Annotated in this window: 74 protein-coding genes, 3 tRNA genes and 1 rRNA gene; 13 read left to right on the plus strand and 65 right to left on the minus strand. The window is 49.0% G+C overall.

Going from position 1 to position 95,756, the window contains the following annotated elements; translation table 11 throughout:
• The 23 genes from T504_RS0104865 to T504_RS0104975 form a co-directional block, all read right to left on the minus strand.
• Positions 1–122, minus strand: a 16S ribosomal RNA gene (locus T504_RS0104865); the annotation flags it as partial.
• 475 nt (positions 123–597) lie between these two features.
• Positions 598–21,078, minus strand: coding sequence for a leukotoxin LktA family filamentous adhesin (locus T504_RS0104870; protein ID WP_033169946.1), 20,481 nt, complete (start codon positions 21,076–21,078; stop codon positions 598–600).
• Between the two features lie 225 nt (positions 21,079–21,303).
• A complete protein-coding gene (locus T504_RS0104875) occupies positions 21,304–23,007 on the minus strand; it encodes a ShlB/FhaC/HecB family hemolysin secretion/activation protein (protein WP_033169947.1) in 1,704 nt (567 codons plus the stop codon).
• A 144-nt stretch (positions 23,008–23,151) separates the two neighbouring features.
• Positions 23,152–23,385 carry a pro-sigmaK processing inhibitor BofA family protein gene (locus T504_RS0104880; RefSeq protein WP_033169948.1) on the minus strand — a complete coding sequence of 78 codons (234 nt, stop codon included), beginning with the start codon at positions 23,383–23,385 and terminating at the stop codon, positions 23,152–23,154.
• Positions 23,385–23,981, minus strand: a complete 597-nt coding sequence (gene recR, locus T504_RS0104885; RefSeq protein WP_033169949.1) for a recombination mediator RecR — start codon at positions 23,979–23,981, stop codon at positions 23,385–23,387. The genes T504_RS0104880 and recR overlap by 1 nt, the downstream gene beginning before the upstream one ends.
• Positions 23,982–23,983: 2 nt before the next feature.
• Positions 23,984–24,319: a YbaB/EbfC family nucleoid-associated protein gene (locus tag T504_RS0104890; protein WP_033169950.1), complete on the minus strand. Its 336-nt coding sequence runs from the start codon at positions 24,317–24,319 to the stop codon at positions 23,984–23,986.
• Between the two features lie 161 nt (positions 24,320–24,480).
• On the minus strand, positions 24,481–26,274 hold the full coding sequence (locus T504_RS0104895) for a glycoside hydrolase family 9 protein (RefSeq protein WP_033169951.1): 1,794 nt from the start codon (positions 26,272–26,274) through the stop codon (positions 24,481–24,483).
• Between the two features lie 17 nt (positions 26,275–26,291).
• Entirely contained in the window at positions 26,292–27,083 is a 792-nt protein-coding gene (locus tag T504_RS0104900) for a beta-glucanase (RefSeq protein ID WP_231473859.1), read from the minus strand.
• Between the two features lie 65 nt (positions 27,084–27,148).
• The gene (locus T504_RS0104905; RefSeq protein WP_033169952.1) at positions 27,149–28,567 is read right to left on the minus strand and encodes a 6-phospho-beta-glucosidase; all 1,419 of its coding nucleotides are present in this window, start codon (positions 28,565–28,567) and stop codon (positions 27,149–27,151) included.
• 14 nt (positions 28,568–28,581) lie between these two features.
• The gene (locus T504_RS0104910; protein ID WP_033169953.1) at positions 28,582–28,899 is read right to left on the minus strand and encodes a PTS lactose/cellobiose transporter subunit IIA; all 318 of its coding nucleotides are present in this window, start codon (positions 28,897–28,899) and stop codon (positions 28,582–28,584) included.
• 15 nt (positions 28,900–28,914) lie between these two features.
• Positions 28,915–29,217 (minus strand): PTS sugar transporter subunit IIB, encoded by a 303-nt coding sequence (locus T504_RS0104915; protein ID WP_033169954.1) that lies wholly within the window; start codon positions 29,215–29,217, stop codon positions 28,915–28,917.
• 51 nt (positions 29,218–29,268) lie between these two features.
• Positions 29,269–30,603, minus strand: coding sequence for a hypothetical protein (locus T504_RS0104920; protein WP_033170016.1), 1,335 nt, complete (start codon positions 30,601–30,603; stop codon positions 29,269–29,271).
• 41 nt (positions 30,604–30,644) lie between these two features.
• Positions 30,645–32,006, minus strand: coding sequence for a PTS sugar transporter subunit IIC (locus T504_RS0104925; RefSeq protein WP_033169955.1), 1,362 nt, complete (start codon positions 32,004–32,006; stop codon positions 30,645–30,647).
• Positions 32,007–32,276: 270 nt separating this feature from the next.
• Positions 32,277–33,119, minus strand: coding sequence for a MurR/RpiR family transcriptional regulator (locus tag T504_RS0104930; RefSeq protein ID WP_033169956.1), 843 nt, complete (start codon positions 33,117–33,119; stop codon positions 32,277–32,279).
• Positions 33,116–34,837: a DNA polymerase III subunit gamma/tau gene (dnaX, locus tag T504_RS0104935; protein WP_033169957.1), complete on the minus strand. Its 1,722-nt coding sequence runs from the start codon at positions 34,835–34,837 to the stop codon at positions 33,116–33,118. Before dnaX ends, T504_RS0104930 begins: the two co-directional genes overlap by 4 nt.
• Positions 34,838–35,086: 249 nt before the next feature.
• Positions 35,087–35,178 (minus strand) — tRNA-Ser (locus T504_RS0104940).
• Between the two features lie 155 nt (positions 35,179–35,333).
• A complete protein-coding gene (locus tag T504_RS0104945; protein ID WP_033169958.1) occupies positions 35,334–35,975 on the minus strand; it encodes a hypothetical protein in 642 nt (213 codons plus the stop codon).
• A complete protein-coding gene (locus T504_RS0104950; RefSeq protein ID WP_033169959.1) occupies positions 35,965–36,351 on the minus strand; it encodes a response regulator in 387 nt (128 codons plus the stop codon). The genes T504_RS0104945 and T504_RS0104950 overlap by 11 nt, the downstream gene beginning before the upstream one ends.
• A gap of 208 nt (positions 36,352–36,559) precedes the next feature.
• Positions 36,560–37,759: a NupC/NupG family nucleoside CNT transporter gene (locus T504_RS0104955; protein ID WP_033169960.1), complete on the minus strand. Its 1,200-nt coding sequence runs from the start codon at positions 37,757–37,759 to the stop codon at positions 36,560–36,562.
• Between the two features lie 89 nt (positions 37,760–37,848).
• Positions 37,849–38,235, minus strand: coding sequence for a cytidine deaminase (locus T504_RS0104960; protein WP_033169961.1), 387 nt, complete (start codon positions 38,233–38,235; stop codon positions 37,849–37,851).
• Between the two features lie 24 nt (positions 38,236–38,259).
• Positions 38,260–39,582, minus strand: a complete 1,323-nt coding sequence (locus T504_RS0104965) for a pyrimidine-nucleoside phosphorylase (RefSeq protein ID WP_033169962.1) — start codon at positions 39,580–39,582, stop codon at positions 38,260–38,262.
• 57 nt (positions 39,583–39,639) lie between these two features.
• Positions 39,640–40,821, minus strand: a complete 1,182-nt coding sequence (locus T504_RS0104970) for a phosphopentomutase (RefSeq protein ID WP_033169963.1) — start codon at positions 40,819–40,821, stop codon at positions 39,640–39,642.
• 202 nt (positions 40,822–41,023) lie between these two features.
• Positions 41,024–41,572 (minus strand): GNAT family N-acetyltransferase, encoded by a 549-nt coding sequence (locus tag T504_RS0104975; protein ID WP_033169964.1) that lies wholly within the window; start codon positions 41,570–41,572, stop codon positions 41,024–41,026.
• A 130-nt stretch (positions 41,573–41,702) separates the two neighbouring features.
• Between T504_RS0104975 and T504_RS0104980 the strand changes: the two genes are divergently transcribed.
• From T504_RS0104980 to nrdG, 3 genes are all read left to right on the plus strand, one after another.
• Complete coding sequence (locus tag T504_RS0104980; RefSeq protein WP_033169965.1) at positions 41,703–42,752, plus strand: mechanosensitive ion channel family protein; 1,050 nt, start codon at positions 41,703–41,705, stop codon at positions 42,750–42,752.
• 320 nt (positions 42,753–43,072) lie between these two features.
• Complete coding sequence (gene nrdD / locus T504_RS0104985; protein ID WP_033169966.1) at positions 43,073–43,360, plus strand: anaerobic ribonucleoside-triphosphate reductase; 288 nt, start codon at positions 43,073–43,075, stop codon at positions 43,358–43,360.
• A 64-nt stretch (positions 43,361–43,424) separates the two neighbouring features.
• The gene (nrdG, locus tag T504_RS0104990; protein ID WP_033169967.1) at positions 43,425–43,928 is read left to right on the plus strand and encodes an anaerobic ribonucleoside-triphosphate reductase activating protein; all 504 of its coding nucleotides are present in this window, start codon (positions 43,425–43,427) and stop codon (positions 43,926–43,928) included.
• A gap of 76 nt (positions 43,929–44,004) precedes the next feature.
• On the opposite strand, the gene T504_RS0104995 is transcribed toward nrdG, so the two are convergent.
• Together T504_RS0104995 and T504_RS0105000 are read right to left on the minus strand one after the other, a co-directional pair.
• Complete coding sequence (locus tag T504_RS0104995) at positions 44,005–44,421, minus strand: universal stress protein (RefSeq protein WP_033169968.1); 417 nt, start codon at positions 44,419–44,421, stop codon at positions 44,005–44,007.
• 31 nt (positions 44,422–44,452) lie between these two features.
• The gene (locus T504_RS0105000; RefSeq protein ID WP_033169969.1) at positions 44,453–44,884 is read right to left on the minus strand and encodes a universal stress protein; all 432 of its coding nucleotides are present in this window, start codon (positions 44,882–44,884) and stop codon (positions 44,453–44,455) included.
• 237 nt (positions 44,885–45,121) lie between these two features.
• Between T504_RS0105000 and ilvA the strand changes: the two genes are divergently transcribed.
• The 7 genes from ilvA (at position 45,122) to T504_RS0105035 (ending at position 52,870) form a co-directional block, all read left to right on the plus strand.
• Entirely contained in the window at positions 45,122–46,372 is a 1,251-nt protein-coding gene (gene ilvA, locus T504_RS0105005; RefSeq protein ID WP_033169970.1) for a threonine ammonia-lyase, read from the plus strand.
• Positions 46,373–46,581: 209 nt separating this feature from the next.
• On the plus strand, positions 46,582–48,117 hold the full coding sequence (locus tag T504_RS0105010) for an L-lactate permease (RefSeq protein ID WP_033169971.1): 1,536 nt from the start codon (positions 46,582–46,584) through the stop codon (positions 48,115–48,117).
• A 144-nt stretch (positions 48,118–48,261) separates the two neighbouring features.
• Positions 48,262–49,173, plus strand: coding sequence for an N-acetylmuramic acid 6-phosphate etherase (gene murQ, locus T504_RS0105015; protein ID WP_033169972.1), 912 nt, complete (start codon positions 48,262–48,264; stop codon positions 49,171–49,173).
• Complete coding sequence (locus T504_RS0105020; RefSeq protein WP_033169973.1) at positions 49,170–50,537, plus strand: PTS transporter subunit EIIC; 1,368 nt, start codon at positions 49,170–49,172, stop codon at positions 50,535–50,537. Before murQ ends, T504_RS0105020 begins: the two co-directional genes overlap by 4 nt.
• A 45-nt stretch (positions 50,538–50,582) precedes the next feature.
• Positions 50,583–51,665, plus strand: a complete 1,083-nt coding sequence (locus T504_RS0105025; RefSeq protein ID WP_033169974.1) for a DUF871 domain-containing protein — start codon at positions 50,583–50,585, stop codon at positions 51,663–51,665.
• 41 nt (positions 51,666–51,706) lie between these two features.
• Positions 51,707–52,078: an ArsR/SmtB family transcription factor gene (locus T504_RS0105030; RefSeq protein WP_081823378.1), complete on the plus strand. Its 372-nt coding sequence runs from the start codon at positions 51,707–51,709 to the stop codon at positions 52,076–52,078.
• 33 nt (positions 52,079–52,111) lie between these two features.
• Positions 52,112–52,870 carry a C40 family peptidase gene (locus T504_RS0105035; RefSeq protein ID WP_033169975.1) on the plus strand — a complete coding sequence of 253 codons (759 nt, stop codon included), beginning with the start codon at positions 52,112–52,114 and terminating at the stop codon, positions 52,868–52,870.
• Positions 52,871–52,920: 50 nt separating this feature from the next.
• Here the strand turns inward: T504_RS0105035 and T504_RS0105040 are convergent, their stop codons facing one another.
• From T504_RS0105040 to T504_RS0105110, 15 genes are all read right to left on the minus strand, one after another.
• Positions 52,921–53,673, minus strand: coding sequence for a sigma-70 family RNA polymerase sigma factor (locus T504_RS0105040; protein WP_051635214.1), 753 nt, complete (start codon positions 53,671–53,673; stop codon positions 52,921–52,923).
• Positions 53,674–54,046: 373 nt separating this feature from the next.
• Positions 54,047–55,366, minus strand: a complete 1,320-nt coding sequence (hemL, locus tag T504_RS0105045) for a glutamate-1-semialdehyde 2,1-aminomutase (protein WP_033169976.1) — start codon at positions 55,364–55,366, stop codon at positions 54,047–54,049.
• Positions 55,367–55,369: 3 nt separating this feature from the next.
• The gene (hemB, locus tag T504_RS0105050) at positions 55,370–56,350 is read right to left on the minus strand and encodes a porphobilinogen synthase (RefSeq protein WP_033169977.1); all 981 of its coding nucleotides are present in this window, start codon (positions 56,348–56,350) and stop codon (positions 55,370–55,372) included.
• A gap of 19 nt (positions 56,351–56,369) precedes the next feature.
• The gene (gene cobA, locus T504_RS0105055) at positions 56,370–57,884 is read right to left on the minus strand and encodes a uroporphyrinogen-III C-methyltransferase (protein WP_033169978.1); all 1,515 of its coding nucleotides are present in this window, start codon (positions 57,882–57,884) and stop codon (positions 56,370–56,372) included.
• A 32-nt stretch (positions 57,885–57,916) separates the two neighbouring features.
• A complete protein-coding gene (hemC, locus tag T504_RS0105060) occupies positions 57,917–58,858 on the minus strand; it encodes a hydroxymethylbilane synthase (RefSeq protein WP_033169979.1) in 942 nt (313 codons plus the stop codon).
• Positions 58,818–60,137 (minus strand): glutamyl-tRNA reductase, encoded by a 1,320-nt coding sequence (gene hemA, locus T504_RS0105065; RefSeq protein ID WP_033169980.1) that lies wholly within the window; start codon positions 60,135–60,137, stop codon positions 58,818–58,820. Before hemA ends, hemC begins: the two co-directional genes overlap by 41 nt.
• Positions 60,106–60,753: a precorrin-2 dehydrogenase/sirohydrochlorin ferrochelatase family protein gene (locus tag T504_RS0105070; RefSeq protein WP_033169981.1), complete on the minus strand. Its 648-nt coding sequence runs from the start codon at positions 60,751–60,753 to the stop codon at positions 60,106–60,108. Before T504_RS0105070 ends, hemA begins: the two co-directional genes overlap by 32 nt.
• 202 nt (positions 60,754–60,955) lie before the next feature.
• A complete protein-coding gene (locus T504_RS0105075) occupies positions 60,956–61,627 on the minus strand; it encodes a response regulator (protein WP_033169982.1) in 672 nt (223 codons plus the stop codon).
• A 15-nt stretch (positions 61,628–61,642) separates the two neighbouring features.
• Positions 61,643–63,010 carry a type II secretion system protein GspD gene (locus T504_RS0105080; protein WP_033169983.1) on the minus strand — a complete coding sequence of 456 codons (1,368 nt, stop codon included), beginning with the start codon at positions 63,008–63,010 and terminating at the stop codon, positions 61,643–61,645.
• 23 nt (positions 63,011–63,033) lie between these two features.
• Positions 63,034–63,594 (minus strand): hypothetical protein, encoded by a 561-nt coding sequence (locus T504_RS0105085; RefSeq protein WP_033169984.1) that lies wholly within the window; start codon positions 63,592–63,594, stop codon positions 63,034–63,036.
• 159 nt (positions 63,595–63,753) lie between these two features.
• Positions 63,754–65,214 carry a glucose-6-phosphate isomerase gene (locus T504_RS0105090; RefSeq protein WP_033169985.1) on the minus strand — a complete coding sequence of 487 codons (1,461 nt, stop codon included), beginning with the start codon at positions 65,212–65,214 and terminating at the stop codon, positions 63,754–63,756.
• A 151-nt stretch (positions 65,215–65,365) separates the two neighbouring features.
• Entirely contained in the window at positions 65,366–65,938 is a 573-nt protein-coding gene (locus T504_RS0105095) for a phosphohexomutase domain-containing protein (protein ID WP_033169986.1), read from the minus strand.
• A 22-nt stretch (positions 65,939–65,960) separates the two neighbouring features.
• The gene (locus tag T504_RS0105100) at positions 65,961–67,643 is read right to left on the minus strand and encodes a phospho-sugar mutase (RefSeq protein ID WP_033169987.1); all 1,683 of its coding nucleotides are present in this window, start codon (positions 67,641–67,643) and stop codon (positions 65,961–65,963) included.
• A gap of 123 nt (positions 67,644–67,766) precedes the next feature.
• On the minus strand, positions 67,767–69,113 hold the full coding sequence (locus tag T504_RS0105105) for an MATE family efflux transporter (RefSeq protein WP_033169988.1): 1,347 nt from the start codon (positions 69,111–69,113) through the stop codon (positions 67,767–67,769).
• Entirely contained in the window at positions 69,110–69,868 is a 759-nt protein-coding gene (locus T504_RS0105110) for a YdcF family protein (protein ID WP_033169989.1), read from the minus strand. The genes T504_RS0105105 and T504_RS0105110 overlap by 4 nt, the downstream gene beginning before the upstream one ends.
• A gap of 143 nt (positions 69,869–70,011) precedes the next feature.
• Here T504_RS0105110 and T504_RS0105115 point away from each other — a divergent pair, with 143 nt between their 5' ends.
• On the plus strand, positions 70,012–70,356 hold the full coding sequence (locus T504_RS0105115) for a cupin domain-containing protein (protein ID WP_033169990.1): 345 nt from the start codon (positions 70,012–70,014) through the stop codon (positions 70,354–70,356).
• A gap of 708 nt (positions 70,357–71,064) precedes the next feature.
• On the opposite strand, the gene ilvN is transcribed toward T504_RS0105115, so the two are convergent.
• The 20 genes from ilvN to murI form a co-directional block, all read right to left on the minus strand.
• Positions 71,065–71,565 carry an acetolactate synthase small subunit gene (gene ilvN, locus T504_RS0105120; RefSeq protein ID WP_033170019.1) on the minus strand — a complete coding sequence of 167 codons (501 nt, stop codon included), beginning with the start codon at positions 71,563–71,565 and terminating at the stop codon, positions 71,065–71,067.
• The gene (ilvB, locus tag T504_RS0105125) at positions 71,565–73,256 is read right to left on the minus strand and encodes a biosynthetic-type acetolactate synthase large subunit (RefSeq protein ID WP_081823379.1); all 1,692 of its coding nucleotides are present in this window, start codon (positions 73,254–73,256) and stop codon (positions 71,565–71,567) included. Before ilvB ends, ilvN begins: the two co-directional genes overlap by 1 nt.
• Positions 73,257–73,379: 123 nt before the next feature.
• Entirely contained in the window at positions 73,380–74,048 is a 669-nt protein-coding gene (locus T504_RS0105130) for a ComF family protein (protein ID WP_231473860.1), read from the minus strand.
• Positions 74,041–74,883 carry a selenium-dependent molybdenum cofactor biosynthesis protein YqeB gene (gene yqeB / locus T504_RS0105135; protein ID WP_033169993.1) on the minus strand — a complete coding sequence of 281 codons (843 nt, stop codon included), beginning with the start codon at positions 74,881–74,883 and terminating at the stop codon, positions 74,041–74,043. The genes T504_RS0105130 and yqeB overlap by 8 nt, the downstream gene beginning before the upstream one ends.
• Positions 74,884–75,646: 763 nt before the next feature.
• Positions 75,647–76,306, minus strand: a complete 660-nt coding sequence (locus T504_RS0105140) for a TatD family nuclease-associated radical SAM protein (RefSeq protein WP_033169994.1) — start codon at positions 76,304–76,306, stop codon at positions 75,647–75,649.
• Between the two features lies 1 nt (position 76,307).
• Positions 76,308–77,132 carry a pyridoxamine kinase gene (locus T504_RS0105145; RefSeq protein WP_156033475.1) on the minus strand — a complete coding sequence of 275 codons (825 nt, stop codon included), beginning with the start codon at positions 77,130–77,132 and terminating at the stop codon, positions 76,308–76,310.
• Between the two features lie 34 nt (positions 77,133–77,166).
• Entirely contained in the window at positions 77,167–77,661 is a 495-nt protein-coding gene (queF, locus tag T504_RS0105150; protein ID WP_033169996.1) for a preQ(1) synthase, read from the minus strand.
• Positions 77,661–79,361, minus strand: coding sequence for a bifunctional diguanylate cyclase/phosphodiesterase (locus T504_RS0105155; protein ID WP_033169997.1), 1,701 nt, complete (start codon positions 79,359–79,361; stop codon positions 77,661–77,663). Before T504_RS0105155 ends, queF begins: the two co-directional genes overlap by 1 nt.
• Positions 79,362–79,546: 185 nt before the next feature.
• A complete protein-coding gene (sdhB, locus tag T504_RS0105160; protein WP_033169998.1) occupies positions 79,547–80,299 on the minus strand; it encodes a succinate dehydrogenase iron-sulfur subunit in 753 nt (250 codons plus the stop codon).
• A gap of 18 nt (positions 80,300–80,317) precedes the next feature.
• Complete coding sequence (sdhA, locus tag T504_RS0105165; RefSeq protein WP_033169999.1) at positions 80,318–82,225, minus strand: succinate dehydrogenase flavoprotein subunit; 1,908 nt, start codon at positions 82,223–82,225, stop codon at positions 80,318–80,320.
• Between the two features lie 31 nt (positions 82,226–82,256).
• Entirely contained in the window at positions 82,257–82,883 is a 627-nt protein-coding gene (locus T504_RS0105170; protein WP_033170000.1) for a succinate dehydrogenase/fumarate reductase transmembrane subunit, read from the minus strand.
• 33 nt (positions 82,884–82,916) lie between these two features.
• Complete coding sequence (locus tag T504_RS0105175; protein ID WP_033170001.1) at positions 82,917–83,483, minus strand: Fe-S-containing hydro-lyase; 567 nt, start codon at positions 83,481–83,483, stop codon at positions 82,917–82,919.
• A gap of 21 nt (positions 83,484–83,504) precedes the next feature.
• Entirely contained in the window at positions 83,505–84,347 is an 843-nt protein-coding gene (locus T504_RS0105180) for a fumarate hydratase (protein ID WP_033170002.1), read from the minus strand.
• A gap of 275 nt (positions 84,348–84,622) precedes the next feature.
• Positions 84,623–85,105, minus strand: a complete 483-nt coding sequence (locus T504_RS0105185; RefSeq protein ID WP_033170003.1) for a metallophosphoesterase family protein — start codon at positions 85,103–85,105, stop codon at positions 84,623–84,625.
• Positions 85,102–85,701: an XTP/dITP diphosphatase gene (locus T504_RS0105190; RefSeq protein WP_033170004.1), complete on the minus strand. Its 600-nt coding sequence runs from the start codon at positions 85,699–85,701 to the stop codon at positions 85,102–85,104. Before T504_RS0105190 ends, T504_RS0105185 begins: the two co-directional genes overlap by 4 nt.
• Before the next feature lie 16 nt (positions 85,702–85,717).
• Positions 85,718–86,464 carry a ribonuclease PH gene (gene rph, locus T504_RS0105195; RefSeq protein ID WP_033170005.1) on the minus strand — a complete coding sequence of 249 codons (747 nt, stop codon included), beginning with the start codon at positions 86,462–86,464 and terminating at the stop codon, positions 85,718–85,720.
• 60 nt (positions 86,465–86,524) lie between these two features.
• Positions 86,525–87,184, minus strand: a complete 660-nt coding sequence (locus T504_RS0105200; RefSeq protein WP_033170006.1) for a coenzyme F420-0:L-glutamate ligase — start codon at positions 87,182–87,184, stop codon at positions 86,525–86,527.
• Between the two features lie 14 nt (positions 87,185–87,198).
• Positions 87,199–87,750: a hypothetical protein gene (locus T504_RS0105205; protein WP_033170007.1), complete on the minus strand. Its 552-nt coding sequence runs from the start codon at positions 87,748–87,750 to the stop codon at positions 87,199–87,201.
• Between the two features lie 27 nt (positions 87,751–87,777).
• Entirely contained in the window at positions 87,778–88,209 is a 432-nt protein-coding gene (locus T504_RS0105210) for an acyl-CoA thioesterase (RefSeq protein ID WP_033170008.1), read from the minus strand.
• An 84-nt stretch (positions 88,210–88,293) separates the two neighbouring features.
• Complete coding sequence (gene murI, locus T504_RS0105215; RefSeq protein ID WP_033170009.1) at positions 88,294–89,073, minus strand: glutamate racemase; 780 nt, start codon at positions 89,071–89,073, stop codon at positions 88,294–88,296.
• A 117-nt stretch (positions 89,074–89,190) separates the two neighbouring features.
• On the opposite strand from murI, the gene T504_RS0105220 reads away from it, so the two are divergent.
• Together T504_RS0105220 and T504_RS0105225 are read left to right on the plus strand one after the other, a co-directional pair.
• Positions 89,191–89,279, plus strand: a tRNA-Ser gene (locus T504_RS0105220).
• Positions 89,280–89,290: 11 nt separating this feature from the next.
• Positions 89,291–89,381 (plus strand) — tRNA-Ser (locus T504_RS0105225).
• 48 nt (positions 89,382–89,429) lie between these two features.
• Here the strand turns inward: T504_RS0105225 and T504_RS0105230 are convergent.
• The 5 genes from T504_RS0105230 to T504_RS0105250 all read right to left on the minus strand — a co-directional run bounded on the left by T504_RS0105230 (position 89,430) and on the right by T504_RS0105250 (position 95,553).
• Positions 89,430–91,559 carry a peptidase domain-containing ABC transporter gene (locus tag T504_RS0105230; protein WP_033170010.1) on the minus strand — a complete coding sequence of 710 codons (2,130 nt, stop codon included), beginning with the start codon at positions 91,557–91,559 and terminating at the stop codon, positions 89,430–89,432.
• Positions 91,559–92,935, minus strand: a complete 1,377-nt coding sequence (locus T504_RS0105235; protein ID WP_033170011.1) for an HlyD family type I secretion periplasmic adaptor subunit — start codon at positions 92,933–92,935, stop codon at positions 91,559–91,561. The genes T504_RS0105230 and T504_RS0105235 overlap by 1 nt, the downstream gene beginning before the upstream one ends.
• Positions 92,936–94,711, minus strand: coding sequence for a peptidase domain-containing ABC transporter (locus T504_RS0105240; protein WP_231473861.1), 1,776 nt, complete (start codon positions 94,709–94,711; stop codon positions 92,936–92,938).
• A complete protein-coding gene (locus T504_RS0105245; RefSeq protein WP_033170012.1) occupies positions 94,711–95,049 on the minus strand; it encodes a hypothetical protein in 339 nt (112 codons plus the stop codon). Before T504_RS0105245 ends, T504_RS0105240 begins: the two co-directional genes overlap by 1 nt.
• A 72-nt stretch (positions 95,050–95,121) precedes the next feature.
• On the minus strand, positions 95,122–95,553 hold the full coding sequence (locus T504_RS0105250; protein ID WP_033170013.1) for a hypothetical protein: 432 nt from the start codon (positions 95,551–95,553) through the stop codon (positions 95,122–95,124).
• Between the last annotated feature and the right edge of the window lie 203 nt (positions 95,554–95,756).

Genomic DNA, 95,756 nt, shown 5'->3' on the forward strand with positions numbered 1-95,756 from the left:
CGCGTTACTCACCCGTTTGCCACTCGGTTCTCAAAAGCAAGCTTTCAATCACCTCGTTCGACTTGCATGTGTTAAGCACGCCGCCAGCGTTCGTCCTGAGCCAGGATCAAACTCTCCAATAAATTATATTGAAGAACTCAATCAAGCTCTCAATTATCTTTAAAAGAAATTGCCGATTGCTATGTTGTTCATACCAATCGATGTTTTATTTATGAAACCGAAGTTTCATCTTAACATCTGGCTTAAATCATGTTGCATGATTTCATTTTACATTGTTTAGTTTTCAGAGAACAATCTCTGTCGCTCATTTCAGCGACTCATTTATTATATCGCATCGATTTGTTTCTGTCAAGAACTTTTTTAAATTCTTTTTTTGAAGCATTTTGGTGAAAACAGCCACAACCACTTGCCAATCAAGGCTTGGTGTCGTTTTTGTTCCCGCCGTATCTCTCAGCGACTTGTACTATGATACACGCTCTTTTATCTTTTGTCAACACTTTTTGCAAAAAAATAGTGAGACGCTTTTCAGCGCCTCACCATTCTATTCTTTGCTATCTCCCTTTCTTGATACAGCATCGTTCCGCTTCGGAATATCTTTTATGTGTTTTCCCCTCCTTCTGCTAAGTCGTTTGTTTCCGTATCAACGGTAATCAACGGCTTTCTCTCCTGGGCATCATAGCCTGAAATCCCATACTGATAAATCAGTTTTCCTATCTGTTTTGCCTGCATGAACCGATTGATATCCGGCATTGGCTCCTGATAGAAGCCTGGAAGTGTCAAACGCTCTTCCATCATATCGACTACACTCAACGTATCGCCATGGAGCCGCGAGCCTTGTGCCTTCCGAATGAGTATTGCACCCTTCGTGCTGATTGTGCCATCAGCGGACAATCCGTAAGTACGCGTTTTGCTGTTTGCCCAGCCAGAGTTGTTCCAATAAACGACCCGTTCTCCATCGTGCGTCGGCGTACGGCCGTAAATTGCCATGCTCGTACGCGGATTATCAATATGGAGCTTATCATATACCAAGGCATCCCGAACGGAGTAATCCCCCTGGCCGACATGGATCTCACCAGTTCCTGCTACCCAAAGATTATCTGTATAGGTACCAGTATCCGAACGCACATCACCCACGCGGACATTGCCCGCAATGAGCTTATCTTCGCTGCCAGCAAAGTTCATATGCAATGCTCCGTTGCCAGCACTTTTTGCCACCGAATCGACATCGATATAATTACCACTCAGCATTACATCCGGCTCTGCACCAGAATTAGCCGCAGCTTCAATCGTACCGATATGCGAGGCTTCCGTATTATCGCCCTGCAGCAACAGGACTCCTTTCCCTTGTGCCATATCCAGATACAAATCACCTTTCTTGAGCTGCACATAAACAATCTCGTCAGCCTTTAAGTCACCAGCATGAATCTCGCCTTCAACAGCACTGGACAATACAATATTGCCACCAGCTGTTCCCTTCTCAATCGTGATATTGCCCGTATCGGTATGCGCAACGATATCTCCCGCAACATCAGCCGCAATATCGAAACTGATGTTGCCCTGGTTTTCTGTTGCTACGATCAGACCAGAACCTGCCTCCAATCGATCCGTAACCCGCAAATCACCGTTTACGGTTTGCAAATCCACATCCTGACCGGCAATGAGCCTGCCATGCTGATCCAGAATGATATTTTGGGCTTTTTCATCATAGCTGGATGAAGCTGCCCGGATAACAGCATTTCCCGTAACCGCATGTGTCTTGCCGTAAATATAGGCATTTCCGATACCTGCCGTAAGTGCAATATCCTTATTCGCCGTTATCGTATCGACATCCGGACCATTATCGCCGATCAAGATGCTGCCTACACCGGTCACACCTGTAATATTACCGGATTTTGCATAAAGTGTCTGCATGGTCTTCTCATTCTTACCAATACGGATATCACCATTAAGCGTTTCCATATTGATATCACCGATAGCAGAGGAAACGGTCTTACCGATAACGATATCACCATTTTCTGCATAGAGATTCAAATTACGGTTAGCAGCCACATCGGTGTCGAAATACACACCACCCTGTCCGAGAGCATTCGCCGTAAGATCCGTACCAGCCTGCACCCGATCCGATACATGCATATCGCCATTTTGCGTCGTAATTGACGTTGCCAAACCAGAAATCAACTTACCATTTTGATCGATGATAAAGTTCTTACCATCCTCCCCCATCGTATAAGATTCCGACGCTGCAGCCAAGGTAATATTGCCATTGGCCGAAGTCTTGCCATGCACTTTTATTGCGCCAATATCGGCAGACATTTCGATATCTTTGGCCGCCGTGATGGTATCGACATCAACGCCGTTATTGCCAATATCGATACTGCCAACACCAGTCGCAGCATAAATACTGCCATTTGCAGCGTAGACGGTATGCTCCGTTTTCTCATTTTTGCCGATACGGATATCGCCGACCTGGGTTTCTACATGGATATTACCATCTTTCGACGAAACGGTCTTGCCAATTTCAATGGAGCCATTTTCCGTATACAACATAAGGTCTTTATCTGCTTCCACATCACTGTCAAAGAAGATATCTCCCTGTGCTTCAGTCTTGGCGGTAAGCGTCTCACCTGCGTGCAGTCTATCCGACACATGCATATCGCCATTTTGCGTTATTACCGTAAGGTTCTTGCCGCTTTCAATCTCGCCATTTTGATCAATGATGAAATTCCTGCCGTCTTCGCCAGCTTGATAAGCTTCCGATACGGCTTTCATATCGACATCGCCTCCGGCCAGCGTCTTGCCATGTACCAAAATATTGCCGTAAGCCTTCATATCGACATCGGTTCCGGCCACAATAGTATTGACACCTGCGCCATTGTTGCCAACATCGATATTGCCATTTTCCGCACGAATCACAGCATTTCCCATCGTTGCCTTGATATTTTCCTTAGCTTGCACACCCGTGCCTACCTGCACATCTCCTTTCTTCACCGTAAGCAAGACATCACCAGCATCTGACGTAATCGTTCTGCCTACTATAATATTCCCATCTTTAACCAGCATGTTCACATCACTGCCAGCTGTGACATCGCGACCGATTTCGATATTCCCGTGATCAGCCGTAATTGTCAATTGACGATTGACCGCAACATCGGTATCAAAGTAGATACTTCCCTGCTCCTTGGCTGCTGCCAACAGGTCCGTCCCGGCCTGAAGCCGATCTGTTACATGTATATCGCCATTGTTCGTGGTAATGGTCATCGCCTGCCCGGAAAGCAGCTGCCCATTTTGATCGAACAACAAATTCCGGCCATCTTCACCTGCTGTATAGGTTTCCGATTTGACATCTACCCGTACGTCATTGCCTGCACTTGTCTTGCCATGGACGGTAATGGTACCAGCCAGTGTTTGCAAGTCAACATCTTTTGCCGACGATATCGTTGCCACCTTCGGGCCACTGTTACCGATATCGATGTTGCCGCTGCCGGCATGAACATAGATTGAACCGGTATCGGTCTTTAAATTTTCCTTCGCATCCGCATGAGAGCCCACACGGATATCACCAGTCGTCGTCGTCAACCAGATATCACCATCTGTCGACCTTACCGCCTCACCGATATCTATCACGCCATCTTCTACCTGCAGTTTGGCCTGCTTGTTGGCAGCAACCACTGCACCAACACGAAGGGTTCCCTCTTGAACGCTCATATTGATATCATTACCAGACGTCAGATTCCTGCCAACATTGAGGATTCCCTTATCAACCGTTAAATCAATATCGCGATTTGCCACAACATCGGTATCAAAATACATATTGCCCTGCTGCTTGACCTCAGCCTTGATATCCTGTCCGGAATGCAAGAGATCCGAAACATGCAGGTCCCCATTGGTCATTGTCAAATCGATATCTTTTCCGGCAATAAGCTGTCCGTTCTGATCGATATGGAAAGACGTACTGCCTTCCGTATATTCAGCAGCTGCTGTCGCCATTTCGACATTGCCCGTATCTGCCATTGTCCGGCCATGTACATCAATCGCCCCCAGTCCCGTAGTGACTTCTACATTTCCTTTCGCATATATCGTATTTACATCCGGGCCATTATCACCGATATCAATATCGCCCACACCTGCACGGATCAAAACATCCCCAGCTGACGATTCAATAGTACTTCCGACTCGAATCGAACCATTACCAGAATGTAGATTTACATCTTCCACAGCCTTGATATTCCGGCCTACATCGATACCACCATTGTCCACGGTCAGGGCAAAACCACCGTTAGACTCTACATCTGTGTCAAAATAAATACTTCCCTGTTTTTTAATGGTTACATTCAAATCCCGTTCTGCATGAATCTTGTCGGTAATATGGATATCGCCATTCGTCGCTTCAATATCCAAATCCCTGCCTGATTCCAGGGCTCCATTCTGCGCAATAATAATATTCATACCAGAAATACCAGCCGTATACATATCAGACGCAGCTGCCATCGAGATATCGCCTTCATCGGTTACCGTGCGTCCATATACCTTCACAGCACCACTATCAGACCGAAGGCCGATGTTCTGTTTGGCAAAAATCGTATCAACCGTAGAACCATTATCGCCGATAATGATATCGCCTTTGCCCGTATGAACCTCCACACTTCCGGTGGTGGCATAGAGATTTTGCCGCAATTTATCGGATATACCGATTATGATATTCCCCGTCCCAGCAACAAGCGATACATCTCCTGTTACCGAACCCAACGTCTTGCCTACTCTTATATAGCCATTTTCCGTTTGCAGGTCAACATTTCCCTTGGCGCTGACATGTTCTACCACATCAATATCGCCCACTTCTGTCGTTGCCAGCAAATTGCCATTAACCACTACATTATCACAGAAATACAAACCGCCAGATTTATCGACATCTATGGTCAAATTCTTTCCTACCTGAATACTGTCCGTGACAAACATATCACCATTTTCCAGATGCAATAGCATATCATCGCCAGAAATGATCTTACCGAAACCAGCGACAAGCAAGCTGGAGCTATCTTCGCCTTCCTGATATTCTCCTGCTGGCAAAGCAGCATGAAGGTTCAGTACCCCTTCTTTAGCCTGGACCGTCCCCAGTATATTGATGTAACCTGCCATAGCATCCAACACAATATTATCATTTGCGATAATCCCCAAACCATCGCGGTCGTTGACCCCCATCGTAAGATTGCCCTGTTGCGACACGATGCTGACATCCCCCTGGATAGCCTGAACCGTATCCAGTACAGAAATATCACCATTATTGGTATAAAGCGTTATATCTCCTTGCCTTGATACAATATTCTTGCAAATCGTGATATCCCCGCTTTCCGTCGTTCCAAGGACATCGCCCGTAACTACGACATCTTTACCGAAGTTAATTGCTCCCTGCCCTTCAATATCAGCAACAAAACCTGTCTTGGCTATTAAATCATCGGTAACAAATATATCACCATTTCTTCCCTTCAACGTTAACGAGCCACCAGCAACAACTTTGCCCTGATTATTGATGACAAAGACACTATCCTCTTCACCACTGGTATACACATCACGTCCGGCCATCAGCGATACATTGCCATTTTGTGCTTCGGTCTTACCATTGATGTACATAACACCATCCGGCGTCTCAATACTGACATCCTTATACGCCACTACCGCATCATCATCATTGGTAGCATCTCCCAAAACTATATTACCTTTTTTCGTACTCGCATAAATATCCCCTGTGACAGAATTCAGCCGATCATAAACCATGACGCTGCCGTTATTTGCCGTTAGTTCAATATCCTTCTGTGCCTTGATATTTCCACTAACAGCAATTTCCCCAACATCAGTTTTAACATCTACCGAGCCTGTCTCAGAAAGCACCCTCGCCTGTAACGTAATATTACCAACAGCCTCACGCTCGTCAGCAGCACGTTCAATCATAAAGCTGACATCTCCACCGGCTTCGATTTTCGTCATATCCGAAAGAGAACCAACTTTCAAATCCACTGGATTGATGTCATCAGCCATAACATAGGCGCTAATATCACGCCCCGCGTGAATATCTCCAAAAATCGCCAACGTTGTATCCAAAGTCGCCAATCGAACGTCTCTACCCGCATCAAGCGTATAACCCTTTTCTGATAAATCAGCAATAACCAGTCCATCCTGGCTAAAAACGAAAATATCATCTGCCGCTTTCAAGGTACCTAATCCCAGTATAGCAGCAGCCGACAGACTGATATTGCCTTCTGCACCATCCCTTCCATTCGCCTGTAAATTGCCGTAAAGCATCAAATTCCCGTCCCGAACATTTACATCGATCGTACCATTTACAGGATTCTCAATACCAACACTCGTAGTATTTTCGCTCGTCTGCAACAAAATATCGCCATTGATGACCGGCTGTCCTGTTCTAGCTATTGCCTCAAAAATGCCGAAACTATTATTGGGACTCTGTAAATCAACACTGCCCCCAACCATAGCCCCTACACTTGTGCTGCTTATGCTGCCGATATTTTGCACAACACTGCCGCCAGCATGGAACTTCAGCACATGGTTAATCGTACTCCAATACCCATCACTGGGCGGCAAATCATCCGAATGATCCTCGGGAAGCGTAATCCACCCATTTAACTCTATATCCTTGGCAGCAGTGAGTGATACTTCTTTGCCAGCCGTAATATGACCATTTTTTTCATCTTGACCCACGAATAGATGGCCTTGACTCTCTGCACCCAAGTGATTGATTACATCAATATTGCCTAACGTAAGCGTACCATCTGTAATCTCAGAATTATTCATCCCCTTGATATAGGCATCCGATGCCGTAAGGTTTACCACTGCACGGTTATTCAGGATCCGCAATGGTTGTACGGCCGTACCAATGATTCCATCATCATTTGCCAACACCAATGTCTTACCTGCATTGATATACGATTCCGCAATTTCACTATTGGCATCGCTCATGAGGTAGCCGGCTGGTGATGACAACGAAATCGTATCCGCAGCATACATAGCCCCCAAAGTCAATTCCTTTTGGCTATCCATATTCTTAATATAGATGTCCTTATCAGCTTTGGCCGACACTAAATCACCAGAAAGCTTTACGGTAAGCGGATTATCTGCTTTGCCGATGCTGACAGTCGGCACTTCATCGCCAGCAATAGCCGAAAGCTCGAGATTTCCCGCGATGATATGAGCGTCCGGCGCATCCAACCTGCCCCAGATACTCTGAGCAGCTGCCAGGCGCAGATTTCCCGTACCAGTATCCACTTTTCCAAGCTGCATAGCCGAGTAATTGCCCTGGTCATTTGTGCGCCCTGACACGAAGGTATTGCCAGCCGCCTTGACATTCAATTCTCCTTTTGCATAAACCCCTAACGGAATAGCGGCTTTGACCGAAAAGGCCGTAATATTCCCATCGTCATCCTTGATTACCGACACATCCGAGGCGTTGGACCGAAGCAGCGTCCGCAGTTTCGCATAATCCTTTGCGATGTCTTCTACCTTGATGATGGTGGCATTTGCTTCATTCTTACCGATGCCGCTATACGCCGTAAGCGTTACCTTATCCCCAACGATATTGGCAGCTTTTTCCGCTACGCTGCCACCCGTACCATTGACCAAATTGTCTGCTACGGCATAGAGCATCATATCTTTCGTCCAACGGAACTTCGGCTGCTCTGCCTGAGTACGCAAGGACTGATAAACCATATCATGAGCCAGGAATTCTTCTGCCGTCGCATACTTCTGGTATCTAGCCAGCGTGCTGTCCTTCATGAAGGCATCAGCCGTCGCATAACCATCATAGCTATGGTACTTGCCAAACTGAACGGCATAATCCGCATACGCCTTATCGCCGGATTTTATAAGTGCTGCCAGCTGTTCCACCGACATCGCGTCGTATTTTGCTTTTAAGGAAAGATAATTTTGATAATCTGCACTCTGGTAGATGGCCTGCGCTGCAGTCAACTGACTGTCATACTCCTGTTGCAATTTTTCTTTATCCGTTGCATAGGACGCATAGGCATTTTCGACCTCTGTCCGATAGCTTACCACATCTTTTTCGAGCTGCTCGATGTAAGCGCCTTTGTATTTATAACTTCCGTCCGGATTTTTCTCACCATCAATAAGGCCGGCATCAATCCAGCGTTTTACGAGTTCATCCGTACTATCATCTTTCTCTGTCGCCTCAGTCGGCAACATATCGACAAAGCCGCCCCCCTCAGCAGTGAGGACCACATCACCGGTTTTCGCCGTGATCTTGCCAACCATGAAGTCGCCACCGGCAACACTTTCCGTCAAATAGACCGAGCCAGCTGCCGAAGCATTGACCGCCGTGCTGTATGGATTCGTCCCATACAGGAAATCCGACGCCGCCAGTGTCAACGGCTGAGCAGCTGTCCCCAGGCTCCCATTCTCACTGACAAGCGAGATACCGCGGCCATAAAATGCCGTCGTCGTTCCCGACTGCGTGATATCTCCCTGCGCCTGCAAGGAAACGAGCCCCAGCGGTGCATCCTGCGCAAACGTATCCCCATCCAGGCTGGCCAATTTTTCAACCTTTACATTACCAGCAAGATTCAAGCCCTCAAGCTGACCACCATGTACGGTTATATCAATATTGCCCTTGCCATTGGATTGCGCAGACAAGTTCAGCATATCTGCTACCGTCGTTGCCTTGCCAGCATCATTTCTCGCCGTGACTTTGCCCAGCGTCGTCACATTGATGCCTGCAATATCGCCATGAGCCGCCAGACTCAGATTTTCCGTATAGATGCTGGTATCCCCTGCCTGCTTAATGGAACCTCCGTTGGCATTAATCGTGATTGGCGCCAGATTCGTCGCACTCTGGATCTTGCCAAGCAGATTCATATCGCCGCCGGTCGTCTGATCGTTCTTCAAGGTAATGCTGCCGTCTTTCGTCCCCAGAAGACCCAAGGAAATCTGCTTGCCGGCATCAATCGAGTACTGGTATGTCTGGATTGACCCCGTAGTCTTATCCCAACGGGTATAGTAATGGCGACGCCAGCCAAAGAGGCCGGATTTTTCCACCCAAGATTGGATATTATCACGGCTCTCGGAAACTTTCTTGCTGGCAGCCCGCAGATTCAACCCCGATTCTGTACCACCAACATTGCTGAGATAAGCCCCCTCTGGCAGATTATAACGCTGTGCATCTGCCGAAGATATCTTATGCGATTCCGTTTCCTGTCCTTTGATGGATTCCTGGTCGGTATAAGATGTATAAGCGCCCCACCAGCATTTGGACGTATCCGTCTGATAAGTAGTCTTCGATACGGTAGCGTTGCCAGTCGTCCAGCCATACTGCTGCCCTACGACATCATACACAAGATTATGATTATCGCTCAGTACCTGATCAGCCGCCGTTATTACCAAGGCATCCCCATACAGATCACTGCTGTCCTTATGCGTCTTTAGATAATTGGCATATCCCGTGATGCTGCGCGTTCTGCCATTGCTGTATTCCGTCCAGGTATCCTTAGCCGTATCGGCAATCGTAATACTGCCACTGCGAATGTTATTTATGACCTGACCAACATCCATGGATATATCCGAATGATTAAGGACCGAAATATCAGCCGCACCATCGGAAACGATAATCTTTCCGTTGCCCGTGCTTGCAATGCGGCCCGTCAGATAAACTTTGCCGCCCTGGGTATTGATATCTTCCACAATCAGGTGATTGGTCAGCGGATCATAATAAACTGGCACTTCATAGTAAAAAGCCTGCGCATCCGCATCATATTTCTGCCCGCCGTCATTTACCTTATACATCGTCCGGTTTTGCACAGTCACAGCCCGATCACGCGGCTGCTGTTTAGCAGCTGCGACATCAGCTGCCGACAATTCAGCCTTGTAATCCTTATAGCCACTCTGGATTGTGCCATTGACATTGATATACTCGGCAGCGATATAAACATCTTTACCGGCGATATACCCACTGGCCGCATTATCCTGCGTCGACTGCGGATTCTCAGCACGCGCACTTGCCACACTGTTCTCTGCCTCTATATCCAGCTGAACCTGTTTTTTCAAGTTTTCCGCTGCTTCGGCCAAATAGTTTTCCGGGTTCCCGTTGATGTGGACAATACCATCCGTATAGCCCTGATTGATGCTTCCCTTAGCAGTCAGGCGCACGGTCGTACCGTGAATGCCCGTCGGTTTCTCCTGCGTACCACCATCGATGATGATATCGCCAGCCGTATTATTGATGATCACTTCCCCAAGCGCATTTTCGAGTTTACCGGCAACTTCCACATCGTTGACCATAAAGATTCCCTTTGCCAGTTCCTGCTGATATTTTTCCGCCTGTTCTGTGACATCGATGGAAGGATCCTTCTGTCTCTCTTCCGCAAGCTTTTGCTGCAATTCCTGCTGTTGTTCCGGCGTCAGCGTCGTAATCGCACCACCGGAATACGTATTCTGGATTGAAAGCGGTGCTCCCGTACCACTGATCGTTCCATAGATTTGAGCAAAGTTAGCCGTCTGGAAAGTACCACTTTCTTTATTGATCGTATTGATAGCCTGATTGGCAGCTGCCAGCGTTGCTACCGGTACCACCGTATCATTAAAGGAAATCTTGCCTCCTTCTTCTCCCATGATGATATCATTGAGCTTCAAATAGGCATTGGAATTATTCGTGATACTTACCTGAGGCGCGCTGTTGGCTCTAAGGCTGCCGGTACCCGCCAGATAATTGGCCTTGACATTGATATTGCCGCCACTGACTTTTATGGCAGGAATTTCAACATAGCTTACCGGCTGTCCCGAAACCAGATAATTTCCTACTGTATATCCGCCCTCTACCGTTTCTTCACTATAAAGGTTGAGTGCCTTCATCTTCTCCTGGATCATATCACGTTCCTGGATATAACCAGCCAGCGCCGTTGTATCGCCACTGCTATACGCAGAGATAAGATTATTCAGTTCCACCAAACGCGCACCCAACGCATTGGCATAGTCAAAATCACCAGTCTTTATCCCCTGACGTACCCGTCTGTTTACATCATTGTCATCCGTATCGATGACAAGCCCATTGCTCAGTCCAGGAACAGCTTGTCCTCTTATCGTGATGTTGATAGGCGCAGCCGTACCGGCCAGCAGCGTGCCATCCACTTTCACTACATTGTGCTTCATGGATTCCGGTTTGCCCTTTTGGTCAATGGAGGACAAGAAGTCCATGCTCGTCGTGCTGCCGCCATTGACCCACGAAAACTTAGACGCATTATTGGCAGCATCTTCATTGCCACCCGTAGCCGTCGCATTGATATCCTGCGTCGAACGCACGAGCCCTGTTGCCGTGACATTTACCGTATTGTTATCGTTCAGCGCCGTCTTAGCAGAAAGCACCGTGATGGGAATAACAGTGTAGTTATAAGCTGCCGCCTTCGAATCCACTTTGAGATTCGAACGCTTGCCGAGAGCATCTGCCCCAGCGTAAAGATTGACGTCTTTGGCACTGGAAACCTGCCCCTTGACCGTCACGGTATTCGTGCGATTCATCGTAACGTTTGATGTCGATCCCATACCGGCAGCGACACCAGCATAAATAGTCGCCTCGGCCTGATTGTTCACTTTTTCGTTATCATAAGCAGACAGCGTAAGGCTGGCCTCCTGAGCCGCTTCCTCATTGCTGAGCACAGCACCTTCCTCGACCGTAATGGTATTATCAGCCGTAACGACAGCTTCGTTATCCACCACTGTCACGGCAATTGCACCGCCGCCCTTCGCATTGGATTGCTGCGTAAGGTCATTATCCGTGCTGGCGACATACTGCTGCCCATCACGCGTCACGATCTTGGCGTTTTTCCCGATCAGGACTTTGCCCGTCTGGTTGATCAGCAGATCACTCTCGAGCACGTTTCCCGCAATCGCGCCGCCGAAATAATCCTGCAGCGTGTAGGTCTCACCATCATAGGCAGCCGTCATCGCTGCATTGGCCGTGCCAATCGATACGCTGCCGGCCTGCAGCTTGCTGCCATCACGGACATCTGCATACACCTTGCTGTTGATATCATTTTTGGCAAACGTTCCGCCCATGCCAACAATGGCACCATGGCCTTCATGAGCCGTTAGCTTGCCGACATCTTTTTGTGCCGCCGTAAGGGAGAGCACATTATCGATCTTCCAGGCGCCACTCAATTCAGCGCGCACGGTGCTGTCTGTCTTATTATTGGCACTAGCACCAATGTAACCGCCAATACCGCCGCCGCCAGCCTGTGCATAGGAACGCCCCTCGTCCGACCCCTGTGCACGGATTGTCAATGCCTTCAGTTTCTTGGCTGTTTCTTTCCCTTCCAACGTCGCCGTGACATGTTCCTCGCCATCACTTTCCGCACGGCTGCTGCCGACGGCAATCGCACCAACTGTCACATCTTTGACATGCGCATCACGCGTCATATTCGTCATGCTGCTAAGCGTCAGCGTTGCAGTTTCCTTGAATTCTGCCTCTTTCGCGACCGTTACCTTCGAGGTTGCCTTCGTCTTGGCAATTGCGCTGTCAGGTGCCACAGCCACAGCCGAAATATTGCGTCCAACCGCATCGGTTTTGATAGTCGTTGTCTCAGCCTTGCCAACCTGCGTGCCAAAGTAAATATTGTCCGCATCAAATAGACCGCCATCAACCGTAACATCAGCCGTAAGATCCATATCGCCTAATCCACGCATGCGGCTGACTCCCAGGATGGACACCGTCGTATTGCCGGCATTTACCACGCCACTGTCACGCTGGTTCGCTGCAAAAGTCAAAGTACTGCCGGAAAAATGATTATTCTTGCCATTTATCGCAATCGCAGCTGCTCCTGCATCCGCAATCGTAGCATGGTTCACCGCTACTGCCGCACCGCCAGCGCCAACTCCTTGCGTATCTGCCAGGAGAGCTGCCTGTTTACTTGCTTCCGCGCGCACTTCACCCGTTGCCTGCAAATTATTTGTGCCCGTGAACGTAATCCCAGTATTGCTGCTTTCATCGACATTTGAAAATGACGTCAACACGTTTATGGCACCGCCACCGCCGCCCAGCAGTTTAGCGCTTGCCTTGCTGCTATCATCCGCCAGTATCGTAATCGTGCCAGCCTTGTTTTCCTCCGTACCAATGGCAGCACCAGACAATACCACATCTGTACTGCCCTTGTTCACAACACCAGAGTAACCAACGCCAACGCCAGCCATACCAGCCGTTACCGCCGTCGTATGCGATACAAGGCCGTCATGTTTCTGGCCCTGATTGGCAGCCAGCGTGATGTTTCTGCCAAGCAATGTTGCTCCACTGACTGTTACATCCGTATCATGTCTTGCCTTGATGATATTGCTGGTAGCTGCTGCCGAAGCCCCAGCGGCCATCGATATCGAAATTCCTTCCGAATCGATATCATTCTTATCCTTAGCCGTAAGCGAAAGCGTATTTCCTGCCGTAAGCACAGAGGACTGCTGTGCTATGGCATGCACACCGCCCTGATTACTGGCAACACTGGTATCGATTGTCTGATTCTGTAGCGTCAGCATCTTTTCTTTCTGTGTGGAATCCATGCCAAATAAGCCATCGCCTTCAAATTTTCCGACAGCATTTGAGGTGTCTACACTCTTCGTGATTGCTTTTTTCGTTTCAGCATCGGTTCCCATGCTGTTGCCATTTTCATCAGCAGCCCGCGAAAGCTGATTATCCGTAATGCCTTCATTGAGTGAGGTTGCAATGACATTTACCGTAACACCAAGGCCAGCACCACCATTGACGCCAGCTACCTGACCACCAGTATCCCGTACCGATTCTGCCGCCACGGAAATATCATTGCCAGCCGTCAGCCGGCTCCCTTCGACATTGGCATTGACGGCCGTATTATACGTATTCAATACCACGCTGACGCCAGTTCCCACGAGACCTGCCGACGATACCAGCCCCAGTGTATTGGCAAAGAGTTCATCCTTCGCTGCCACACCGATATTTCTCGCCGTAATCGTGCTGTTTTGTGCCGCTGCCGTCACCTTGTTCTCTATTTTGTTGATGGCAACATCACCGGCTACCGCTGCACCGATTCCCACTGCAATCGTGCCATTATAAAGCTCAGTATTCAAAACACTCTGGTTTTCGGCGGCAATATCAACATCGCGATTACTGGTAAGCGTGCTGTCTTTTACCATTGCCGATACCGTTGAACCATCTGTTACCAGCGATATGCCCGCACCGACACCAACAGCAGCCACGCCCCCCGAAATTGCTCCGGATATATTGCGCACATACTCTCGCGACTCATGACTAGCATTTACCCTTGTATCTCCATTTGTCGTAACGGTCATATTATCGATTGCTGCCGTCGTCTCACCATTTAAGATATGGCGTACTGTGCCGTTTCCGGCGGATACCGCTACCTTACCACCCGCAATCGCAGTTCCAATCGTAAGATTCGTCGTCGCCTGTTGCGAATCCGCTGCAACCGTAAGCTTCTGTGCCTTGAGTACCTTCTTGTCAGCCGATGACTTGACTTCCGCTTTCGTCTTGCGGTCAATCGTATTCCACGTACTACCCGATCCGACCGACACACCCACTAAACCGCCGCCAATCGAGGCCCCGACTGTGAACGAACCAAGATTCGTATAATCCGCAGCCTTTACGGCAGCATCGCCATACGACGAGCTTCCATCGTTCAATGCGGCATTGATGACCTGCGCATCCGTCCTGCCTCCGATAGTATTGACATTGACCGTACCAGCAAGGCCCACACCAGCACTGCCCGAAATCGCAATGCCAGCTGATGCCAGCGCCGATGCAATCGAATGCGTGGCCGAACTGTCAACGACGATTCCGGCAGCTTTTCCCTGCTGACGTCCATGGAAAAGCGACGAAGCTTTCCACATGGAACTATCACCAAAACCGGAAATCAACGCATCATCTGCCATACCGCCATGTACCGCAATCGCATCATCGGCTGCGTCACTCCCCTTCGCCGTTACCGTGCCTCCTTCGATTTTGGCCGTAGTATTGCCCGAAAGCTCATTAACGGCTACGGCTGCACCCACACCTACGTTACCGCCAGCCGCCAATCCCAACGCACCGGCATAGTTTGCCAGGCGTTCATCGCTTTTCGCGACGACACCAACATTGTTCGTGCTCGTAATAGCCGGATTCACGAGTTTAGCGGTAACATCATCGGACAAATAGTTATAGCTGGCGGAACCGCCAATCGATGCAGCTCCCATGACATTAGGCGCTGCCCCCGCACCGATAGACAGGATATCGCTATCCCCACTGCCGGTTACCGATATCCTGCCGGCATGAATCGTCTTTTGCGGAGAGGAGGAAATCTCAGCCGTCGTATCCTGGTCCAGTTTATTTATCGATAAACCAACGGCTGCATTGATTAGCGTGCTGATACCAACAGCCGCGGCAGAACCGACCGTCGTCACTTGGTGCTTGCTGTCTGCTGCCACTTCAAGGGAAGCACCATCCTCATCCAGTTTGCTGACCTTCGTATCGGCCAGACGTGCTATGGTATCTTTTGATGCTTCCGTCACAGCCGCTGCCCCCTGCAAATGGAAGGGATTGCTGCCAAATTGCACGCCAAAACCACCGGCAACCGTCACGAATTTTGACGTATCACTGGCTTTGACCGTAATCTTGCTATCTGCTATTGTCTCAATATCAGCATTCTGGATCTCAGCGCGCACTTTCTCCTTATCCGAGCTGCTACCCAAATCAGCATAGGCCACCGCACCGCCGACAGCCACTTTAGCACCGCCGACCATGATACCGCCAGCAACCGTCGTCTTTTTGGCCGTATCCGTAGCCGTAACCGACAGATTCTTGACCTTGGTCAACTTCTTGTTTGACGACTTCCCGTCAATGACACTTTCGGTATTATCACGGCCACGATTAAGTCCTACCGCACCATTGGCGGCAAAGGCTGCCGACTTGCCAGCAACGACATTGACACCACCGGCAATCGATAGTGCCTGACTGTCATTTTTGGCATCCAGCGTAACAACCGTACCTTCCGCTCCGCCTGTTACTTCGCTGCCGTACAAATAAGCTCCGGTTGTGTTATTCAGCGCATTATACGAGAGCGTAAGCCCGGCGGCAATGCCTTTCCCGGCTGCGATTTCACCAGCAATGCTCATAACATTGCTGTCATTTTGCGCCTTAGCACTGACTTCGCCAGCCGTCAACACAGCATTTTCGATAACGGCCTTGGTTTCCTGCCGCAAATCGTTCCAACTGCCAGACCCCGCACCATTGAACGTCTTGCCGCCAATCGCCACACCGGCACCTACCGAAAGGATATTCCCCATACTTGCCGCTTCGCCGTTTACCGTATCAGCCGTAATCGTTGCACCACTTACCTTGGACGTGATGAAATTATCAACATGATTATAGGAAATGCCAACACCAGCACCAGCACTTCCCCCCCAGCCGCCGGCAATGGCTGCCGTAACGGTCGTACTGCGATTGCTTCCCAGTTCTGCCTTAGCCTCATTTTCCTCATCGGCAGCTGCACCTGCGCCAGTATTTTCCGCGTCTGCAGCCGACCCCGTCGACGTATCCACATAGCTTGTCCCTGTCGTATCAACGCCAGCATCTTCCAGCTGTTTTTTATTCTCGTCATCTTCACTCTTACTGCCATCGTTTCCTGTGCTTTCCTTCCATTTATCCTTGATAAACTCAGCAGCATCCGCAAAGATTGACGTATTCTTTTTACCGGTTTCGCCAGCCTTTATATTTACCGCATTTGTATTTTTGACCGTCGTATCCGTCATCGTCGCACGTGTGCTATTTTCGATATCCCCATAGGCAAAAGCGCCTTCAAACGAATAGCCGCTATCCCCCGTCGCTGCCGTTCCCGCAGCAGCTCCCGTAAGCTGCGTCGTCCCTTTCTGCGCCGTGACGTCAACCTTTGAAAAATCAGACACTGTGCCTCTGATCATAGCACTTTCCAGCGTGTTATCGATATCACTGATTGCTACCGCGCCGCCCACGCCAACCTGTGTGCCATTGCCACCAGTTGCGCGGTTGAGATCAAGACCGCCCGTAATCTGGAAGTCTGTCGACTGAACGGTATTTTCCAACACGGCTTTATCTTTTCCCGTACCCGTCACCGTATTATCGATGAACAGCGCCCGCGAATCAATATCCAGCACGTTATGGTAGACGACACCGGCAACCGCTACATTCGTGCCATTCCCTACCGAAGAGGCAACTCCCATACCAGCTGCAAGGTTGATTCCCAGCCGCGAAGCCGAATTCTTTATCTCATCAGCGCCCGTTACCACTGTGTCCCGCATAACCGAACGATTTTCACGCACGGTATCCGTCAGCGCATAGGTACCGCCAATCCCCACTTTAGTGGCCGACTGCTGTCCATTCGGTTTGAGCGAATTCTTGACTGACGTACCGGCTGTTGTCATGGCTCCCACAAGATCGCTTGACGAAATTGCCAAGGCATGCGAGACTCCGTCGCCCTCCAGCGTAATATTGACATGGTCCACCAAAGCATTCGTACCACCATCGAGGAAATTGAGCGCAACACTTCCCTCAAGTCCGAAGCTCGTACTGGGCTTGGATGCTTTATCGCCTGCCGCCGGTGCCGCACTGCCATCGGGATCTGCCTTTTTGGCAGCCTTGTTGGCTGACTCCGTTGCTGTGTCCGCTGGCGGAGCTGGTGCATCGTCCGTCTTATCCTGCGCACTCTTTTCTGTCGTTTTATTGTTTTTCGCTGCGACAGTATCTTCTTCGAGCTCCGAAGATTTCTTGGCAGCATCCTTACTATCCGTTTCGCCTTTCTTGGACCAGAGCGTCCACTTTTCACTGTCCTTTTTCTCATCCTTGTTCTTGGCTGTGCTTTCCGAATTCTTCGCCGCTTTGCCATCAGCCTTCATCATGCCACTCGAAATCGCATGGATTGACACGCTGCCAGCTGAAATAGTCCCGCGCGCTCCGCCGTTCGTAGCATTTCCCAAAAGCTGCGCATCGTCGCCTAATCCAGCGCGCACTAAGGAAGCCCCCTGATACAAGGCTTTTGCTGCCTGCTGTTCATTGGTATCGCCTGCGGCAGGCTCCGTCAAACCGTTGCCATTATCCCCCACCATAGCCAAGGTATTTACCGTAAAATTGCTGATACCAACACCCAGACCAAAGGCATACTGACTACTGTTTTCCGTGCGTGCCGACGTATCGCCACTCACACTGTTGCTGCTAAGAGCGGTCAATTTGCCGGACTGGAGGCTTGCCTCATCATCCCATGACAAGAGACTATTGGCATCGCCATAACTGAGTGCCAACATCCCCGAAATGCCGACCTTTTCGCCCTTACCGGCATTCTTGACCTTATTTTCCACATTGATCGCATTATTCGACGTAAGGATAGTCATGACAGGCGCTTCAATAGACGCTTTGCGGCCGACAGCCAGAATTCCCTGGCTGTCCACGTGCTCAATCCCCACCGTGCCGCCAATGGCAACATTGCCATTCTCATCGGTTGCACCATAAGTACCGGCAGCATTCGTCGCAGCGCCAGCCCCCAGCGTCACCGTCAAACCTTTGACAGAAGCCCCTTCGCCAATAAGCGTACTCGCCGTGTTCTTGAGGGTATCGACACTTACCGTGCCGTCAATTGCCACCGATGCTTTTTTCTCAGCTGACGATTTGGTCGAAGCATCTGCCTGATAGCGCATAGCACTTTCCTTCGCGCTGTCACCCTCGCCATACTTTGCCGCTTCGATAGCTGCATTTGCCGTCAATGCTCCCGAAGCATCCAGTGTCGTTTTATGCGTTTCGTCACTTGCCAGCACGGTTTTCGCGGTATTGCTGATGCTGCTTACGAGCACGGCAGCTTCTACCTTGACTTTCGATGACGTCGAACCGCTATTCTTGACTTTTAAAGCGAAGCTATCCGCATCTTCACCGGCCAGCGTCTGCTTGGCAGCAAGATTCAATGCGCCATCCGGCGCATTGTCACCGCCCGCTGTCTGCGTCTTCAGCGTGATGCCCTTTGCAACCTTTACCGAAGCGTCATTGTTGCTGGAAACCACGCCAACGCTGACACCAGCCGCAAACGCCGTGCCATTTTTTACCGATTTCAGGGACTTATCCATGCCAGCCTTGGCATCCTTGCTCTTATCCCCCTCTGCCTTATCAGCCGAATCCTTGGCCAGCTTCTCGGGGTCTGCCGATTTGCTTTCACTCTTTTTCTCTGCATCCGATTTTGTCGCCTGATGCTCCGCAGATTTTTCTTGCTGCGCCGCCTGCTCATCTTTAGCCTTTTCTTCCTCGGTTGCCTTGGCTGTCGCTTTCTTTTTATCAGACTTCGGCACCGCCAGCGTATTATCAATCGTAAGCTTGCTCTTGGAAATCTTATTCGTTGCAGCGATGTCGATAGCACCAGCCGTGATATTGCGGGCAATATCAGTCGTTGCCGCCGTATCGTAATTGACGACACCAACCGTCGTGCTGATATAGCTTGCGTCCTGCCCCTCCGCCTTGACGGAGACTGCCGTCTTGCTGTCGGTATCAGCCGAAATCACCGCTTTGCCATTCACTGCCGTAAAGTTTTTGTCCCCGGATAGTGCTACCTTGGCATCTGTATCCCCAGTCAGCACACCAACCCCTACGGCTGCCACACTCGCACTGCTGCCGCCGGCGGTAACTTCTAAGCTCGCATCCGTAGTAGCTTTGGCAGCGATTTTAATGCCATCGCTGCCCGTCGCATCAATAGCCCCCTTCACGTCAATATCCGCATTATTATAGATCCTTGTCACACCCACAGCAACTACCGGCATGCTCGAACCAGAATTCACCGTACTGCCGCTGCTATCCGTATTCTTCTTTTCCTCCGAGGTCTTGTCTGCCTCTTTTTTCATATCGGCTTTCGGCACAGCAATCGACTGCTTGATCTTGACGTCAGACTTGGCCGCAATGTCAACGCTCTTCGCCGTTATCGAGCCTGTATCACCGATTTTGACACTCGTCTTATTCGATTTCCCGGAATAATTTACATAGAGATACTTATTGGCAGCCGCTTCTTTGTCCGCCAACTTATCCGTCAATTTATTGAGCATTTCGTTTTCGCCCAGCACGATGCCCTTGATCGTATCAGTCAAGGTCATGGGCGTGCTGTCTTCTATACTGCTCGTACTCTCAGCCGAGATTTTAACGCTGCTATCTGACACCAAGCTGCCATCTACCGTGACTGCTGCCGTAAGATCAGTGGATCGCTCTCCCCACCGGATGCGTCTTGCCTTATCGCCATCTTTATCCGAAACCTTTGATTCCGTCTTGGCTGAAAGCACAATATCGCCACTTTCCGTGACAGTTGCCGTAAGGTCACCGCCCAGCCCTGCCGAATGGCTGCCAGTATTTACCAGCGACGAAAAATCGATCTGCTTGACGCTTTGCAGTTTGGCACCACTGCCGATATTGATGATGCCACCACCTAACAGAATGCCTTCCGTTGTATTGATACGACCGTCAACCGTCAACTTGCCCGCATTGTTATAGGGTGCATTTTTTATCGCATCCAACGTGATGCCGCCAGCCTCGCCTTCATAGAGCTTGCGGAAATCTTCACTATTCATGACCAGCCCGGTAAACTGCCCTGCATTGATGACACCACTTGCACCAACAGCGATACCATTCGGGCTCAAAAACAACAGATGACCACCGATCTTGCCGCCACGAATGGCATTGACCGTACCATTGATATCTATTTTTGCATTGACAAAGTTTGCGAGCGTCGATACATCCGCACCGCCATTTTTGCGAAAAAACAGATTGGCAATATCGCCAGCCGTCAGATTGAATTTCTGATAGCGGCTGATAGCCAAATCCCCATTGATATCCTGCGCATAGATATTGTGAACGCCAGAACCACTCGCCACATTCGCTCCGTCTTTCGTGATGATTTCCGAAGCTTCGGCCTGTTGCGGAAGTGTCAGCCCCATTGCCATCGTCAAGGACAGCAGGACGCTCCGCCGTAAATTCTTCTCCTGACGCTGCCGTCTCTCCCGACGTGATAAAAAGAGTCCCCTTTGTTCGCCTCCTGCGGCTTCCTTAGCGTAAAACATAACGGTAACCTCCTATGCTTCCGTACATATTCTATCAATCAGAGCTGTTTCTTTCCGTCATCTCATCGTTTCTACCAGCAAAGCATCTTCACGTTTTCCTATAAAACATTCTCTATAATATATCGTCAATTATTTGCTATTTATTAAATAAAACACCGTGTTTTTCCTGCTTATTTGAAAAAAGAACAGTCACACATTTTGTGTAACTGTTCTTTCCTTCAATCTTTAAAATGTTGTCGTCACCGTTAAATTGAGCCGCACGGCATCAACATGCTGGTTGTTCAGTTCCCGCTTGAAGGGGATGCCCAGCGTCAACGAGCTGTTGGTCCGCCGATAATGATAGCTTGTGCCAAGGCCAATGCTTATGAGGCTTTTGTCATCTGGCGCTGTCTCGCCGCTCACCGTGCCAAAGTCAAGGAACGCAAACGGATCATAGCGATGCGATTTACCGCAGGGAACATGGTATTCCATACTCATAACCAGCCCCTTTTCCCCGCCGATAAAACTCTCTTCATACCCCCGCACCGTGTTCGCACCGCCGATAAAGAATCGGTCTGCCGATGCCAGCTGATTGCTGCTGGTCTGCTGAATATCCAATCGCCCTTGTATATACTGCCCATGCGTATAGCGCTTTTGATAAAAGGATGCCAGCCGATAAAGCGTGCCGCTGTAATCCTCATGGTAGACAGAATCATCGCCGCTGACCCGCAGAAGCGAATGTTTATGATAAACGACTGATGTATGTCCGTAATGCGTAAAAGAAATATAAGGAATGTACCGCATCAACGAATCATCCAGCCAGGAAACCTTATTTCCATGCCCCAGATCTGTTTTGGAGGATTGATGTACCAGCTGCAATCCGGCCTCATAGCGGCGGTCCGGTTCGACCTTCAGCGGCACGCGCACGGTCATACCATAGGAGCTGGCCTTTCCCTCGACTCCCAGCGCCTGAAGTTCTCCCTTTTTGATGTCCGATTGCGAACCAGTATACTCCACATCGAGCCGAACGCCACGCGGCGATACCGGAATGGAGTAGTTAAGCCCCCACATGTCAGACCCCCGGCTCCGCATATAATTGACACGCAGCGTATCACGGATACCAGTCAAGCTGCGATTGGTATAGAAAAGCCCATTGCGCCACCTGCCACTGCTCTTATAGCCGTTGTTATCACTGTAACTGATCAGGTTTTGCCGTGGTGGCTCAAAAACCAAAATATCATAATCAGTCGTCCCCTCAGCTGTCCCCGGTTTCATGACAAGCCGCAGCTGAACATCGTTGGTACCATGAAACCATTGCAACTCGCGATTCAGCGTCTCAATATTATCGACAGCTCCTGGCGTCAAACTGAGCCGCTTGCGGATATAGCCTTCCTTTGTATTTTTGTTGCCCTCCATGCGTATGGTTCCCGTACGCCCCTCAACGAGCTGCACACGCACCACGCCATCATGGATGCGCTGCGGTGGAATAACAGCCCGACAGGTCACATACCCCTTTTCCCGATAGAGCGTCGTGATTTTTTCGGCCATTTCCTGCAAATCCTTGATCTCGATTTCTTTATCGAGATAATCCGCCGTAATCTTCTGGATTTCTTCCTCGGGAAGCACAGCCGATGAATCGTGTAAAACCTTCTTTAAGACAAATTTCACTGCCGCAGAGGTTTCTGCAGTTTCATCCTTTCCCTGCTGCTCAACGGTTTGATGCCGTTTTTTTTCATCCTCGGCAATCTGCTCCTGTACACGTTCCCATTCCATCGCCTCACGCAGACGCTCCGCCGCCTGAGCAGCCGAAGGACCGACTATCTGATCCTGCGTGCCGGCAGGTAACGCCGGCCGTGCAGCAGCCAAGGCCCCATGACTGTTCCCCGCGAGCGATAAACCTATGGCCAATGAAAGCACAGCATAGCGCCGCCAACTTCCATGCGTTCTCATACTATCCCCTCCCGAATGACAACGAATTCGTATACCCTTTTTTCATTTTAGCAAAAAAAACATGAATTTGTAAACATCAGTTTTTTCAGATATTTTTCTGCAAAAAATCAGCCGCCATTGCTTTGACAGCAAAGCGGCTGATTTTCATTTCATCAATAATACGATAATGACGCCCGGCACACCTAATACACCAGCTATGAGTGCTTTTAAAAAGGTGATTTTCACACCAGCGCCAAACAAGTTGACCACCCATAGCAACACAACGCCCACCAGGCTGTTCGTAATCATCTTCCAAAGCAGCTTCATCGGCAGTGCGACGATTTTGCCAATAAGGCACAAAACGATCAAGCCTACTGCAAAGGCTGCAACAATTTCCATTAGATTTCCCTCCGGTTCTCCATTGCCTTGGACAGTGTCACTTCATCTGCATACTCAAGATCGCCACCGATTGGCAGACCATGCGCGATGCGTGTCACTTTTAGGCCCATAGGCTTTACTAATTTGGCAATATACATTGCCGTCGCCTCTCCCTCGACATTGGGATTTGTTGCCATGATGACCTCTTTTACGGTATCATCGGCCAGACGATTCAACAATTCCTTGATGCGAATCTGCTCAGGACCAATCCCCTCCAAAGGCGAAAGGGCTCCATGAAGTACATGGTAGACACCGTGATAATCACGCATGCGCTCCATAGCTGCGACATCCTGCGGCTGCTCAACGACACAAATCACGGAATGGTCCCGCTGGTCACTGCCACAGATTGCACAGGGATTCGCATCACTCAAGTTAAAGCAGGTATTGCAGTAGCCAATCTTTTCCTTCGCATCCACGATTGCTGCCGCGAGCGCCTTTGCCTTATCTACATCCATATCGAGCACATGATAAGCAAGACGCACTGCCGTCTTGTTTCCAATCCCCGGCAGTGCGCGAAAGTGCTCGATCAATTTTGCTAAAGGTGCAATATACTGCACGATTAGAACATCCCCGGCGGCAAGCCAAGACCGCTCGTAAGCTTGCCCATTTCCGAAGCCATCATATCGTCTACTTTCTTGATAGCTTCATTGAAAGCTGCCGAAATAAGGTCCTGCAGCATCTCAACATCTTCCGGATCTACAGCTGCCGGATCAATGGTCAGGGACTGGACCTGCTTTTCGCCATTCATGACGATTTTGACAGCGCCGCCGCCAGCTGTTACATCAACAGTCTTGCGTTTCAGCTCGTCCTGCATTTTTTTCATTTCGTTCTGCATTTTCTGGACTTTTTTCATCATGCCGGCCATTTGCCCCATGTTGCCCATTCCACCAAACATGTTATTGCTCCTCTCGTATATGTGAATTCATATTTATTACCTATCATAGCGTATCAAAATTATGTGCCAACGTCAACGAAAAAATCCCTCTGCTAAAACAGAGGGATTTTTTCAAACAGTCTTCCAGTGATACTTGAAAAGGATCATAGAAAAAGAGAGTTTCACTTCGTCACGCTGGGGAAAGCGCGCGAAAGTTTTATCTGAGATGCTGTGAAATCCACCGGTTTGGCAAACCATGCCAGAGCATAAGCTGCCGTTCCCGTGTAATCAATCGCATACTCATTCGTAGACCAGGACGTCAAAACGTCAAGATAGGATTTAGCTGTCGGCACATGTTTGCTGGCAAGATATGCCGTCTGATCCGGATCGCCTCCCGAAACCGCATTCGGTCCACCGACCAGAAGTCCTGGTACATAGGCTCCCGTACTCTCATGGATGCGATTGTGCGGATGCTCCGGCGGATTGGAACCAGCTCCCGTCAAAAAGCTCTTGTCGAGAGAGTTACGCCCAAACATATAATGAATCTGCGACAATGCACCTTCAATATATGCCTGTTTCGGCTCCAGCTGGTAAGCCATCAGGAGCATATCTCCCTGGGTCATCGCATTTTTGGTTGAAGCCCAAGTGTACTCATCTTTTGACAGCGCGCAGCCAAAACCATCTTTGGAAATCTTATCGGCGATAAAGTCAGCATAAGCAAGATAGGTTTTCTTTACCTCCGCCTGCAATCCGGCATCGGCATTTTTCGACATAGCATAGGCAAACTGAGCCAAGGCCAAGGTATTATCCCAGGTGAAAAAACCTGGAGCCTTAGTGAGCTCTGCTTTATTTGCCTTGAGGTATTTCTCATACTTTTTGTCGCCGGTGGTACGGAACATTTCTGCAGCCATCCACAAGCGTTCCTGGATATCATTCTTATCATCATACGGGCCAGAACCACTCTCCTGACCTTCATCTACCCGATAGATCGATTCCTTCGTCTTGGAAAGGTAACTCCAAACTTTATTGGCATCCTTCTGCAGCTGTTTCGCATAATCGGCATCGAGGTCGCGATAGACACGTGCGCCGATTGCCAGGCTCGCGCCATACATGGCAGTGCTGGCCGTGCAATTGCCATAAAGGAACCGCTCCTGCGTATCCGAATCCGGGCTCTTGTCAAAGCCCGGCCACTGGGCACCAGCAACCTTATGGAAAGTGCTGCCGTCCTTACGCATCATCTTCTTCATAAAATCGAACTCATATTTTACTTCGTTGAGCGCGTCGGGCAAATTTTTATCGTATTGGATGCCCTCGGGGAACAACAGCTGCCCCTTCGTAAAGTGATCGGGATGCGCCTCATAAGCCAACAGAAGTTCAGCCGCAGCAATGCCAGCTGTGGTGGTATATTTGCCATAATCACCAGCATCATACCAGCCGCCCGATACATCCACGATATCGCCCTTCTTGTTCAGCTTATCGGTAAAATACACTTTTGCCTGTTTATCCTGTGCATGACCATTTTTAACCTTAAGGCCTGTGATATCTTTATCGTTGATTGGCGTTCCACTGCGGCTCAGCGTATAGGAACGCAGCGTCTGTACAGCTTGAACTGCATAGACATTATCCCCGATTGCAAACGGATAAGACTCGCGGTTTCCCACTTTCAGTTTATACGTTCCCGGCGTGTTGAAGATCGTGAAGTCAGCCCGCTGCAGCGTTTCTTCCGACAAAGCATCGGCTTTAGCAGCCGAAAGATTGCCTTTATATACGACTTTATCGGTCTTAGCATCCACGAGTTTAAAGGAATTTTCACCGGAATCCGTTACCATAGCGGTCTTTTCATGACCTGTGAGGTAACCTACCTGGTCTACATGCATGCCCGCATCTGCAGCTTCCGTCAAAGATGCCGCTCCACAAGTACCCAGCATGGCAATGCCTGCCAAAACCATCCGGCACAGTCTTTTCTTGCTCTGCATGATATCTCAGCTCCTTATTATTCTGCAAACGGCGTGTATTTGATGGACTTGTACTCCGCGGTAATCGGCAGATTCGAATCGTTAAACGGTTTAAGCCATTCATCTACGCCCTTACCGTTCCAAGCATTCATCATGATTTTCTGTTTTGTGACTGGCAGATCTTCATTTTCGCGGCGGAATACTTCTTTGCCATCGACAAACCAAATGATGGAGTTCTTGTGCCACTCAAATGCGTACGTATGAAAATCCTCCGATGCATCAAAGCCAAGGTCAATCATCTTCTCATGACCGCCTTTGCCATTGCGGAAGTAATTGAGCTGTACTTTCGTGGTGTCTTTTCCCAAGACCTCGAAGTCAATCTCATCCCATGGGTCGCCATCATAGGGGCCGGTATACGTGAAGAAAGAAGAAACAACGCCGTCATTCTTCATAGCCTTCATGACTACTTCATAGCGCCCATAGCCATAGGTTGCTTTACTGCGATACTCACCACCGGCATACGGGACTTTATCCGCAGCCGGATTTGGCGACTCATCCACGGTCAACTGCAACGCGCCATCTTCAAATGTCACGTTTTCTTTATGCCAGAAGCAGTTGAACGGCATACCGTTAGTCCAGCCATTGGAAGCTTCAAACAGAGCATTTTCGCCCTTCGTCAAGTCAACCGAAAAAGCATCGCTGGCTTTCGTCTCCGTAGCCGGTGCAGCGGCCGCCATCGACGGAGCAGCCATATCCATCGTAACCGAAACTGGTACAGCCAGCGCCATCATAACGGCAGCAGCCAATGCTTTCTTGCGAATATCCATCATTTTACTTCCTCCCTATTCTTTGCTATGAATTGACCGGTCAAGTTGACCGGTCACCCCCATCGAAATCAATACGACAAATCCTCACCATTGCTATTGATAACTTTCTGATACCAATAGAAGGATTTTTTCGGACTGCGTTTTAACGTGCCTTCCCCTTTGTTGTTCTTGTCGACATAGATAAAGCCATAACGCTTCTCCATCTCACCGGTGCTAGCCGAAACGAGATCGATGGGTCCCCATGGGCAGTAGCCCATCAGCGTCACACCATCTTCTTCGATCGCTTTTTTCATCTGGGCGATATGCTCCGCGAAATATTTAATGCGCTCGTCGTCCTGTACCATCCCCGATGCATCCGGCGCCTCATGCAAGCCAATACCGTTTTCGACAATCATCATCGGCAGCTCATAGCGCTCGGAAAGCACATTGAGCATATAGCGCAGGCCAACCGGATCGATCTGCCAGCCCCAATCCGAAGCTTTGACATACTGATTGGGGATTTCCTTGGCCAGATGACGGCTATTTTCGTCATACTCACTGACAAAACTCATGTAGTAGGACAGCGCGAAATAATCCACCTTGCCCTCTTCCAGAGCAGCCAGATCGCCGTCTTCCATCTTGATGTCGTAACCATGAAGTTCCCATTCCTTCAGTATGTACTGCGGATAATGGCCACGGCACTGCACATCGCTGTAATAAAAAGTGCGATCCATTTCTTTTAGGGCTGCAATCTGGTCCAGTGGTTTGCAAGTCGCAGGATAGGACGGTGACATGGCCAGCATGCAGCCAATCTGGAAGTCCGGATTGATTTTATGGCCTTCAATAACGGCCTTTGCCGACGCCACCAGCTCATGATGTGCAACCTGATAAAGGACCTTATAACGGTCTTCGCCGTCCTTATAGATAACCCCAGAGTTGGTAAACGGTGCAAAAGTCTCGTTTACATTGCGCTGGTTATTGATCTCATTGAAGGTCATCCAGTATTTTACTTTATCCTTATAGCGCTCAAAGCACGTAACAGCAAAGCGGACAAACATATCCACGAGCTTGCGATTACGCCAGCCGCCGTACTCGGTAACGAGATGATAAGGCATTTCGAAATGCGAAAGCGTAATTACCGGCTCCATGCCATACTTATGCATCTCATCGAAGAGGTCATCATAGAACTTGAGGCCTTCCTCATTGGGTTCCAATTCATCACCATTTGGGAAAATACGCGTCCAGGCAATGCTCGTGCGGAAACATTTGAAGCCGAGCTTTGCCAGCAGGGCAATATCTTCCTTGTAATGGGAATAGAATTCGATAGCCTCGTGATTCGGATAAATCTTGCCCGGCAAAACACCATCGGTAATCTCACGCGGTTTGCCCGGACCACCGACCGTCATGACATCCGCAACGCTGATGCCTTTACCGCCTTCTTTCCAGCCACCTTCGAGCTGATGGGCAGCCACAGCGCCGCCCCAGAGGAAACCTTTTGGAAAACTCATGATTGGTATCCTCCTTACTTCTTTTCATCGAAGCGTTTGTATACCTCGATGAATTCCAATGCAATAGTCTTAAAGCCTTCCGCGCTCATGAGCTGGTCCTCAGCATGAAGAATCAGCAGATTGATGTTGCCACCTTCACCAGAAGCTTCCTTCTGGAGGAGTCCTGCATGCGCATCATGGCCTTCCACAAAGGCCTCGTCGCCTTCGGCGATAAGTTTTTCAGCCGCTTCATAGTTGCTCTTTTTGGCTTCCTGAATGGCTTCAATATAACAGCTGCGCGCCGTACCAACAGCTGAGATAATCTGAAATGCAGTGAGTTCTAAACCTTCCATAAAAAACAATACTCCTTAGTCGTTCATCAATTTGCGGGCGAATTCAAGGGCTCCTTTGCCGTCCATACGGCCATACATGCGCATGTCGATGGCGTCAACCGGAATGCCTGGAATCTGCTCGGCAATCTTATTTTTCTGGAAACGAATCTGTGGTCCGAGGAGGACACAATCCGCATCCGCCGCCTTCGTTGCTGCCTCCGATGCCGAAAAGGCATCGATGGAGCAATCATAAGAAGCCGCAGCGGCAGCTTCCTGCATTTTCTTTACCAGCATGCTGGTGGACATTCCCGAAGCGCAAAGTAAAACAATCTTTTTCATAATAAATTCTCCTTTTCAATTCTTTCCCCAAGAAAACTGTTTATTGTTAAATTAGAAATGGAAATCAACACGGGTACGAAGCATATTATGATGATAAGCCTCACCACGGCCTGCACCCCAAACCATCTTCGTGGCATTCGCTTTCATGTAGAACGTATCCCACTCAATATTCTTAGCCGGTACGTACTTAAAGCCAAATACCCAACCGCGATTGCCAGAATGGAAAGCGCCATCCTGCTTATCGCCGAAAACACCCACAAGGTCATTTTCATTTTTCGGATAGTTGAAATAGCGGGAATAAAGCTGGAACGAACCCGGGCTATTGAGATCCGGCCAACGGTAATTCAGCTGGATTGCATAAGTATCTCTGCCATCAAAGCGCATTCCTTTATAATTTCTGCGCTCACGATTCGTATGGACATAATCACCGAGGAAGAAGATATTCTTCATTGGATTCCACATGGCACCAATGAGGAACGCCTGCGAACCGATTGTATTCGGACGTTCAGCAGCATACAAATCCTTACCTGCTGAATCCTTACCTGCTGGCAATGTATGATCCGCATCTTTTGTGGTGCTTACATCATAATAGTTGTCGCCCAAAACTTCATTACGGTCAACATTTGGTTTGCCATAAGCCACGCGCATCTCTAAGCCATGGCCCACACGGCCTTCGAGACCAACACCGCCGAAGCTGAAATGATATCCACGATCAGTCGGCGTCAGATAGAATGCCTTAGCCGTCAGATTGGATTTTGGAATTGCCGAACTGAGCATTACACCATCGCACTCATTACCGAAGAAAGCGAAGTTATATCCCAAGAAGCGCCATCTGCGGCCAACATCCACATTAAGTTTTCCAATAGAGCCCTCTGCCCAGACACGCTGGATGGTGCCATGCTCATTATCGTATTTGTGGTCGGCATCTTTCGGATGGTAAAGAGCCGAATTTTTATCAGCCGTTACATATTTCGCATAGCGCTGAGCCGTTTCTGCCTGGAAGTTTACGTTCCAGCGGTCATTGACTTTATACTTGCCTTCAAGGTCAAGATACGAGCGGCGGAAATCATTGCGGTTTGCATAATCGTTGATATTGTCGTTATCCCAAGCCACACGTCCGAAACCATTAATCTGGATGCGGTTCTGGGCATCTTTGAGATTCTTGATTGCTGCTTTATTGCTGTTTGCGACTTTTTCCGTCCGTTTGAGCTTGGCATTCTCTTTTTTCAGTGCATTGAGCTGCTTGGAAAGCTTCTGCTGCTGTGCTTCCAGCGCTGCGATACGGGCGTTGATATCCGTATCATCGTTAGGTGCTGCCATCGCCGTACCCGAAATCCCCATCGTAAGACCGAGAATCATTGCTGTTGCTTTTCTCTTGCTAATCATCATCATTTTCCCCTTTTCTCGATACTTCCTAAAAATTTGAATTAATGTTCTGCAGCCGACTGCATCTCAGCTTTTACGGAATCTGCTTCCGGTTTTGCTTCTTCCATGTCGCCCATTTCCTCTTTGAGGAAGGCGTTATCCTGCGCTTTGAGGAACGGGAAGTAGATTGCCGTAGCGATAGCGAGGTTTACAATCTGAACCACTGCACCCTGCCAGCCATCGAGCAGGAAGCCCGCAATAATCGGCGGTGTCGTCCAAGGTACCTGAACAGCCGTGAACGGAGCCATAAAGCCCGTCGTGATAGCAAAGTACGTAACAAACATCGCAATCAGCGGAACAATGACAAACGGTACCAAAAGGTACGGGTTGAACACGATTGGCAGACCGAAAATAATCGGCTCATTGATGTTAAAGAGACCCGGGACAAACGCCATCTTCATCAGCGATTTGAGCTGCTGGGAACGTGCCGTGAAAATACCAGCCAACAAAAGTCCCAGCGTCAGGCCGCAGCCGCCACTCTTTACGAATACATCATTGATCTGGCAAGTGAAGATTTTTGCCTGTGGATTGTTCACCAAACTCATACCAGCATCGATAAGGTGCTGATTATCCAAAGAATTGGCAATGAGCAGCGGGCTTACCACACCGCCGACAACATTCGGGCCATGAATACCAGCCCAGAACAGGATGCTCTGAAGTCCCACGATGATAGAACCGCCAGCCAGTGAATCGGACAGGCCCTGCAGCGGCGTCTGGATTACTTTAAAGATAAGTTCCGGCAGCGTCGTAGCCCCGATGTAATGGCAAAGACCATAGAGAACCGAAGCGGACGTGAAAAAAATCATACCTGGTACCAGTGCGGTAAACGCTTTGGCGACACCGGAAGGAACCGAATCCGGCATCTTGATGCCGATGTGATTTTTTTCGCAATAGCAAAATACATAGGATACAAAGAAGGCAATAAAGATGGCGGTAATGACACCATTACTGCCTGCCCAAGCTTTCGGAATGATGTCACCGATGGTTTCCCCACCTTTGCTGACAATCGTCGGCGGCATCAAAATCAAAAAGGTCGAAAGAGCCAGAATCGATGCCATGATTGCATCGCAGCCTTCATTTTCTACAAATTTATAAGTAATCGACAGGACAACAATCAGCGCCAAGACACTGAAGGTACCACCAGCAACCGCATTGAGTGGAGCCGTCCAGTCTGTCCCAAAAATCGAAGCCATGAACTCCGGATATCCTGGCAGTGGCAGATTCGCCAGCAGCAGGAACACCGAACCACAGATTGTGAACGGCGTCGTCATGATGAAACCATCACGCAAGGCCGCTACGGCACGAATCTGAGCGAACTCCCCCATGAATTCGATAAATTTATCGAACATTTCTTGTTTACTCATTTTCTTTTCCTCTTTCCAAATTTGATTTACCCTAGGGCTGTGCGCGCAGCCCCCGTTCCCCTTAAGGTGATTCTAATATAACACGATGCCAATTACGGAACAATAAAGTTAAACCAATACGAAACACTGATTCATAACATCGTAGAAAAGACTTTTACTCCTGTAGCACTGTTACATATATTACATATATTCTGATATTTTTGTTATTTTTCGCATGTTGAATACAAAAAAAGCCTACTCCCATCAAGGAGAAGGCCGAAGTTATTTTGCTTAATAATAGAAGTGTTTGTTGAGCCATTGTTCTTTCTGACGGGCGCTGTGAAAGTCAACCCGGGTCATTAGGACAGCAAACAAGATATCCATGACATACTTTGCCCCCATAAGGAATACCCGTGGCCCAAGTTCCTCCATGGATTTCACCGTTGCTACTGGAAATACCACATCTGCTACCGAAGCCAGACTCGAACGCGGGGATGCTGTCACAACGATAATGGGATTGCCACGCAGTTTCAACAGGTGCCCGATATCGAGCAGCATGCGATTTTCGCCGGTACGGCTGATAAATACCGCCACATGTTCTTTGGGAGAACCGGTGGCCTGCAAATACTGCATGGTCATAGCTGGATGGACCGTGGAGCATTTATTCGCCATGATAAAACTGGACGCTGCCATATTTGCAATATCCAGATTGTTATCCGTAGCGTAAAAGTCCACATGCTCGGTCTTATTGAGAAGTGCCAATGCCCGTACAAAATCCGAAGGCTCCAGCATACTGCGAGTATCTTTCAAAGCATCAATCTCGATACTGGTCACCTTATCGAGAATCGAATGAACCGAATCGCGATCCGTCATCATGAGTTCTTTGCCATGCGGCCGTTCCACATACTGCATCATTTCTGCCAGGAATTTGACACGGAACTCCGTGTAACCACCAAATCCCAGCTTCTGGCTAAACCGCACAATAGCTGCTGAGCTGGTAAAGGTCTCCTTTGCCAACTGGCGCGTCGACATGCCGGGCAACATGCGAAAATTCGCCAACAGATAATCTGCAATCATAGCTTCCGATTCCGAAAAGCCCTCTTTATCCTGTAATTGTTTTACTAACCCCGTCATTTTTCTCCCTCGATTTCAACTACATGATCCCCAAAATAATTGAATGCTTTTTCCAGCGGTGCCCGTTCCTCCGGTGGCAGCTGATTTAAATTCACTGGAATCGTCTCCGGCTCCTCTATCGCAGGAGCTGCCGGCTGCTTTTTCGGACGTGGTGGCGGCGTCATTGGACGATCCTCACCACTGCAGGAAAGATGAAGCTCTCTTCCCGTAATCTCCTGCAACAGCGACTCCAGCTGCGTGCGATAGTTACGCATGGTCAGCGACGCCATCAGACTCCCCTTGAACTGAATAAAGAACTGCCGCTCGGTCATTCCCGCAAAGGTTCCCTGTGAGACACAAGCAAAGATCGGCATCTTATTCGTATCTTTCAGGGTCTGAAGCAGCGTATTCCAAACCTGCGTATCCTCCGCACGAACAGGTATCGGAGCTGGTGCCGGCATCGGCGCTGCTGTCGATGCCGGCTGTGTCCGCATAGTTTCCCCTTTCCTGCGGACAGGTGCCGGCCCTGCAGCCGGCATCGCCTTAACGCCAGCTGCTAAAGCAGCACTAACCTGTGCCAATTTCGCCTCCAACTGGGCAATCCGCTCAGCATCAGCCGTTACTGCCGAATTTTCGTCCTGCCTCGACACAGCTGGCTCTTCCCGGCAAAGCGAGAGCAGTGCAACCTCCACCGTAATGCGCGGCTGCGGCGACCATTTCATCTCATTCATTGCCTCATGAAGGCGTCGTATCATCCGCATGACCTGCTCGGCAGAAAACAGCCTGGATTGTTCCTTTAAGACATCCTCCTGCTCCGCATAGAGATCCATATTGGCGACCGTCCCTACTGCCTGATAAATCATAAGGCTTCGCAGGTGCAGCGAAAGTTCCGCAACAATCTGTTTTAAATCCTTGCCATCCCGCAAGAGTTCCGCAATAACTTCCAAAACTTCCTGGGCCTTTTGTGCCGCCAAAGCTCTTGTCATCCGATAAATCCAGTCATGTCCCACCAGGCCTAATATCTGGCGCACCCGCTCGGCGGTAATCGTCCCTTCCGAAAGCGCGGAACACTGATCAAGAATCGAAAGCGCATCGCGCAATCCGCCATCCGCTTGGACGGCAATCATCGTCAAGGCTTCCTCTTCCGCATCGAGCTTCATCTCGTCGGCCACATAACGGAGGCGGTCATGAATCTCCTCGACGGTGATGCGCTTGAAATCATAGCGCTGACAACGAGACTGTATCGTAGCAGGAACTTTATGCGCTTCTGTCGTCGCCAGGATAAACACCACATGAGAAGGAGGTTCTTCCAATGTCTTTAATAACGCATTGAATGCCTCAGTGGTCAGCATGTGAACCTCATCGATGATGTAAATCTTATATCGCCCATCGACAGGCGCAAACTTTACCGTTTCTCGCAAATCGCGAATTTCATCAATACCACGGTTCGATGCCGCATCGATTTCGAACACATCCATGGAGGAACCATCGCTTATCTTGCGGCACTGCGCACATTCCCCACAGGGATCCGGCGTCGGTCCATGCTCGCAATTCAGCGCCTTGGCCAAAATTTTTGCCGTACTAGTCTTACCAGTACCACGCGGACCAGAAAACAAATAAGCATGTCCAATCTTCCCCGATGTGATCGCATTAGACAAGGTGCGGCTGATATGCTCCTGACCGACCAGATCTTTGAAACTGCCTGGACGCCATTTTCGATATAATGCAATATAAGCCATGAATTGTCTTCCCCCCGATTATCCGCGATACAAAAAAAGGATAGCTGTTGCAGCTATCCCTGTTCTTTTTCACGTCGGACCACAGTCCCCAGGCACCCTCACGGCACATGGAGCGACCCTCTTATCGCTGCTTCCTTCCGGACCTGACGAGGTTCGTGGGACTCCATTGCGTAAGACCAAAGCACTATGGCCCGACCTGAAAAAGAATTCTGCCTCTTCTGCAATCTATCCGAAAAAAGGATATAAAAATGGCGGAGAGTGAGAGATTCGAACTCTCGATACAGCGTTCACCGTATACACGCTTTCCAGGCGTGCTCCTTCAACCACTCGGACAACTCTCCACAATGCTCTACCAAAAGAAGCTATTTATTTTTCCTGTTGGCGATGTCGCTCAACAACAGAACCTATTATACGAGGTATTGAACCAGATGTCAACACTTTTTTGAAAAAATATTAATCAAAGAAAAATAGGAGCAGCTGCCCTGCTCCCATTATATCAAAAAAACTCATCGACAGCCAGTACGATTTGGAACGAACCAAATGCCGTATACACACGCAAGCGCAATTGACGACTCCCCTGTGGTACGATATCCTTCTTCCAGCGAGGAGGATATAAATCACCTTCCAAGTCCCTTTTGGCCATCTCTATACTAAACAGGCCAAGAACCACATTGAGAAACTCTTCGCAACAGTCAATAGCCAGCTCATCCACCTGGTCCATTTCTTCCCCACTATACCGGCGGGCCATTTCTAAAAAAACCGACTCCGCTGCGATAACGCCACCGACAATATTGATATCACCACTCACGCGAATCGAAACGGCATAGGATGGCGACATCTCCTCTGTTGTCACAGGTTCCTGTGACACGACGCTGAGTGTGTGGGTCAATTCCTCCATCTTTTCGATGAACAGCTCCACATACTTAGTGTAGATGTTCAGCTCATCATCATAGCCATCGGCAGCTGCCAATTTTACTGCTGTGCGGATAGGACGAGCATCCACTTGTTTCACCTCGGGCAACCGATGCATGATTACCCCTTCGTCCGCTTCCTCCTGCTGAAGCAAGGATTGGATTTCTTCCGGTCCATAGCGCTTTTCATTGAACAAGCATTGTGCAATGTTATACTTACTTTTCATCGCCAGCGACCTTCTTTCGGACAGACTCAATGGTCTTCTTAATCTGGTCGCTGGAGTATGGCTTCTGAATAAAATCCATCGCTCCCATCTTCAAGGTCGTCATAAGCTTCTGCGGCGTTCCCGCGGAAGACAGCATAACTACCGGCAAATCTGGATTGACTTCCTTAATCACCTGCAGAGCCTCTATCCCACCTACTTCTGGCATAACGATATCGAGGAATATGCAATCAATCGATTCTTGAAGATTCAACATCACAGCGTCTTTGCCATTTTCTGCCTCCAACACCTCGCAGTCCAGAGCCTCCAGCTCCTGGCGCAGTTTTTTCCGCAACAGTTTTGAATCATCGGTAATGAGAACTTTAAGTTTTCTATCCAATGTTGTCGCCCCCTAGTATATCTCTATTTGCTTATTGTTTTATCCATGATATCCCATTATCCAGAGATTGGATATTCTATCTATTCGGCAAAGCCGTTTTATTTTCCTCCTCCCCCCTATCGCACCATAAAAAAAAGCTCCAGCAACCTCAAATTTGAGTTGCCAGAGCTTTTCCCTACGAAGCGATTCTGTCTAGGTTCTCTGGTTCTTACCAGACGAACAGGCCGGCAATTCCAGCCGACAGCAGCGAAACCAGAATACCCGAAAGCAGCATGTAGCCAACGTTACGGGAAATCAGTTCGTTCTTATCATCATCGACAATGCCTTTGAAGCAGCCGATGATCATACCCAAGGTAGAGAAATTTGCAAAGGACGTGACGAATACCGTCAGGACGCCCTGCATATGACGGCTGAACTGTCCAAGGATATCCTGAACACTCAGCATGACAACGAACTCGTTCGTGACAAGTTTCGTTCCCATGTACTGTGCCAACTGGAAGGCCTCAGCAGAATCAAGTCCCAGGAGCCAAGCAAACGGGAACATGATGCAGCCCAGGATGTTCTCCAGCGTAATTGCCGGATGAATGAGAACCAGCAGCATATCAATGAGTTTTGCCAGTGCAACGAATGCGATGACGTTAGCGCAGATAATCAGAATCAAGCGGCCAGCGCCCAGAATGGAGTTGCCAAGGAAGGAGAAGAACGGCTCGCGCTCTTTGCCACCCTCCGTAACCGTTGCGACCGTATCTTCTTCCTCGGAGATTTTAACCGGATGCAACAAGTTCGTAACGATAAGTGCGTTGATAACATTCAAAGGAATAGCCGTGATGATGAACTCACCCGGCATCATCTGCGTATAGATGCCGACCATAGCAGCGGTAATGCAGCTCATCGACATCATAGCCAGCGTCAGGCAGCGATCTGCCTTCATGCGTTTGAGCTGGAGGCTGGAAACTGCCAATGCTTCCGTATTGCCCAAAAACATCATCTCAATGGCAAAGAAGGATTCAAATTTCGGCTCACGCGTGATGAATGCCAAACCTTTACCGACCCATTTGATGATAAACGGCAGTACCCCGATGTAGGTAAGAATATCAAACATCGGAACAACCAGCAGGATTGGCAGCAGTGCTGCCGTAAAGAAGTTCATCTGCGGAACATGTACCCAATCCGGGAATGCGAACGCAATCCCTTCATAAGCAACACTGATGAGCCAGCTGAAGCCAGCAGCTGCTGCCACGATAATTTCACGACCGATTGAGAACGACGTGAGGAACCAAGCCATAAAGACGTTGAGCAGAAGCAAAGCTCCTACACTGCGCCACTGAATCTCTTTGCGTTTTTTGGACAAGAGAACACCAATTGCCAAAAACACCAAAACGCCTAGAACATTGATAATAAAGTACATGATTTTCTCTCCTTTGTACTCTGTGAGAATTAAGGACACGTGTCCTATTCTCTCACAAAATACATATTATTGTCAACATTTACCGAGTTTTAAAGGTCTTTCTCCGAAAAGGCAAATGGCAGAATCTCCTCCAAGGTAGCAACTTTCACATCGCCTTTGAGGTTTGCCATGATAATTTTGTTGATATGGAATTCCCCCATAACCTGACGGCAGGCACCACAGGGAGAGCAGGGGCCCTCCGTATCCGCAATCAGCGCGATTGCCTCAAATTCCTGCTCGCCCTCCGATACGGCTTTGAAAATGGCCGTACGCTCTGCGCAATTCGTTACCGGATAACTGGAGTTTTCGATATTGCAGCCTCCGTATACATTTCCCTTTTTCGTCAGCACAGCTGCTCCGACTTTGAACTTTGAATACGGGCTGTAAGAAAACTCGCGATATTTCTTAGCAACTTCAATAAGTTCTTTATCCTCCATCATATAACCCTCCCCTGACTTTGATTAATATTTCTCGACTTTATCCTTTTCGACACGAGCATAAACCAGCGGTTCTTTTTCCGGCTGTTTGTCACCAATAGTGATTGCCTCACGATACATGGACTCTGCATTTTTAAGCGATTCTTCCTTGGACGTATAGAGCGTGACCAGGCTGTCGCCTTTCTTGACTGCATCGCCGTATTTCTTGTGCAGAACCAGACCAGCAGAGAAGTCGATGTCACTCTCTTTCGTCTCACGGCCAGCGCCCAGGACAACAGACGTTTCACCAATTTCTTCCGCATTCATCTTCGTAATGAAGCCATCGCGCTCTGCGATAACGTCAAGTTTGAACGGTGCCTGCGCAAATTTCGTGTAATCGCGGAGGACTTCATCATTGCCGCCCTGTGCCTTGACCATCGTGCAGAAGGTCTCGAAAGCAGAACCATCTTCGATGGATTTTTCTGCCATAGCGCGGCACTCTTCCGGCGTTCCCTTGCCAACGAGATAGAGCATGTTCGAAGCCAGCTGCAGGGAAACTTCCGTGAGATCCTCCGGTCCATGACCCTTGAGGACATCCATGGATTCCATTACTTCCAGGCTGTTGCCGATGCCATAGCCCAGCGGCGTGTCCATATCCGTAATCAATGCTACCGTACGACGGCCTGCTCCTTCGCCAATAGCAACCATCGTCTGCGCCAGCTTGATTGAATCATCGAGCGTCTTCATGAAGGCACCGCTGCCCGTTTTTACATCCAGCAGAATGCAATCGCTGCCAGCAGCCAACTTTTTACTCATGATGGACGAAGCAATCAGCGGAATGCTGTCGACCGTAGCCGTAACATCGCGCAGTGCATAAAGTTTTTTATCAGCCGGAGCCAGGTTGCCAGACTGACCGATAACGCTGACACCGCATTTGTTGACCGTATCGAAGAACTCTTTGCGATCAAGAACCGTGCGATATCCCGGAATCGCCTCAAGTTTATCTACCGTACCGCCGGTATGCCCAAGGCCACGGCCAGACATCTTAGCAACTTTGCCGCCACATGCTGCTACAATCGGAGCTACGATAAGCGTCGTTTTGTCACCAACGCCACCCGTAGAATGCTTATCGACTTTCTTGCCTTCGATAGCCGAGAGGTCAATCATATCGCCGGATTTTGCCATGACTTTCGTCAGTTCCGTAATCTCATGGTCATTCATTCCATTGAACCAGATTGCCATCGTCATTGCGGACATCTGATAATCCGGAATATCACCGTTGACATATCCGGTAATCATGAACTGGATTTCCTCATCCGTCAAAACTTCGCCATGTTTTTTCTTGGTGATAAGATCGTACATTCTCATTGCTGAATCTCTCCTTTATATATAGGGGAGCCTCGCTCCCCTACTCTATTGATACCATTAGTCTTTTACAATACGCGGCAGCAAGCTCTCGCCCTTGGTCTTGAGGTCGCAGCCAAACATATCCGAAATCGTTGCCCCGATCATGGCAAATGTCGGATACGTTCCGAGATTGACGCCCTCTTTAATCTGTTTGCCGTAAATCAGCAGAGGCACATACTCACGCGTATGGTCTGTCCCCGGTGCCCCCGGATCACAGCCATGATCTGCCGTAATCATCAGCACATCATCATCCTTCATCTTCGCCATGAACTCGCCGAGCTGACGGTCAAACACCGTCGCAGCTTCCGCATAGCCATCGATGTTGCGGCGATGACCATACTGCATGTCAAAATCAACGAGATTTACGAAGCAAAGACCCGTGAAATCTTCCTCCATGACTTTGAGCGTCTTTTCCATCCCATCGACATTGTCTTTGTTGATGCCCAGGCTGCGGCTGATGCTGCGGCCGGCAAAAATATCCGAAATTTTGCCAACCCCGATGGTATCGAGGCCTTTGCGCTGCAGCGCATCCATCATCGTGTCTCCCGTCGGATCCAGCGAGAAATCATGGCGACGGGAAGTACGCGTATACTCCGGATAGCTGCCCACATACGGACGGGCAATGACACGGCCCACGCCATGCTCGCCCTGCAGCATCTCACGAGCTGTCTTGCAGTAACCGTAGAGCTCTTCGACTGGTACATCTGCTTCATTCGCTGCAATCTGGAATACACTGTCGGCCGACGTATAAACGATCAAGCCGCCAGTTTTCTCCTGCTCACGGCCGTAATCATGGATAACGGCCGTACCGGAATACGGTTTGTTGCACAGGATCTTTTTACCGAAAGCCTTCTCGAGCTTTGCAATCAGATCAGCTGGGAAGCCATCCGGATACGTGGGAAGCGGACGCTCCGATACGATACCGGAAATCTCCCAATGACCAATGGTCGTATCTTTGCCGCGGGAAAGCTCACGCAGACGGGCAAAGCTGCCAATCGGTGCTGCCTCCGGCGAGCCACAGTCAACCCCATCGATATTGAACAGACCGAGTTTTTTCATATTCGGTGTATCATACTTCGGCGAAGCAACAATTGACTTCAACGTGTTGCATACATCATCGCCGAATTCCGGAGCATCCGGCTCACGGCCAATACCATAGCTGTCCAGCACAATAATAAAGGCGCGTTTGAATTTACTCATAAAAAAGACCTCCCATACCAAAAACAGTTCGTTATGTTTATAATTATCTGACGATTACTGTTCTTAATCTTATCTTAGGTTGTTATTATTGTATCGCTTTCCGGCTTGTAATAAAAGGACACATGTCTCGAAACAATTCGGATTCCCTCTTGTTTTCTAAACATGTGTCCTATTTCTGCTATTCTTCCTCTTAGGTTCCTTCTTATTTTTTCGCAGGAAGTTCTAGCCCCTGTTCTTTGCGTGCCTGATATTCACGATCCAAGATTCCTAATATCACCAGATTTTCATATACCCCGTTGGTAAGAATCGTCTCACGAATCAAACCTTCCCGCACCATTCCTTCTGATTCATAGAGATGCAAGGCCCGTACGTTATAGTCCTTACAATCCATCCAGGCGCGGTGAAACTTCAAATCATCAAACGACCAGGCCTTCAATAATTTCATGGCTTCGTGACCATAGCCAACGCCTTTTTTCTCGATGATAACATGGGTCCACTCGATTTCCTTCGCCTCAGTCGTGAGCCCATTAATCATCAAATATCCCACCGGACTTCCCGTCTCTCTTTCCTCAACAATGATGTCCATAGCCGCTTTACTTTCACGAATAAGCTTTGTATGAAAATCCCGGTCAAAAGGGACAATAAACTTGAGATTCTCTGGCTCATATTCCAGTTTCATGATATAACCAAGGTCGGATAAATCTGCCTTTCTCAATTGGAGGCGTTCTCCGACGTGCAGAATTTCTGCCATACTATCGCTCCATTCCTATTTTGGTTTTTCTTTTTCCTATTATATAGTATAATAATTGTATTTTCGAATTCAAGTGATTCAATCACTGTCATAGGTACAAGGGGGTTTTATTTTGTCTACTATCGAATGGATGTCCTGGATTGATTGGGCGCATCTTTTAGAAATGCTTATCCTGCCGGGCTGCATCCTCACCGTTGCCCTTACTGCTGGTATCACCATCAACCGCATCATCCATCGGCGCGTTTCCCGCCATATCTCCACCGATGAGACCACCTGGCAATTCATCTTTGTCAACGCCCTCCGCGGAGTGCCAATCTCCCTCTGCCTCGTCGTCGGTCTCTATTGGATTGTCAACACCAGTCATCTAAGTGAACCACTCGTCAGGATTTTCTCCTATGTTTTGTTCACCGTTATCATTCTGTCAATCACCCGGGTTATTGCCCGTACCGTAAATGGCATCATCGATATGCAAATCGAACGCTCTGAGCAAAAGATGCCAAAGACCACTTTGCTGAATGCCATTGTCAACGGCATCATCTATGCGATGGGCATCCTCGTCATTCTTCAATACTATGGGATTTCCATTGCCCCCATCCTGACCGCCCTGGGCGTCGGTGGTATGGCCGTAGCCCTCTCCCTGCAGGAAACGCTGGCCAACATCTTCTCGGGTCTGCACCTGATTCTTTCCAAACAGTTGCGCATCGGCGATTACATCCGCCTGAGCAGCGGCGAAGAAGGCCGGGTCACCGATATTACCTGGCGCTTCACGACCATCGTTCCAGCTGGCGATGCCAATATGGTAGTGGTCCCGAATCAAAAAATCGCTTCCTCCAATATCACCAATTTCAGCATGCCTCGCCGCGACATCGTCATCCGCATTCCCATCGGGGTCGCTTATGACAGCGACCTCGAAAAAGTCGAGCGCGTGACCGTCGAGGTTGCCGAAACCATTCTGGAGCAAGTCGATAAAGATGTGAAGATAAAGCCAGCCGTTCGCTTCCACACCTTTGGCGACTCGAGCATCGATTTCAATGTCATCATGCATTCGAGCCGCTTCGACCATCAATTTCTACTCAAACACGAATTTATCAAAGCCCTGACAAAACGCTATCGGGAAGAAGGAATCGAAATCCCCTATCCGATTCGCACCGTTATTCAAGCAGACCAATCGCCACAATGACCTCTTGTGGATAACTTTTTTCTTCAAGAAAGATTATTCATCCCTTATCTTTCTCGCGAATCGAACAACACGCAGATTTCATAGATTCCCCTGCGGTTCGTGAAGAAAATAGTCTGCATAAACTACCAAAATCTCGGATAACATACAGTTTTATTCTGTGGATAAGCCTGTGCATTATATGCCACAAACAACTATATGTAGTATTTCTATTGACTATCACACCATATATATTGTATAATTTTCTTGCAAGCGGAAAACGCGCTGTTTGCACCATTATTAATAAATAAGCAGGATTAAGTATAAAAGGACAGGTGGATTACATGTTAGTGAATGGCATTGACGTGACCGTAGAAGGTCTCGAAGATATTTCCGAACAGGAAATCGTGAATTATATCGACTATGTCGAGAATAAAACCAACGAAAAACTCGACACCCTCCATATTTCCGCTGCGGGTAACGACGATGTCAACATCGATTACGTTCTCCAGCCGCAGAAATTTGAACGCATCCGCCGCATCACCGGCTATCTGGTCGGCACAATCGACCGCTGGAACGATGCAAAACGCGCCGAAGAACACGACCGTGTTAAACATGGGATGCGACACTAAAAACACAATTGCCAAAAACCTTCCTCGTTGAGGAAGGTTTTTCTATGAAAGGAAGTCTACATCCATGAAACTCAGAATCGCCGGCATTGTTGACGACTCCGTTGTCGACGGCGAGGGCATGCGGCTCACCGTATTCACCCAGGGATGCCCTCACCACTGCCCTGGCTGCCATAACCCCGACACCCACGATTTTCAAGGTGGCCGGGAAACCACGCCCGAGGCCATCATCGCCGAAATCGACAAAAACCCCCTTCTTTCTGGCGTAACTTTCAGCGGTGGAGAACCCTTCATGCAGCCCGCTCCACTCACACGACTTGCCAAGGACGTCCATGCCCGCGGCCTGGACGTCTGGAGCTACAGCGGCTACACCCTCGAAGAACTCATGGCCCGTCACAATCCTGCCATCAACGCCCTGCTCGAAGAAATCGATGTACTGGTAGACGGAAAATACCTGGAGGAACAACGCGATCTCACCCTGAGCTTCCGCGGCAGCCGCAATCAACGCATCATCGACCTGAATGCCTGGCGCAAGACAGGCAAAATAAAACTTCTATATGCAAACGAATAAAAGTCACGGATAATGAATAGACGTAACCGCCATCATTATCCGTGACTTTTTGTATGGAAATGTACGACAAGGAATCTTATTTTACGACCAGTACCGGGCACTTCGACTGCTCTACGATATACTGGCTGACACTGCCCAGAAGAACTCCTTTGACAACGCCCAGGCCGCGGCTGCCCATGACAATGAGGTCCATATCATTGCTGGCGGCAAAGTCGAGAATAACTACTGCAGGAGAGCCCGTCTCCGAGAAAGCTTCTTTTTCCACATCGGACGGTACCATCTGCATCGCGCGGTCCAAAATGACATTGCCAGCTTTTGTTACTGCTTCCAAGATTGCATCGGACAAGCAGGCATTGATTGCCAACTGATTGATGTTTGCTACATACAAAAAGTTAAGTTTTGCCTCGCAAGCTTCCGCTAAAGCAATTGCCTGAGCAACCGCACGATCCGAACCTTCCGATCCATCTACTGGTACAAGGATATTCTTCATCATAATATTTACCCCCTTGATAAAATGGCTTCCATTATCTGGCCACTGCCACAGAAACCTCTGCCCGTTCAACGATTTCCTGACTAACACTTCCGAGCAAAAGTCCCTTCATAAAACCAAGGCCACGACAGCCGACCACGATAAGTCCTGTCTGCTTTTCCTGCGCAAAACGCAAAATCTCATCAGCGGGAATTCCCGTACGACGATGATACTCTGCCGTAACCGAAGGCGGAACATGCTTCCTCGCTCGTTCCAACGCTTCCTTCTCCATTACCTCGACAGAGCCGGCTATCGTCTCCGGCAGCCAGGACTCTTCTTCTGCATCCGTATCCTTATCAAAATAAGAAACATGCAGAATATCGAGCACTGCCCCTGTAGGTTCCGCCAATGACGCGGCGAACTCTACAGCCCGCTCAGCCCCGTCTGACGCATCAACAGGAACAAGGATACGGGTAAGTTTCTTCATCTGGATTCCTCCCCCGTGAGTCTTATATTGTATAGTTCGCTTAATTTCCACAAAATTCCTCTAATTTTTATAAAACTAGCGAAATTTTTCTAGCCGAAAATCACGTTGACAATAATTGTAAAAAGATGATAAACTTTATTAAACATTTATGGACGTTTTTCCGATATTATATCACCATTAATGTAAATCCATTCTTAATTTTCAATATAACTGTTTTTATATCAAGGAGGCCTTTTCATGCCGAAAAAAGAAACCGCAGCTCCATCCAATCAGGAGATCGTTGCCGCTACCACTATTTCCGGCGTCTATCAAGCAGCCCGTCAGCTTGAAGGTGTCGTCAAGAAAACACCGCTGATTCCCAGCGATTTTTTCTCGGAATTATCCGGCAATCAGGTATATCTCAAACCAGAAAATCTCCAGCATACTGGTGCTTTCAAGCTGCGTGGCGCCTATAATAAAATAAGCCAACTGACAGAAAGTGAGCGCGCCAAGGGTGTCATCACGGCCTCTGCCGGCAACCATGCGCAAGGCGTTGCCTATGCGGCACAAAAACTCGGTGTTAAAGCCGTCATCTGTATGCCAGCGACCACCCCAATCCTTAAGGTTGAAGGCACGAAAGCGTTAGGAGCAGAAGTTGTTCTTCACGGGGATGGTTTTGACGATGCCTATGCCTACAGTCTAGAATTGCAAAAAAAATACGGCTATGTCTACATTCACCCCTTCAACGATTTACAAGTTCTCCTCGGGCAGGGCACTACTGCTCTTGAAATCATCGATGCCTGCAAGGATATCGATGCGATTCTCGTACCGATTGGCGGTGGTGGTTTTGCTTCCGGCGTTGCCTTGGCTACGAAACTCGTCAATCCCGACATCAAAGTCATCGGTGTTGAGCCAGAAAATGCAGCCTGCATGAAAGCAGCTCTCGATAACGATAAAATCCTTACGTTAGACAGCGCTGATACCGTAGCCGATGGCTGTGCCGTAAAAACCGCCGGCACCCTTACCTTTGAATTCTGCAAGAAATATCTTGACGAAATCATCACGGTTTCAGAAATGGAAATCATGGGCGCCCTGCTGGCCCTCATCGAAAAACACAAACTCATTGCCGAAGGTGCCGGTGTTCTTTCGCTGGCAGCACTGACCAAACTTCCATTCAAAGGGAAGAAAGTCGCCGCTATCGTCAGTGGCGGCAACATTGATATCTCCATGATTTCCGCATTGATTGAAAAAGCCCTGATTGCCCGCAGCCGTGTATTCTGTTTTGCGGTTCCACTGCCGGATAAACCAGGACAGCTTCTCAACGTTTCCCGCATTCTGGCCGAGGAAAACGCCAACGTCATCGAGCTCAATCACAACCAGGCCAAAGTCACCGACAGCTTCAAAAAAGTCGTTTTGGAAGTCACGGTAGAAACCCATAACGAGGAACACGTCAATCGCATCATCGGCGCCCTGAACAAGAATGGCTACGAAGTAGATCGCCTCTATTGATAGTATTCGTACAGCATTTGAACCCGGTTTTCTCCGGGTTCTTTTTCTTTCCCTCCCACTGTATTGTTATTCACAGTTTTCTAAAAATAGGACCTTTTATCTTTCGCATTGACTTTTTTAGTACCTACTTATATAATGAAGTATCTTATTTATATATTATTAATATTTTTTTACGATGATCTGTCATCAAAAGAAAGGAATGAACTCATTTGGTTCTACTCGCACTGTCCCCAATTCTTTGGTTGGTCGTTGCGCTGAGCATCCTTCATATGCCCGGTCACAAGGCCTGCCTCCTGGCCCTCCTCATCTCGATTGTCGTCGGCATGGGGCTCTATGATATGACCGCTGTGCACGCTTTCCAGGCTTTCCTCGAAGGTGTTGCCCTGGCTTGCTGGCCAATCCTTTTGGTCATCATCGCCGCAATCTTTACGTACAATCTTTCCCTTCACACCAAAGGCATGGACGTCATCAAGAAAATGCTCACTTCGGTCAGCCATGACCGCCGCGTGCTGATTCTCTTGATTGGCTGGGGTTTCGGTGGATTCCTCGAGGGTATGGCTGGCTTTGGTACGGCCATTGCGATACCGGCAGGTATGCTTGCCGGCATCGGCATCAACCCCATTATGGCTGCCTCGGTCTGCCTGATTGCCAATTCCGTGCCGACTGCTTATGGCTCCATCGGTATTCCTCTCGTCACGCTGGGCAGCGTTACGGGCAATGACCCAACCACGCTTGCTACCTACACTTGCCTGCAGCTTGCTCCGCTGACGATTCTCTGCCCGACCCTTATGACCATCGTTGCTGGCGGCGGAAAGCTCAAGGCGCTGAAAGGCATGTCCATCATGTGCATTGCAGCAGCTCTTGGCTTCCTTATCCCCGAGCTGATTGTCGCTTACTTCATGGGCCCAGAACTGGCTGTTGTTGCCGGCGCTATTGGTGCCATGGGCGCCATTGTCGGCTGCGCCAAACTGTTCCCGGTAAACGACCCGGAATATGCTATGCCTGCTCATGATGACGAAGAGCCTGTTACTGCTGCTGGCGGTCTCAAGGCTTGGCTGCCGTTCATCTTGATTTTCGTATTCCTGCTGGCTACGTCAAAACTCGTTCCGGCACTTCATGATCCGCTTAACCTCATCAAGACTTCGGTCCTCATCTACGATGGCGAAGGCGGTGCACCGTATACCTTTACCTGGGTTGCTACGCCAGGTATTCTGATTCTCCTGGCGGCTTTCATTGGTGGCAGCGTACAGGGTGCTGCTTTGGGCGAGATGCTTCGCGTTCTCAAGCAGACTGTCATCAATCTGCGTTTCACGATTGTTACCATCATCGCGGTCATCGCTACGGCAAAAGTCATGGGCTATGCCGGCATGACCCATGAAATCGCGGAAACTGCTGTTGCTGCCACGGGTACTGCTTATCCGTGCATTGCAGCTTTCATTGGCTCCATCGGTACATTCATCACCGGTTCTGCCACCTCCAGCTGCGTGCTGTTTGGTAAACTGCAGACCGACTCCGCCCTGGCAATCGGTGCAACGCCAGCTGCACAGGCTTGGATCGCCGCTGCTAATGCTACGGGTGCCTGCGCTGGCAAAATGGTATCTCCACAGAGTATCGCCATCGCAGTTGCTTCGATTGGCGTTACCGGTGTTGATGGCCAGCTGCTGAAGTTCGCAGTTAAATACTATGTGCCGTTCGTCATCGTCATGGGCCTCATCGTTTACTTCGGCCAGAGTGTCGTAGGCTAAGCGAATCAAAACATTATCTTGCTAACCACTTTTAAAAGCGGCTGTCGATTCCGGCAGCCGCTTTTTGCTTGCGTGGCTTAGATATATGTCTTCCTTCGCGTTATATGCTATACTAAGGATAAACAATGCCAAAAGGAGAACATAATGATTTCATTAAATAAACTTACGACGGAACGTCGTAATCCCCATACCTCCCATATCGATGAACTCAGTACCATAGAGATGGTAACCGCCATCAATCGCGAAGACCAGCAAGTTCCACGGGCTGTAGAACAAGTATTGCCACAAATAGCTCAGGCAATTGACCTCATCACAGAAAAACTGAAAAAAGGGGGCCGGCTCTTTTATATCGGTGCTGGTACTTCCGGCCGTCTTGGCATTCTCGATGCTGTCGAATGTCCGCCCACTTACGGAACAGCACCAGAATTAGTCCAGGGACTTATCGCTGGCGGAACCCCAGCGATCTTCAAGGCACAGGAAGGCGCCGAAGACAATCCCACCCTCGCCGGTGAAGATTTGAAAGCCGTCGGCTTTTCCGCTGACGATGTATTGGTCGGCATTGCAGCCTCTGGCCGTACGCCTTATGTAATTGGCGGCATCGAATACGCAAAAAAGAAGCAGGCACCGACTATTGCGTTATCCTGCAGCGAAAACTCCCAGATCGCGGGACTTGCCGACATTGCCATTACCCCCATAACAGGTCCCGAAGCAGTTACCGGCAGTACCCGCATGAAGGCCGGCACTGCGCAAAAGCTGGTACTTAATATGCTTTCCACCGGCACCATGATAAAATTAGGCAAAGTCTACGGAAATCTCATGGTCGATGTAAAGACATCCAATTTAAAACTCGAGGAACGGGCGCGCCGCATCGTCATGGAGGCGACAGACTGCAGCCGCGATGAAGCAATTGCAGCACTCACCAAAGCCGAAGGACGTGCCAAACTTGCGATTCTGTTGCAGCTTACAGGCTGCAGTGCCGAGGAAGGACGCCAGCTGCTTATCAAGGCAGAAGGTAAACTCGGCAACGCTTTACAGGAAATGGAGATACGCGCATGAATTATGAAGCAATTGCCCGGCAGATTTTCCAGCTTACCGGGCCTGCCACGAACATCAAAACGATAACCCACTGCATGACCCGCCTCCGTCTGGGGCTTGAAAAAACGCCTCTCGACATCGAAGAGCACTTGAAAAATATCGACGGCGTTCTTGGCGTCAATCAAACCGAAGAGGAATTACAGATTATCTTAGGCCCGGGGCGCGTGGATAATGTCACCGACGAATTTTCTAAACTCGTCCATACCGCCGCTGCTGCACCAGCAGCAGCGGAAGGAAAAAAGACGCGAATCGGCGACGGCAAAGAACTTCATGCGCAGATTCGCGCCAAAAACGCCACTCCGATAAAGCTTTTTTTCAGACGAATCGCCAGCATCTTCGTCCCACTGATTCCAGCTTTCATCGCCTGTGGCCTAATCAGCGGATTATTGAACGTCGTTGCCAAAGCCGACCCATCCACATCCACGGCAGCCTGGTTCCATTTGCTGGCCGTTGCTGGCAATGTCATCTTCTGGGGAATGAATCTCTTCATCGGGTTCAATGCCGCGAAAGAATTTGGCGGCACCCCCATCCTCGGTGGCATTCTCGGTGGACTTATCACCCATCCAGGTTTGGCTGAAATCACCCTCAACAATACTCAACTCGTTCCAGGCCGTGGCGGAGTCATTTCAGTACTTCTCATCGCTGCCCTCGGTGCCTTGATTGAAAAACGCTTGCAACGCATTATCCCAGAAATGTTCTGCCTATTTTTGACGCCACTCTTCACCTTCCTCCTTGCCGGTACAATCGCTATCCTGTTTTTACAGCCTTTCGGTGGTTTTCTGTCCGACCTCATCGGTCAAACGGTTACGACTGCCATAAATACCGGTGGAGCTATAACGGGCTTCCTTCTTGGTGGCCTTTGGCTTCCCCTTGTCATGCTGGGACTTCATCAGGCCTTCACACCGATTCATGTGGACCTGCTCGCCCGCTATGGCGTAACCATACTGCTTCCCATTCTGGCCATGGCAGGAGCCGGCCAGGTGGGGGCCAGCTTTGCCGTTTATCTCAAGACGAAAAACAAACATCTCAAACAGACCGTTGCCTCCGCTCTTCCGGTTGGCATCATGGGAATTGGCGAACCACTTATCTACGGGGTCACTTTTCCGCTGGGCCGGCCATTCATTGGCGCCTGTATTGGCGGTGCCTTTGGCGGGGCGGTTCAAGCCTCCTTCGGCATTGGCTCTGCCACGCTTGGCATTTCCGGCCTGCCGTTAGCCGCCGGTACTGACCATATAGCCCTTTATCTCTTGGGCCTCATTGCAGCTTATGCTGCCGGCTTTGCAGCCACTTGGCTGCTTGGCTTTGATGATCCGGCCGAAGACTGAACCGCCGCATCATCCAAATAGAAAACGATAAAGAGGGACTATTTCATGAACAATGGTATTTCAATCTATCCAGGACTCGATAACACCTTGGAAGAAAATCTCGAACTCATCGATAAAGCTGCTGCTTGCGGCTTTCGCCGCATCTTTACCTCCCTTCACATCCCCGAAACTAACGTCCAAGCTTTAAAGCGTGAACTATCGGAATTACTGCGTGAAGCTCGGCGCCATGACATGGAAATCATATCCGACATCTCGCCAGCTACCATGGAATTACTAGGTATCAAGGAGTTTTCCCCTTCCGCATTCCGCATGCTGGGAATCACTACCCTGCGGTTAGATTACGGCTTTGGCCTGGACGAGATTGTAAAACTATCGCACAATAAGCAGGATATCCGCATTCAACTCAACGCCTCAACCATCACAGGAAAACTGCTCAGTGCACTAGTAGAAATGCAGGCTAACTTCCGTCAAATCGATGCTCTGCATAACTTTTATCCCCGCCGCGGCACGGGAATCAGCGAAGAATGTCTCGTGCGCAAAACCATGATGCTGCACAAACTGAAAATCAAAACAGGTGCCTTTGTCCCTAGTCAGGGGCGCCGTCGCAGTCCCTTGCAGGATGGACTTCCTACTATGGAGGACCATCGGGATGAGTCGGCAGAACTGGCCGCCCGTCACCTCATCGCTCTTGGAATTGACTCCATCTTCATTTCAGACAGCCTACCCACCGAAGAAGAACTGCGTTCCATCGGCTCCCTCAACAACAATCAGGTCACCCTAGGTGCCAAACTTTTAACCAAGGACCCCGTACAACGTGAATTGCTCTCCCATACCTTCACCGCACGGGCCGACGAAGCCCGTGATGCCATCCGCGCAGAAGAAAGCCGCCAGCTTCTCAAAGAGATGGGAAAAACCATTCAGCCAGATAATACCATCATTCGCCCCATTGGTGCGGTCACGCTCGATAATATCGATTATAAGCGCTATATGGGCGAACTACAGATCATTCGTGCCCCGCAGGCAGCGGATGCACGAACCAATGTAGCAGCCATGGTCGAGGAAAGTGAAGTCAACATGCTTCAGTACATCACTCCCGGCCGAAAGTTTTCATTCCGATTCAAAGAATAAACTGCTATAATATACCTAATTGAATGTAATGGGAGGATTTTATGGACGATTATATCGCTAACGATGACCTCTGCGAGGTCTATCATACGCATCCAGACCGACTCCAAGACTGTGCCATCCATAAACTCGATGACAAAACCAGCCTGGCATTGGCAGATGTCTTTAAGACACTAGGAGACAAAACTCGCATCAAACTCCTCTCCCTGCTGGCTTCCGAAGAGGAGCTCTGCGTCTGCGACATTGCCGAAGCACTTCAGATGGGACAATCTGCCATCTCGCATCAGTTGCGCGTGCTTCGTGCTGCCCGTCTCGTGAAATTCCGCAAAGTCGGCAAAGAGGCATTTTACTCCCTGGACGATGATCATGTCTTGAAGCTCATGCGTCAGGGACTCGACCACGTTCGCGAGGCGTAACAAAAAAGGAAAACAACAGAAAGGACGACGACTATGAAACGACCACGGCTGCTTCGAACCGGCTTTGTCACCTGCCTGTCACTCATCATGCTGACCGGCACGGTATTGGCATCGCCTACACTCCGCTCCGGTTCCACGGGACATGATGTGCTGCTGTTGCAGAAAAAACTCAAAAATGTCGGCTACACCATCCACTCCGTAGATGGTGTTTACGGCGACGAGACGGAACGAGCTGTGGCCGAATTTCAGCGTGACCAGAAAATCCGCATCACCGGAATCGTCAACAACGCTACCTGGCGGGCTCTGCAAAAAGCCAAGCAGCGTACCTGGGGCAGCAATGTCCCCAAACCAGAACCACTTCCGGTCCCCAAAACCGGTGGTGGTCAGCTGGCACCGGATAATCAGCCGATTCTTGCCCCGGGCAAGGTAAATGCCATCATCCGTACCGCCAAGTCATACCTCGGCGTTCCCTATAAATTTGGTGGGGATACCCCCAAGGCCTTTGACTGTTCCGGATACTTGCAATACGTCTTTGCCCAAAACGGAATCACGATTCCCCGCACTGCAGACGAACAGTATAAACTCGGGCGGCGGACCACCAGCAGTCGGCAGTTGGTTCCCGGAGACCTGGTTTTCTTTACGACCTATGAACCAGGAGCTTCACACTGCGGAATTTATCTAGGAAACGGACAATTCATCCACGCCAGCTCCAGCAAAGGAGTCCGCATCGATGAATTATCCAATAGTTATTGGTCTCCGCGCTACTATGGCGGAAAACATATCGTAAAATGACAGAAGAGAAGAGCCTCCGACCAAAATATCGGAGGTTCTTCTCTTCTTCGTTATGCACTTATCTGCAGCAAGATATCCTGCAGGTTTAATGCTACCAATTCATCCTCGTGCGAATCTTCGCGCTCTGTCATCAGCAACAGCTGCTGGACAATCAGGTAATTCCGGAACATCTCGACCGTAATATCCTGTTTTGCCATGATATGCCGGCGCATCTTGCGCTTGGAACGCTGCAGGGCATTGTCAACACTCTTGATAGAGCCACTGATTTCATCCGCAATTTCCTGGTAAGACATCCCACGCACATACGACAGGAAAATGCGATAGTCAAAAGGCGTCAGCTCCTTCGTCACCACCGACTGACAGAATTCATAGTCTTCTTTCATCACCAAGCAGAATTCAGGATTCGCCTCTAACTCATCGCTGACCAGAATATCTAACAGCGTGTAGTTCTCATTCTCCTCCGCAATGGAATAATCCAGCGAGTACGCCGTATTGAGCGGCTGATTTTTGAGCCGCTGCAAAGCCTTAACTGCGGTGATAAACTGGCAACGTACACAATGCTGGGCAAAGACGCCAAATGGTATCTTCTTCTCTGGATTATAATCCCGCATTGCTTTAAAAAAACCGATCTGACCTTCCTGAAACAAATCCTCCTGGGCAATATTGCGCAGACAATTCCAACGAGTCTGACCACCAATCATCGGAGCATAGCGCTTCAACATCATTTGAACCAGCTGATCATCCCCATTCAGCTGATACAACGCTACGACCTCTTCATCAGTCATGCTTTTCCAATTATCCATAGACAAGACTCTATTCAACTCCTATCTTCTTCTATCCCATTCCCTTCTTACCTTACTCTAATTTATATTAGCACGACATTAACCGTGTATACAATATGACTTTTTTCCCTATTTTTATTTCTCGTTCCCCCTGTTGCCCTATGCATTGACAGTGATATTAGGGTTTATCCTATTACTGGTATCCACTTGTATAAAAAAGTATTTTATATGGCATAGGGCTTTTATCCTATAGTATAATCAATAGTTATCGTCTTTCCTATTGCATTCAGTTATTATTTCCAATTATTTTCATTTTGGTTTTGTTGTAAAAAAATGTCCATTGGCCTAAAACCAACGGACATTTTTTCCGCACAGGCTCTCACCTGTTTCTTACTCATTTTCTGTTGTCAGCAACAGCCTGGAAAGCAATCTCTGCAGCGGCAATAGTACGGTCTATATCTTCCTCGCTGTGCGCACCGCTCATGAATAGGGTTTCAAACTGCGATGGTGCCAGATAAATTCCCTGTTCCAGCATCGCCTTAAACCAGACTTTAAAGGCTTCCTGATCCGATGCACAAGAATCCTCATAATCATAAACATCCTTATCGTTGAAGAAAATGCCGAACATCGAGCCCGCCTGATGGGCCTGAATCGTAACCCCAGCTTCCTTGGCCTTCTCCTGCCAACCAAGCAGAAGCTTCTTCGTCTTCAACGTGAGCTCTCGGCTGTAATCCGCCTTGCCTTCCTCAGGCTCTGCCGTAATGATTTTAAGTGTCTCAAGACCTGCCGTCATGGCCAGTGGATTACCCGAGAGGGTTCCTGCCTGATAGACCGGACCTGCCGGCGATACCTTCTGCATGATATCGCGGCGTCCGCCATAAGCGGCTACCGGCAAACCACCACCGATAATCTTGCCGAGACAAGTAAGGTCTGGCGTAATGCCATAAGCGGCCTGAGCACCACCCAAGGATGCGCGGAACCCACACATGACCTCATCAAAAATCAAAAGTGCGCCATGCTTTTCCGTAAGATTGCGCAGCGTACGCAAATAGCCTTGCTTCGGTGGCACACAGCCCATATTACCAGCTACCGGCTCCACAATGACAGCGGCAACTTCATCACCGATTTCCTCCATGACCTTCGTGATAGCCTCGGCATCGTTATACGGCACGGAAATCGTATCTTGTGCTGTCCCTTTCGTAACCCCCGGAGAACTCGGTACACCAAACGTCGCCATACCCGAGCCGGCATTTACGAGCAAACTGTCACTATGGCCATGATAGCAGCCGATGAATTTGACGATCTTTTCCCGCCCCGTGTAGCCACGCGCAAGGCGCAGAGCACTCATCGTCGCCTCGGTACCGGAATTTACCATACGGATGACCTCGATTGAGGGATAGACCTGCATGACGAGTTTTGCGAGTTCGGATTCGATACAAGTTGGTGCACCATAGCTCGTGCCGCGCGTAGCAGCTTCCTGCAGCGCTTTAACGACCCGCGGATGCGCATGGCCAACCACCATAGGCCCCCAGGAGCCGACATAGTCGATGTACGCATTGCCATCGATATCGTAGATCTTATCGCCCTCAGCACGCGCAATAAACGGCGGATTACAGTCAACGCTGGCATAAGAACGAACCGGACTGTTGACACCGCCCGGCATCAACGTTTTCGCTTCAGCAAACGCTGCCGCAGATTTTTCGAGATTCAGCATAAATTACTCCTCTTCTTTCAGCCATTTCGCAGCATCCATTGCATGATAGGTAATGATGATATCTGCTCCAGCACGTTTCATCCCCATAAGCGTCTCTAACACGATGCGCTTTTCATCAATCCAGCCATTGGCAGCGGCTGCCTTGACCATTGCGTATTCACCACTGACATTATAAACCGCTACCGGATGATGGATATGATCGCGAACCTGGCGGACGACATCAAGATAAGCCAGCGCCGGTTTTACCATGATGATATCTGCGCCCTCAGCGATGTCGAGATCAACTTCCTTGATGGCCTCATGTGCATTAGCCGGGTCCATCTGATATTGACGACGATCCCCAAAGCTCGGCGCACTATCTGCCGCATCACGGAACGGACCATAATATCCCGACGCATATTTGACCGCATAACTCATGATCGAGACATTAAGGAACCCTGCCTCATCCAGCGCTTCACGGATAGCAGCTACCCGGCCATCCATCATATCTGACGGCGCCACGATATCCGCACCAGCCTTAGCCTGCGAAACAGCAACTTTCTGCAACAATTTAAGAGTCTTATCGTTGTCCACATAGTGATTTTCCAGATGTCCACAATGACCATGAGACGTGTATTGGCACAGGCAAACATCACCGACAACCATCATTTCCGGAACAGCTTCCTTGATCGCCTTGATGGCACGCTGTACCGGACTTGTCATATCCCAAGCACTGGAACCATCTTCATCCTTGTACTCTGGCAAGCCAAAGACTTCCACCGACGGAATCCCCAGCTGCCAACATTCCTGCGCAACTTTTACGGCGTTGTCCACCGAAAGATGATAGCAATTCGGCATGCTCGGAATCTCTTCTTTGACATTTTCCCCTGGAACGACAAAAATCGGATAAACAAAATCCTTTGCCGAAAGATTCGTTTCTCTTACCATAGCACGCATAGCCGGTGAAATTCGCATGCGGCGCGGGCGGAGTTTCTGAGTGTACATAAAATCCATCTCCTATGAATCAAATATTCGCTTTAATTGCTTCAACTAATCCATCAATCGTATATTCGTCGGCGACAATATCCGTTTTAATACCGTTATTCTTCGCCGTCTCTGCCGTAACCGGACCAATTGCGGCAGTCTTGATCCCCGTAAGCGCGTCCGCTGAACCAATAATCTTGATGAGATTGGTCACCGTGGAGGAACTCGTGAACGTCACCAGATCAATCTCCCCAGCCGCCATCTGCGCCTTTAAGGATTCCGCATCAACCTCTGCTGCTACGGTCCGGTAGGCAGGTACCACATCTACGACAGCACCTTGTTCACGCAGCTTCTCCGGCAAAATTTCTCTTGCCTCCTGCGCACGCGGAATGAGGATTTTCGCATGAGGTGGCAGTTTTCCCCGGAGTGCCTCCAAGACACCTTCGGCTCGGAATTCCTTCGGTATCACATCCGCAAGAATGCCATACTCTTTAAGCTTTGCTGCCGTTGCACTGCCGATGGCAGCTACTTTGGCATATCCGAGCGCTCGGGCATCTTTGCCGCCCTTCATGAGGCGGTCAAAGAAACGAGCAACACCATTGGCACTCGTAAAGATAAGCCACTGATAATCGTTCAGCTTAGCAATCGCTGCCTCAAGCGCCTCATAATGGTCCGCCGGTTCTTCGATGCGAATAGCTGGTGTCTCGATGACTTTGGCTCCCATCTGCTCAAGACGCGCCGTAAGTTTCGATGCCTGGCTGCGAGCCCGCGTGACGAGTACGGTCTTACCGAACAGCGGATGCGTCTTAGGCTCATCGAACCATTGAAGTTTTTCACGCAAGTTGACCACATCGCCAACGATAAAAATGGCCGGCGGCTTGAGTTTCGCCTTGGCCACATCTTCAGCAGCCGTCCCAACAGTAGTCATGAGAACACGCTGCTCGGGCTTTGTTCCCCATCGGATAACAGCGGCTGGTGTATCGGCTGAACGCCCGTTTTCCATGAGTTTTTCCGTGATATGCGGCAGATTTGCCACACCCATGAGAAATACGAGCGTATCGACCCCAGTCGCCAGATGCTCCCAACGCATATTGCTTTTGCCCTTGGTGGGGTCTTCATGCCCAGTGACCACGGCAAACGAAGTCGCCACCGCACGATGCGTGACCGGAATGCCCGCATAAGCAGGCACTGAAATCGCTGAGGTGATGCCTGGTACAATCTCAAAAGGCAAACCGTTCTCCTGCAGTAACAGGCCTTCCTCGCCACCACGGCCGAAAACAAAGGGGTCTCCTCCCTTGAGACGAACCACACATTTTCCTTCGTTCGCCTTATCTACCAGCAGCTGGTTGATGTTCTCCTGCTTCATGGTATGATTGCTAGATGCCTTTCCGACATAGATGTATTCTGCATCATCCGGGGCCCATTGAAGAATCCGATCATCAGCCAGACGGTCGTAAACCACGACGTCTGCCATCTTCAGGCACTCCACTGCCTTCAGGCTTATCAGCCGGTAATCCCCCGGACCTGCGCCTACCAAATATACCATTCCTGCCATATTTATCTCTCCCTTAACCATTAATTTCGCTTTCAGCGGTCCATGAGCAGTCCGATTTCCTGCATGATCTGCAAGCCACCCATTGCCAACAGTTTATCCGCCAGTTCCTGGCCGATTTTTTCACACCGATCGGCACGGCCTGTCAATTTATCCCGATAAAGTTTTGCCCCATCCACGGAGGCAATCACAGCTTCCACCTGAATTTCTCCCGCCTCGGTCGGGGTCGCATAAACCCCCACGGGCACCTGACAACCGCCCTCGACACGCGCCAGGAAAGAACGTTCTGCCGTTGCACACTGCACCGTTTCCTCATCATTTAGAAAGGCAATCAGCCCACGCACTTCTTCGTCTGCTGCCCGGGTCTCAATAGCCAGTGCTCCCTGACCTACCGCCGGAAGAACCATACTTTTCGGCAATACATCGGTGATGCGTTCCCCAAAGCCCAGCCGCTTGAGTCCAGCCACCGCCAGTATTATCGCATCAAAATTTTCTTCTTCCAACTTGCGAAGTCTCGTATTGACATTTCCCCGCAAGTCACAAATATTGAGGTCAGGGCGAACATGCAAAAGCTGTGCTTTCCGACGCAGGCTGGATGTTCCCACCTTCGCCCCCTGTGGCAGCTCCGAGAATTTCTTGTACTGGGGACTTACCACGGCATCGCCGGGGTCAAAGCGTTTGGTAATGGCGGAAATCACCAAACCTGCCGGAACTTCCGTCGGCATATCTTTCAAACTATGCACAGCCAAATCAATGCCGCCCTCCAGCATATCTGTCTCAAGTTCTTTCGTGAAAAGCCCCTTGCCGCCGATTTTAGCCAACGGCGCATCGAGAATCTTGTCCCCCTTGGTCGTCATAAGCTTGAGCTTTACCGTCAAATCCGGATATTTTTCCTCCAAACGGCTCTTCACATACTCAGCCTGCCAAAGTGCCAGCTTACTGCTGCGCGTACCGATAATGATGGTGTCTTTCTTCACGGGTAGCTGTCTCTCCTATCGTATCGAGTTTAAATAACGAACGCATGGCGTCAATATAGAATTCTTCCTGCGGTGTTCCCGCCGATGCATTGAGTTTCATCATCGGCATGCGCAAGATCTTCCGCACGATCATGCGGGTCATATGTTCAATTTGGCGCTTTTCCTCCTTAGTGAGGTCCGGAAGCTTCGAGCTAGCACGCTTGATCTCACGCTGCCGGATACGTTCACAACGCTCAGAAAGCAATGCCATGAGCGGCCGGAAAGAGAGGTATTGGAATTTTTCTTCAATCGATACCACTTCTTCCTCGACGATTTTTTGCGCCTGAACCGCCTCTTCCCGCCGTTCCTGTACATGCTCATCGACTACTTCTTCCAGCGCATCGATATTGTAGAGGCAGACGTTCTTGATTTCTCCCACTTCGGGATCTACATCACGCGGCACGGCAATATCGATGAGAAAAAGTTTGCGGCTTTTCCGCTTGGTCATGAGCTGACGCGTCTCCCAAGGCTTGATCACATAATGCGGTGCCCCGGTAGAAGTCACGATGACATCCACATCCACAGCCTTTTTCATCGCCTCATCAAAAGGAATCGCTTCGCCGTTAAAGCGGGCTGCCAACTGCTGAGCCCGTTCCAAGTGACGATTTGTCACATAAATCTTCTTGATTCCACGGGAGACTAGGTGCTGTGCCGTAAGCTCTGCCATCTTGCCCGCACCAAAAATAAGCGCATTAGACGAGGTCAATTCCCCTAATACCTCACGAGCCAATTCCACCGCCGCATAACTTATCGAAACCGAATTATACTGAATGCGCGTTTCTGTCCGCACGCGCTTACCGCAGGCAATCGCCCGATGAAACAAGGTATTGAGAATGGTACTAGTCGTTCCAGCCTCACGGCCTAACGCATAAGCTGCCTTCACCTGCGACAGAATCTGTCCTTCTCCAAGCACCAAGGAATCAAGACTGGACGCCACCTCAAAAAGATGGCGAATGCAGTCTTCATTCTCATGATGATAGAGATACGCATCGATATTCTCCTCATTTCCCGTGAGGTCAAAGAGAAACTGTCGAAGCGTAGGCAAATCTTCCCGAATGTCGTCCACCACGGCATACATCTCACTGCGATTACAGGTAGATAAAACCACCGCCTCGGAAAGGCCCTCGTAATCATTGAGATTGGCCAACCCATCACGTATTGCCTGTTTTGGAATCGCAAACCGCTCCCGCACATCAACAGGAGCAGTTTTATGATTCAGCCCCAGCATCAATAATTCCATTACGTATCTCTTCCTCCGCCCGATCCAACTGACCGGCTCTCACTAAATCTATCACACACTGAGTTAGAGCATTGCGCCAACGGCGTTGATGCTCTTTACTGCCGCCCGGCAGCTCTTTTATCTCTTCACGCAAAGCCTTGAGCCGCGGCAAAAATTCCGCAAAACTCGGGGGGTATTCCTGCTCCAGCCGTTTCCGCAAAAGCCGTGAAAACGCCGGGCTGTCACCACCAGTAGCCACCGTCAGCAAAAGATCTCCCCGCACGACACGCGACGGAACTTGAAAGTCCGTCATCTCCGGCTGTGCCGCCGCATTGACTAACGCCCTTAGGTGTTTTGCCTCCCGCGCTGCCTCCCGGTTAGCAGTTTCCGAATCTGCCGCACAAAATACCAATAACGGCTGATGTGGTGCCAACATGCCATACACGTACACGCCTGCCTGCCAGCGTAATTGGCGTTCCCCCGCCAATCGCTGTAAGGTATCCGTAACCGCGGGGGCGATAACCGTCACCTCAGCTCCAGCGGCGACAAGGCCCATCACCTTTCGCTCCGCCACCTGCCCACCGCCTATCACCACACACGATTTGCCAGACAGATCCAGATTCAATGGATAAAGCATTTGCTCCCCTGCTTTCCTGAATGAATATCATTTACGAATTTGATTCATTTTTCAAACTGCTTCTATTATTATACCGCTGATTGGAAGTTTTTTCTATACGCAAAATCCTTCATCAAAAAAAGACCACAGACTCGTTTTGGAGTCCGCGGCCCTTCCTGCGTACAGAATGGTTCGTTCCCAGTCCCAATCCTGCGTATTATCCTCAATCCAGCGATATGATTTTGTTTTTTAAAACATAAACCAATGCCTGCGTACGATCATTAACCTTGAGTTTATGGAAAATACTGGTCAAATGGTTCTTGACGGTCTTTTCACTAAGCCCCAGAGCCTTGCCGATATCCTGATTGGAAAAGCCTTTGGCAATGCACTCCAGCACATCCATTTCACGGGCCGTCAATCGCTCCCCACGGCTCTCATCCAACATTTCCCGTGCCTTGGTTTCCACATCATCAGAAATCGACAAGCTGCCAAACAGTCGCTCCGCAAGTTTGGGATAAACAAAGGCGTTGCCCTCGTTCACCACATGAATAGCCTTAACCAGTACCGCCGGTTCCACATCTTTCAGAAGGTATCCCAACGCACCATTCTTCAGCAATTCCAGTACATAATTATCACTATCGTGAATCGTCAATGCGACAATTTTGGTCGGACACTCTGCCTGCTTGAGCTGACGAGCGACTTCCAAGCCACTGAGCCCTGGCATGTTGAGGTCCAGCAGTAATACATCCGGCTGAAGCATCAACGTACGGGCCAGCGTCTCCTGACCATCCTCTGCCTCGCCGATGACCTCAAGATCATCTTCAAAGTTCAGCACACGCTTGATTCCCTGCCGCAGCAAGGCATGATCGTCTGCAATCAAAATCTTAATCGCCATATCTGTTCTCCTTTTCTAGTTGCATTGGCCTGTATCTTTCGTACTGCCGGAATCCTTTAGTATGTGCGCAGTCAAAAAAATCATGATTTCTGACTCCGTATGATTCCGTTTGTAATTGCGAAAAAAGCTTCCCAAAATAGGAACATCCCCAATAAACGGCACTTTGCTCATCGATCGAGATTCATCGCTGCCGATCAATCCACCGATCACCATAGTCTCTCCATCCCTAAGGCGAACCGTGGTATCTGCGCTTCGTTTCTGAAAGCGATACGCCTTGATATCATTGACATACAGCGGTGAACTAACCTCTGTATGAACCTCTGCCGTTATCATTCCTCCCGTATTAACCCGCGGAATACACCGCAAAATAATACCAGTCTGCCGATACGTCATCGTAGTTGTCGTCGATGATTCCGTGACAGACTGTGTCGGTACTGGAACCTCTCCACCGATATTAATTACAGCTTCGTGCCCCTGTAACGTCGTAATATTCGGCCTTGCCAGCATTTTGGCCTTGCCATCCGCAATCATAGCATTGAGCTTTGCACTAAAATAAAATTCATAGGGTCTCCCCTCGGGCCCATGCCCGAAGCGAATTATCCCCGGAATCTGTTCACTGCCATTGAACCGGCGGCGGATCTCCGTCTCGGTATAATCCCCGCTCTGTCTATCCTTGTATCGCGTCTTGTGGTATTCCGGATACTGCGGCAGTGTTGACCATTGCCACTCCACACCCAAATCCTTTGATGCACTGCGCGAAAGTGCAATTACTTTTGCTTCTAATGATACCTGTTCTGCCGGTACATCCAATTTGCGCAAAACAGCTTCCACTTCCTGTGCTTCCCAAACGGTTCCATAAAAAATAACCGAGCCGGATGTCTCATCCACGAGAGCCCTGTTTGCAGTCCGCCCAGCAGTCTTATTGGCATTTGCCTTATTCTTCGTATCATTATAATTCTTATTCAACACAGAATCAAATTTTCCTTCATTTAACAGCGATAAATTTACCGCCTGCGCCAAGTCATGGGGGTTGGCGTATCTCACTTTATACGAATGAACATGCGATAAACGCCCCGTTCTGCTGCCGACTGTCACAATATAATCTTCGCCATCCTGGAACAGTATCAACCCCTTAGCCGAAGCTACCAAATGCATCACCCGATCTGGTTCCTCGGTCATATCCAGCGTCACCGTCCCTTTGACTTCATCATCCAATACCAAATTGAAATGTCCCATTTTCGCCGCCGATAAGAGCACCGACCGCACATCACCATTGACCACCTGTACCCGCATGGGCGAAGCTGCCATCCGCCCCATCGGAAACAAAGCCAAAAACACAACAACACCAGTAACTAGAGCTTTCCCATTCTGCCATTTTTTCATCGCTATTCCTCATTTCCCAAGGATCAATATGACCGGAGATATAAACATTTATCCTGCCAATCTTTGCGCAACATAACAACGCCATCACCAATATGGACGAGCTGCCAATCCCGAAAGGTTTCCCCTACAGACAAGACGGCCGTCTGCCCATCAAAACGCAGCAGCGCCATCTTCCCGTCGCTTCCCTGCATAATCCCACAAAGCTCCGGTTCTACAGGCCGCACCGGTTCTCTTGTCAAATCCTGAAGCTTTGGCCGTTCGGGACGCGCTGCCATTGATGTTGTCGTTTCTACCTGAGCCGTTCCTGTCGGAAGCTTCTTATCTTTTGCGACTGCTCCTGCCTGGCTGTCTTCGGCTGCCGTTTCGTGAAGTGGCGTAAAGGGATTGCGTATGTCCTCCTCTGCCACCAAAATATCTGCCCCGCGTATTCCCCGCCGCCCCAACACTGCCGGCGGTTCATTCTGCTCTGGCGACTCGGTAGCAACACGTTCCCCATCTCTGTCGGCATACAATACACTCACGCCGCACAGCAATAGCGTAACAAACAGAGCTGCCAATTTCTTTCTGTCATATTGTCCATCCATAAACAACTCTCCTCCTGTTTGTCCATGCTAAAAAGCTTTTTTCGATACCATTATATTCGTGTTATTCGTGTTTGTATAGTATTTATTAAAATTTTCTAAGCAAACAATAAAAAAGAAGAACTTTCTCTTCTGAGAAAGTTCTTCCTATCCTAATAGAAATTATTTCTGATTCATAGCTTTGCGCTCAGCCAGTTTCGGTCCCATGATACGCTTATAGGACTCAACACCCGGCTGGTCGAAGGCATCAACATCAGCCAACTCACCTTCATACGCAACCGACATAGCCAGCATGTACAGCAGCTCACCGAGATGATAAGCATCGAGCTTCGGCAGCGTGAAGCAAGCATTGTAGCGCTTGTTGGAAGCCAGAGCATCCGCATTCGACTGGCGAGCAACCTCAAGAGCCTGACCCATGGTCACGCCAGAGATATCGGCCAGCTTCTGAGCCTCAGGGAATACGTTCGGAATTTCCAAGTCATTTTCCCAGTTTTCCAGACGGATGAACTGAACGATTTTATCCAGCTTGCCTTCCTGATGCTGCTGCGTCTGGGAATGCATGTCCGTCGTGCCGACAGCAACGAGCGGCGTGCGGCCATAGCAGACTTCTTTGCCCTCTTTGTTGTACTGTTTGCCAAGCGACTCAGCCAACAGCTGAATGTACCACTCCGAAACCGATTTGAGGTAATCGCCATACGGCATCATGACTTCGATATCACGGCCATGTTTCTCCGAAGCAGCAAACTTCAGGGCAGCATTGAGCATCGCCGGGTTCTGCCACATATCGTCATTCTGGCAAGCCTTATCCATGTCTTTAGCGCCATCGAGGAATGCCTGGATGTCGAAACCAATACAAGCAGCCAGCGTCAGACCGACTTCGCAGAAAATCGAGAAGCGTCCGCCAACACCGTCCGGTACAGCATACTGCGGCCAGCCCTTTTCGATTGCCAGCTTCTTCAAAAGCGTCTGTTTTTCCATGTTCGGGTCCGTTACCGCTACGACCTCAACATCGACGTTCTCAAATTTCTGCAGCGCATCATAGATTACCATGAAATTGGACATAGTATCCAGCGTACCACCAGATTTGGAGATGACGAGCAGCAGGACTTTCAGATTGCGTTTTTCATGACTCTTGGTGATTGCTGCCGAGTTCTTCAAATAATGGATGATATCTCCCGTACGGCGCGGATCGATATTCTGTCCGCTGAATACGACTTTCGGGAAACCATTGCGCTCTTCTTTCGACAAAGCATTCCAGAACTCGCCACAATGAACATCAAAGAGGACTTTGTCACCGAGATAAGAACCACCGATACCAAGAGAAACTACAACGTCCACGTTGTCTTTTACATGATCCGTCAGTTCCTGCAAGTGTTTCATGGAGCTCGGGCTGTTCAGATGTCCTTCTTCAACATACGGCAACTGGCTGAAAAGAACCTTCTCCGGCTCGCCATCTTTGGAAAGATGTGCACGGATAAAGCCTTTCTCGCGCATTACCTTCATCGCTTCATGTGCTTTTTTCAGATCTTCCTCGTAACATTTCAGATCTGCATCCGTAACTTTGCCTTCACCATACAGGTTGTCATAATCAAACGTAAAACCTGATTTCAGTTTCAAACTCATTCTCGTCAACACTCCTCTGTAACTCCACATCCTCGCTGCGTGCCATCGCAATAAAAAAAGGATGCTACCATAAAAAACCACATATCGTATAATACGTGATTATTATAGCATGCATCCTTTTTACTGTGAAGGAATTTTTAGCGTTTCATCGTTATTTGGAAAGTTGTTTCAACCTTTCCACTAGTTCTTCGAAACAGAAGGAATGATCGGGCAATAGTTCCGATACCGTCCGGCACTCGGATTTTGCGAGCAAAGCTAGTACCAGAATCCAAACCAACATCCCGCGGGTTCTACACTCGCCTTCAATCACTGCTCCCGTTTCATCAAAGAGACAACAACGGCCAAAATCTAAATCCCACAGCACTCCCATATCGGCCTCCTGCGCGCGAACAGCAGCTGCCGTATACTCACGCATAGCTGGATTCGTCGAATCGGGGACACCATTGGGGAAACTGCGGTCAAAAACATTGTGAACCTTCACCACATCAAAGGGAAGTTTTTTCTCCAGTGCATTGATGACCGGCCCTGCTGTTGCATTAACCGTATTGGCAACCACCTTATAAGGTTTGAGCTGACGAAGGTCGATAACCGAAAGAAGCTGTTCCACATAATTTTCCATAACATCGGCCTTCAACGACTTCTCCGGATTACCTCCAGCCGGGTCAAAGTCACTTTCCATGATTAACTGCTCAACTTCCCGCAGATTGTTGTCCATTATATTCATCCAATACACCTCTGATAATATTTTATGCCAATAACGGCTTTACAGCCTCTGCCAATTCGTCTTTTACTGATTTTGCTTCTTCCAGGTCCTTGCCCAGCGTTGTGAAATAGGTCTTGATTTTCGGTTCCGTACCAGACGGACGAACCACTACCGTCGAACCGTCGTCCAATTGGTACGTCAAGACATTCGCCTTAGGAAGCCCGGTCTTTTCCGGCTCACTGTAATCAATGCACGCGGTTACCTTGCGATTGCCGAAGGACTTCGGCGGATTCTTGCGAAGCTCAGCCATGATTCCCTTCATCTTGTCCATGCCAGAAAGTCCTGGGAAGGAGAAGGCATCCACCGCATTGTAATAGCGGCCATACTGCTGATAGATTTCTTCCAGACGCTGTTTAATAGAAGAACCGATGGAACGATAATATGCAGCCATCTCACAGATAAGCATCGAGGAAACCACAGCATCCTTATCGCGAACATACGGACCAGCAAGATATCCATAGCTTTCCTCGAAACCAAAGATGAAGCGCTCCGTCTCCCCCTTGGCTTCAAGACCGGCAATCTGATCGCCAATCCACTTAAAGCCCGTAAGAACATGCCGCAGATCAACACCATAGTGTTCGGCTACTTTATCCGCCAGTGGCGTCGATACAATCGACATAACCGCTACCGGATCTTTCGGCATGGTCCCCTTTTCGATGCGCCCCTGGCAGATATAGTCCAAAAGCAGGACACCCATTTCGTTGCCTGAAACTAATTCGTAGGAACCATCAGCGCACTTCATGGCAATGCCCACGCGGTCTGCATCCGGATCGGTAGCCAGCATCAAATCTGCCTGCTCTTCTTTTGCCAGCGTCAGCCCCTTTTCCAGTGCCTCAAAGATTTCCGGATTGGGATAACTGCAGGTCGTAAAATAACCATTAGGATACTCCTGCTCAGGAACAATCGTAATATCGGTAATACCGATATCTTTGAGCACACGGGTTACCGGCACCAGCCCCGTACCATTAAGCGGGGAATAAACCAGTTTAAGCCCGGCAGTTTTTGCCAGTCCCGGGCGAACCTGACAGCCCTCGATGGCCTCATAAAAAGCTTTTTTGCAAGCGTCATCGACGAACTGAATCAAACCTTTCGCAACGCCCTCGGCAAAACTGATGTATTTTGCGCCCGTGAGCACATCCGTTTTCTGAATGGACTCATAAACCACTGCTGCCGCATCATCCGTCATCTGGCAGCCATCCGGGCCGTAGGCCTTATAGCCATTATACTTAGCCGGATTGTGCGATGCCGTAACCATGATTCCCGCATTGCACTTATAATAACGGGTGGCAAAACTAAGTGCCGGGACTGGCATAAGTTCATCATAAATGCGGACATTTATGCCATTCGCTGCCAGAACCCCAGCAGCCTCCCGGGCAAAATTCCACCCCTTCAAACGGCTGTCATAACTGATGGCAACCGTCTGCGTGCCTGCCTGAGTCTTGACCCAGTCAGCCACACCCTGGGTAGCCTGACGAACGACCCAAATATTCATACGGTTCGTGCCCGCGCCCAATACGCCGCGCAAACCAGCCGTACCAAATTCCAGAGCAACTGCAAAGCGATCTTTGATGGCTTCCTCGTCATCTTTGATATCGTTTAACTCTTTATTGAGGTCGAAATCTAAAAGATCGGCAGCAGCCCAACGTTTGTACTCATCTTGATACATAGATAATCCATCCCTTTCATGAATCAGTAGTTCATTGACTTGTTGAGTCATCATCATTACCCACTATGAATACATTTCCCTTAGATAACTTCGACAATTGTCCTTGAAATCCTTCCCACCATTTTAATCCATCAGATTATATTTGCGCTTAAAGCTCCGCACGGTCCAAAAGAAGGCAATAGCCAGCGGAACGCAGGAACCAATCCACGCCATGGGATTCGCCAAACACGCGCCCAGATATCCCAGAGAAGCACATAAGAAAATTGCCGCCGCTGTGCGCATGATAAGCTCCATGATACCAGCAATAGTCGGCACAACGCTCTGTCCCAATCCCTGCAGGGTATAGCGAAAAATAAAGAGCAGCGCCAAAATCCAATAGCAGGAACCATTCACCAGCAAATACTGCTGCCCATATTCAATAACCTGCTGCTGTCCTTCGCCCACAAAAAGATACATGATATCTGCACCGAAGATTATCAGCAGAATTCCTGCGGCAATGCTGAATGCCACCGACATGTAACAGCACTTCCGCACGCCCTCGGCAATGCGCGCGTATTGCTGCGCGCCATAATTCTGAGCCGTATAAGCTGCCATGGCCAAGCCAAAGGACATCATTGGCATCATAGCCACCGAGTCGACTTTCTGGGAAGCGGCATAAGCTGCCACCGCCGTCGGTCCTAAATTGTTGAGTGCCACCTGCAGGATAATCGCTCCAATGGCGATAATGGACGACTGGAATCCCATAGGAAGTCCAATCTTCAGATGTTCCAGCAAAACCTCGCGAGACACATGCCAATCCTCACGCTTGGTATGCAGAGCTGGCACCCGGCGACGGATGTAAATATAACACCCTATATTTCCGATAAACTGTGCCACTACCGTAGCAATTGCCGCCCCTGGAATTCCCCACTTCAATACGAGAAGTGCTACCGGCTCCAAAATAATATTCAAAATGAGCGTCAACGCCAAAATAACCGTCGGCATCTTACTATCGCCTAATGCCCGCAGAATATTGGTCTGCATCTGCAGGAACACAAACATGACGATACCACCATAAACAATGCTGATAAACGACACGGCTCCGTCCATGATTTCCGGTGGCGTCTGCATCCATACCAAAAACAACGGGCACAAAGCCACACCTACTACAGTTAAAAAGAACGAGGCAACCAACGACAAGATTGTGCAGGCTGCGGCACTTTGACGCACCCCTTTTTCATCTTTTGCCCCATAACGTTGTCCGGTATAGATGGTAATCCCCGTAGAAAATCCGATGACAAAGCCCAGCATCAGAAACATCAGACTGCCTGTACACCCCACAGCAGCCAGTGCCTCAACACCTAAGAAGCGGCCGACCAACAGCGTATCGACAAACGCATACAACTGCTGAAATATATTGCCGGCAATAAGCGGCAGGGTAAAAAACAGGATAAGCTTCGCCGGTTCTCCCACCGTCAAATTCTTTGTCATTCCAAATACCTCGATACAAAAGTCCGCAAAATTTCCCGCAGGACTAGCACATTGTTCTGCAGTGCGCCAGTCTGGGGACACAATTTATTATAATGAAAAACCGGATTGCGAGCGACTTGATAATCAGCTGGATAGGCAGTTACCGCCATTCCCTGTTTCTCAAAATCAATCACCGAGCGTTTCATATGAAAAGCCGACGTCACCAAGATCGGTTCCGAAAGGCCCTGCTCCTTCATGATTCGCGTCGAAAACTGCGCATTCTGTGTCGTATTGATGCTCTTGTTTTCCACCAAAATCTTATCCTCCGGCACACCTAGGGAAAGCAAAATCCGTCGGGAAATCTCCGCCTCGTTGCCAGTATCACGATAAACCTCTCCCCCCGATAGCAGGATTGGCACGCCTAACTGCCGCTGAAGTCTCACCGCAGTCAACATACGGTTCGCCGGATACGAGCAAAGCGTCCCCATACCATCTACGTCCGGTACATCCTTAAACGCACCACCGCCCAAGAGAACAATCACATCCCCCTGCGGATGTGCTGGCGGCTCATAGGCAGATTCCAATGCCCCCATCAGGTGGTCAGCTACCAATCCCGTACAAAGTAAATAAAAAACGAAAGTTATTCCTGCCAGAATTTTCGCCGCCCGATGGTCACGATGCCGACGCCAGATATAAACGGCCAAGCCAAAGCACGCCAGGATAAAAATTCCAGGTGGCAGTATCCAGCTTGCTCCAAACTTCAACAAATATACCATACAATCACCTCTGACTTGGACAAAATAAAAAGCGCAAATTCCTGCCACTGGGCGGAATCCCCGCATTTATTTCTAACCGAATTAGTTGTATAATATCATTGTAGCAAATAAACTTCAAAAAGAAAAGAAGGAGAGTCTTTATTATGGCCTTTATCGAACCGAATCCAATCCAGGCAACCAACAAAGCTGACGGCAAGGGAACCATCACCATCGTAAAGCTGCTGACCCCGACAGAACTTGACGGCAAATGTGACATGTACGCAAAAGTTATCATTCCACCGCTTTGCTCTATCGGAGTTCATGAGCACCATGGCAACACCGAGACCTACCACATTCTTCAGGGCACGGCTCTCTACAATGACAATGGCACGGAAGTCACCTTAGGCGCAGGTACTACCACCTTCTGTCCGGACGGTGAGAAGCACGGCATTGCCAACGCTTCCAAAACCGAAGACCTCGTCTTTATGGCTTTGATCATCAAAAAATAATAGAATTAAAGGGACTGTGCCCCCCCTTTCATATTGACATAAAAAATAAAAGCCTCCATAAGTTAGGTTGATTAATCTAACTTATGGAGGTTTTTATAAATTTATCCACGCACTTTTTACAAATTACAGTTTGCAGGGGAGTAGTCCCCAGTTCGTGTTCGAGGTAAATCGCCGGCGGCGGGGGCCCCAGTACCAACGCTCCACCGGTGACAACCCGCTACAAGAAATTTTTGCCTTTTAATTAAGAGTTGGAAAACAGTTAAACGCGCTTCGCTTGGACGAAACTGCTTTTCCAACGAGAACGCAGGCAAAAATTTCTTGCTTCACGCGGAACGTCAAGGCTACGCTTATGGTACTGGGGCCCCCGCCGCCTCGGTTAGAGCCGGCACGAATTGCTACGCCCTCGGAGGGGAGAACCCTGCGAAACTTGCCACAGACTCAGCCGCCGCTAGGGGCAGTGCCATAAACGAAGCGTTTGATGTTTTCCGTGAAGAACGAAATTTTTATCCTCACTGTTCGTCGAAAAATTGCTATCGTTTAAGCGAAGCGCGTTTTGCAACTTTTTCGATGCTTAATTTAAGATAAAAATTTCGTTTAGGAAAACATCTCCCGCGTAGTGTTGGCACTGCCCCTAGCGGCGGCGAAGAGCTGCTTCGAATAAGGTTCCACGAACCGATAAACTGTAATTTCACAGCCCCTTTTCTTATTTTACATGCGTTTGACCGGTACAGGTCCTCGCGACAACGCGATAGCCCCAGTACGGGCAATCTCCAATATTTCGTATTCGGAAAGCACTTCGATAATACCATCAATCTTACTTTGTGAACCAGTCAGTTCCACTACCACATCTTCAGGACCCACATCAACAATCTTCGCGCGGAATATCTCCACAATATTGATGATATCCGCACGATTTTCTCGCCCGGCCTTTACCTTTATCATGACCAATTCCCGCTCAATGGACTCCACTTTACTTAGGTTGACAATCTTTATGACATCAATCAGCTTGGAAAGCTGCGTAACGACCTGATCCAGTTCATCTTCCGATTCCACCGATACCACAATGTTAATTCGGGTAACCTCCGGCTCTTCCGTATAACCGGCAGAAATGCTCTCGATATTAAAGGCGCGGCGGCTTATAAGCCCAGAAACGTGCGTCAAAACGCCTGGTTTATTATCGACCAGAACAGCCAGCAGATATTTTTTCATCATTTTTTGCCACCTCCCAATACCATCTGGTCGAGCCGCTTCCCGCCGGGAACCATCGGCAGAACATCTTCCTCCTCTGGAATCCATACGTCCAAAAGTGCCGGTCCCTTTTCCGCCAATATCTTGGGCAGCACAGACTCTAACTCTTCCTTCTTGGTTAAGCGATAGCCTTTGATTCCCATAGCTTCTGCTAATTTGACAAAATCAGTCTTACCCTTGAGTTCCGACTGGGAATAATGGTGATTGTAGAACAGCCGCTGCCATTGTCCTACCATACCTAAAATACAGTTATGAACAATGACTACCTTGACATCAATATCATTATCCGCAATGGTGGCAAACTCCTGGCAGTTCATCATGATACTGCCATCACCGGTAAACAGGATTACCGAACTATCCGGTTGACCGATCTTAGCTCCCATGGCAGCCGGCAAACCATATCCCATTGTGCCCTGTCCCCCAGAGGTCAAGAAATGCCGCGGTTTGTACACATCAAAAAACTGTGCCGCCCACATCTGATGCTGACCGACATCCGTAACGGCAATCGTGTCTTCATCAACGATCGAACTAATTTTTCTTATCAGCGCTCCCGGTTTGATTAAATCGCCTTCCTCTTGATAGCTGAAGGGATGTTCCTCCCGCATGGCGATAACATGCTGAAGCCACGAGCTGTGCGCAGCCTGAAAATCCTTTCCGGCAGCCTTTAATTTTTTCAAGAACAGTGGCAGCGACCATCGCAAATCACCTAACACACGATAATCGGCTTTCACATTCTTATTGACCTCGGCCTCATCGAGTTCGAAATGAACAATCTTTGCCTTCGGAGCGAAACCTGCTACTTTGCCCGTAACACGGTCGCTGAAGCGCATGCCGATACAAAGCAGCAAATCGCACTCTTGAATGGACATATTGGCAGCATACGAACCATGCATCCCAGCAAAGCCCAAAAAGCCTTTGTCATCCGCCGGAACGACACCGAGTCCCAACAGCGTACTCGTAACCGGCGCTCCCAGGATTGCTGCGATTTCACGAACCTGCGCGGCAGTACCAGAGCTTATGATACCACCACCCACGAACAGCAAAGGGCGCTCAGCTTTTTCTACAGCCGCTGCCACCGCATCGATTTCTTCTTCACAGCCTGTATATTCCCCCGAATACCCGCGGAGCTGGACTGCCTCCGGATACTGATAGTCGAATTTCGTATCAAAAACATCCTTGGCGACATCGATGACGACAGGACCAGGACGCCCCGTCCTAGCGATGAAGAACGCTTCCTTTAGCACACGCGGCAAATCGTTTACATCCTTGACCAGATAATTATGCTTGGTAATCGGCGTCGTAATCCCAAAGATATCCGCCTCCTGAAAGGAATCTTTGCCGATATATGGATTCGCGACCTGTCCCGTGATGCAAACCAGTGGTACCGAATCTGTGCATGCCGTTGCAATACCGGTAATGAGATTGGTAGCTCCCGGTCCTGACGTAGCAAATACCACGCCAACTTTGCCTGTAGCTCTGGCATAGCCATCCGCTGCATGGACAGCGCCCTGCTCATGGCGAGTCAAAATATGGGGAAATTTCATTTTATAAACCGCATCATACAGCGTCAATACCGCGCCACCAGGATAACCAAATACGACGTCAACGCCTTCCTTTTTCAGGCTCTCCAGCACAGCCTGAGCACCATTCATCAACAATCGAAAGCCTCCTTCGTCTATCTCCATCTTTACACAATTCCAAATTCTATTGTTATATTATACACTATTTGTATACATGTTTACAACTCGAAAATACAATCAAGAGGAAAACACGAATCATCCCTGATCGCTTGCCAAAACCAACGCCTGTATTTTTCCTGCGCCTGCCTGTTTCAACACATTCGCACAAGCATAAAGTGTTGCCCCAGTAGTCATGATGTCATCCACCAACAGAACACTTTTCCCTTTGACCTTTCCCCCTGTTTGCAACTGAAACGCCTCCCTTAAACTTACCGCTCGTTCACGAGCCGTGAGTTGATACAAAGGACGTGTCTGTCGGACGCGCCTGAGCATGTTTTTCATGGGAATCGAATGATCCTGCAGCCAATCTGCAAAGATCAATTCGGCTTGATTAAAACCACGCTCCCGCTGACGCTTCGCATGCAGAGGCACGGGAACCGCCCAGATGCTTTCTTCCAACAGCTTTCTCACCCCTGCCGACTTCTCTGCCTCTTGCAACAACCGCTTGATATACGGCAGATTGCTGCGCCGATCATGATACTTCAAGCCACGGATAAGCTCTCGCGTTCCTCCCCGATAAACACTAAGCGCCCATGCACTGTCAATCACTGACTGCATGGGCGCTGTAATAGGCAGCCGATGCGGCTGACAGGCCAAAGAAAGGCAGACTGTACACCAGTCTCCCCGATTTTCTACATATTTATGGCAAAGAGGGCAATGCGGAGGATATATAAAATTCATCAACGCCTCAAACCAATTACCCACGATGGAAAAATCTCCTTTTCGGACGTTTGCTATCCCAAACCATGACCGCTTCTAGAACAGATCCTGCAATACAACGAGCCTTATCGGAAATCGTAAAGCACTCTTCCTGTCCCATGGTCGGATGAATATCGCCAATCTTCTGTCCTTTGCGAACCATCACACCGGTGTGAAGAGCGCCCCGCAAAACACCATCGATTGTGGCTTTCAACTCAACGGTCTTACCTTCATCGGTATGCAAATGCGCGACAGATTCTCCTCGCTTGACCATCAACGAAATGCTGCGAAGCATTTCGAGCCGGCCATTTTCCGGCGCAAACAACAAATGCTCCAGATTATGCTCTACACCAACCGTTGAATTCTTGATATCCGGATTCTTATAGGAAAATCCCTCATAAATCAAGCGCCCCAGGTTATGACCGCGACCGGTCTCTACCACAGCATCTACATCACGGCCAGCACAGAACCCTGGGCCCAATGCGATTGTATGCTCAGCCATGTCTCGCTTCGTACCTTTATTCTCATGGGAAACAATTGCATCAACCAGTACCTGCGGTTTAAACTCACGAACGCATTTTGCCTCTGGGTCAACCAAAATAACCAGCTGTCCCTCCTTCAAACGCTTCTTCGCATCTTCCACATTTTTCGCACGATAGCAAGTAATGCGCTCAACAGTTGCCTCCCCACGATAGATGGCTTCCGAAAAGGCAACGCGCCGACGTGTTGCCGTAGGTTCTTCCTGCTCTAATACCAGCACACGAAATCCCGTCCGATACAGCGCATGGATTACGCCACTGGCGAGCTCACCGCCACCTCGGACGATTATGAGATGTTTCATTACCATTGCTCCCTTTCAATCTTCTATGTATCCCTTTTATTATAACGCTATTGTTCAAATTTTGTCGACAGACAAAAGTCCAAATGCCCCTTATCCTTTTACGAAAACATATAAAAAATTCGCAAGAAGTATTGCAATCGTCTGAATAATGTGCTAATATAAAAGCGTAAAGAAGAGATTGATAATCAAACCAGTACACGAGTAGTCCTGGAGGTCGAAATTGTACAAGGTGTTTATCAGCCGAAACAGGCTCTCTTCAAAAACAACATATCTGGAGCTATGAAAGGATGTGGTTGTTTATTGAAGATATCGCTTTGCTACACTGCTTCTTTTAGTACTGACTAGCAAGTGCATCGGTGAAGAAAAAGATTATCCATCAGGCGGAAGCGAGACGTAATGATGGTCAGGTGGCCGCCAGTCGTACTCTGAGCCAGTGGAAGTCTGTAGCACAACGTCAGAAGTCCAAAGGAAGTAGCAGCTATCCCGGGTAAATCTTTACGAATCATCTAAAAACCATCGAAACTTTAGGAACCCTATCGTTATCGATAACGGCAAGATGACAATCGAGAAGGTGTACACAACGTGATGTATTAATCACAAGGTTTCAGCTGAACGTCTACATACGTAGTAACCTGTGCGCGTGATTCTTACTCGAGAGAGAATCAGGCAGACAAATGAATATGAAGGACAGTTAATATCTATGCTTATCAACGAATAAAAGCCGGTTCACAGAAGATGCGAACCGGCTTTTTTATGCTGTTTTTTAACTGTCCTCATAAGGGCGAACCCGTAAAATGAGCCCTCGTTCCTTACAAATTTCCTTGCAACGAGCGATTTCTTCTGGACCCTCAACCTGGTCCACAATCGTCAAAACAACCTGTGGGATATATTTTTTGCTGTGCTCCGCAAAATCCAGCATTGCCTGATAAGACTTCACACCGTATTTGGCCCGCGTGAGGGCATAATACCGCTCTGCATTGGACGCATTGAGACTAATGGAAACCGTATCCAGAACGCCTTGAAAGTCCTGGGAAATCTCCCGGCCATATTCCAGCTCTCCCAGTCCATTGGTGTTAAGGCGAGTTGGCAGCTCCGGATGCTTCTGCTTTACATAGTGCAGCAGCTCTACCAACGTGTCAAGCTGCATAGTTGGTTCCCCGAATCCGCAAAATACAACTTCCTTGATATACTCCCAAGGAGCTTCATCCAATGCCTCTTTGAATGCTTCGACTGTCGGCTTCTCCTTCAGCCATAACGAGGATTCTTCTGCCATTTTCTTCATGTTTCGCAGACAAAAGGTACAGGCACAATTGCATTCATTCGTCACATTGACATAGAGATTGCGCTTGCCCTCCGGCTGAATGCGCAAACTCTCTTCCAACGGCAGATACCTGCCGCCTTCATGGGTTGCATAAACCAGCATATCATTTCAGCTCCCTAAGATATTCTTCAAATGGCAGACCATAGTTCCAAGGCAAATCCAGTTTTACCGCATAAGCCAGGCATTTACTGATAAAATCCGCTGCCTTGCGGACGCTCTGCTCCAAGCCCTCGCCATTAATCAAGCTCCCAGCTACAATAGCCGCAAAGGCATCCCCAGACCCAGACCGGTCACCACCAATTTTTTCTGATTCTAAAACAGTCCCACGTCCAGCCTCATAAATAAAGTTTCGGATGGTTTCTCCTTCACTGAGCCCCGTAATGACGACCTGTGACGGCCCTTGATCCGCCAATGCTCCAGCCATGTATTCAAGCTCTTCATTGGAAACCCGCCCATCTTCCGGATAAGGAATCCCCAGCAGCTGGCAAGCCTCTGTGAGGTTCGGAGTAACCAGATCGGCATAAACCAAAAGTTTTCGCATCTCATCGCACATTTCCTGCGTATACGAACTATAGAGCCTGCCATAGTCCCCCATGACAGGATCCACCATCACTCTGGTCGCCTGCTGCTTAAAACGGCGGATGAAATCTGCCACAATCTCAATTTGATGCGCAGACCCCAAAAAACCAGTGCATATACCATCAAAGGACAGCCGGTTTTTTTCCCAGCTGTCCATATAAGGCCGCATCCGGTCTGTATAGTCATCAATAAAATGATCGGGAAATCCCGTGTGAACGGAAAGAATTGCAGTCGGCATCGGACATGCCTGTATCTTCATGGCAGATATCAATGGCAGTTCAACTGCCACGGAACACCGGCCAAACCCAGTAATATCATTGACCAATGCAATACGCTTCTGATGTTTCAACGGCATACTGACCCCTTTCCTGTTCACAAATCAATCAACGATTATCCACTTTGTCCATTGCTACCATGTCATGCTCAGCAAAACGATGCCAAGCCAGCTCCTCGTACTTCGTACCAGGTTTTCCATAGTTTGCATACGGGTCAATGGAAATGCCGCCACGTGGCAGGAACTTGCCCCAAACCTCGATATATTTCGGATCCATAAGCTTAATCAAGTCTTTCATGATGACATTGACTACATCCTCATGAAAATCGCCATGATTGCGGAAACTGACCAAATATAACTTCAGCGATTTACTTTCAACCATTTTTTCCTGCGGCACATAGCTGATATAGATTGTCGCATAATCCGGTTGCCCCGTGATGGGGCAAAGAGCCGTAAACTCCGGACAATTGAATTTAACCCAATAGTCGTTTTCTGGATGTTTGTTCTGGAAAGTCTCCAAAATCTCCGGACAGTAATCATAATGATAGTTTACCTTCTTCTTTCCCAGAAGGGTAATCTCTTCAGCAACTTTATCGCGTGACATTAATTTTTCTCCATATGCAAAAACTTTTCTTCGAAATTTTCAACGCTTTCAGGGTGTCCAAACAAATATCCCTGAATCGAATCCGCCTTACACTCCTTAGTCAAAAGCTCGTACTCAGCGTCTTCCTCAACACCCTCAATGCAGCATTTAATTCCAATGCTATGGCAAAGCGCTACCACATATTTGACCAGGCGGCGATCAAAATCATTTTCAAGTATCTTTTTTACGAACTCACGATCAATCTTCACGATATCGCAGGATAGATATTTGAGCGACGCCAACGAACTGTAGCCTGTGCCAAAGTCATCCATGGCAATCGCTAATCCCTGCTGACGGAATTCGTCAAATTGCTTGTTGACAAAGCTCCAGTCCGCAACGATCTTACTTTCTGTAAGCTCCAGGATAATCGCCTCTGGCGGTATATCATAGCGCTGCAGGCATTCGGCTACAAACTCTTTGAATGAAAGGTCTTTGACCTGCTCATAGCTCATATTGATGCTGACGCGGAAATTCGGGACTACCTGCCGCCAACGCTTACAAGTCTTAACCGCCTCTTCAAAAATCCACTTGCCCACCGGAATAATAAGTTTCGTCTCTTCCAAAATCGGAATAAACTCCATCGGTGCTACCATACGGCCCTTGGGATTTTTCCAACGCAACAGTGCCTCGGCACCGATAAGCTTTTGCTCCACCGCGCTGACCTGTGGCTGGAAAAACAGGCTAAACCCCGTACAGCCATTCTCTACACTATCCCAAAGACTATCGCGCATAGAGATTGAGCGGACCCAACGATTATATTCCTCTTTACTGAACATCACATTGCGATTTTTTCCCTCTCGCTTCGCAATATCCATCGCTGCTTCTGCATGTTTATGAAGGACCAGATAATCCTTACCAGCAGCCGGATAAAATACCGTACCACTGGACGCCGTACAAAAATACTGATGACCATCAATATCCTGAGGCCGCGAAAGCGCACTCTGCATACTGGCAAAGATATCATTTACCTCTTCTTCGCCAGCGCCCGGATAGATGATACCGAACTCATCGCCATCGAGTTTAAAAAGCGTCAAAGCCGGAGGAAGGACGTTGGCAATCAAACGCGATACGCGCTTTAATACCTGGTCCCCCAACAAGCGATTGTAGGTTTCATTGACGATCTTGAAATTATCCAACCCAACTACCAGGATTGCGCCACCTTCACCTGTTGCACGATATTCTGCCAAGGCTCGCTTAACCGCGTGCTCAAACTGATATTTATTTAAGAGTCCTGTAACTTCGTCAGCCTGATTGCGCTGTGCCATCCTCGACATCATGCCCACAAACATACTCGGATTTCCGTCCCGGTCTGTCCCAACGCGGCCACGGCAACGAAGCCATGTGTACTCGCCTTTCCGATTCTTAACACGGTATTCCATCGCATGCTCAAAAAAACTCTGCGAAGTTTGAATACTGCGCATCGAAGCTAAATAGGGGCCTCGCTCCTCCGGATGGATAAGCGGTGCCCAATTGGCATCAAAGTCTTCCATAACCTCACTGGGCAGTTCAAAATCCTGCACCAGATTTGGCGATACCATTACGATGTTTTCCTGTAAATCCGCGAAAAACAGATAATCCTCAGTTGTCTTTTTCAGCAGATCAAAAAAGAACTTAAAACGTTTCAAACATGGGCTCAAGGGGATACGATTATTCTTTCTCATAATTATCATCCTATTTGCCAAATTATACGTATAGGGTATTCACCCATTCTCCTCTTATCATATACCAAAACACTAATAAGAATCAAGTCTTATCCCTAGCAGCAATTCATCTACATTCAAAAAGTTTCCAGAAAAAACAAAAGACCTGCTCGTATTGAGCAGGTCTTCATCGTTCTTGCTAACTCTTACTTATCGAAGATATTGCGCAATGCCTGTTTGTTGACATCACGGTTAAGCTGAGCAAGATACGTCGTCAATTTGATGTTCTTCGGGCAAGCCTCGACACAGTTCTGGCTGTTACCGCAGCTCGTAATACCACCTTTTTCCATCAGGGCATTCAGACGCGTCGGAGCATCGAATTTCCCGAGCGGATGGAGGTTGAAAAGATATGCTTGTACCGTCGGGGACGGTCCGATAAAGTCGGACTGCGGGCCAACGTTCGGGCAAGCCTCGAGACAGCAGCCGCAGGTCATGCAGTGCGAAATCTCATAAGCCGTCTCAGCCGTATGCGGGTTCTGAATCGGAGCATCTTTGACATCCCAAGTGCCATCGACTTCAATCCAGCCATGGATGCGTTTGAGGCTCTCAAACATAACGGAACGATCAATCAAAAGATCGCGGATAACCGGGAACGTGCGAGCTGGAGCCAGATGAATCGGCTGCTCAAGGTTATCAACCAACGAGCAGCAAGCCTGACGAGCTTTGCCGTTGATAACCATCATGCAAGCGCCGCAAACCTTCTCCAGGCAGTTGCATTCCCAAACAACCGGAGCGACTTTTTTGCCGTCAACGGTCACCGGATTTTTCTGGATTTCCATCAGGGCGGCAACGATGTTGAGGCCCGGACGATAATCTACTTCGAACTCCTGCGTGTACGGCTTGTCATTTGGGCCGTCCTGGCGTTCGATAACGAGTCTGACTTTCTTCTGTTCTGCCATTCTATTTGTCCTCCCCCATTACTCTTTCTTAGCTACAGCGTAGTTACGCAGACGCGGCTTGATGAGAGAATGCTCGAATTCACGATAGGAAACCTCCGGCTCGTTATTAGCAGCATCGAAGGAAACAACGGTCGTGTACATGAATTTCTCATCATCACGGCCAAAGAATACGAGATCATCATTGCCATCATCCGTCATAGCACGGCCAGTCTCAGCATCGAAATGATACTTGCCGGTCTTCTCATCGAAGGCTTTCTTCTTTGCATCATCCCACTGATCATAGTCGGATTTGAGGACAATCTTCGCATGAGCACCACGGCTCTCGTCACGCAGCAGTGCGGACTTCGTGATGGCCATTGCATAGATAATCATGTTGCGGAGCTGACGAACAAACATAGCTTCCTGGTTTGCCCAGTTGCCATGGTCCGTAACACCGATGTTCTCCCAGCGTTTGAGCAGCTCATGAAGCTCCTTCATGCACTGCGCAAGACCTTTGTTATCACGCTCAACGGAAACATATTTGTACATGATATCGCCGAGCTCATGATGCATCTGATGTGCGTTCTCCGGACCATTCATTGCGCGGATACGGTCGAATTCTTCTACGCACTCTTTGCGAGCTGCCTCGAGCTCTGCTTCCGTAAGCGCATCGCCGAGTTTGCCGCTGCGAGCCAGACGCAGGGATTCCGGACCGGAAATCGTACCGGAGTAGGTTGCCGACAGCAGGGAGTTTGCACCCAGACGGTTAGCACCATGATACTGATAATCGCACTCGCCAGAAGCCATGAGGCCTGGGATATTCGTATGATGTTCACGGTCAACCCAGATACCACCCATGGAGTAATGGATCGACGGGAAGATTTCCATCGGTACCTTACGCGGATCTTTACCTACGAAATCATCATACATCTCGAGGATACCGCCGAGTTTGCGCTCGAGGTAATCTGCCGGGATATGCGAGAGGTCGAGGTATACGCGGTTCGGGTTCTGCATGCCGAGGCCCATGTGAACAACGACTTTGTAGATAGCACGGGAAGCAACGTCACGCGGAACGAGGTTGCCGTATGCCGGATACATATCCTCGAGGAAGTACCAACGCTCTTTCTCGTGAGTTTCCGGATTCTCGCGGTAAACCCATACACGGCCACCCTCACCACGGCAAGCCTCAGACATCAGGCGGTTTTTATCCGAACCTGGGATTGCCGTTGGATGGATCTGCAGGAATTCCGGGTTACCGATTTCAGCGCCCTGCTGATAAACAGCGGATACTGCCGAACCGTTACAAATCGTGGAAGCCGTGCAACGGCCATATACCTGGCCAGGGCCACCCGTTGCGAGGATAACAACATCAGCCGGGAACGAAACGATTTCGTTGGAATTCATGTTCTGAGCAACGATACCACGGCAGACACCATCTTTGTTCTTGATGATTTTGATGAATTCCCAGAACTCATATTTCTTGACGCCGCCCTTGACTTCCCAACGACGAACCTGCTCATCAAGAGCATAGAGGAGCTGCTGACCCGTCGTGGAACCAGCAAATACCGTACGTTTATTTTTCTGACCACCGAAGTTACGGAGATCGAGAACGCCTTCCGCCGTACGCGTGAACGGAACACCCATGCGATCGAACATCTTGACGAGTTTCGGAGCTGCCTCAACCATGCCTTTTACAGCCAGCTGGTCAGCCAGGAAGTCACCGCCGTATACCGTATCATCGAAATGTTCATAAATGGAATCATGCTCACCTTTGGTATCCATGCAAGCATTCATACCACCCTGTGCACACAGGGAATGGGAACGTTTTACCGGGCAGTACGAGAACAGGTCTACTTTACCGCCGCCTTCGCAGATTTTCAGCGCAGCCATGAGGCCAGAGAGGCCGCCACCTACGACAATAATCTTATTTTCAGGTTTATTAGCCATTGATTTTCTCCTTTTCTTTGCGATACTTCACTTACATTACGAAGTAGCTGCCCATGAATACCAGCGTAATCAGGCAGAGAAGAGCGCAGAGACCCATGCTGCAGAGACTGACGACGTTCTGGATGCGCGGGCCCTTAGCAATACCCCAAGTCATGCAGAAGGTCGTGATACCATTGCAGAAATGGAAGATTGCAGCGAACATACCAATAATGTAGAGAACTGCGATAATCGGGTTGCCCGTGAACATGCTATGGAGCAGTTCATAGGAAATCGGCGTACCGCTAATAGCCTTCGTAAAGATACGGAGATCAAATACATGCCAGGCAAGGAAAAAGACCAGGAGCCAAGCCGTCCAGCGCTGGAACGCGAACTGCCAGTTGCGGACGTAACCATAACGGCCCGGGTTGTTGTTAGCCTGACGGCAGATGTAAATACCATAAATAGCATGGAACAGCAGCGGAAGCGCAATAGCCCCGACTTCGAGAGCAAGGAAAATCGGTTTCGGGATGAGCTCCATCGTTGCAAGTGCACCATTCAGCACCGGAGCGCCGCCGAGGGCCATCGAGTTGGTAAAGATATGCTCAAAAAGAACCATACCCAAAACCAGGAGACCCACTAAAGAATGCAGACGACGCAGATAAAAAGTTGTGTGAAACATTCTGTACCTCCTAAAATAATTCCAATACCTCTATCAGTAGCCTTTCAGCGTACGATATTTAGCCTGATTCGTCTCATAAAGGTTATTACCCTCACAGTCGATAACAACGATAGCCGGGAAATCCTCAACCGTAAGCGCAGCAACAGCCTCAGGGCCGAGCTCCGGATAAGCAAGGACTTCATATTTTTTAACCGACTTTGCAATCAGGGCAGCAGCACCACCAACAGCAGCAAAATACGTAACACCGTTTTTCTTCATGGACTCGATAACAGCCTCCGAACGAGAGCCTTTACCGATCATACCTTTGATACCCTGATCGAGCATCGTCGGCGTATAAGCATCCATGCGGCCAGAAGTCGTCGGACCGCAGGAACCGATCGGATCGCCCGGTTTTGCCGGCGTCGGTCCCAGGTAATAGACCATCTGGTTCGTCCAGTCAACCGGCAGCTTCTCGCCACGTGCGAGCGCTTCCGTCATTGCCTTATGAGCTGCATCACGAGCAGCGATAATCGTACCGCTGATCAAGACTGCATCACCAGCATGCAGCTGGCGGGATTTCTCTTCCGTAAACGGAGTCTGAATTTTAATTGGTTCTGCCATTGTTATTCCTCCTATCTCAAATCAAAGCGTACGGGATGCATGACGCATTGCGTGGCAGCAGATCGTTACAGCGACCGGCAAGCCTGCGATATGCGTTGGGCCCCACTCAATATTGACTGCAAGAGCGGAGGTCGAGCCGCCGAGCTGCGGTCCGATACCCGTCTGATTAATGAGATCCAGGAGTTCGCCCTCAAGTTTTGCGTATTCCGGCATCGGATTACGCTCATCAATGGAACGAGTCAGTGCCTTCTTGGAAAGGAGGGCAGCACGATCCATGGTACCACCGATACCAACACCGACAACCATCGGCGGGCACGGATTCATGCTTGCATGGAGGATGATGTCCATAACAGCTTTCTTTACGCCCTCAACGCCATCGGCCGGAACCAGCATCTTGACGCCGGATTTGTTCTCCGAACCGAAGCCTTTCGGTGCAACCGTAATCTTGAGCTTGTCACCCGGGACAATTTTCGTATAGATAACGCCCGGCGTGTTATCCTTCGTATTAACACGATTGAACAGCGGCTCCGCAACAACAGATTTGCGCAGATAACCTTCCGTATAGCCCTTCGAAATACCTTCGTTGACTGCATCCTCCAAGGAACCACCAGTGATATGGAGATCCTGGCCTACTTCGAGGAATACAATCGTCATGCCGGTATCCTGGCAATACGGACGATCCTCAGCACGTGCGATTTCTGCATTCTTAATGATCTGGTCAAGAACGTTCTGAGCAACCGGAGAAACCTCCGTCTCGCGGCCACGTTTGAGGCCTTCGTAAACGTCTTTCGGCAGATAATAAGCTGCTTCCTTGCACATCTGTGCTACGTTTTCAGTGATTTGTTTTGCGTCGAGTTCTCGCAAAGTAATCCCTCCCATAAATACAACTTATCACACATCTGTAGGTTCATCATAGCACATTTTATTATGCCATTCAAGCACTGTAAAAAGTGCTGCAAACCCGCGTAAATAGTGAATTTCGTTCACTTTTTACTTCACCTAAAAACAGTTCCGTATGATATACATCACATCACTATATTTATTATCCATCGAGGGAAAAATTCCTGCTGATTTTTATTTTTTTCGTAAAAAATATATTATTAATTTTTATTTTTTCATTGCAACGAAATTATATCCGTTTATATTCGTATCAGCTGTACCACTGGCTGCTGTTCCGGAACCAGCTCCGCCACCATAAACGATCCACGGCTGGCATCTCGAGGCCGCGCCACACTACCGGGATTAAGTACCGTAACCTCACCGATTGACACGTCAGCCACATGGGTATGACCATAGATGGCAATATCGGCAGCCTGTTCCGCGGCTGCCAGCACAAGATTTTGGGTGGAGAATCCCACACCATAAAGATGTCCATGCGTAAGCAGGATGCGATGCCCGCCCAATTGAGCAATTACCGTATCCTCTAGCCGCGACATCGGCCAATCGTTATTGCCAGCAACTTTTATAACTGGCAAATCCGTCACCATTTCCAAATACTCTGCATCCATGGCAATATCGCCAGCAAAAAGCCAGGCTTCCACATCAACGGCGGCAGGATGCTGCAGCATCGCATCCAGGGCGTTGGTATTCCCATGGCTGTCACTTACAATTCCAACTTTCATTTCCAGTGATCCTCCAAAGCCTTGGCCAGCTCTTTCAACGCCTTGCCTCGATGACTGATGACTTGTTTTTCCTCTAGGGTCAATTCCGCCATGGTACGCCCTGGATATTCCAGCGGATAAAAATACGGGTCATAGCCAAAGCCATTCTCCCCTTTGGCCAGCAGCTTAACCTGACCATCGCAACGCCCCTCTGCCGTCAAGACTTTCCCATCCGTCCCCATAAATACCAGTGCACAGCGATAATCGGCAGCGGACTCGGCCACTCCCGCCTTCTGCAATTCTTCCACCATCTTTTGGTTATTGGCAGCATCATCCGCATGATAACCAGCAAAACGAGCCGAATAGATTCCCGGTGCCCCACCAAGCACCTCTATCTCGAGCCCCGAATCGTCAGCGATACAAGCACATCCCGTCTGCTGCTGATAGAACGCTGCCTTTATTTGGGCATTCTCTGCAAAGGTTTTTCCGTCTTCCACAGCATCGGGCAAAGGTCCAAATTCCGCTAACGAAACCACTTCTACCGACAGTTCCTTTAAAGCCGCTGCCATCTCCCGTACCTTGCCCTTATTCTTTGTTGCAATTACGATTTTCTGCATGTCATTTCTCCTCGTCTCAGCCTTCACGGCCAACCAGCCATACCAACTCGCCACCTAAGATATCTTTTTGATAAGAAATCAGCTCACGGCAGCCTTTTTCCCCCAAACGGAGCAGTTCCGACATTTCCTCATGCGAGAACGGGCGACCCTCACCAGTTCCTTGGACCTCGACAAAGCGGCCATCGCCAGTCATTACCACATTCATATCGACAATCGCCTTAGAATCTTCCTCGTAGCAAAGGTCAAGAATCGGCTCATTCTCATGGCTGATACCAACACTGATAGCCGATAGAAAATCTTTTACGGGGAAGATATTTCCCTTTTCGTAAAACGTCGCACAAGCCTCCACCAACGCCACAAACGCACCCGTGATAGAAGCCGTGCGCGTACCGCCATCAGCCTGAATGACATCGCAGTCAATCATAATAGTCCGCTCACCAATCGCCTTAGTGTCCACCACCGAGCGAAGACTGCGGCCAATCAGGCGCTCAATCTCCTGCGTCCGCCCCGATTGTTTTCCTCGGACAGCTTCACGCTGCGTGCGCACCCCGGTAGCACTAGGAAGCAGCGAATATTCTGCTGTAACCCAGCCTTCCCCAGTACCTTTCAAAAAAAACGGCACTCGATCTTCCACCGTAGCCGCACAGATTACTTTGGTATTTCCCATTTCAATGAGTACCGAACCTGCCGGATATTTTTGAAAGTGGCGATGAATGGTGTAATGACGCAGCTGATCCGCACTGCGGCGATCGATTCGTTCCATAATAATTCCTCCTATACATGAAAAGCCTTCCCCATCAGAGGAAGGCTATAAAATTCCGTCTTAGTTATTTTCCTGATACTGCTTGTAGTTCTTGATGATGCAAATCGGTGTTTTCTGTGATGCGTTACCGAAAGGATTATCAATCAGCAGCTGTGCAGCCTTCGGGCCATCGACTTTATCCGTAACACCGACCACGCGGGAACGTTTGAGGTCATTGACGTCCGCAATCATCGCGCCAAAGCAGCCCAGTCGCTCCTGGATCTTCTTTACGACCTCATTCGGCTCGCCCGGACCATATACGATGCATTTATCGAACGGAGGCATTGTACCCGTCACGTCATCAATCATAGCGGTTTCTTTGCCGCCCCAAACATAAAACATGCCGGACTTGCCAAAGATTTTTGCAATAAAGCCTGCAAACAGCGCAAACGCTACGCGCCACTTGCCCTCAACATTCATCAGCGACTGCATGCCATGCGGCGAAGCCAAAGAGCCATAATCCGGAATGAACCGGCAGCAGAACTGTGCTACCCTGCTGATTTTGAGGTCTTCCGGGCGTACATAACGTCCCTGCGTGATAGCTACTACGCTTTCTGCACAGCAAAGCAGGTCATTTTCACCAATCTTATCTTTCGTATAGCGTTCAATCGCATCAACGATGTCATCTTTCTCAGTCAGGATGCGCGTCGGCACCGGGATGAGTTCTAATTCTTCTGCCATTGTTTCGTGCCTCCTTAGTCCTGTACCAGCTGGACGTCTGCCAGCTTGGCAATCTCTTCAGCAGTAAATACCAAACGGATTTTGCGGTAATGCCACGGCGTACGTCCCGTCTCCATCCAGATGAAATCAACCGGCAGGTCGACCATATGGGAAAGCGCCTCCTTAAGGCTCATCCCCTTGCGCGGCGTCAGTTTAACCTTGGCGTAAATGTTCAGTTTATCCTCGCCATGCGCGTCGCCCTTTTTCTGAATCAGAACAGCCTCGAAATACTCATCCTCGCGCGGTTCCCCCTCGCGTTCTGCAATACCCTTGACTTCGATTCCATCATACTGCTCATACGGCAACTGAATGTGGTTGATGGCATCCATGATAGTCGCGCACTGCTTACCTTCATTATAGAAGTTCAGTTTTTTCGACAATACGATGCTGTTTTCATCCTGAGACTCCACTACCACTGGCGCACTCGCATCTACACGAATGTCCTCCTTACCTACAACAGCCAGGTAAAGATTAGCTGCTACTACGGCCAGTACAATCAGACCAACAATAACGTATACGATTGTCACAATTATTCCTCCCTAGAAATCAGTTAGTTATTTCGACGACAAGGCCTTCTCTTTCGCCATTGCTGCCGCTAATATCCGATAGTATTTTTCCGGCAAACGAGTTATATGTCCCGTTTCCCTGCTGGTAAACACATTCTGGGAATGCCCCGTCACCATGACTTCACCATCTGCTTTGCGGATAATCCGGTAGTCAAAGGCCATCTTAGCCTTAGTAAGTGCCGTGGGCGTCGTCTCAATCAGGACGACATCATCGAATTTCCCCGGTGAGACATACTTGGCACGTACATCCGTAATGGGAAATACGAAACCATCATCCATCAGCTCCCCCAGCGTAATGCCAATCGAGCGCAAATATTCCACCCGGCCGATCTCAAACCACCGGATATAATTCGAATGATGAACCACCGCCATCGCATCCGTATCGTAAAAATTCACGTGATGTTCCGTAATGACCGGCATGCAATCCCTCCCGACGGAAATCTTATTTCCTTATTAATACAAAACACAATGTATAGCCTAGAACAAATACTGCCTAAAGTCAAGTCAAATCCTATACATCTTCTCCAACCGCTTCAGATAACTCTGCAGCCGAAGGAGTTCTCTATCCTCCTTGACCAGACGACCGGAATAATAATACTCCACCGATGGACGATTATGTTCTAGTTGGTTGCGCTCCTCCAAACGACGGATAAGCTCTCGGACCGTCCCGTCATTGCCATCCACAAACTGCACATTATCCGGCAGTAATTTCCGCATCGTATCCTTAAAGTAGTTAAAATGCGTACATCCCAGCACCAGTGCAGAATACTTAGAAAAGTCAAAGCGATCAAACTCATCCATTAAATAGTCAGTTACGGCCTGCGATTCAAACTCCTGCCGTTCGGCAAACTCCACTAACCCTGGCAGAGCCAGTCGATCCACCAGATGGTCCTTATCCACCTTTTCGATGAGTAGTTCCATCTTGCGGCCCTTTACGGTAATAGGCGTTGCCGTCACCAACACCCGATGCTCCCCATCCATATCCAGCGCCTTTTTAGCAGCCGGTTCCATGCCGATAATAGGAATATCATAACGGCGGCGCATTTCCGCTACGGCCACCGACGTTGCCGTATTGCAGGCCGTGACAATAGCCTTGACATCCTTGGTCATCAGAAAGTCAAAAGCCTCGGCCACAAAATCACGAACCTGCTCCTTGCTCTTGGTTCCATAGGGAACATGGTCTTCATCCGCAAAAAACACAAACTGCTCATGCGGCAGAACCTTCATCGCGTGATGGAGCACCGACAAGCCGCCAACTCCCGAATCAAAAAATGCGATTTTCATGCACTCAGCTCCTAAACGCATTAGTCCTTGCGAAAAATAATTCAAAGGCTATTATAGCAGTCCCCTTGCTATTTGACAAGGCATCCCTCAACCTGTTATAATATATCTGTTCATTATGGAGAGGTACTCAAGTGGTTGAAGAGTCCGGTCTTGAAAACCGGTAGGCTGTAACAGGTGCGTGGGTTCGAATCCCACCCTCTCCGCCATATAATTACATGGAGTGGTACTCAAGAGGCTGAAGAGGACGGTTTGCTAAATCGTTAGGCTGGGTAACCGGTGCGGAGGTTCGAATCCTCTCCACTCCGCCATACGAAAAGTAACGCCAGGTTTTAAACCTGGCGTTTTTTGTTTTCTTCTTATTCTAATAATGACAATTGATAATACTTACCTCTTTGAGCCATAAGCTCCTCATGCCTGCCGGCTTCGGCTATGCGCCCGTTTTCCAAATAATAAATACAATCACATTCTTTTACATCCGCCAGACGATGCGAAATAACGATGCATGTTCTGCCTCGTTTTATTTTCGGCAGTTGTGTCCGCCAATAACGATCGGATTTCGGATCCAAACCACTCGTCGCCTCATCAAAGATCAAAATCTCTGGATCCGCAAAAAGCATCCTGGCCATAGCTACTTTCTGCCGCTGGCCACCAGATAACGCAGCACCACCTTCACCTACCAACGTATCGTATTGCTTAGGCAACTTCATAATAAAATCATGCGCGCCCGCCTCTTGGGCAGCCTTTACCACATCATCCATCTCAGCATGCGGCTGTACGAGTCGTATATTATCACGGATTGTCCCTTGGAACAGGGACCCATTCTGAATGACAATGCCAATATGACGGCGAATCCAAGCTAGATCATATTTCTGGATATCTATGCCATCCAACAAAATACTGCCTGCATCAGGCTTTACCACCGACTGCAGCAGCCGAAGCAACGTAGTCTTCCCCGCCCCTGATGGACCGACTATTCCAATCATGGAGCCTGCTGGCACTTCCATCGAGACACCATCCAAGCTGCTCCGCGGCGAATCAGGATACGCATAAGATATGGAACGTAACGACAAATTGCCGTCTACCCGATGATCCATCAACTGACCGCTCCCTTTTTCCACCGGTGCCTCTGCGATGTCTTTCATATAATCGATCGATATTTTAGCCTGCTGCCAATCCTGCCATAACATTGCCAGCTGCACCAATGGCTGCATGACATTGTTGGCATATAGCTGAAAAGCCACTAAGGCTCCGACCGTAAAATCTCCAGCCATTATTTTGGGCACTCCGAGCCACAAAATCAGAACCATGAGCAACTGATTCAACGTCCGGGTCAAGTTAATTCCTACCGCATTAACCCGGTCAATATCATAAGAAGCCTTTACCTGCCGAGCTATCTTCTCCTGCCAACGATTGACTGCTATGCGCTCTAGCACCATCGTTTTCACCGACACGATGCCACGCAGCAGTGCTAGCAGGAATTCTTGTTTCTGGCTCTCCAAAATGTATTTTTCACGAAGTTTTCGCCTGAGCCAAGGAACCAGCGCAAAGTTCAGCATCACCATACCAATGCCAATTGCCACGGTCAGCCAAGTCAACTCTTCGTTATAATGAAATAAGACGACCAAATACACAATCGAAAAAATAAGATTCAGCCCAGCTGACACTGCTGTTCCTAACAAAAACTGCCGCACCGTACGCAATTCCCGCAAGCGATTTACCAAATCGCCCGCAGAAAACTGCAGCCAAAAGGATAACGGCAAATGCAATACGCGTTGCAAAATACGGGCATTCAATACCATATCTATTTTTTCCGCCACATGATTGAGCAACAAACGCCGCAAAAACGACATCCAGCCTTGAAAGGCACACAGCAAAAGCATCCCAGCCGCCAAAAGATTCAGCGCTCTAACCCCGTGCTGAACCAACACTTTGTCAATAAGATACTGCATAAAAAGCGGGCTTATCAGCATTATCAACTGAAGCAGGCACGATAACAGCACTACAATACGCAAACTGCGCCACTGGCATAAAACCAACTGCCACAAATTGTGCCACGACACGATGGAAGCATCCGCTTTCTCCGAAGCTCGTAATTCTTTTCGGGAAAACAGCACCAATTTGCCAGTCCAGCACGCGCGAAATTCCTCCCACGTCCAGAACCAACGCTCCTGCTTATGCAAAGAAAAACCTTTGATTTTATCTGCAGCTTGTTGACTGACCATAATATACTCGCCGTTTTTCATTTTGGCGATTGCTGGCACGGGCGGTATAGCCACCACCTCATCCTCACGCTGATACTCCAGCAAACCTGACTCAAGCCCCAACTCACGGGCAATACGCACCATAGATAGGTACTCCATCCGGCCCGTCGGTATAATATAGCTGCGCCGCAAATCCTCTGCCGTCATCGAACAGCCCAAATAATGAAGCACCTGCAAAAAACACGCTGCGCCGGAATCCCAAGCCGGTATTTCTCTCTCTGCCATTACGCTCTCTCCCTCAAGAATTCACTCTTATACTTACGGAATGGCTCCAAGAAATATTCATAAATATGCTTAGAACGTGTTTTTATCTCAGCGGTGACATTCATTCCGCTAAGCAACGGTACCTCTTCACCATCGACCTTTATCGTATCTGCCTCTGGCTCCAAGATAAGGCGATACACTCGGCCTTTATCCGGGTCATCGACGGAATTCGGGCTTATATTTACCACCTTAGCCGGTATTGTTCCATATTTCTGAAACTCAAAGGTTTCCACTTTAACCTGCGCCGTCTGCCCCTCGTGCAGGAAGCCAATATCTTTATTCTCCGCCCATGCTTCCAGCTTTAGCGGCGTATCCCGCGGCACGATTTCCACCAATGGCTGCGCTGCTGTAACCACACCGCCTACCGTGTGCACCGTCAAATTACTCACATAACCATCATCCGGCGCCACAATCTGGATCAAACGATTTTTCTCATCTGCCTTTTTCAGCTCTTCTTCAGCAGCCGCCAACTCTTGTTGAGCCTTCGTTAAATTCGTATTGATATCGAGCAGCCACTCCGCCGCAATCCGATCATAATCCGATTGCGCTTTATCTAAAGCAGCGGACTGTTCTCCCACGGTTTGCTGCTGTTCGTAATAAGCATTTTCTGCTGATATTCGTTTCGCCTGCTGATCGAGGTAGGTGATTTGCGCAATTGCGTTGGCCTCCGATAACATTTCATACCGATTCTCTTTATCTGCCTCAATCCGATAAAGTTCTCCATCTTTCGCGGAAGCGATCTGTGCCCCCCGCAGCGAACTTTGTCCCTGATTCACCAAGGCTTTTGCCGCCATAAGCAGAGTTTTATGCTCTCCCAGCCGGCTCTGATAGAGATTCTTTTCATTGGCTATATCGTCAGCATCCGCCCCCTCTACCTTCTCTGGCTCGAACGGGCTTCCATCACGCTCAGCAGTAAGACGGGCAATCTCTAGGCGCGAATGGGCCGCTGTCTGTTTGATTTTCGCCAAATCAGCTTCCGACATCGTAGGGTCAAGCTCCATGAGTACATCGCCAGCATGGACAAACTGCCCTTCCGATACGCATATTTTCTGTATGATCCCCTTATCTTCCGCCTGCAAAGTCCGCACATAACCATCAGGAATCATCTTGCCCGATGTCACTGCCACCTCATCAATCGTTCCGAATATCATCCACATGAAAATCACTGCCACAAAAATCACAATCGTCCAAATGATAATTCTCCCTGCATACGGAGGCGGCGTCTCCGTAACAGCCACCTCCTCTGGCAAAAAAGTTGTTTGCCGCTTCGTAAACCTTTCCTCTGCATGCGGTTTCAATCGCCGCAATCCTTTACGAAATTTCTCCCAATTACTCAATCAGCCAACCTCCTGTGCATACCACAATTGATGATAAAGACCTCGTTGCCGCAACAAACTTTCGTGCGTTCCTTCCTCAACAATCCTGCCATCATCCATAACCAAAATCCTATCGAATTCTTTCACATTATGCAGCCGATGGGTCACCGTCAACATAGTCATCCCTGCAAATCTCGTCCGCAAATTCGCAAAAACTGCAGCTTCCGTCCGATAATCCAAGGCACTCGTCGCCTCATCCAATATAAGCACCTGCGGTTTTTTTAACAGGACCCGGGCCAGAGCCAGTCTTTGACGCTGGCCCCCCGAAATATTGCTGCCATCCTCTTTTATCCGCGTTTCATAGCCCTGCGGCAAATCACGAATGAAGTCATCCGCACCAGCCATTACCGCAGCTTGGCGAATCTCTTCATCTGTCGCCTCCGGCAGGCCCAACGCTATATTTTCACGCACAGTAAGAGGAAACAGCTGACTTTCCTGCAAAGCATAGCCAATATGCTGCCGCAGCCAAGGGAGCCGCAACCGCCTGATATTCACGCCATCAAGAAAAATCCCCCCTTGTTGCCAATCAAAAAGGCGCGGCAGCAATTGGACTAAGGTAGACTTTCCCGAACCAGAATGGCCGACAACCCCTACATGTTCTCCCGCCCTTATATGCATCGTAATATTCTTCAAAACCGCAGCCCGCTGCTTAGGGTAGGCAAAAGTAACCCGAGCAAAGCGAATATCACCACATATCTTAGGCAACCGTCTACCGCTCAAGGGAAAGATTGGCTCCGGAGCCGTCCCCAAAACATCTTGCAAACGATTCAAAGACAACGCCATTTGCTGGCAGGCCTGCCATATATGGGAAAGCCTCAGCAATGGTGCTGCTGCCTGATGCGCCAGCATCTGAAATGCCACAAACTGACCAATAGTAACCGTCCCGCCAATGACCAGCCAGCCACCAAACCAAATCAAAATATAACTGCTTATCCCCTGGGTCGCCTGCACCCCTTCCTGTAGTGCAGTTCCTAATTTCGCACGGGAAAAATTCTTTTCCACCACTTGCTGCAGCAATCGCTCGCCACGATAACGAAAAGCCGGCTCAGCACCAAGAGAACGCACCGTTTCCATACCATGGATCATTTCTACTAGGAAGGCCCGGTTACGCGCTTCTGCTCCCCATTGCTCGCGTATCAATTTACGGTATAAGGGAGCTCCACCATAATTTATGCCCGCTAAAACTGGTACTGTCAAAAAAGCGACCAAAGCTAATGGCCAGCAATAATAGAACATCAAACCAAAAAAGATAAATGCAAAAAATACATCAATACAGGCATTTACCACAGTATTCGTCAAAAACTGACGAATATTTTCCATTGCATATACTTTCATCAGTACATTGCCAATCCGCCGCTGTGTAAAAAAAGACAAGGGCAGCTGAATCAAGTGGTGCATAAACTGCGCCCCCAGTATAAGTTCCACCTTGCCAGCCGTATGCGCAAACAAAATACGGCGGCTGCAATCCATGAGCAATTGAAAAAGTAAAACAAACAGCAAACCACCACAAAGAACGTTAAGCGTAACCATACCGTGATTGACAATAACTTTATCGATAATCACCTGTGTGACCAGCGGCAAAACAACCCCCATTGCCTGAAAGACACCTGCCGCCAGAAATATTTCCAACATATAGCGCCGATAACGAAGTATCGGCCGCACAATCCAAGGCAGATTAAACTGCCTCCACCCCCAGACAGCCTTCGCCCACAAATTCCTTCCCATAACCATTTTCATTAATGCTGTACCTGCTCCTTTTCCTTCTTTATCTTGCGCGCTAATTTGTACATAAGAAAAAAGGCTATCATAAATAAGAGAGCGCCTATCCTATGACTGATGTACCCTGAAAAACTTATCCCCCAGACAACCGTTGCCACATAACCATACAACCAGCACACTAAATCCTTGCCGGAAGAAACATGATTTTTTATCTTCCTCCCTAACAATAATCCTGCCCCTAAAAAAACTACGGCAAATCCAGCCAGACTAACAGGCAACAAGAAACAGCCAATTACAGCTATCAATATTCCCCAACAGAACACCGTATTTATATAACTTTCATCTTGTATTTCCATTGTCACCATTCCTTTCCATAAATTTTTATTACACTACACACTTGTTAATCCATTACAATAAGCCTTTTCTGATCAATAACGCTTAACTGGTCCAACACCAGTCAGCCAAGACAAATCAACATGCCAGCAATTCCACATTAATACTTGTATTATTAGCAATACAACACCAGTAATCATCATTCCTAACATCACATATACTGCTTCTTTTTGAAATTCCTTTTCTGACAATTTTTTCGGATTGCCTAGCAGATAATACTGACCGCATCGATGTACCCATTCCCCCAAAATACATCCAAACATAATTCCAACTAATTTAAATGGCTGAATCCCCAATATTCCATGTCTCAAAAAATATGGCCAATAATTACAAAGTAATATAAAATACGTTATCGATACGCAAAAAACATACGAACGTTTCCTCGAACAAGCGACCCAAAGCTTACCACGATCAATCATATCACCCGTAATCTTCTTTTTTTGGTTAAACCAATCAATTGGATTCATCCTTCCGCCCCCTCTCCAGCTGTTCCATCATGAATCTATATTGATCTGTTACTAAAACATATACATTCTTACCTACTCCTATACAGTCAACCGCTAATGTTTTTCTTGCGGTCTCATTCGTCAATAATGTTACCGTAGTGGCCCGTATCACTACTGCCATACCCATTTGTGCTATTATCATCGTCACCCATATTATCACACAC

The sequence above is a fragment of the Selenomonas sp. ND2010 genome (assembly GCF_000702005.1).
In the GTDB taxonomy this organism is placed as follows: Bacteria; Bacillota; Negativicutes; order Selenomonadales; family Selenomonadaceae; genus Selenomonas_A.

Coding starts and splice junctions, on each gene's coding strand:
- T504_RS0104870 (WP_033169946.1), bottom strand. CDS start 21,078: ATGTTTTACGCTAAGGAAGCCGCAGGAGGCGAACAAAGGGGACTCTTT.
- T504_RS0104875 (WP_033169947.1), bottom strand. CDS start 23,007: ATGAGAACGCATGGAAGTTGGCGGCGCTATGCTGTGCTTTCATTGGCC.
- T504_RS0104880 (WP_033169948.1), bottom strand. CDS start 23,385: ATGGAAATTGTTGCAGCCTTTGCAGTAGGCTTGATCGTTTTGTGCCTT.
- T504_RS0104890 (WP_033169950.1), bottom strand. CDS start 24,319: ATGTTTGGTGGAATGGGCAACATGGGGCAAATGGCCGGCATGATGAAA.
- T504_RS0104895 (WP_033169951.1), bottom strand. CDS start 26,274: ATGCAGAGCAAGAAAAGACTGTGCCGGATGGTTTTGGCAGGCATTGCC.
- T504_RS0104900 (WP_231473859.1), bottom strand. CDS start 27,083: ATGATGGATATTCGCAAGAAAGCATTGGCTGCTGCCGTTATGATGGCG.
- T504_RS0104905 (WP_033169952.1), bottom strand. CDS start 28,567: ATGAGTTTTCCAAAAGGTTTCCTCTGGGGCGGCGCTGTGGCTGCCCAT.
- T504_RS0104910 (WP_033169953.1), bottom strand. CDS start 28,899: ATGGAAGGTTTAGAACTCACTGCATTTCAGATTATCTCAGCTGTTGGT.
- T504_RS0104915 (WP_033169954.1), bottom strand. CDS start 29,217: ATGAAAAAGATTGTTTTACTTTGCGCTTCGGGAATGTCCACCAGCATG.
- T504_RS0104920 (WP_033170016.1), bottom strand. CDS start 30,603: ATGATTAGCAAGAGAAAAGCAACAGCAATGATTCTCGGTCTTACGATG.
- T504_RS0104925 (WP_033169955.1), bottom strand. CDS start 32,006: ATGAGTAAACAAGAAATGTTCGATAAATTTATCGAATTCATGGGGGAG.
- T504_RS0104930 (WP_033169956.1), bottom strand. CDS start 33,119: ATGACGGGGTTAGTAAAACAATTACAGGATAAAGAGGGCTTTTCGGAA.
- dnaX (WP_033169957.1), bottom strand. CDS start 34,837: ATGGCTTATATTGCATTATATCGAAAATGGCGTCCAGGCAGTTTCAAA.
- T504_RS0104945 (WP_033169958.1), bottom strand. CDS start 35,975: ATGAAAAGTAAGTATAACATTGCACAATGCTTGTTCAATGAAAAGCGC.
- T504_RS0104955 (WP_033169960.1), bottom strand. CDS start 37,759: ATGTACTTTATTATCAATGTTCTAGGCGTTTTGGTGTTTTTGGCAATT.
- T504_RS0104960 (WP_033169961.1), bottom strand. CDS start 38,235: ATGGAGGATAAAGAACTTATTGAAGTTGCTAAGAAATATCGCGAGTTT.
- T504_RS0104965 (WP_033169962.1), bottom strand. CDS start 39,582: ATGAGAATGTACGATCTTATCACCAAGAAAAAACATGGCGAAGTTTTG.
- T504_RS0104970 (WP_033169963.1), bottom strand. CDS start 40,821: ATGAGTAAATTCAAACGCGCCTTTATTATTGTGCTGGACAGCTATGGT.
- T504_RS0104975 (WP_033169964.1), bottom strand. CDS start 41,572: ATGGCAGAAATTCTGCACGTCGGAGAACGCCTCCAATTGAGAAAGGCA.
- T504_RS0104980 (WP_033169965.1), top strand. CDS start 41,703: ATGTCCTGGATTGATTGGGCGCATCTTTTAGAAATGCTTATCCTGCCG.
- nrdD (WP_033169966.1), top strand. CDS start 43,073: ATGTTAGTGAATGGCATTGACGTGACCGTAGAAGGTCTCGAAGATATT.
- nrdG (WP_033169967.1), top strand. CDS start 43,425: ATGAAACTCAGAATCGCCGGCATTGTTGACGACTCCGTTGTCGACGGC.
- T504_RS0104995 (WP_033169968.1), bottom strand. CDS start 44,421: ATGATGAAGAATATCCTTGTACCAGTAGATGGATCGGAAGGTTCGGAT.
- T504_RS0105000 (WP_033169969.1), bottom strand. CDS start 44,884: ATGAAGAAACTTACCCGTATCCTTGTTCCTGTTGATGCGTCAGACGGG.
- ilvA (WP_033169970.1), top strand. CDS start 45,122: ATGCCGAAAAAAGAAACCGCAGCTCCATCCAATCAGGAGATCGTTGCC.
- murQ (WP_033169972.1), top strand. CDS start 48,262: ATGATTTCATTAAATAAACTTACGACGGAACGTCGTAATCCCCATACC.
- T504_RS0105020 (WP_033169973.1), top strand. CDS start 49,170: ATGAATTATGAAGCAATTGCCCGGCAGATTTTCCAGCTTACCGGGCCT.
- T504_RS0105025 (WP_033169974.1), top strand. CDS start 50,583: ATGAACAATGGTATTTCAATCTATCCAGGACTCGATAACACCTTGGAA.
- T504_RS0105030 (WP_081823378.1), top strand. CDS start 51,707: ATGGACGATTATATCGCTAACGATGACCTCTGCGAGGTCTATCATACG.
- T504_RS0105035 (WP_033169975.1), top strand. CDS start 52,112: ATGAAACGACCACGGCTGCTTCGAACCGGCTTTGTCACCTGCCTGTCA.
- T504_RS0105040 (WP_051635214.1), bottom strand. CDS start 53,673: ATGGATAATTGGAAAAGCATGACTGATGAAGAGGTCGTAGCGTTGTAT.
- hemL (WP_033169976.1), bottom strand. CDS start 55,366: ATGCTGAATCTCGAAAAATCTGCGGCAGCGTTTGCTGAAGCGAAAACG.
- hemB (WP_033169977.1), bottom strand. CDS start 56,350: ATGTACACTCAGAAACTCCGCCCGCGCCGCATGCGAATTTCACCGGCT.
- cobA (WP_033169978.1), bottom strand. CDS start 57,884: ATGGCAGGAATGGTATATTTGGTAGGCGCAGGTCCGGGGGATTACCGG.
- hemA (WP_033169980.1), bottom strand. CDS start 60,137: ATGGAATTATTGATGCTGGGGCTGAATCATAAAACTGCTCCTGTTGAT.
- T504_RS0105070 (WP_033169981.1), bottom strand. CDS start 60,753: ATGCTTTATCCATTGAATCTGGATCTGTCTGGCAAATCGTGTGTGGTG.
- T504_RS0105075 (WP_033169982.1), bottom strand. CDS start 61,627: ATGGCGATTAAGATTTTGATTGCAGACGATCATGCCTTGCTGCGGCAG.
- T504_RS0105080 (WP_033169983.1), bottom strand. CDS start 63,010: ATGAAAAAATGGCAGAATGGGAAAGCTCTAGTTACTGGTGTTGTTGTG.
- T504_RS0105085 (WP_033169984.1), bottom strand. CDS start 63,594: ATGGATGGACAATATGACAGAAAGAAATTGGCAGCTCTGTTTGTTACG.
- T504_RS0105090 (WP_033169985.1), bottom strand. CDS start 65,214: ATGAGTTTGAAACTGAAATCAGGTTTTACGTTTGATTATGACAACCTG.
- T504_RS0105095 (WP_033169986.1), bottom strand. CDS start 65,938: ATGAATATAATGGACAACAATCTGCGGGAAGTTGAGCAGTTAATCATG.
- T504_RS0105100 (WP_033169987.1), bottom strand. CDS start 67,643: ATGTATCAAGATGAGTACAAACGTTGGGCTGCTGCCGATCTTTTAGAT.
- T504_RS0105105 (WP_033169988.1), bottom strand. CDS start 69,113: ATGACAAAGAATTTGACGGTGGGAGAACCGGCGAAGCTTATCCTGTTT.
- T504_RS0105110 (WP_033169989.1), bottom strand. CDS start 69,868: ATGGTATATTTGTTGAAGTTTGGAGCAAGCTGGATACTGCCACCTGGA.
- T504_RS0105115 (WP_033169990.1), top strand. CDS start 70,012: ATGGCCTTTATCGAACCGAATCCAATCCAGGCAACCAACAAAGCTGAC.
- ilvN (WP_033170019.1), bottom strand. CDS start 71,565: ATGAAAAAATATCTGCTGGCTGTTCTGGTCGATAATAAACCAGGCGTT.
- ilvB (WP_081823379.1), bottom strand. CDS start 73,256: ATGAATGGTGCTCAGGCTGTGCTGGAGAGCCTGAAAAAGGAAGGCGTT.
- yqeB (WP_033169993.1), bottom strand. CDS start 74,883: ATGAAACATCTCATAATCGTCCGAGGTGGCGGTGAGCTCGCCAGTGGC.
- T504_RS0105140 (WP_033169994.1), bottom strand. CDS start 76,306: ATGCTGGTTTATGCAACCCATGAAGGCGGCAGGTATCTGCCGTTGGAA.
- queF (WP_033169996.1), bottom strand. CDS start 77,661: ATGTCACGCGATAAAGTTGCTGAAGAGATTACCCTTCTGGGAAAGAAG.
- T504_RS0105155 (WP_033169997.1), bottom strand. CDS start 79,361: ATGAGAAAGAATAATCGTATCCCCTTGAGCCCATGTTTGAAACGTTTT.
- sdhB (WP_033169998.1), bottom strand. CDS start 80,299: ATGGCAGAACAGAAGAAAGTCAGACTCGTTATCGAACGCCAGGACGGC.
- sdhA (WP_033169999.1), bottom strand. CDS start 82,225: ATGGCTAATAAACCTGAAAATAAGATTATTGTCGTAGGTGGCGGCCTC.
- T504_RS0105170 (WP_033170000.1), bottom strand. CDS start 82,883: ATGTTTCACACAACTTTTTATCTGCGTCGTCTGCATTCTTTAGTGGGT.
- T504_RS0105175 (WP_033170001.1), bottom strand. CDS start 83,483: ATGGCAGAACCAATTAAAATTCAGACTCCGTTTACGGAAGAGAAATCC.
- T504_RS0105185 (WP_033170003.1), bottom strand. CDS start 85,105: ATGAAAGTTGGAATTGTAAGTGACAGCCATGGGAATACCAACGCCCTG.
- T504_RS0105190 (WP_033170004.1), bottom strand. CDS start 85,701: ATGCAGAAAATCGTAATTGCAACAAAGAATAAGGGCAAGGTACGGGAG.
- rph (WP_033170005.1), bottom strand. CDS start 86,464: ATGGAACGAATCGATCGCCGCAGTGCGGATCAGCTGCGTCATTACACC.
- T504_RS0105200 (WP_033170006.1), bottom strand. CDS start 87,184: ATGGCAGAAGAATTAGAACTCATCCCGGTGCCGACGCGCATCCTGACT.
- T504_RS0105210 (WP_033170008.1), bottom strand. CDS start 88,209: ATGCCGGTCATTACGGAACATCACGTGAATTTTTACGATACGGATGCG.
- murI (WP_033170009.1), bottom strand. CDS start 89,073: ATGAAAATCGCATTTTTTGATTCGGGAGTTGGCGGCTTGTCGGTGCTC.
- T504_RS0105230 (WP_033170010.1), bottom strand. CDS start 91,559: ATGGCAGAGAGAGAAATACCGGCTTGGGATTCCGGCGCAGCGTGTTTT.
- T504_RS0105240 (WP_231473861.1), bottom strand. CDS start 94,711: ATGAAAATGGTTATGGGAAGGAATTTGTGGGCGAAGGCTGTCTGGGGG.
- T504_RS0105245 (WP_033170012.1), bottom strand. CDS start 95,049: ATGGAAATACAAGATGAAAGTTATATAAATACGGTGTTCTGTTGGGGA.
- T504_RS0105250 (WP_033170013.1), bottom strand. CDS start 95,553: ATGAATCCAATTGATTGGTTTAACCAAAAAAAGAAGATTACGGGTGAT.